Annotated in this window: 91 protein-coding genes and 1 other RNA gene (2 of these 92 running past the window's edge); 49 read left to right on the forward strand and 43 right to left on the reverse strand. The window is 33.8% G+C overall.

The features are described from left to right. Together H603_RS0104365 and H603_RS0104370 are read left to right on the forward strand one after the other, a co-directional pair. Positions 1-447 carry the 3' end of an acetyl-CoA C-acyltransferase gene (locus H603_RS0104365; RefSeq protein WP_026707430.1) on the forward strand. 732 nt of this gene lie to the left of the window's left edge, so only the last 447 of its 1,179 coding nucleotides appear in the window; its start codon lies off the left edge, out of view; it ends in the stop codon at positions 445-447. A gap of 72 nt (positions 448-519) precedes the next feature. After that, on the forward strand, positions 520-1,281 hold the full coding sequence (locus H603_RS0104370) for a C40 family peptidase (protein ID WP_026707431.1): 762 nt from the start codon (positions 520-522) through the stop codon (positions 1,279-1,281). An 83-nt stretch (positions 1,282-1,364) separates the two neighbouring features. On the opposite strand, the gene H603_RS0104375 is transcribed toward H603_RS0104370, so the two are convergent. Beyond that, positions 1,365-2,567, reverse strand: coding sequence for an NAD(P)-dependent oxidoreductase (locus H603_RS0104375; protein WP_026707432.1), 1,203 nt, complete (start codon positions 2,565-2,567; stop codon positions 1,365-1,367). Positions 2,568-2,806: 239 nt separating this feature from the next. Here H603_RS0104375 and H603_RS0104380 point away from each other — a divergent pair, with 239 nt between their 5' ends. From H603_RS0104380 to H603_RS17775, 24 genes are all read left to right on the forward strand, one after another. Next, positions 2,807-4,000 (forward strand): serine hydrolase domain-containing protein, encoded by a 1,194-nt coding sequence (locus tag H603_RS0104380; RefSeq protein ID WP_026707433.1) that lies wholly within the window; start codon positions 2,807-2,809, stop codon positions 3,998-4,000. An 81-nt stretch (positions 4,001-4,081) separates the two neighbouring features. Next, positions 4,082-4,478, forward strand: a transfer-messenger RNA (tmRNA) gene (ssrA, locus tag H603_RS17265). Between the two features lie 537 nt (positions 4,479-5,015). Continuing rightward, positions 5,016-5,579, forward strand: coding sequence for a hypothetical protein (locus tag H603_RS0104385; protein WP_026707434.1), 564 nt, complete (start codon positions 5,016-5,018; stop codon positions 5,577-5,579). Positions 5,580-5,663: 84 nt separating this feature from the next. Beyond that, complete coding sequence (locus tag H603_RS0104390; RefSeq protein ID WP_026707435.1) at positions 5,664-5,954, forward strand: hypothetical protein; 291 nt, start codon at positions 5,664-5,666, stop codon at positions 5,952-5,954. Positions 5,955-6,039: 85 nt separating this feature from the next. Then, a complete protein-coding gene (locus H603_RS0104395) occupies positions 6,040-7,245 on the forward strand; it encodes a primase-helicase family protein (RefSeq protein WP_026707436.1) in 1,206 nt (401 codons plus the stop codon). A 231-nt stretch (positions 7,246-7,476) separates the two neighbouring features. Beyond that, positions 7,477-8,313 carry a toprim domain-containing protein gene (locus H603_RS0104400; protein WP_026707437.1) on the forward strand — a complete coding sequence of 279 codons (837 nt, stop codon included), beginning with the start codon at positions 7,477-7,479 and terminating at the stop codon, positions 8,311-8,313. A gap of 124 nt (positions 8,314-8,437) precedes the next feature. Continuing rightward, on the forward strand, positions 8,438-8,779 hold the full coding sequence (locus H603_RS0104405) for a plasmid mobilization protein (RefSeq protein ID WP_026707438.1): 342 nt from the start codon (positions 8,438-8,440) through the stop codon (positions 8,777-8,779). Positions 8,780-8,788: 9 nt separating this feature from the next. Further along, positions 8,789-9,403 (forward strand): hypothetical protein, encoded by a 615-nt coding sequence (locus H603_RS0104410; RefSeq protein WP_026707439.1) that lies wholly within the window; start codon positions 8,789-8,791, stop codon positions 9,401-9,403. After that, on the forward strand, positions 9,393-10,142 hold the full coding sequence (locus tag H603_RS0104415; RefSeq protein WP_026707440.1) for a relaxase/mobilization nuclease domain-containing protein: 750 nt from the start codon (positions 9,393-9,395) through the stop codon (positions 10,140-10,142). Before H603_RS0104410 ends, H603_RS0104415 begins: the two co-directional genes overlap by 11 nt. 3 nt (positions 10,143-10,145) lie before the next feature. Further along, on the forward strand, positions 10,146-10,736 hold the full coding sequence (locus H603_RS0104420; protein ID WP_026707441.1) for a ParA family protein: 591 nt from the start codon (positions 10,146-10,148) through the stop codon (positions 10,734-10,736). 50 nt (positions 10,737-10,786) lie between these two features. Continuing rightward, positions 10,787-11,011 carry a hypothetical protein gene (locus H603_RS0104425; RefSeq protein WP_026707442.1) on the forward strand — a complete coding sequence of 75 codons (225 nt, stop codon included), beginning with the start codon at positions 10,787-10,789 and terminating at the stop codon, positions 11,009-11,011. Positions 11,012-11,041: 30 nt separating this feature from the next. Then, positions 11,042-12,028 (forward strand): hypothetical protein, encoded by a 987-nt coding sequence (locus H603_RS0104430; RefSeq protein WP_026707443.1) that lies wholly within the window; start codon positions 11,042-11,044, stop codon positions 12,026-12,028. Between the two features lie 201 nt (positions 12,029-12,229). Further along, positions 12,230-13,813, forward strand: a complete 1,584-nt coding sequence (locus H603_RS0104435; protein WP_026707444.1) for a type I restriction-modification system subunit M — start codon at positions 12,230-12,232, stop codon at positions 13,811-13,813. Continuing rightward, positions 13,797-15,077: a restriction endonuclease subunit S gene (locus H603_RS17270; protein ID WP_026707445.1), complete on the forward strand. Its 1,281-nt coding sequence runs from the start codon at positions 13,797-13,799 to the stop codon at positions 15,075-15,077. Before H603_RS0104435 ends, H603_RS17270 begins: the two co-directional genes overlap by 17 nt. Continuing rightward, positions 15,077-16,510, forward strand: a complete 1,434-nt coding sequence (locus H603_RS0104445; RefSeq protein ID WP_026707446.1) for an SIR2 family protein — start codon at positions 15,077-15,079, stop codon at positions 16,508-16,510. Before H603_RS17270 ends, H603_RS0104445 begins: the two co-directional genes overlap by 1 nt. Before the next feature lie 2 nt (positions 16,511-16,512). Next, positions 16,513-17,121, forward strand: a complete 609-nt coding sequence (locus H603_RS0104450) for a TIR domain-containing protein (protein WP_026707447.1) — start codon at positions 16,513-16,515, stop codon at positions 17,119-17,121. Between the two features lies 1 nt (position 17,122). Continuing rightward, positions 17,123-17,704 (forward strand): toll/interleukin-1 receptor domain-containing protein, encoded by a 582-nt coding sequence (locus tag H603_RS0104455; RefSeq protein WP_026707448.1) that lies wholly within the window; start codon positions 17,123-17,125, stop codon positions 17,702-17,704. Between the two features lie 25 nt (positions 17,705-17,729). Beyond that, entirely contained in the window at positions 17,730-18,923 is a 1,194-nt protein-coding gene (locus H603_RS0104460) for a TIR domain-containing protein (RefSeq protein ID WP_026707449.1), read from the forward strand. Positions 18,924-19,155: 232 nt separating this feature from the next. After that, entirely contained in the window at positions 19,156-19,398 is a 243-nt protein-coding gene (locus tag H603_RS0104465; protein WP_245576084.1) for a hypothetical protein, read from the forward strand. 90 nt (positions 19,399-19,488) lie between these two features. Next, positions 19,489-20,214, forward strand: coding sequence for a type IV toxin-antitoxin system AbiEi family antitoxin domain-containing protein (locus H603_RS0104470; RefSeq protein ID WP_026707451.1), 726 nt, complete (start codon positions 19,489-19,491; stop codon positions 20,212-20,214). Continuing rightward, the gene (locus H603_RS0104475; protein ID WP_026707452.1) at positions 20,211-21,209 is read left to right on the forward strand and encodes a nucleotidyl transferase AbiEii/AbiGii toxin family protein; all 999 of its coding nucleotides are present in this window, start codon (positions 20,211-20,213) and stop codon (positions 21,207-21,209) included. The genes H603_RS0104470 and H603_RS0104475 overlap by 4 nt, the downstream gene beginning before the upstream one ends. 1 nt (position 21,210) lies before the next feature. Further along, positions 21,211-24,399 (forward strand): type I restriction endonuclease subunit R, encoded by a 3,189-nt coding sequence (locus tag H603_RS0104480; RefSeq protein WP_026707453.1) that lies wholly within the window; start codon positions 21,211-21,213, stop codon positions 24,397-24,399. Positions 24,400-24,426: 27 nt separating this feature from the next. Continuing rightward, positions 24,427-28,245 carry a leucine-rich repeat domain-containing protein gene (locus H603_RS0104485; protein WP_026707454.1) on the forward strand — a complete coding sequence of 1,273 codons (3,819 nt, stop codon included), beginning with the start codon at positions 24,427-24,429 and terminating at the stop codon, positions 28,243-28,245. 198 nt (positions 28,246-28,443) lie between these two features. Next, positions 28,444-28,557 carry a type I restriction enzyme endonuclease domain-containing protein gene (locus H603_RS17775; RefSeq protein ID WP_394359120.1) on the forward strand — a complete coding sequence of 38 codons (114 nt, stop codon included), beginning with the start codon at positions 28,444-28,446 and terminating at the stop codon, positions 28,555-28,557. Positions 28,558-28,676: 119 nt separating this feature from the next. Here H603_RS17775 and H603_RS0104490 read toward each other — a convergent pair whose 3' ends face one another. Both H603_RS0104490 and H603_RS0104495 read right to left on the reverse strand, forming a co-directional pair. Then, positions 28,677-29,912, reverse strand: coding sequence for a tyrosine-type recombinase/integrase (locus tag H603_RS0104490; RefSeq protein ID WP_026707455.1), 1,236 nt, complete (start codon positions 29,910-29,912; stop codon positions 28,677-28,679). A 425-nt stretch (positions 29,913-30,337) separates the two neighbouring features. Then, a complete protein-coding gene (locus tag H603_RS0104495) occupies positions 30,338-30,757 on the reverse strand; it encodes a winged helix-turn-helix transcriptional regulator (protein WP_035675450.1) in 420 nt (139 codons plus the stop codon). Positions 30,758-30,847: 90 nt separating this feature from the next. On the opposite strand from H603_RS0104495, the gene H603_RS0104500 reads away from it, so the two are divergent. From H603_RS0104500 to H603_RS0104510, 3 genes are all read left to right on the forward strand, one after another. Continuing rightward, the gene (locus tag H603_RS0104500) at positions 30,848-31,555 is read left to right on the forward strand and encodes a hypothetical protein (protein ID WP_026707457.1); all 708 of its coding nucleotides are present in this window, start codon (positions 30,848-30,850) and stop codon (positions 31,553-31,555) included. After that, positions 31,552-32,349, forward strand: coding sequence for a hypothetical protein (locus H603_RS0104505; protein WP_026707458.1), 798 nt, complete (start codon positions 31,552-31,554; stop codon positions 32,347-32,349). The genes H603_RS0104500 and H603_RS0104505 overlap by 4 nt, the downstream gene beginning before the upstream one ends. A 193-nt stretch (positions 32,350-32,542) precedes the next feature. After that, on the forward strand, positions 32,543-32,947 hold the full coding sequence (locus H603_RS0104510) for a hypothetical protein (RefSeq protein ID WP_026707459.1): 405 nt from the start codon (positions 32,543-32,545) through the stop codon (positions 32,945-32,947). Positions 32,948-33,164: 217 nt separating this feature from the next. On the opposite strand, the gene H603_RS0104515 is transcribed toward H603_RS0104510, so the two are convergent. The 17 genes from H603_RS0104515 to H603_RS0104595 form a co-directional block, all read right to left on the reverse strand. After that, complete coding sequence (locus H603_RS0104515; protein WP_026707460.1) at positions 33,165-33,986, reverse strand: formylglycine-generating enzyme family protein; 822 nt, start codon at positions 33,984-33,986, stop codon at positions 33,165-33,167. A 258-nt stretch (positions 33,987-34,244) separates the two neighbouring features. After that, a complete protein-coding gene (locus tag H603_RS17070; protein WP_169628284.1) occupies positions 34,245-35,039 on the reverse strand; it encodes a glycoside hydrolase family 11 protein in 795 nt (264 codons plus the stop codon). A gap of 496 nt (positions 35,040-35,535) precedes the next feature. Further along, positions 35,536-36,732, reverse strand: a complete 1,197-nt coding sequence (locus tag H603_RS0104525) for an endo-1,4-beta-xylanase (protein ID WP_157510399.1) — start codon at positions 36,730-36,732, stop codon at positions 35,536-35,538. A gap of 138 nt (positions 36,733-36,870) precedes the next feature. Beyond that, positions 36,871-37,809, reverse strand: coding sequence for an SMP-30/gluconolactonase/LRE family protein (locus tag H603_RS0104530; RefSeq protein WP_051219165.1), 939 nt, complete (start codon positions 37,807-37,809; stop codon positions 36,871-36,873). Between the two features lie 38 nt (positions 37,810-37,847). Continuing rightward, positions 37,848-38,600, reverse strand: coding sequence for a ThuA domain-containing protein (locus H603_RS0104535; protein WP_026707463.1), 753 nt, complete (start codon positions 38,598-38,600; stop codon positions 37,848-37,850). 10 nt (positions 38,601-38,610) lie between these two features. Next, complete coding sequence (locus H603_RS17075) at positions 38,611-39,891, reverse strand: sugar phosphate isomerase/epimerase family protein (protein ID WP_051219169.1); 1,281 nt, start codon at positions 39,889-39,891, stop codon at positions 38,611-38,613. A gap of 4 nt (positions 39,892-39,895) precedes the next feature. Then, positions 39,896-40,909 carry a glycoside hydrolase family 26 protein gene (locus H603_RS0104545; RefSeq protein WP_026707464.1) on the reverse strand — a complete coding sequence of 338 codons (1,014 nt, stop codon included), beginning with the start codon at positions 40,907-40,909 and terminating at the stop codon, positions 39,896-39,898. A 1-nt stretch (position 40,910) separates the two neighbouring features. Further along, positions 40,911-42,026: an endo-1,4-beta-xylanase gene (locus H603_RS0104550; protein WP_026707465.1), complete on the reverse strand. Its 1,116-nt coding sequence runs from the start codon at positions 42,024-42,026 to the stop codon at positions 40,911-40,913. 1 nt (position 42,027) lies between these two features. Next, a complete protein-coding gene (locus H603_RS17430; RefSeq protein ID WP_051219172.1) occupies positions 42,028-43,257 on the reverse strand; it encodes a hypothetical protein in 1,230 nt (409 codons plus the stop codon). A gap of 183 nt (positions 43,258-43,440) precedes the next feature. Beyond that, entirely contained in the window at positions 43,441-44,568 is a 1,128-nt protein-coding gene (locus H603_RS0104560; RefSeq protein WP_026707466.1) for an alkaline phosphatase, read from the reverse strand. Between the two features lie 213 nt (positions 44,569-44,781). Continuing rightward, complete coding sequence (locus H603_RS0104565) at positions 44,782-45,801, reverse strand: glycoside hydrolase family 43 protein (RefSeq protein WP_026707467.1); 1,020 nt, start codon at positions 45,799-45,801, stop codon at positions 44,782-44,784. Positions 45,802-45,807: 6 nt separating this feature from the next. After that, complete coding sequence (locus tag H603_RS0104570; RefSeq protein ID WP_026707468.1) at positions 45,808-47,283, reverse strand: MFS transporter; 1,476 nt, start codon at positions 47,281-47,283, stop codon at positions 45,808-45,810. Positions 47,284-47,325: 42 nt separating this feature from the next. After that, positions 47,326-48,333, reverse strand: a complete 1,008-nt coding sequence (locus H603_RS16485; RefSeq protein ID WP_035675410.1) for a Kelch repeat-containing protein — start codon at positions 48,331-48,333, stop codon at positions 47,326-47,328. Between the two features lie 59 nt (positions 48,334-48,392). Beyond that, positions 48,393-49,514, reverse strand: a complete 1,122-nt coding sequence (locus tag H603_RS0104580; protein WP_035675412.1) for an endo-1,4-beta-xylanase — start codon at positions 49,512-49,514, stop codon at positions 48,393-48,395. Between the two features lie 42 nt (positions 49,515-49,556). Further along, positions 49,557-51,197 carry a glycoside hydrolase family 43 protein gene (locus H603_RS0104585; RefSeq protein ID WP_026707470.1) on the reverse strand — a complete coding sequence of 547 codons (1,641 nt, stop codon included), beginning with the start codon at positions 51,195-51,197 and terminating at the stop codon, positions 49,557-49,559. Further along, positions 51,194-52,309 (reverse strand): hypothetical protein, encoded by a 1,116-nt coding sequence (locus tag H603_RS16490; RefSeq protein WP_035675414.1) that lies wholly within the window; start codon positions 52,307-52,309, stop codon positions 51,194-51,196. Before H603_RS16490 ends, H603_RS0104585 begins: the two co-directional genes overlap by 4 nt. An 11-nt stretch (positions 52,310-52,320) precedes the next feature. Further along, positions 52,321-54,954 (reverse strand): glycoside hydrolase family 3 C-terminal domain-containing protein, encoded by a 2,634-nt coding sequence (locus H603_RS0104595; protein WP_035675416.1) that lies wholly within the window; start codon positions 54,952-54,954, stop codon positions 52,321-52,323. A gap of 549 nt (positions 54,955-55,503) precedes the next feature. Here H603_RS0104595 and H603_RS0104600 point away from each other — a divergent pair. Then, positions 55,504-57,612, forward strand: a complete 2,109-nt coding sequence (locus H603_RS0104600) for a thioredoxin domain-containing protein (protein WP_035675419.1) — start codon at positions 55,504-55,506, stop codon at positions 57,610-57,612. A 284-nt stretch (positions 57,613-57,896) separates the two neighbouring features. Here the strand turns inward: H603_RS0104600 and H603_RS17085 are convergent, their stop codons facing one another. The 15 genes from H603_RS17085 to H603_RS0104675 form a co-directional block, all read right to left on the reverse strand. Continuing rightward, complete coding sequence (locus H603_RS17085) at positions 57,897-59,804, reverse strand: endo-1,4-beta-xylanase (protein ID WP_051219174.1); 1,908 nt, start codon at positions 59,802-59,804, stop codon at positions 57,897-57,899. Positions 59,805-60,062: 258 nt separating this feature from the next. Further along, a complete protein-coding gene (locus tag H603_RS0104610; RefSeq protein ID WP_026707473.1) occupies positions 60,063-63,341 on the reverse strand; it encodes a VCBS repeat-containing protein in 3,279 nt (1,092 codons plus the stop codon). A 24-nt stretch (positions 63,342-63,365) separates the two neighbouring features. After that, positions 63,366-64,832 (reverse strand): vanadium-dependent haloperoxidase, encoded by a 1,467-nt coding sequence (locus tag H603_RS0104615; protein WP_026707474.1) that lies wholly within the window; start codon positions 64,830-64,832, stop codon positions 63,366-63,368. Positions 64,833-65,099: 267 nt separating this feature from the next. Beyond that, positions 65,100-65,639, reverse strand: a complete 540-nt coding sequence (locus H603_RS0104620; protein ID WP_026707475.1) for a hypothetical protein — start codon at positions 65,637-65,639, stop codon at positions 65,100-65,102. A 109-nt stretch (positions 65,640-65,748) separates the two neighbouring features. Further along, the gene (locus H603_RS0104625) at positions 65,749-67,227 is read right to left on the reverse strand and encodes a RagB/SusD family nutrient uptake outer membrane protein (RefSeq protein ID WP_026707476.1); all 1,479 of its coding nucleotides are present in this window, start codon (positions 67,225-67,227) and stop codon (positions 65,749-65,751) included. Positions 67,228-67,237: 10 nt separating this feature from the next. Next, complete coding sequence (locus H603_RS0104630) at positions 67,238-70,261, reverse strand: SusC/RagA family TonB-linked outer membrane protein (RefSeq protein ID WP_026707477.1); 3,024 nt, start codon at positions 70,259-70,261, stop codon at positions 67,238-67,240. A gap of 614 nt (positions 70,262-70,875) precedes the next feature. Continuing rightward, positions 70,876-75,060: a hybrid sensor histidine kinase/response regulator transcription factor gene (locus H603_RS0104635; RefSeq protein ID WP_084157716.1), complete on the reverse strand. Its 4,185-nt coding sequence runs from the start codon at positions 75,058-75,060 to the stop codon at positions 70,876-70,878. A 264-nt stretch (positions 75,061-75,324) separates the two neighbouring features. After that, positions 75,325-76,299, reverse strand: coding sequence for an aldose epimerase family protein (locus tag H603_RS0104640; RefSeq protein WP_026707479.1), 975 nt, complete (start codon positions 76,297-76,299; stop codon positions 75,325-75,327). A 78-nt stretch (positions 76,300-76,377) separates the two neighbouring features. After that, positions 76,378-77,361, reverse strand: coding sequence for a Gfo/Idh/MocA family protein (locus H603_RS0104645; protein WP_026707480.1), 984 nt, complete (start codon positions 77,359-77,361; stop codon positions 76,378-76,380). 32 nt (positions 77,362-77,393) lie between these two features. Then, positions 77,394-78,347: a transketolase family protein gene (locus H603_RS0104650; protein WP_026707481.1), complete on the reverse strand. Its 954-nt coding sequence runs from the start codon at positions 78,345-78,347 to the stop codon at positions 77,394-77,396. A gap of 94 nt (positions 78,348-78,441) precedes the next feature. Then, complete coding sequence (locus tag H603_RS0104655; RefSeq protein WP_035675422.1) at positions 78,442-79,284, reverse strand: transketolase; 843 nt, start codon at positions 79,282-79,284, stop codon at positions 78,442-78,444. A 2-nt stretch (positions 79,285-79,286) separates the two neighbouring features. Further along, entirely contained in the window at positions 79,287-79,940 is a 654-nt protein-coding gene (gene fsa, locus H603_RS0104660) for a fructose-6-phosphate aldolase (protein WP_026707483.1), read from the reverse strand. Between the two features lie 28 nt (positions 79,941-79,968). Beyond that, entirely contained in the window at positions 79,969-81,399 is a 1,431-nt protein-coding gene (gene xylE / locus H603_RS0104665; RefSeq protein ID WP_026707484.1) for a D-xylose transporter XylE, read from the reverse strand. 138 nt (positions 81,400-81,537) lie between these two features. Then, positions 81,538-82,863, reverse strand: coding sequence for a xylose isomerase (gene xylA, locus H603_RS0104670; RefSeq protein ID WP_026707485.1), 1,326 nt, complete (start codon positions 82,861-82,863; stop codon positions 81,538-81,540). A 7-nt stretch (positions 82,864-82,870) separates the two neighbouring features. After that, positions 82,871-84,352, reverse strand: coding sequence for a xylulokinase (locus H603_RS0104675; RefSeq protein ID WP_026707486.1), 1,482 nt, complete (start codon positions 84,350-84,352; stop codon positions 82,871-82,873). Between the two features lie 343 nt (positions 84,353-84,695). Here H603_RS0104675 and H603_RS0104680 point away from each other — a divergent pair, with 343 nt between their 5' ends. Together H603_RS0104680 and katG are read left to right on the forward strand one after the other, a co-directional pair. Continuing rightward, a complete protein-coding gene (locus H603_RS0104680) occupies positions 84,696-85,715 on the forward strand; it encodes a LacI family DNA-binding transcriptional regulator (protein WP_026707487.1) in 1,020 nt (339 codons plus the stop codon). Between the two features lie 839 nt (positions 85,716-86,554). Beyond that, positions 86,555-88,834, forward strand: a complete 2,280-nt coding sequence (gene katG / locus H603_RS0104685; protein ID WP_084157717.1) for a catalase/peroxidase HPI — start codon at positions 86,555-86,557, stop codon at positions 88,832-88,834. Between the two features lie 103 nt (positions 88,835-88,937). Here katG and H603_RS0104690 read toward each other — a convergent pair whose 3' ends face one another. Next, entirely contained in the window at positions 88,938-89,405 is a 468-nt protein-coding gene (locus H603_RS0104690; RefSeq protein WP_026707489.1) for an OsmC family protein, read from the reverse strand. Positions 89,406-89,553: 148 nt separating this feature from the next. Here H603_RS0104690 and H603_RS0104695 point away from each other — a divergent pair, with 148 nt between their 5' ends. After that, the gene (locus H603_RS0104695; RefSeq protein WP_026707490.1) at positions 89,554-90,411 is read left to right on the forward strand and encodes an EamA family transporter; all 858 of its coding nucleotides are present in this window, start codon (positions 89,554-89,556) and stop codon (positions 90,409-90,411) included. 114 nt (positions 90,412-90,525) lie between these two features. On the opposite strand, the gene H603_RS0104700 is transcribed toward H603_RS0104695, so the two are convergent. The 4 genes from H603_RS0104700 to H603_RS0104715 form a co-directional block, all read right to left on the reverse strand. Continuing rightward, entirely contained in the window at positions 90,526-91,101 is a 576-nt protein-coding gene (locus tag H603_RS0104700; protein WP_026707491.1) for a DJ-1/PfpI family protein, read from the reverse strand. Positions 91,102-91,464: 363 nt separating this feature from the next. After that, the gene (locus H603_RS0104705) at positions 91,465-91,806 is read right to left on the reverse strand and encodes a GMC oxidoreductase (RefSeq protein WP_026707492.1); all 342 of its coding nucleotides are present in this window, start codon (positions 91,804-91,806) and stop codon (positions 91,465-91,467) included. 114 nt (positions 91,807-91,920) lie between these two features. Beyond that, positions 91,921-93,501: an NADP-dependent glyceraldehyde-3-phosphate dehydrogenase gene (locus H603_RS0104710; protein WP_026707493.1), complete on the reverse strand. Its 1,581-nt coding sequence runs from the start codon at positions 93,499-93,501 to the stop codon at positions 91,921-91,923. A gap of 52 nt (positions 93,502-93,553) precedes the next feature. Continuing rightward, entirely contained in the window at positions 93,554-93,865 is a 312-nt protein-coding gene (locus tag H603_RS0104715; RefSeq protein ID WP_026707494.1) for a rhodanese-like domain-containing protein, read from the reverse strand. A 295-nt stretch (positions 93,866-94,160) separates the two neighbouring features. Here H603_RS0104715 and H603_RS0104720 point away from each other — a divergent pair, with 295 nt between their 5' ends. Together H603_RS0104720 and H603_RS0104725 are read left to right on the forward strand one after the other, a co-directional pair. Beyond that, on the forward strand, positions 94,161-94,784 hold the full coding sequence (locus tag H603_RS0104720) for a Crp/Fnr family transcriptional regulator (protein WP_026707495.1): 624 nt from the start codon (positions 94,161-94,163) through the stop codon (positions 94,782-94,784). Positions 94,785-94,857: 73 nt separating this feature from the next. Beyond that, positions 94,858-95,643: a sulfite exporter TauE/SafE family protein gene (locus H603_RS0104725; protein ID WP_026707496.1), complete on the forward strand. Its 786-nt coding sequence runs from the start codon at positions 94,858-94,860 to the stop codon at positions 95,641-95,643. A 157-nt stretch (positions 95,644-95,800) separates the two neighbouring features. On the opposite strand, the gene cydB is transcribed toward H603_RS0104725, so the two are convergent. Beyond that, entirely contained in the window at positions 95,801-96,877 is a 1,077-nt protein-coding gene (gene cydB, locus H603_RS0104730) for a cytochrome d ubiquinol oxidase subunit II (RefSeq protein WP_026707497.1), read from the reverse strand. A gap of 5 nt (positions 96,878-96,882) precedes the next feature. Next, positions 96,883-98,214, reverse strand: coding sequence for a cytochrome ubiquinol oxidase subunit I (locus tag H603_RS0104735; RefSeq protein WP_026707498.1), 1,332 nt, complete (start codon positions 98,212-98,214; stop codon positions 96,883-96,885). A gap of 229 nt (positions 98,215-98,443) precedes the next feature. Between H603_RS0104735 and H603_RS0104740 the strand changes: the two genes are divergently transcribed. From H603_RS0104740 to trxA, 5 genes are all read left to right on the forward strand, one after another. Beyond that, positions 98,444-99,856 carry an MBL fold metallo-hydrolase gene (locus tag H603_RS0104740; RefSeq protein ID WP_026707499.1) on the forward strand — a complete coding sequence of 471 codons (1,413 nt, stop codon included), beginning with the start codon at positions 98,444-98,446 and terminating at the stop codon, positions 99,854-99,856. Between the two features lie 165 nt (positions 99,857-100,021). Then, complete coding sequence (locus H603_RS0104745; RefSeq protein WP_026707500.1) at positions 100,022-100,321, forward strand: DUF202 domain-containing protein; 300 nt, start codon at positions 100,022-100,024, stop codon at positions 100,319-100,321. Continuing rightward, positions 100,314-101,102, forward strand: a complete 789-nt coding sequence (locus H603_RS16500; RefSeq protein WP_051219175.1) for a methyltransferase domain-containing protein — start codon at positions 100,314-100,316, stop codon at positions 101,100-101,102. The genes H603_RS0104745 and H603_RS16500 overlap by 8 nt, the downstream gene beginning before the upstream one ends. Next, on the forward strand, positions 101,099-101,317 hold the full coding sequence (locus H603_RS0104755) for a hypothetical protein (protein WP_026707501.1): 219 nt from the start codon (positions 101,099-101,101) through the stop codon (positions 101,315-101,317). The genes H603_RS16500 and H603_RS0104755 overlap by 4 nt, the downstream gene beginning before the upstream one ends. Continuing rightward, positions 101,314-101,619 (forward strand): thioredoxin, encoded by a 306-nt coding sequence (trxA, locus tag H603_RS0104760; RefSeq protein WP_026707502.1) that lies wholly within the window; start codon positions 101,314-101,316, stop codon positions 101,617-101,619. The genes H603_RS0104755 and trxA overlap by 4 nt, the downstream gene beginning before the upstream one ends. Positions 101,620-101,703: 84 nt before the next feature. On the opposite strand, the gene H603_RS17090 is transcribed toward trxA, so the two are convergent. Next, positions 101,704-107,322, reverse strand: a complete 5,619-nt coding sequence (locus H603_RS17090) for a PAS domain S-box protein (RefSeq protein WP_051219177.1) — start codon at positions 107,320-107,322, stop codon at positions 101,704-101,706. A 594-nt stretch (positions 107,323-107,916) separates the two neighbouring features. On the opposite strand from H603_RS17090, the gene H603_RS0104770 reads away from it, so the two are divergent. The 9 genes from H603_RS0104770 to trpB all read left to right on the forward strand — a co-directional run. Beyond that, complete coding sequence (locus tag H603_RS0104770) at positions 107,917-108,372, forward strand: MarR family winged helix-turn-helix transcriptional regulator (RefSeq protein ID WP_026707503.1); 456 nt, start codon at positions 107,917-107,919, stop codon at positions 108,370-108,372. Between the two features lie 10 nt (positions 108,373-108,382). Then, positions 108,383-109,015: an NAD(P)H-dependent oxidoreductase gene (locus H603_RS0104775; RefSeq protein WP_026707504.1), complete on the forward strand. Its 633-nt coding sequence runs from the start codon at positions 108,383-108,385 to the stop codon at positions 109,013-109,015. Between the two features lie 44 nt (positions 109,016-109,059). Then, entirely contained in the window at positions 109,060-109,626 is a 567-nt protein-coding gene (locus tag H603_RS0104780) for a YceI family protein (RefSeq protein ID WP_026707505.1), read from the forward strand. 329 nt (positions 109,627-109,955) lie between these two features. Then, complete coding sequence (locus H603_RS0104785; protein WP_026707506.1) at positions 109,956-111,359, forward strand: anthranilate synthase component I family protein; 1,404 nt, start codon at positions 109,956-109,958, stop codon at positions 111,357-111,359. Positions 111,360-111,453: 94 nt separating this feature from the next. After that, positions 111,454-112,017: an anthranilate synthase component II gene (locus H603_RS0104790; RefSeq protein WP_026707507.1), complete on the forward strand. Its 564-nt coding sequence runs from the start codon at positions 111,454-111,456 to the stop codon at positions 112,015-112,017. 50 nt (positions 112,018-112,067) lie between these two features. Then, positions 112,068-113,063: an anthranilate phosphoribosyltransferase gene (trpD, locus tag H603_RS0104795; protein ID WP_026707508.1), complete on the forward strand. Its 996-nt coding sequence runs from the start codon at positions 112,068-112,070 to the stop codon at positions 113,061-113,063. 88 nt (positions 113,064-113,151) lie between these two features. Further along, positions 113,152-113,937, forward strand: a complete 786-nt coding sequence (trpC, locus tag H603_RS0104800) for an indole-3-glycerol phosphate synthase TrpC (protein ID WP_026707509.1) — start codon at positions 113,152-113,154, stop codon at positions 113,935-113,937. A gap of 193 nt (positions 113,938-114,130) precedes the next feature. Next, positions 114,131-114,763, forward strand: coding sequence for a phosphoribosylanthranilate isomerase (locus H603_RS0104805; protein ID WP_026707510.1), 633 nt, complete (start codon positions 114,131-114,133; stop codon positions 114,761-114,763). Between the two features lie 4 nt (positions 114,764-114,767). Next, positions 114,768-115,343, forward strand: the 5' portion of a protein-coding gene (gene trpB / locus H603_RS0104810) for a tryptophan synthase subunit beta (RefSeq protein ID WP_026707511.1). The gene runs 606 nt beyond the window's last position; the window shows 576 of its 1,182 coding nt (coding positions 1-576); the start codon lies at positions 114,768-114,770; its stop codon lies beyond the right edge, outside the window.

A 115,343-nucleotide genomic window follows, 5' to 3' on the forward strand; every position in this document is an offset into this window, starting at 1 on the left:
AATGCTTCAACAATCAACGACGGTGCGGCAGCCTTAGTTTTAATGAGCGAAGAGAAAGCAATGTCATTAGGTCTAAAACCTCTTGCCTATATTAAAGGATATGCAGATGCTGCTCAAGAAGCAAAATGGTTCACTACAAGTCCATCAAAAGCATTACCTAAAGCACTTGACAAAGCTGGGATTTCCATAAGTGACGTTGACTTTTTTGAATTCAATGAAGCTTTTGCAGTCGTAGGATTAGCTAATTCTAAAATCTTAGGACTAGATAATGATAAAGTAAATGTTAACGGTGGAGCCGTTTCTCTTGGTCATCCTCTAGGATGTTCTGGAGCGAGAATTATCGTTACTTTATTAAATGTTTTAGATCAAAACAATGCTAAAACTGGAGCTGCTGCTATTTGTAATGGTGGTGGTGGTGCTTCGGCAATTGTGCTTGAAAGAAACTAAATTATTTTTATATATGGGCTGCATGTAGTATTATTGCAGCCCTTTTTATCTCATCACTAATACTGCATTTAAATGTTCGGAATTTGTAATCTGGCTATAATCCCACTTCGGTTTGAACCAAATGATAGAAGCGAAATCGTTTCTCAAGTACTCTTTGGTGAACATTTTAAGATTTTAGAAACGCAGAAACAGTGGTCTAAAATCAAACTGCAATATGATGGTTATGAAGGATGGATTGATAGTAAGCAGTGCCAAATAATATCAAACGACCAATTTGATCTTCTATCGGATGAGCCTATTGTTTTGAATGCAGATTTAATCGACTACATTACGGCACCAGCAAATTTATTAATGCCCATTCCCTTAGCTGCGTCTTTATCATTTTTAAATCACGAAGCTATCAACACTAGCAAATTCGACTTTGAAGGGACAACCACGACAGGAATAAAGGATAAGAATAACTTAATTCAAACTTCGTTTTTATACTTGAACGCACCTTATTTATGGGGAGGAAAAACACCTTTTGGGATAGACTGTTCGGGTTTTACCCAAATGGTTTATAAACTAAATGGATATAAGTTATTGCGAGATGCTTCTGAGCAAGCTATGCAAGGAGAACCACTAAGTTTTATCGAAGAAAGCGAACCTGGAGATTTGGCATTTTTCGATAATGATGAAGGAAAAATTATTCACGTGGGAATTATGATGGAAAACAATTATATCATTCACGCCAGCGGAAAAGTGAGAATTGACCGTTTAGATCACTTAGGTATTTATAATGGAGAAATCAATAAACACACTCACAAATTGAGAGTTATAAAGAAAATTATTTAAAAACTTTTTGCTTTCGAATAAAAAGTAAAAAAAAGAGACGTCAATAATAATTGGCGTCTCTTTTTTATATCGCAATAACTTAACTATTTAGCGTCAACATAATCTTGTAAATAACTAAATTTTTCAGTCAGTTTTCCGTTTTCTGTCATTTTGGCTCGAGCCAAAATTCCATCGGCATCACCATTAAAAAAAGCTGGAATAACATGTTGTAAAAACATCGCTCCAAAACCTTCGCTCGCATCTTTAGGTAGTTCGCATGGTAAGTTATCTACCGCCATGACTACGATAGCAGCTGGATGAAATATATCTACTTCTTTATGTTCAGATGGCAAATAACCGTACAAAGGTTCCGCTATCGTTGATGAACGCAACGTACAAGCAACTGGACCATTAATATCGCAAGAAACATCTCCTACTATTTTTACATGACAATCTTTTGCCTGCAACATTTCTCTAGTTAGAATATCTGGAGCGTCATTTCCATGAAAATGTCCTGTAATAACAACATCAGCTACTTTTGTAAAACGCTCAAAATTGCCCACATATTCTGTAGGATTCTCATAGAAATCTTTACAGTTAATTACTTGACCATCTTTTCTCTTGTTATAATCTAAAACATCAATTTGAGTATATACTGCTTGAGCATATTTCTTAGTTAGAAAATTATCAACAGAAACTTCGGTGATTTTTATAGCATCTAGAATTTCTTTTATCCCACCTCCTACTTTACCAGCACCAGTAACTACAAATTTAATGGGCGGAAAAACGATGCGTTTCAAGTGTCTGATCAATTCATCGGTACCTACTAGTGTTTCTGCTTTTGGTAATTTAAAAAGTTCAAATTTTAATCCAAAAGCTCTTATTGTATTGTATGCTCCTACAATTCCAGCATATCTCCCAAAACCTATCAAACGTCTGTTATCAGCATCTACAATTGTTTCATGATCGTATAAAGTGATGTTGTTGGCTAAAACTGCTTGCAACAGCTTTTTATTATAAGGCTGCATTTTTATAGTGTGCGAAAAGAAAAAATAAGATTTATTGGCAATTAAATTTTCAACCGGAACCTCCTTAACTCCAAAAAGAACATCAGCATCGCTCACACTTGACTTAACAGCAATTCCAGCTTTTTGATATTCATCATCAGAGAATATTCGAATATCAGAAGTTTCAACTTCAATTTCAGCTTCTGGATGATTCTCTTTTAATTGTACTAACGCATTTGGCGAAAAAACGACACGCCTGTCTGGTGGACTTTTTCTTTCTTTAATAATTCCGAACTTCATATTTTAAGGTACTTGCTTATATAAATTTATAAATCGCCAATTGTTACAAATACAACATTTTGACATCTTAATGTTTGATTTTTAAAGATAATCTAATTTATCGTATTCTTAGCTACATGCAATCAAAAAGTCATGGACTATTTTGATCGAAAGTGTTAATAAAATACTGTTAAGTTTGAAAAAATATATACAGGATACTATCTGTTTCAATATATTTGCGATTCAATTTAGCAAAAAAAATGATCTTCATAAAAAACGTAAATATACTACATATACTGGTCTTTTCAGCAGTAATAAGTAGCTGCAACCAAAAAAATAAATCTGAAATTACACCAGAACAGCAAGCAAAAAACACCACTACTGAAATTCTCAAAACTGGTAAAAAATTAGACCCGAAATTTGTAACATCAAAAGCGGCTTCAATAGCACATTTTTACAACAAGAACTGGCCTAATAACAGTATGAATGGTAGCATTTTAGTGGCTAAAGATGGCCAAATAATCTATGAAAAATACAACGGAGTATCAAATGTAAGTACTAAAGATTCAATCACGAGTACAACGCCTTTACATTTAGCATCGGTTAGTAAAGTGATTACAGCTACTGCAGTTTTGAAACTGATTGATCAAAAGAAATTAACTTTAGACCAAAAAGTAACCACATTATTAAAGAACTTTCCTTACCCAGATGTTACTGTGAAAACATTACTAAACCACCGATCTGGAATGCGTAATTACGCCTACTTTACAGCTGAAAAGGGAGTTTGGGATCGCCATAAAATATTAAGTAATCAAGATATTTTAAATATCATGGCTACAAAAAATATCAAATTAGAATTTAAAACAGATACCCGATTTACATATTGCAACACTAACTTTGCTATGCTAGCTTTGATAATAGAAAAAGTAACAGCAAAGAAGTACGAAGAAGCGATGAAGGAACTTATTTTTGAACCTTTAAACATGACCAATACCTACGTGTTTGATTATGAGAGAGACAAAGATACAGCTGTGCCCTCATATAGAAATAATCGAAAAGTAGCTTTAGATTATTTAGATGCTATTTATGGCGATAAGAACATTTATTCAACTGCACGCGATCTTTTAAAGTTTGACCAAGGGCGAAATTCCCCTTTGTTCTTTAACACTAAATTATTAAAAGAAGCCTACATTGGTTATAGCAATGAGCACGTAGGTAAAAATAATTACGGACTAGGGATGCGCATGATTAACTGGCCAACAGGACAAAATTTTTATTTCCATAATGGATGGTGGCATGGGAACACTTCTTCTTTTATTACTCTGCCTATTGAAGGCGTGACGATTATCGCTTTGTCTAACAAGTTTACTAGAAGTACGTACAAGGTTCGAAATCTATCCGTTCTATTTGGTGACTATCCATTTAAGATTGATGATGATGGAAAAGAGGAATAATATTCTCTATATAAATCGAAGGTTAGTCGTCTATTTGATATAAAAACAATATCTTTGCACTCTCAATTTTTTGATAAAAATGGGGTCGACTGGTTTTGACAGCAAGTCGAATTGAACAGTAAGCACGTCGAGCATTGAGACCTTGCTCGTAAATATAAGATCTTACAATTTTACACGGCGAAAATAACTACGCTTTAGCTGCATAATCCGAATTATAGTACGATTACGCCACGTTCCTATCAGATAGGAAAGCTGGATTCTCCTTGAAAGCCTTGGTTTGTGGCGTTCTATTCAGGAGAACCGTAAAAATAAACCTAGATTTCCATAAGCTTCGGGTGGATTTCAAAATTAAGAAGATAAGTATTGAGTGGCTGTTTCTGGCCTAGCTCACTATCGAAAATTCAATCAGGAAATAAACGTGTAGAAAGCTCTTTAGTTGCTTGTTTGGACCCGAGTTCGATTCTCGGCGACTCCACAAAAAAGCCCCGTAAACCCAGTGTTTACGGGGTTTTTTGCTTTGAGTTGACAATATCGTTGACAGTCTATATAAATTTTTATGTTTTGTTTGTTAGTACGAATTTAGTATTTTTATACTAATTAAACATAACTTATATGGATCCTATATACTGTTTACTGCTATTTTTACTTATACTTTCACTGGTGCACTTAGCTTTAGTTGTCAAATTTGGTCTTCAAATACCTATAAATTTCATATATCATCACTATAATCGTCAAGACTTTAAATCAAATTTACAAACTGACATATTTAGATTATGCTTTTTGAATATTCCCTTATTTTATGCCCCCCTTGCCATATTTAAAGGATATAATAGTTTAACATCTAAAATTTACTTCAGATATTGTTGTTCTTTTACTTTTAATATGTCTTACAATATATCTCTTATATGTCACTAAATATAAAATTTGGTCTGATACATTCAGAAAAATTGAAAAGCCTAAAAATCTGCAGGATGAATTTAATGCTAAAACAGAAAAAATACTGACCCTTCATGATGTGGCTTTAAATTGTATTTATAAAAAAGCAGCATCAAGTGACAGTGATTTAAATAAAATAAAGAAAAACTTAAAAAATAAAATAGACGATGTTTTTAAAACGGCTATTAACAATCAAAATAATCTTGTAGATATTGCAGAAAAAACAAAAAAAATAGAAACCGAAATTGAAGATATTAAGAGTGAAACCTTAAGTAGAAGTACAAAGAAAAAAATAGCATCTGAAAAGGATTATGCTTCCTATTTTAAAAATCAAAAAACTTTTAATGATATTGAGCAACTTCTTGAAGTTAATAAGTTTAAAGTGGAAAAAAATCTAACTCCAACAAATTTATGTATTCTTGCTTATAAACTTCACACTTTAAATTTGATTGATATAGAGCATAAGCAGACACATTTTGTAGTCGCATTAGCTGCACATTTTAATATCCGTCGAATAGATAAAACTATTATTTCCAAAATTTTTAATAATTTTGAAAATAAAGAAGGATTAAGAAATGTTTCTAAGCCTAGTGAAAAACTTTTTGATAGCCTTAAATATTTAGAACAACCCCATAAGATATAAAATTTCATTCAACCTTTCAATATTGAACGTCAGACCTTTTAAGGAGACCTAATTTCGCTGTATTAAACTATAAAATAATACACAATGAAATCAATTTACAACCCTTACGAGGCTTTACTACAACAAATGTCAGAACTTAAAAAAATAGTTTTAGACATAAGAGATCTTCCTAAAGAAGATTATACTACAAAATATTATACCCGAAAAGAGGTGTCTGAAATCTGCCGTTGTTCAGTCCAAACGGTAGACAACTATATTAATAGGAACCAGATTCATGCTGAAAATTTCGGAGTTAAAGGTGTTCTTATACACCATTATCAAATCTTCAACAAAGACAATTCACTTAAGGAATTAAAGTATAAAAGAAAAGCGTAATAGCTGAACCCTATTACGCTTATTATATTTTTTAAAACAGTATTAACTACCGTATCAAGCAAATATACGGATTATTCCACTAAGTATGTCTGATATACCCTATTTAAGAATAACTACGTCATATTATAAAGTTGTTCAAGTACCCACTATCAATAATCAATTCAATGAATCATTAATAAAATGGGATGTTTCTACCATTATTCAAGATCACGGGCGAAAATATTTGGACGATATTCCAAAATTTAATGGAAAAATATGCTTTCCAAATCATTTTGATTTTTCTAAAGAAATCCATGGGTTTTATAATACCTATTCACCATTAAGTCATGTACCGAAGGAAGGAGATTTCCAAAATACAATTATATTCTTTAAACATATTTTCGGATTGCAAATCGATCTCGGATTAGATTATTTCAAATTGTTATACCAACAACCTTTACAAATATTACCTGTTTTGTGCTTGGTTAGTAAAGAGCGCTCAACTGGGAAAAGTTCTTTTCTAAAGTACCTAAAAGAAGTTTTCGGACATAATATGAGCTATTTAGATAGTCATTCTTTAAATAGCAACTTTAACATGGATTGGGGTGACAAACTATTGTTGGGATTAGACGAAGCTTTCTTACAAAAAGAAGAAGTAACCGAAAAAATAAAGTACTTATCAACGTCGAATAAAAACAAAATAGAAGCTAAAGGTAAAGAAAGATTTGAGGTAGACTTTTTTGGCAAGTTTGTGATGTGCAGCAACAAGGAGGATTCATTCATAAAGATAGATTCGGACGAAATAAGATTCTGGGTAATAAAGGTTCCAAAATTAAAACTCGAAGATGTTCATTTTCTAAATAAGTTAATTGGTGAAATCCCAGCTTTTCTTCACTACATACAAAATAGGAAATTTGCTAGTGAAAGAAAAACGAGAATGTGGTTCACAGCTGAGCAAATTTACACTACTGCTTTACAAAAACTATTTAATAACAACAGAAATAGAGTTGAACAAGAAATAGCACATCTATTTTTAAGTGTAATGGAAAAATTTGAGCTAGATGAAGTCAATTTTAGTTTGATGGATTTACTCAATGCCCTCGTAAAAACAAGAGTAAAAACCGATTTAACACAGCTTCGATTTCTACTAAAAAAAGATTGGAAAATTGAACAGAAAAACAACTCCTTTAAGTACCAAAAATTTGTAATTCTGAGCGATGGTGAAATCGTTCTACTGGACACCAAAGGAAGGTATTTTACAGTAACAAAAAGTTTTTTAACCAAAAACTTTGATGACTTGATGACGGACTAGCCTTTATATACTCTAAGCTCAATAACAGTAAGGGTTAAGCCCGTCATCAAAAGCGTCATCAAAGCGTCATCAAAAAAAATAGTGATGATAGATTAATAAAATTATTGATGATTTGATGACGAACTGATGATGCTTTAAACTACTGACAAGTAATAAATTACAACGCTCCGTCATCAAATCATCAACTTTTAAAACTTTTGAAACTTTTTCAACTACACTAAATATCAACCTATGAATTGTAATAATGCTAAAAAAATAGACCTAGTTATTTACCTTAAAAAACAAGGTTTTGAACCTTCAAAAACACAAGGAAAAAATGTCTGGTATTTATCTCCCTTTCGTCAAGAATCTACCCCATCATTTAAAGTCGACACGGTAAAAAACTTATATATAGACTATGGTGAAATTGATTCTGGAGGAACTGTAATTGACCTTGTCACACAATTACACAGCTGCACTATAAAAGAAGCTTTAGAAAAATTAACGACTGATTCTTTTTCTTTTCCCCAGCACCTTCCAAAAATTTCTGAAGACAGGATCTATGCTATTACTAAAATAGAAGAAATTACGAATAAGAATTTGCTATCCTATCTCAGGGAAAGAAAAATAAATCTTGATTTTGCTAGACAGTTTTGCAGTCAGGTTCACTACACTTTTGATGATAAAAAAGAATACTACGCAGTTGGATTTAAAAATGATAAGGGGTCTTATGAATTGAGAAACAAATTTTTTAAAGGGATTTTGGGAGGCAAAGAAATCACGACGATTGATAACAATTGTCAAGTGGTTTCTCTATTCGAATCTTGGTCGGATTTCCTATCCTATCTGACATTAAAAAAGAAAGTACCTGATGAAAATTTTATAATTCTAAACTCTACTTCTCTAGTAAAAAAGGTACTGGAACCAGCGAGATTATATTCTGAAATTAAGGTCTTTTTTGACAATGATGAAGCTGGTAATAAAGCCACTAATTTTCTCTTAAATAACATCAAAGATAAAGTGACAGACTATAGAATCCATTACAAAGACTACAACGATCTAAACGAATACCTGTTAGCGCGAAGTTAATCGGTATCGTGACTAGCCAGTCGTGGCTTTAATTCCTTTTTAGTGCCTACTTCGTGCACCAAAAAGAAATTAAAACCGCCTGGCTTATTCACAATAAAAATTGTTCATAAGGAAAAAAAGAAACATGAAAACAAATCCAAACAACAAAGTAAAAGTGGTGTTTTATCTCAACTCAGACGATAAAATATTTATCCAGAATCAATGTGATTTATTACAAATAAAGCCCTCATTTTTCATTCGAAATGCTGTTCTAGAAAAGTTAGACAAGCCTATTTATTCAAGTCCAATTCACAATTTGGACACGAAGAAATATATGGCTGCACTAAATATGATTGGTAATAATTTGAATCAAATTGCTAAAAAATTAAACTCGAATGCACAGTTTTTAATTGCAGATCAGCAAACTGTTCTACAAGAAATCGAACGAATCAATGCTCACATTGTAGCAATCAACTCTAAATTATAGCAACATATTATGGATCAAAATACGACCACCGCCATCTTTAATCTAATGCAAAATGTAGTAGATAAATTAGATGCACTATCTGAAAATTTAAAAGAAAAAGAAGACAGTGAACTGAAAGCCATGCTTACCGAAAATAGTAATGAAATAAAGATCAGCTTAAAAAAAGCGATTAGTAATCAAACTAGTCTTGCGCAAATAATTCAAACATCAGAAGGCAAAATTATCGAATCATTTGAAAAAAATAAAACAATTCCATCAGTGAATAATTACACAGAATATAATTTGATCGGAAGTAAATCGCACTTTAAGCCATTGTCATTATTATTATTTGCATTTGCTTTAGTGGTAGTTTGGAGCTCGATAAAATACCTGCCATCCTACTTTAATGAGAGTAGTTTGCTATCAAAGGAAAAAGAAAATTACGAGCTTTTTTACAACTACGTGTATTTACAACAATTTAAAAAGTCAGAGATCATAACAGCAGATGTTTTTTTAAAAAAAATTAAAGATAAGGACACCCTGTTTCTAAAGGAATATAATGTCCTGTTGGAAACGTATCAAAAAGAAAGGAAAAAGCAACAACTAAAAGACGAATTAAAATCTCTTGAAAGCCATGATCGCTAAACTTCAATCGATATCCTATTTTCAAAATGCACTTTCTTATTGTGAACGAGGTGGAGAAATCCTAGCTAGTAACAATTGTCTAGGCAATAGTGCGGAAATAAGTTTGCAGATGGAAAAGAACAATCGCCTTAACGATAAATGTTTAAAAAACACCTTTCACATTAAGATTCGGATTGCTCCAGAAGATAAAGGAAAATTGAAAACTAACGACTGGATAGATATTTCTAATGAATATGCAAAGAAAATTGGTTTTCAAAAAAACCCTTATGCCGTATATATACACGAAGAAGGTACTGAAAAAGAACATATCCATATTGTAGCATCACGTATTATGGAAAATAACCTTGCGGTGAAGGATAATTACACCCATTACAAGAATATGGACTTCTGCAGGGAGATTGAAAAGGGATACAATCTGCGAGAAGTGCAAAGAGTTTTAGAGACTGTAAAAAATAAAGAACTTTTTGTAAAACAAGACCATCGGTTACTGCCCTTAGAAGAAAAAATAAACACAGCAATTAAACAATCCGATTCTCTTACTGACTTTGTTTTTCATTTAGAAAATATGGGAGTTAAAACAAAGTTAGGACGAGGGATTGGCTTCACTGATGAGGAGGGCGTTTACTTCAAAGGGTCTGATATCAACAGAAAATATTCTTTAAAAGGAATTGAGGAGCTATTGTCCTACGAGCAACAAGAAAACGAGATATACAAACAAAATTCACGACTTAAAATGTAAACCATGCCGAAGATAATATTAGTTACCCATCAAAAAGGCGGAGTTGGTAAAAGTACCCTCACCTTCAACCTAGCTCAAAATATTTCCAATGGATCGAAAGTAGCCGTTTTGGATTTTGATTTGCAAGGTAGTTTGAGCCAGTTAAAAGAATTGGTTAGTGATTTTGAAATTATTCCATATGTTGGAGAAATAGAGAAAATCTCCGAGTTAGAATATGATTTCATTTTCATTGACACTCCTCCTTATTTATCCAACCAACTTCCCAAACTGATTGCTATCGCAGATTTAATTATTGTCCCTACCAAAGCAGGAATTCTTGATTTACTGGCAATAAAGAATACGCTTGAAATGATTGAAACAGCTAAAAGAACGGCCGACACATTAATTGTTTTTAATATGATCAAAGCCAACACGACCTTAACGCTAGATATTTTAATCGGATTAGAAGAATACAAGGTAAAAATTGCCAATACGCACATTAGTGATTTGGTTTCGTTTACACGATCTGTATTGCTAAAAGGTGTTACAAATGATAAAAATGCACAAAGACAAATAGATCATCTTACCAAAGAAATTTTATTGAAATTAATATAAATCTAGAATTATACAGTTCTATAAATCTATAAAAATACAAATCTATCATTATGGAAAAACAAATCATCAATGACCTAATTAGTAAAGCTAAATCTAGTAATCAGCAAAAAGCAGTTCAAAAAATAGTTCCTATTATTATTAAAGAAATTGAAGAAGTGCAGTTTTCCTTTTACATTGAAAAAGGACTATTTAAAAAATTGAAATTAAAAGCACTACAAGAAGACACTAGTATGAAGCAACTTGTAAATGATGCAATCAAGGATTCGTTTAAATAACTTAAAATCACTAAATATTAAAATTAGATTATGGAAACTACAAATAATAAAATAGCCAACTTGAAGGTTGAAATTTCAGAAAACTGTACAGAAAAGCAAGTAGAAATCATTAGTTTGTATTGGGAAATAGAGGAGATGAAATTTGTAAATATGCCCAAACAAATCATAGAAAAATTTGAACTTTCTCAAAGTGAATTGAGTAAACTTATTGCATCCCACAGTACCCTTTTTTTATTTATTCACTGTGAAAACTGCAACTCTTATGAAAAGCAGCAAGCAAAGAGTAAGACACAGTTTCTAGAACTAATTAAAAAAACAAGTACAAGATCTCGATTATTATTTAAATGCAATCATTGCACACAACAAGAAATCAAGAAATTAAATTTAGAAAAAGCCAAAAAGCAGGATGAATTAATTCAGAAATTTGAAAATGCTATTACTGATAAGAATTGGAGAAACTTATCCAAATTTGAAAAAGGGATCTTAGTTAATTGCCTAACTATGAATTTTAAGAAGCTCACAAACCATTATGGTAATCAACTTGGACAATCACAGTTTATCAGGTTTATTAAAGCATTGGAAAACATAGCAAACCAAAACCTTTTATTACTTGAAAGAGATAGGAGAACAAACTATATTGTGGGGTTTCAAAAGTTAGAAAGATTATCTGATTTCAGTGAAGATATTTTTGTACAAGAAGAGGTTAGCGAAAGTTCCGTTGAAGTTGACTCAGAAACAAATGAATTAAAATTCAAGTTAGTGATTAATAAAAATCAGTATCACCCAGATAGCCCAACCCATGCAGGAACCTTTACTCTCAAAGAACGAATCATGTTAGAACCAGATGTAGAATATATTTATGGTTTTTGGCCAAGAGCAAATGAAAATTTGTATGTAACCATGACACCACTTGAAAATCTAGAAAAATTACCTATTCAAAAAAGAATATCAGATCAGCCTATTTCATTACAGAAGGGAATCCAAGATTTTTTGAAAAACTTGGGTCAAAACCTATAGTTTTTAAACGCTGTAAATACTTAACTCTATAAATATAGATGTGTAGAAATCTATATTTATAGAATTATAGTTATATAGCATCACCAAAAGTGGGTATATTATGATATAATTTAGAGCATAAACGGTTTACCGTAATCCAAAAATTTATTTTTTCAATACCTTAGCAAGGAATATAACCGTACAGAAAAAGTATCCTAAATAATGGCAAAACAAGCTACGATAAGAACAGCAAAACCGAAGAAAGAAAAAAGCATTGAAGAAACCCTTTGGGACTCTGCAAATAAACTAAGAGGAACCGTAGAATCATCTGAATATAAACACGTTGTTTTAGGTTTGATTTTCCTAAAATTTGCTAGTGATAAGTTTGAAGAAAGAAGACAAGAATTGATTGCAGATAACAAACAAGCCTTTATCGAAATGAAGGAGTTTTACAATCAATCCAACATTTTTTATTTACCCGAAGAATCACGTTGGTCGTTTATTATTGCCAATTCCAAACAAAACGATATTGCCTTAAAAATAGATACCGCTTTACATACCGTAGAGAAAAACAATCCTGCGCTTAAAGGGGCGCTGCCTGATAATTATTTCTCCCGCTTGAATATGGATGTGAGTAAGTTGGCAGCCCTATTAGACACCATCAATAATATTGATACAATAAAAGACAAACAACAAGACATTGTAGGTCGTGTTTATGAATATTTTCTGAGCAAGTTTGCCTTGGCCGAAGGAAAAGGAAAAGGTGAATTTTATACCCCAAAAAGTATTGTAAACCTGATTGCCGAAATGATCGAACCTTACAAAGGCGTGATCTATGATCCTGCTTGTGGGTCTGGTGGTATGTTTGTACAATCGATCAAGTTTATAGAAAACCACCACGGAAACAAAAAAGAAATTTCCATTTACGGACAAGAATACACGGCTACGACCTATAAACTAGCCAAAATGAACCTTGCCATTCGTGGTATTGCTGCTAATTTGGGAGATGTTCCTGCTGATACTTTTAGGCGTGACCAGCATCCCGATTTGAAAGCTGATTATATTATGGCAAACCCACCTTTTAACCAAAAAGATTGGCGTGCCAGTGATGAATTAGTAGATGACCCACGTTGGAAAGGCTATGATGTACCTCCAACGAGCAATGCCAATTACGGTTGGATTTTGAATATGGTTGCCAAACTCTCTGACAATGGCGTAGCAGGTTTTATCTTGGCCAATGGCGCACTCTCGGGCGGTGGCGAAGAATATAAAATTCGTAGAAAACTAATAGAAAATGACATTGTAGAAGCTGTTGTGATTTTACCACAAAATATGTTTTATACCACAAATATTAGTGTAACACTTTGGATTTTGAACAAAAACAAAAAAGCCCGAACGGTACAATTGCCTGATGCAACAAGAAATTACCGTAATAGAGAAAATGAAATTTTGTTTTTGGACTTACGTGAAAAAGGAATTCCGTTTGAAAAGAAATTTACCCAATTTTCAGAAGAGAATATTATTGAAATCACTGAAGCGTATCATAATTGGCAAACTGATTTGTCTGTTTATGAAAATGTTCCTGAATTTAGTTTTAGTGCAACTTTAGCTGATTTGATTACCAAGGATTTTTCATTAGTACCTAGCAAATACATCTCATTTGTAAACCGTGATGAGAATATTGATTTTGATGATAAAATGAGAGACTTACAAAGTGAGTTCTCCCACTTATTAAAAGCCGAAGCACAGTCTAAAACTGATTTATTAACCGTATTTGAAGAATTAGGTTATGGGATCAAATTATAAGCCTATTGGCGATTATATCCAATTAGCAGATGAACGCAACAAAGGATTAAAAGTAACTTCATTGTTAGGACTTAGTATTTCTAAACAGTTCATAAAATCAGTTGCGAATATTATTGGAACTGATATGGAGAATTACAAAATTATCCGTAAAAATCAATTTGCTTGTAGTACGATGCAAGTTCGCCGTGATAAAAAAATGCCTATTGCTTTATATTCAGAAGATACACCGTCTATTATTTCACAAGCTTATCCCATTTTTGAAATCAAAAATGCAAAAGAACTATTACCCGAATATTTAATGATGTGGTTTACTCGTTCTGAATTTGACCGTGAAGCCTGTTTTCATGCCGTTGGTGGCGTTCGTGGTAGTTTAGAATGGGAAGATTTTTGTGGTATGAAACTCCCAATCCCTTCACTCGAAAAACAACAAGAAATTGTTAGAGAATACAACATCATTCAAAATCGTATTGTTTTAAATAACCAACTCATTACAAAACTCGAAGAAACGGCTCAGGCTATTTATAAACAATGGTTTGTGGATTTTGAGTTTTCTGATAAAAATGGAAAGCCTTATAAAAGTAATGGTGGAGAAATGGTTTTTTGTGAGGAGTTGGAGAAGAAGATTCCTAAGGGGTGGGAGATTCTTGATTTAGAAACGATATTAGAAAAAATAATTTCAAAACGAGGAAAGAGCAAATCTACAATGAATTTAAATTCACGAAATGATGAATTTAAAATACCTGTTATTTCTGCAATGAATGTTTCGAAAAACAAATTAATTAAACTGGATACTGCACCTCATATTGATGAAAGTGAATTTATTGAATGGATGTCTGATTCAAAATTGTTAAAAGATGACTTCCTCTTGACTTCAGAAGCACCGTTGGGAGAACTTTATTATGTGGCTAATGAAAATAGATTTGCTTTGAGTCAAAGACTATATGCTTTGAGAACAAATAAAGAGATAGTTTCTGGATGGTACTTGTATCTTAATTTTAATACTGTAGAAACTCAAAAAGAACTTGAAAACCGATCTTCTGGAACAACTGTTTCTGGCATTAAACTTTCAGAATTAAAAAAAATAAAAATTTTAATACCATCGCCAAATATCAGTAATAATTTTATAAATCAAACAATTCAAATTCCAAAATTGATTGAATATAAATGTATCGAAAATCAAAAAATTGAAGAATTGAAAGGGTTGTTATTAGCGAAAATGACCAAGGTTGAGAGTGAACTGGAAACTGTAAATAACTATAAATAATGGATATAAATACAACTGAAATTAATGGTTTCATCAATGATTATGTTGATAAACTTAGACAAGGAAATGCCACAATATTTGCTGGTGCGGGATTATCAAAAGATGCGGGATTTGTAGATTGGAAGGGTCTTTTGCATGATTTGGCGAAAGAAATTGGTTTGAGAATTGAAGATGAAAATGATTTAATTTCAGTTGCTCAATTCCATAAAAATTACAAACAAAACCGAAACAAAATTGATGAAAAGATAGTCAATGAATTTACGGATAAAGATATAGAGACAGAAAATCATCATATCATTGCAAGATTGCCTTTTAATACAATTTGGACAACTAATTATGATGACCTTATAGAAGATACCCATTATAAATATCAGAAAAAAGTAGATGTAAAAAGTGATGTAGATAGTTTATTTATAAATCGGGATAATCGTTCGTGTATTTTATACAAGATGCATGGTGATAAAGACCATCCAAACAAAGCAGTTTTATTAAAAGAGGATTATGAAAGATATTATTATACACACGAACCTTTCGTTGCACTCTTAAATTCAGCTTTAATTACTAAATCCTTTTTATTTGTTGGTTTTAGTTTTACTGATCCAAATATAAATTATGTTTTTGGTAGACTAACACATCGATATAGCGATAAGAGTAAAGATCATTACTGCATTATGAAAAGGTGCTCTATAAAAGATTATGACAATGATCAGAAAAAATTTGAATATGAGACAATCAAACAGCAACTGTTTATTGAAGAGTTAAAAAGGTATAGAGTAAAAACTATCCTTATTGAAAACTATCCTGATTTGACCCAAATTTTAAAGGAAATTGAAAAAAGATATAATTCACATTCAGTTTTTATTTCTGGAAGCGCTGTTGAATACGGAGATTTCACAGCTTTAGAAGCTCAACAATTTATTCATTTATTATCAAAAAAACTTGTTGAAAAGAAATTAAATGTTATTAATGGTTTTGGTTTAGGGGTTGGAAGTGCAGTTATTAATGGAGCTCTAGATGCAATCTATTCGAATCCACTTAAATATTCAGAGGAACAACTTATTCTAAAGCCTTTTCCCCAATTTAAAACTGGTGAAAAAGAACTTGGTGAACTTTGGGAAGATTATCGCCAAAAAATGATTTCGCGAGCTGGTATAATTCTGTTTGTTTTTGGTAATAAAGATGAAGGTAAAGGAATGGGTACTGAAAATGCTGGAGGTGTTAAAAGAGAGTTTTTGATTGCTTTAGAAAAAGGATTAATTCCTATTCCAATTCATTATACTGGCTATATGAGTAAAGTATTATTTGAAGAACTTGAAGGACATAGTTTAGATAAACAATTAATTGAAGATATATCTAAACTGCAATTAGACAAAGATGATTTAGGAAAATCCGTCAATCAAATTTTAAAGATTATCGATAAAATAATACAGTAGTTATGGCAAAAAAAACTTTTATATCATATAAATATGATGAAGCACAAAAATTAAGAAACAAAATTCTTGAAAAATTAGGTGAGGATGCTAAATATTATCAAGGAGAAACCTCAGCTAGTCCAGACTTATCTGACACTTCTACTGAAAAAATCAAAGAGTATCTAAAAGATATGATTTTTAGTACTTCTGTAACAATTGTTATTATTTCTCCTAGTATGAATTCCAGTAAATGGATAGATTGGGAAATAGAATATGCATTACATGAATACAAAAGAGGTGATATTACGTCTAGATCAAATGGTATTGTTGGTGTAATTATGAATATAAATGGTTCCCCAGATTGGTTGAAAGTTCATGGATTTAATATTCACGGTTCATCTATAGTAAAATATAGAACTGAATACTTGTATCCCATATTATATAGGAATAGGTATAATTCAAATCCTGAAATAAAGCATTGTACCGAATGTGACACATATGATTTTATGAATGGGTCATATATAACACTTGTTGATGAAGATAACTTCTTAGCAACTCCAAATTATTATATTGACAATGCATTTGATAAAAGTAAACAGCTTTCAAATTATAAATTAATGAAAGAAAGATAATATGAGTATTATAAATGAATCTCAATTGGCACAATATAGAAGTAGAACAAAAACTTTTTCTGCCGACAATATTGTGAATTTAAATGAAAGTTTGTCAAGAGATAGAACCAAACCAATGGTTTTTTTATCTCACAAGCATGATGAACATACCATTTTGCAAGATGTTGTTGAATTCCTTAAAAAAGAAGGTGTAGATGTTTATGTCGATTGGATGGATCCGTCAATGCCAGCTTATACAAATGCCGAGACAGCTCATAAGTTGAAAGAGAAAATAAAAGTATCGGATAAATTTATTTTAATATCTACTCCTAATGCGATTAATTCAAAATGGTGTAATTGGGAATTAGGATTAGGAGATGCCGAAAAATATATTGAGAATATTGCTTTACTTCCAATTAATAAGAATTATGAAAGTTTTAAAGGAGCAGAATATTTAGTCATATATCCCTTTATAGATTTTGAAAATGGAACTAATAAATATACTGATGGACGCTCAATAACAAAGGGTTATTACGTGAAATACAGATTGCCAGCTGGAAATCATAAGTTGGTGTCTTTAAAAGAATGGTTACGTTCTAAGTAAAATATTGATAGAATAAATATCCTTTATGGGGAGAACTAAAAGAAAATATTCCAGTTTTTTAATTGATTATAAAAGAAGTTTTAAACAGCCTCTTCTCAAAGTAGGCTCTTTAATGCCTGTTGATTTTTCGGATCATGATTTTTATAAAGAATTTAAAAATTTATATAGCTATTTATGGGATGATATCTGTTCAAAATTTAATGAATATAAAAGAATGGATGAAGGTTTGGTTAAAAAAGGTTTTCCTAAAAGGTATTTTTTTTCTGAACCGAATGTATTTCTAGAAGAGATAAGTTTTCAAATTATTAGTAGGATAAGAGCCAATCACGCACAAGAGGAATACATTTTATTGGAAGAGGAAAGGTGTAAAAACAGAGAAAAATTGCTTCAAAAATGTCGAGAAAAAATCATTAAAAATCAAGAGACTCAAAATAAAAATCTTGAATATATTCAAGAGGTAAATCCTCAATATTCCAATTACTTCATTGATGAATATTTTAGTCTAAAACATAGAAAACCAGAAGATGTAACAGCAAGATATGTTATTTTACAAGAGGCTTCTAAATACAAGTGTATGGGAACCGTGAAATTTTTGCACAAAGTAAATTCTTCTGAAAGGAATTTCAATTTAAGGCATTTTGCTTTTGTAACATTACAAAAATTTGGAATTAAAGAGGTAAGGTTGAGAAAAAACAGGAAAGGAAAAAAGAAACTGGGAGACAATTTAGCGCCTGTTAAAATCGAAACACCTTCAGATTTATTAAAACACATTTATATTTCTCAATTGGAAAAGAAAAAAGAGTACGATCTGTTTTTATCACATAGTTCATTAGATAAAGATTTGATATTAAAATTAAAATCAACTTTAAATTCTTTAAATCTTAATATCTATGTAGATTGGCTGAATGATCAGGAAAGTTTAAAGCGTGAATTAACTAATGTTGATACAGCCGGAGTTATTATTGAACGTCTTAAATTGTGTAAAGCATTAATATTTATATATACTGTTGATAGTTTGAAATCTTTATGGACACCTTGGGAAATTGGTTACTTTCATGCATTAAACAGAAAAGTTTGCGTGTTTTTTTCTGATTCTGTTGACGAAAATAAGATACCAGCTTTTATTAAAATTTATCCAAAAGTAACTTTAGAAAATGGAAATTTGGCAATTATAAATAAGGACAAAAAACAGAACTTAATTGATTGGCTTAAAATGTAATAATGTACTATTCTATATCTTTACTAAAATGCACCGTATTCTAATTGATTAATTTCTATAATCCTAGTACAAAATAATACACCACAAAGCATAAATAAACAATGAGCGAATCTCAAAACATAGAATGGAAAAGAAGCTGACACGATGATTACCTCAAATGGATATGGGGTTGTACTATTGTCGTTTGAAAGCTGATGACCTGCAAATAATAAGATTAAAAAAAAAGATTACCATGAAACACGAAATCATACACAACCTAACTAATAATTTTGAATCGCATTCAAATCAAACTGAAGATGGAGTTGAGTTTTGGTTGGCTAGAGATTTACAACATCTTTTAGCCTATACAAAATGGGATAACTTTATTGGCGTTATTTCTAAAGCAAAAACAGCCTGTGAAATTTCTGGAGAAAGTATTGAAGACCATTTTGCCAACGTCGGGAAAATGGTATTAATGTCAAGTTTCCTGCTCTAATAACTGGACAAGATAATTTAAAACACAAAATGTCCAGTTTTTTATATAATAAACTGGACGTTTTTATATATTTGTAGTAAATAGTATTACATGAAAACCACTGATTACATTACTGTTACCATAGATCGATTCCCAAAAGGATATGTATTCACCTATGCTGACTTTACTACAGCGGTGAATAAAAAAGAAGCGGTCATAAAAGCATTGAATCGTATGGTGGTCTCTGGCAAGATTGCTAAACTAGCCAAAGGAAAGTATTACAAGCCTGAGAGTACTCCTTTTGGAAATTTAGAACCCAACCAATATCAAGTGGTAAAAGATTTATTGGAAGATGATGGCAAAACAATTGGCTATCTTACGGGCTACAGTATATACAACCAGTTAGGATTGACTACTCAAATAAGCAATACCATTCAAATTGCTAGAAATGACATTCGCCCAAGCTTAAATAGAGATCGTTATAGCATCAAATTCGTAAAACAAAAGAACACCATCACCAAAGAGAATATTCCGTTGTTACAATTGCTAGATGCTATTCGATACATCAAGAGGATTCCTGATAGCAGTACTGCAACTGCCTGCATGCGGTTAATGTCACTATTGAAGGAGTTGTCTGAAAAAGACATAGCGACAGTAGTACGCTTGGCTCAAAAGTACCCACCTGCAACAAGAGCTTTGCTTGGTGCGCTATTGGATGAAGCGGGAGTTTCTCAATTCAAGGAACTATTGCTTAAAAATTTGAACCCCATAACAAAATACAAACTATCGGGAGTACAAGCTGTTTTAAAAACTGCCATAAACTGGAATCTAGTATGAGATTACACGAAAACAAAGTCCTCTTTAAGCAATCCATTGCTTTTACGGCGCAACAAATGAAAATACTTCCCATTTATGTGGAGAAAGATTATTGGGTGACTTATGTGCTACGTTTAATTTTTCAGGATGCCATTGGGGCTGAAGCAATCTTCAAAGGAGGTACTGCTTTGTCCAAATGCTTTGGTTTGATTGAACGGTTTTCTGAAGATATTGATTTGGTTGTTTTGAAAGGAGATGAAGAAAGTAGCAATCAATTGAAAAACAAATTGAAGAAAATAACCAATGTTGTTGGAGCGAAATTAACAGAGATTGATGAACAGGGTATTACAAACAAAGTAGGGATGATAAGAAAGATTGCTTATCAGTATCCAAAAACGTTTACAGGGAAATTTGGACAAATTCGAGATAATATTATCGTTGAAGCAACTTGGCTAGGACGTTATGAGCCTTTTCAAAGCAGTACTATTTCATCTTACGTATATGAAATGATGGAAACCGCAGGACAATATCAACTTGCTGAGGAATACGGTTTACTGCCTTTTGAAGCTCAAGTCTTGCATGTAAATAGAACTATTTGCGAAAAAATAATGAGTTTGGTTCGTTTCTCTCATGGAGCAAATCCGATAGAAGACCTGAGAAATAAAATTCGTCATACTTATGATTTACATCAGTTATTGAAAGTTCCTGCAATCTTAGCTTTTTTTGAAAGTCCAGAATTTGAAGCGATGCTTTTGCTTGTTGGCCAAGATGATGTTGATAGTTTTAAAAACAATAATCAATGGTTGGTTTTTCACCCAAAAGAAGCAATACTCTTTCGGGAACCCGAAGCGACTTGGAAAGATTTAGAAAATGGCTATACCAATGAGTTTGGGAATTTAGTCTATGGTGATTTACCATCGAGTAATGAAATACTGGAGACCATCCAAAAAATAAGCGAAAGATTACAGGTTGTAAAATGGAATATTGAAATTCCCGAAAAAGGAGAAACGAAATAGGATGAAATTTACCGAAGCACAATTAGAACAAGCCTTTATCAGTTTACTTCAAGAAGAGAAAATGACTCATCTGGTAGGTGGTGAACTACGTAAAATAGAATATAACGGAGCATCAGAACCACCAACAGTTTACGGACATATTGTTAGTGAACAAGTGTTGCTGACAGAAGATTTAAAAAACTATTTACGATCTGCCTATGCAACCGAAAATATTACCGAAAACGAGATCGAATCTATCGTAAGAGATTTAGATCGTTTGCCGTCATCTGATTTATACGAAAGCAACAAAACCATTATGAAAATGGTAAGCGATGGCTTTTTGTTAAAGCGAGAGAATCGAAGCCAAAAAGACTTCTATGTACAACTAATTGATTATTCGGAGAGCGATAATAACATTTACAAAATTGTCAATCAACTTGCTATTAAAGGCTATGAGATGCGCATTCCTGATTTGATCTTATATATCAACGGATTGCCCTTGGTGGTTTTTGAATTTAAAACAGCCATTCAAGAAAATACAACGCTTCATGATGCCTATGTTCAAATAACAACTCGTTATAAAAGAGATATTCCAGAACTTTTCAAATACAATGCTTTTTGTGTGATTAGTGACGGTGCCAATACCAAAGCAGGATCATTTTTTGCTCCTTATGAATTCTTTTATGCCTGGAGAAAAATTGAGGGCATGATCAAAGAAGTCGATGGTATTGATGCTATGTTTACGCTTATTCAAGGAATGTTCAATCGTAAAAGGTTAAGAAATATTATTCAGAATTTTATCTTTTTACCTGATAGCTCCAAAAAGAATGACAAGATCGTTTGTCGTTATCCTCAGTATTACGCAGCCACCAAACTTTTTGAAAACATAAAACTACATCAAAAACCAGATGGAGATGGTAAAGGAGGAACTTATTTTGGAACTACAGGTTGTGGAAAGAGTTATACCATGTTGTACTTGACCCGTTTGCTTATGCGAAGTAAATATTTTGCAAGTCCAACGATTATCGTCATTACTGATAGAACCGACTTAGACGATCAATTGTCAGGACAATTTACAAATGCCAAAGGATTTGTGGGTGATGAATCGATAATTAGTGTCGAAAGTCGATCTAAATTAAGAGAACTATTGCAAGGCAGAAATAGTGGTGGCGTGTTTTTGACAACTATTCACAAGTTTACAGAAGACACCAAATTATTAACCGATCGAACCAATGTGATTTGCATCTCTGACGAGGCGCACAGAAGTCAAACAAATTTAGATCAAAAAGTAAAAGTTACAGAAACTGGGGTTAAAAAGTCCTTTGGATTTGCTAAACACTTACATAATTCGTTACCCAATGCCACTTATGTAGGTTTTACTGGAACGCCTATAGATGCTACCATTGATGTTTTTGGGGAGATAGTAGATGCCTACACCATGACTGAATCGGTCGCAGATGAAATTACTGTTCGCATTGTGTATGAAGGTCGTGCGGCTAAAGTATTGTTGAATAACCAGAAACTAGCCGAAATTGAAGCGTATTACAATCGTTGTGCAGAAGAAGGAAGTAACGAAAACCAAGTAGAAGAAAGTAAAAAAGCCATGTCGCAAATGAATGCGATTATTGGTGACCCTACTCGTTTAAAAACGGTTGCCGAAGATTTTGTAACGCATTATGAAAATAGAATTTCAGAAGGTTCAACCGTAAAAGGAAAAGCGATGTTTGTTTGTAGTAACAGACTGATTGCTTATGAATTGTATAAAAACATTTTGGCACTAAGACCTGATTGGGGAGAAGTGAAAATTGCAGCAGATGATGTAGAATTGTCAGACAAAGACAAAAAGGAAATCAAACCAATGGAGCGAATCAAAATGGTGATGACTCGTGGGAAAGATGATCCCGAAGCACTGTATCATTTATTAGGAACAAAAGACGATCGCAAAGAACTTGATCGCCAGTTTAAAAATGAGAAATCAAATTTCAAGATTGCGATCGTCGTTGATATGTGGTTGACTGGTTTTGATGTGCCATTTTTAGATACAATGTACATTGACAAACCAATACAACGCCACAATTTAATTCAAACCATTTCTCGTGTAAACAGAAAGTTTGAAGGAAAGCAAAAAGGATTGGTTGTAGATTATATTGGGATCAAAAAGCAAATGAATATGGCACTGGCATTGTACAGCAATACCGATGGTGAAAATATTGAAGATATTGAACAATCTGTGGTTGTTGTAAAAGACCAGTTGGATTTATTGAGTAGGTTATTTTACAAATTTGATACCTCAGGTTATTTTACCGGCACGCCATTAGAACAATTGAAAACTCTTAATCAAGCTTCAGAATTCATTCAACTAACACAAGAGCTGGAAAAGCGTTTCATGTATATCGTAAAACGATTAAAATCGGCTTACGATATATGTTCAGGGTCAGGAATATTTTCAGAAGAACAACGAGATGAAATACATTTCTATTTAGCCGTTCGTTCTATTATTTTTAAATTAACAAAAGGGGTTGCACCTGATACCGCTCAAATGAATAATAGAGTCAAGCAAATGCTACAAGATGCTATTGAAAGTGATGGTATTGAAGAGATTTTTAAATTAGGAGACGAAGGGCAAACCGAAGTCGATATATTCTCGGATGATTATATGGCTAAAATTGATAAAATCAAACTGCCTAATACCAAAATTAAGTTACTTCAAAAACTATTAGCCAAGGCAATTGATGATGTTAAGAAAATAAATAAGATTACAGGAATAGACTTTTCAAAACGATTGCAATTTATTGTAGACAAATACAATGAACGTAAAGAAGATGATGTGTTGCAAAGTCGTGTATTGGAAGATTTCACAGATGAAATTATTGATTTATATTATGCTTTAAAAAAGGAAAAAGACTCTTTTAAAGATCTAGGAATTGACTTTGAAGAAAAAGCTTTTTACGACATTCTAAGGGCTTTAGCACATAAATACGACTTCAATTACCCTGATGATAAATTATTGATTCTAGCACAAAAGGTGAAGCTTGTAGTTGATGACAAAGCAATGTACACAGATTGGAGTAAACGAGATGATATAAAAGCAGAGCTAAAAGTGGATCTAATTATATTACTGGCCGAAAGCGGCTACCCTCCAGTGGATCGTGATGAAATCTATAAAGAGATCTTTGAGCAGGCAGAGAATTTTAAGAAGTACAATAGTTAATTAAACGCTAAATTTAAATTATCGTAAATGGAAAAACCAAATGTCGTTTTAGAGTTGCAAGAGATTTTAAATACTGAATTATATCTTACAGATTATAGAAATGGTGAGTTTTTAAAAATAAATAGGTCAGTAAGTATTGATGAAAATAAGAATATTATAGCTTTAAATCTTTCTAATCTACAAATCTCAGATTTAAAGTTCCTTGCAAAACTTATAGATTTGCAATCTCTCTTTTTAGATGGTAACATAATAGATGATTTAAGTTCTCTTAAAAATTTAATAAGTTTAAAAAGTTTAAGTTTAAATGGAAATAGTATTTCAGATGTAGATTCTTTATCTGGTTTGATTAATTTGGAAATACTTTCTTTAAACGAAAATAAAATTTCAAATATTTCTTCTCTGAATAAACTAAATAAAATTAAGAAGTTAAATATTAGTAACAATAATATTGCTGACATTTTTGTAATTAAACAGTTTAAAGATATTAAGGTCTTATATGCTAATAATAATTTTATTTCTGAAATATTCTGTCTTTCAAATCTTATAAGTTTAGAACGCATTTATTTGTCAAACAATGAAATTCGTGATATTTCAAGTTTAAAAAAATTAAAACATTTACAGGAATTCAAATTTTCAGACAACTTTATTTTTGATTTAAGTCCTATACTTAATTTAATTAAAAATAAAGATTTTACAAGAACATATAATTTTTTTGATAACCCTTTAATTTATCCTCCAATAGAAGTTTATTTAAGAGGTGATCATCCAATAACTAAATGGTTTGAGATAGTGTGTGAAAAAGCAAATATAAGAATTACTCAATGTTTAGAAAAAAATGAGATATCATTAAACTTAAGTAATTGTGGCATCACAGATCTTACCTTAATACCTAATTTGTTTAAATGTATTCAGCTCGAAGAATTAATATTAAGTAATGAATGGGCTGAATATATAGATAACGACTGGACAAAGGTAAGCAGTCAAGATTATGATTTGGGGAACAATTTATACGAAATACCAATTCAAATATCCAAATTAAAAAAACTCAAAAGGCTAATTGTTGGTGGTGATTGGAAAAATGACAAAAGAAAAAGTACTTGGAGAATACGCGACGTTAAAAACCTTGGTAGGTTAACTAATCTTGAATACTTAAATATAAGTAATAATAAAATTTGTTCTATTACAAGTCTAAAAAAATTAGATAACCTCAAACATTTTCATATTAACAATAATGAAATAAATTCAATTTTTTTCTTAGGACATTTTAAGACTTTAAAGTCATTAAATACAAGCAATAATATTCTAACAAATATTAGCTTTTTAAAAGATTTAAAATCACTTGAAATGCTGGATTTACATTCCAATAAAATAAAAAATGTTTATGATCTCGAAACTATTTTATCATCACTCAAAAAGCTCGTTATTGATAATAACCCTTTTGTAATAGACCAAAATTGGAAGCTTTCAAAATACGAAAACCATCTTAGTACTATTGAGAATTATTTTAGTAAAAAAAATGCTAAGGAAACTATAAACTATAAACTTCCCGTGAAAGTTTTATTATTAGGAAATCATGGTGCGGGAAAGTCTACTTTATTAGATTATTTAATAGCCCCCAATAAGAAAACTAGAAGAATAAAAAAGCAAAATGATAGTACACATATTGTCAGGATTGAAAAATATCCTAGATCAAAAACAAAAAAACTGCCTGAGATAATATACTTTGATTTCGGAGGTCAAGATTATTATCATGGAATTTACAAAGCATTTTTAACAAATGATGCAATTAATATTTTATTATGGAATTCAAAAACAGATGAAAATAAAATTAGAATAGACAAGGTAAACAATATTCTTACTAGGGATTTTACGAAAAATTATTGGTTGCATCAATTAAAGCATCAGTATAGTGATAAAGTGAATGTTAAGAGTAGTCATGAAATATTAGAGGATGAAATAGTGTTAATAGCACAAACGCATGCTGATAATGATATTAGAATTACAGAAAATAAACAAATTAATGGTATAAATATAAAGAATGAATTCCATATCTCTTTGGACCAAGATTCTATAGATGTAAAGAACATACATAAAATTAATTTAGATTTTCTTGAGTCAAATCTTAATTATGAAATAGAGGAAAAGAAGAGTCAGAGTAGTTATAACGTACTTCAACCTAAATGGTATGGAGCTTTTTTAAATTTTATTTTTAGCTTTCCATCTCAAAAATGTATTCTCCTTAGCGAATTACTAAAAAACTACAAACGAAAACCAGAAGGGAATGAAACTTCCGAAGATATTTTGAGCTTTTTAATTGAAGATCTAGATCAATTGCATAGGCAAGGTTTGATTTTATACTATAAGAATTTTAATGAATTAAAAGATGTAGTATGGTTAAACCCTTCATTACTGACCACTTTCATACATTCTGAAATTTTAACGAAAAAGGATTTAATATTAAACAGAGGTGAAATTAGTGAAGAAAAATTCCATGACATCGCTAATAAAGATCTCAAAATTATTAAATTACTTCAACTGCAAAAGGTTGTTTTTCATAATAAGGAAAATAAAAAATATATTATACCTAGTTTTTTACCATTAGCAAATGATATTAAAGTAAAAAATAATTATGACATTTTAACTTTTGGACTTGATGAACCGGCTTTTACACTTAAATTTGAAAACTTCATACCCTTTGGTATTGTAAATCAGTTAATTTGCCATTTCGGAAATAATCCAGACAGTAAAAATTTTTGGAGAGATCAATTAATATTTACTTTAGACAATTCAGTTAAAGTTTTGATTAAATTAGACTTTAATAATTTAGAAATATTTGTTTTTTTAAGTAATAAAAATTTAGTAAACAAAGATTTACAAATTATCGAAAGATATATTTTTAATTGCTTAATTGCAATCTACCACGATGTTCCATTATTAGCATTCAGAGATTATCAAAATGATCAAATGAATATAACTACAAATGCTGAAATTAATGATGTTTTATTAAAGAAAAAGCCATTGGTTAGAAATTCTTTAACGGTTAATTTTATTGATATTATAAACAAACTTCCAGATGATTTATATATATCACTTGACAATGAATATTTTGTGAAGGGTACTATGTTGAATTCTCTTATAGATGGCTTTAGGATCTCTTCCATGTCAACAATAGCAGAACCAGTACAAAAAAGTCCTGAAACTGGTGAAAATTATATCATTAGAACATTATCAAAAGTTCATTCAAAAGAATTGCCAATTTATAAATTCCAAAATTTCACCAATCAAAATTTAAAAAAAATGAAAAAAATATTTATTTCATATTCAAAAGATGACTTTTCATTAGTCAAGCAATTTCAAGATCATTTATCTTCTTTAAAAAGAGATAGTATTATTTCAACTTGGTACTGCACAGAACTAATTGCAGGTGGTGAATGGGATAAAGATATTACAAAACATTTTGAAGAGGCAGATATTGTTTGTTTTATGATAAGTTCAAATCTAATGCGAACTGATTATATTCATAAGTATGAAATAACCAAAGCTTTCGAAAAGAAGAAAAAAGATGATAGCTTTAAAATAGTTCCAATTATTTTAGATTTCTGCAGTTGGAGTACTACAAATAACGATTTAAGTAAATTCACGGCTTTGCCATACACAGCAAAGCCTGTTTGTGATTTTGACAACAAAAATATGGCTTGGTATATAATTGTCGAATGCCTTAGATTTATGATTGCTTCAGATCAACAACCAACAGGAGATGACTGGTTTAAAAACGATGAATTGCCAAATAACATTTATAAAATTTACAAAAGAATTGTTGAAGGATTAGTAGATAAAAATTCGTAGAAATAATTGATTTGTATTATGCTTTAAAAAATAAAAAGACTCGTTTAAAGATTTGTGTATTGATTTTGAAGAAAAAGTATTTTATGACAAATTGAAGGCTGTAGTTTACAAATACGACTTCACCTGTCTCGATGACAAATTAATTGCTTAGCGCTAAAGGTAAAGCTTGTCATAGATAACAAAGCAAAGTATACAGATTTGACTAAACGAGATGATATAAAAGCAGAGCTAAAAGTGGATCTAATTGTATTATTGGCGGAAAGCGGCTACCCTTTAGTGGATCTCGATGAGATATACAAAGAAATTTTTTAACAAGCAGAGAATTTTAAGAAGTACAATTAAAAAGTTATTTCCGAAAAACATTTTTGAGCTTTTTGAGGAGCTCAAATGTTTTTCAGAATAACTTTTATCATCATGTAAAATTTAATCTTTTACATAGCACTAAAAATTTTGTTTATTGCGTTAACGGTGGCCATCGAACTCACTTGATGATACATATTGAAAGTTTTAATATCTAGATGTCCTGTAACACTCATTATTGTTTTATCAGCAAGCCCAGCATCTCGAAGTATAGTAACAAATGACCTTCTAGCGGTGTGCGTGGTTATACGATCACAAAATGGTTTTATGAATCGTTTTTGCTCTACACCTTTCGTTCGAGAATATTCTACATCATGAACAATATCCATAGCTCTTAAAATTTTTTTAATTGCTCTATTTTGTTCCTGATTTGTACTTAATGGCAAATTATAGTTATATCTTTCTAAAATTTCCAAAGCTATTTTGTATAATGGAATTTCACGATCTGGTTTTTTACTATCTTTCCCTTCTTTGAGAAAAAGACACTTCTGAATAGTAACAATACGCTTATTAACAAGTTCTAAATCACTATATCTCATACCAGTTAAGCATTGAAAAACAAAAATATCTCTAGCTTTTGTTAGTGATTCTGTTGCACACTGAAAATCATTGATTGCTTTCACTTGATCCATAGTTAAAGCTTCTTGACGTGTTAAAACTCGTTGCGGTTTTTTAAACTCTATAAATTCGGAATTAAATGCATAACCGTTTTTAATGGACCAAAACATAAATGTCTTAAACAATCCGACATTGCGACTAAACGTATTAGTATAATGGTCTTTATATTCATAGCAAAAATCTGTAAACTCAGTAAAGAACTTTCTATTTACTTTTGCAAAGGTTAATTTATATTTCTTAACCTTTTCGAATTCTTCCAATAGGTTTTTAATATTTTTGTACCTTTTTATAGTCGCTGGCGACCACTCTTTTAATTTTATCTTTTCTTCAGTAAAATTATCATAGACTTCAAAAAACGAGCTAACTTTAATTACTCTTTCAAATACTTGATCGAAATGTTCTTTTAATATATTACTATCAAAAGTTTGTTCTCCCAACTCCGAACGTGATATTATTTTTTGGAATTCTGTGGCGAAGTCATGTAGCCTTTTAGTAATTTGTTTTTGATTTTGAGAAATTAAAACACCTTTTTTATTGGGACATTTATTTTCAAAATCCCAGTGCTTAGGTAAAATTGATTTTTTTGTAGAATAAACAAATTTCTTTTTTTCATCATTGAAAAAGCAAGAGAAGAGAATCAATGTTTCTTGATCAGATTTAGGTTTTCGGAGATTAAATGTGTACTTCATAATTTTTATAATAATTTAGTTAAAATGATGCGTTGACAAAATGGTTGACAATTATGTTATATTTCATTACTATTAAATTTTATAATGAAACATAAAAAACAACCACAAAACACTGTTTAACAACAACATAGTGAATAAATCTATATAAACAAATATATACGAAAGTATAGTCGGCGACTCCACAAAAAACCCTGTAAACATCTAGTTTACAGGGTTTTTTATTTTTTGATAATAATTTTCTTGAACATCAAATAGAATTATAAAGTTTTTAAAAAATAAAACGCTACCATTCCATTATTTTTCTTATTTAAAATCCTGCAGAATATAGTATCATATCCGCATTCAAAAATTTAAGTGGGTTCAGCGGTATTTTGAAGACTTTTCTAAAACTTTATTGATTTAAACGGTATAGGTATAATAGCAGCTTAACTAAAAGTATTTACCATGCCATTATAACCGCCTTGAACTGCTTTTATGATATGAGATTTATCCAAATTCAAGCCTTCTATTTTATCAATTTTAGTAAACTCACGCATATTATCAGTCCCCCACAAACTGAATTCAACAATAATAGGCGTTAAACTGATTCCTTTTGGAGTTAACAAATAAATATTCTCTTTTTTATTTTCAAGAACTTTTATTTTGAAAATGAGCTTATACGATTCTAATAATTTCAGTCGTGCTGATAAAATACTGGGTGCAATCCTTTCATCAGAATCAGAGATTTCCTTGAATGTTTTTTTGTGCTTCACGAGCATATCTCTAATGATCAGCAACGACCATTTGTCACCAATCACATCCAGTGTAGAGGAGATTGGGCAGCCTGAGCGAAATTCTTTTTCCATTTTTTTTAAAATTATTACTATCGTTTCGATAGTAATTAGTATTTTTGCTTTCGATTCGATAGCAAAAATACAAAAATTAAACAAGAAATTATGTTAGCAGGACATTTCACAACAGCATTACTAGCAAAACAAAAGTTTCCAAAAGGAACTTTAATCTATTTTTTAATTCTATCCCAATTACAGGATTTACTCTGGTTTCTCTTTCATTATTTAGGACTGGAAACCACCAAACCCAGTGATGCCTTTGATGCCACTTTAAGTAATATGGCAGTGGATATGCTCTATAGTCACGATTTGCTACCCTTACTATTCTGGCTGGCAATTGTTTTCCTAATTGGAAAATTGATTTTCAAAAGCACCAAAATAGGAATAGTAAGTATGGTTTTAATTTCTGTTCACTTTGTATTGGATTTCTTTTCAGGTCATATGCATCATGTTTTTGGTGCCGATACTGCTGAAGCCGGACTGGGTTTGTATGCGGCTAGTCCCTACTTAGCGATTTTAATTGAAGCTATCTTTAGCGCGGGAGCACTTTGGTATTTTTTTAATGAGGAAGCCAAAAATGGCGTGATCAGAACCTCCACAAATAGACTAGCCATCATTGCTGTTTTTGGTTACGGAATTATTTTTATGCTACTCATCGCTACCCGATCTTTTAGAGAGTTATTGCATATTCCCGAATTTGATTTGGGTTTTAATACCAATATGCCAACCTTAATTTTTACTTATGGTGCCATGCTTTACTGTTTAAATTATTTTGTGTCGAAAACCAAAAATACCTTAATTACTAAATCATGATAGAAGGATTTATAGGTTTTATAAAAGAATTAAAAGTTCGTAACGACGCCTTATTTTACTTTGGTTTGTTATGCCTACTGCTTTCGGTAATTTGTATTGTATTGACTAAAACAACATCAACACAACTTCATGGGGTAAACGCATGGTTCAAACCTTTCAAATTTGCAGTGTCATTGGGTTTATACTCTTGGACAATGGCTTGGTACTGCCATTATCTATCTGATTTTAATACTACCCCTTTTAACTGGACCGTAATTATATTGTTTGGTCTCGAACTTTTGTATATTATTTTTCAAGCATCAAAGGGGCAATTATCGCATTACAATACAAGCACTCCAACCTATTCACTGTTGTACTCACTTATGGGTTTAGTAGCAGCAGTTGTTACGTTGTATACTGCCTGTATTGGCTTGCTATTTTTTACACAGTCTTTTCCAGAGTTACCCTCCTATTATGTTTGGTCCATTCGTTTGGGAATTTTAATTTTTGTTGTTTTTTCATTTGAAGGAGGTTTAATGGGCTCTCGCATGAATCACAGTGTCGGGGCTATCAATGATAATTCGAATATGTGGCTTATTGGTTGGAGTAAAACTGTAGGCGATTTGAGAGTTGCACACTTTATTGGAATGCATGCTTTACAGCTACTTCCCTTACTTTCCTTTTATATTTTTAAAAATACAAAAGCAACAATAATTATTTCAATTCTATATGGCTTACTTGCAGTATCAACATTAGTACAGGCATTGAACGGTAAACCTCTTATTAATCAAAAGAAAGTAGAGGAACAGAAATAAAATCGACTTTCTAACGTTAAATTGTTTGAATTATCTTGTGCCAAAATACAAGACAGTAAGCAAATTGTAAGAACTTTATTAATGATTTACTCTGAATCTACTATTGTTTTTCTATCTTTGGTATAAGTGCCTTAATATAGAGAAACAACTAAATAATAGTAACTAAAAGGCACAAAATCAAAATTCTTTTATTATGAAATACGCATTCGTAATCGGACTCTTTTTAGTTCAAATCCTTGGTTATTCACAATCGAATAAGGTAGAAGCTTCTTCTCAAAAAGCAGATGACAAGTTGTTGTTAACCATTTTCTTGAAACACGATCAAAGCATGAATTTGAATGAGATCGAAAAAATAAGAACCGATCAAGGCTTTTATAAAAATTTCCCACCAGAAGGAGTTTCCGTAGTCAATTGGTATGTGGTAATGGGTATTGGTCAAATGGTAGTGTTAGAACTTCCTGCCTCCAAATTAGCTGCAGTAAACTTGGCAATTGAAAGAACCGCATGGAAGGCTTTCAAAACAGAAATTTATCCTACGTACAACTTATATCCTATTGTAGAAGGTAAGTTGGAAAATAAGTCGAAAGTAACTTACTAAGAATTATAAAAAAACTAAGATAGTAACGATGTAAGTTGGTACTATTTTAGTTTTTTTTTAAAAGTTTGCAGAATTACTTGTCTCGCCAATTTTAGTTCGAAAATTCTAGTATACAAAAGCGGGTATTTTGTTGTATTAGGTAGTGGTAGCCAATTTTCTAAGGCACACTATCTGGTAAACCTTAAATACTAGAAAGGATTCGTAACATAGCGAGATACTATTCACCTCTACATAGTCTAAAGCCAGTATCGCTTCCCTTACCATTTGCTTCATAATTGCCCTGAAAATTTATTTCACAACAGTAATCAGCACCTATCCAACCTCCTCCTTTTAGAACACGACCTTTAGGATCTGTATCATTATTATGCCAATCATAGCACCATTCTCTAACATTACCAGAGATATCAAAAATACCTAACTCGTTGGGAAGCTTACTACCCACAATTTTAGTTTTACAATTATTATTTTGTAACAAGGACCAATTCCAATCTGAACCTTTTAAGTTTTTTTCACCTGAATTACACCAATAATATCCCACTTCATTTATAGTATTACTCCCGCTATATGTATAGTTCTTGCTCATCTGCCCTCCTCCTGCAGCGTATTCCCATTCTTGTTCTGTAGGTAAGCGATATCCATTAGCTCCTTCATTAATGGTAACAGTCCATTTGATTTCATCTAATCCATTGTCGTTGTAAGGATCTTTTTTGTTTTCGCCGATAGTGTAATAGGGTTCTAAACCTTCTTTTAAACTTCTAGTGTTGCAATATTTTACGCAATCATACCAGTTTACATTTTCTACAGGCAAATTCTCTCCTAAAAATTCTGATGGATTACTACCCATTATTTCTACCCATTCTTTTTGAGTAACCTCATATCTCCCTATATAAAAGTTGGAAATAGTTAAGTCTTTGCCATAATAGCTTGAATTTGTATTTTTAAAAGAGCCTCCTTTTACAAATACAAAATTTTTGTTCTCTTTTTCCGAACAAGAAATTATAACAAAAAATGGTGCCAATAATATAAATAATTTTCTCATTTATGTTTTTATTTTAAGATATAAAAAATGCAGATGTTTTAAAATCTGCATTTTTTAGAATAATATTTTTAAACTTTATTGCTATAGCATAATAAAATACTTCAGTGTTGGCTCAAGTAACATTTAAATTTAAGAGCCTACCCAATAGTAGCAATATGTACTACTTATTTCGTTAGCGACACAATTACAATCCACACTTTGTACGTAAAAAAACACCTCTGATTCTTACTTGTAAATGTAAATAATTGAGGTTTGTTTTTATATCTTCCATATAGTTGCATTCATAGCACCACTTATTCTATTATTACCGTTATTACTGTAATCATAAGCTTCACATCCAAATACCATATAGGCATTTGTACCACCAGAAGGAGTCGCAAAATTTAATCCAAAATCAGCACCTAGTGCTCCTTTAAAATTATCTAAATGTGCCCCAACATTTATAGCATTATTTGTATTAAGAGCTGCACCTCCCCAACGTCCTTGAACTTGCCAAAAAGTCTTAGTACCGTCGATAGAAGGTTGTTGCACTCTTTGAGACTTGGTCATAACATAGGTATGATTATTTACTGTATAATTATTACCCGCACTACCTGCGTTAAAAAGTGCGCCTGGCCCTCTCTCACAAACGTAATATTCAGTAAGCGGACTTCTTGTCCACCCATATAATCCAACAAATTTAAGGTTGTTATCTGTGGTAACAGAACCTATATTGTAGCCTACATTTATTCTTTGTGTACTACTCCATCCTAGGCCACCTACTACCTGACGAACACCACTCCATGTAAAATTAAAATTACCTTTACCATTGGGTGATGTAATATTAATTGTTCCAAGCTGACCTTCAGCATCAATTGAATAAAAAAAGTTGTTCTGATTTCCTACTCTTGCAGTAGCTGAAGGTGATGCACTTTTAACAGGTTCAATTTGATCTTGTACTTGTGCATTTGTTGTTTCAGGTGCTAAATCATCCTTTGAACAACTTAAAAATGTTAAAGAAACAGCGGATACTATTAATGCTCCGAGTAAAACTGAAAAATTTAATTTTTTCATAATTTGGTTTTGGGGTTGGTTAATAAAAATTTTCGTCATCTATTGCGATGATAACGCAGCAAAAATATACGGTTCCGTTTTAAACGAATAATACAAATTCGACAAAAGATATAATTAATGGAGCATTCCTCTATTACACTAAAAATAAAACGCTCGAATTCTAACCTCACCAAAATCAAATAACAAAAGCACTACAACTACAAATTATAATTTTAAAGTTTGATTCTATTGCATTCGTCCAAATGCTTCAGCATACCTCATACCTGATGCACTGTTTAACAGTAAGCAAATTAATACTAATTCTACAATAAAAACTTTGGGAATCAATGTCCCAAAAATAATTTCAACGACCGATTCAACATAAGTTGTTTGCAAACTGAAGTCAAACTGCTTCTAGTGCATAAGTTCGATTTCAAAAACCATACAAAACAAAAACGCTCCCTTTTCAGGAAGCGTTTACTACTTTTAAAAAAAAGTCAACACCAACTAATAAATTCTATTTTACAGTCTCCATAATTGCTTGTCTCGCCAATTTAGGTTCGAAATTTCTATTATACAAAAGCGGGTAATTCGTTCTATTGGGAATTGGGTAGTCATTTTTCCAAGACATACCATCGTGCAATCCCCATAGAGTGACTCTGCTTATTTTATCTTTGTTCTTTACAAAAATTCCAAATAACTCTTTGTAACGATTCGCTAGTTCCTGTTCTACAGATGGAGGCAAACCATTTTTGTAAGGATCTAAAAAGGTTTCGAACTCTTCTAATTGATACTGGGGTTCCATCATACTTTTCCCTGTTATTTGCCCTTCCTTAGTAATTGGTAATACATCAACATCCAATTCGGTAATCATGACTTTAATTCCTAAGGCTGCATAGGCATCGATAGCTTGTTGAATATATTCCGTTTTAGGGAAGTTTAGTCCCCAATGCGCTTGAATCCCTACCCCATCGATTCTAATTCCGGCATCTTGAAGCATCTTGATCATACGCACTATTCCGTCTCTTTTTTCAGGACGCCAAGCATTGAAATCATTATAATACAATTCGGTGTTAGGTGCATATTCACTAGCGTATTTGAAGGCTAACCGAACCATTTCATCACCATCGCCAATACTGTTTACCCATACTGTAGGCCTGTACGAACCATTATCATCTATAACCTCATTGACTACGTCCCATGCTTGCACTTTTCCGGCATATCGACCAGCAACCGCTTTGATGTGGCTACGCAATCGCTCTTTTTGTTCTTCTGGCGAATTTGGAGCACCTTTATCATTCGTGAAAAACCATGCAGGGGTTTGATTATGCCATATTAAAGTATGTCCCATAACGAACATTTTGTTTTCTTGAGCAAAAGCAACATAGGCATCAGCCAATTTAAAATCATAAACTCCTGGCGACGGACATACTACTTCCGCTTTCATACAGTTTTCGGGAGTAACGGTATTGAATTCCCTTCTTACAATGGTATTGGAAGCACCATCCTTACCCGAAACGATGTCATCATTTATGGCACTACCCAATATAAAGTAGTTTTTAAAGGCGTTTTTTAATGCTACATTTTCAGTAGTCGGTACTGTTTTCGAAACAGCATTAGTTTTCACTTTTTGAGCCATACAACTTGTAAGTGATAGTGATAAAACACAAACGATTGTGGCTGTTTTAATTACTGTGGACTTTGGTTTTTGCATAGTTTTTTATTTATTAATAGAATAATGTATTTCAACCTATTGTAATAACCCATTGGGTGTAATTATTAGAACGGGGCTTCGACTCCCGAAGTTTCGGGACAGCCTGACAAAGAAAACGTCATTAAATATTACTTGCACTTACCGGACTCCATGTACCGTCATCTCTAGGGTATACACCGAATCCATAGCAGTGATAAAAAGTGTTTTTTGATTTAATCCGCCAAAAGTTACATTGGCAGTCCAGTCTTCAGGAACGGTAATATGTTCTATTTGCTCCCCTTTTTTATTGAAAACAGTAACGCCTTTTCCGGTTAGGTACACATTACCCAAGTGGTCGATTGTCATCCCATCAGATCCCATATTTGCAAACAGCTTTTTATTGGAAAGTTGGCCTTTTTTCCCAATAGTATAGGAGTAGGTTTTTTTTCCTGCTTCATCAGCAACATAAAGGATTTTGCCATCAGCTGTACCAATGATTCCATTCGGTTGGTCAAAGTTATCATCGGCTACAATTGTTGGTGTTTTTGATTTTGGTGCTAAATAATACACTCTTTTCGACTTCTGCTGAGGCTCTTGATGTTTCCACCAAGGACGTTGGTAATACGGATCTGTAAAATAAATACCTCCTTTGGCATCTACCCAAAGATCATTGGGACCATTGAATTTTTTGCCATCAAAATCAGTAACAAGTACGCTAACTTTTTTATCCACATCAATAGACCATATTTCGTTCTTTTCATCGGCAGCTGCTAGCAAATTTCCTTGGTTGTCAAAATAAAGTCCGTTGGAGCGGCCTGATGGTTTCATAAAATCCGAAACGGTATTATCAACAGCGTTCCACTTTAGAATACGGTCATTAGGCTGATCGGTAAAATAGACATTACCATTTTTGTCTGCAGCTGGACCTTCTGTAAATTCGAAACCATCAGCAACCAAAGTAAGTTGCGCACCATTAGCAATTATAGCTGTGTTTGGGGTTTTCTGAGCCTTGCAAGATGTAGTTACGATTATTAGCAAACTGATGCTAATTAAATTTAAACGATGGTTAAAAGTCTGTTTTTTTGATTTCCTTTTCATACAATATTCGTTAGTTTATTCTTTTATTTTTAATTGAATTAATCGCCTTTAGCCCAATAAATAGCGCCAAAAATGTGGTTTAAAAAGTATTTATCTTTAAACGATTCTGGTTTATGACCCAAAGCGGTATAAAAAGATCTTCCACCTTCATACTCTTGATGCCATGAAATAGGATGCGACTTTCCCATACCTTTTAACGGGATGGCATCATAACCTGCAGTAAAATCATAAGAAGATTCATCAACAGTCAATAGAATATGTAGTTTATCTAAATTCATGTTTTTAAAGTTATACCACTCATCTGAACGAAGCCACTTATTGGGTAGATGCCAGGTGGCTGGGAAATCATTATTCACCACATTTACAATTGCTGCTTGTAATTTGGGATGATTCACAAATTTGGCTCCAACTAGACCATCAAACCAAGCATTATCGTTTTCACCATCTGCTGTTCCGTGTATACCCACAAAGCCACCACCTCGTTTCATAAATGCTTTTAAAGCATCGATATGCTTTGGCGTCAAAAAATTGGCATTGGCGTTCATAAAGATCACGACATCATATTCTGGTAATTTCGTTATTAGATCATCTGGCCTTTGTGTCCAATCAAATTGAAACTGATTTTCTGCTGCCATTTCTTTGAATGCTTCTACAGCAACTGGGATGCTATTGTAATGCCAAGTATCATGTTGGGCAAACAATAAAACACGAAACTGATCTTGCGCATTTGTTTTAATCATAGTCAGGATACATATAGTTAATAAAAGACATTTCATTTTAAATAATTTCATAATCAGAGATTTATTTTAATAATTCATAATAAATATATTCCCATGCCAAACCAACACTGTACATAGGCGGAAAGCTATAGTCTTCTACTTCAGACAAGATGTAGTGCACTCCAGCTTTTTCTTTATAATTAAAAATATCCTTGAAATCTATTTTCCTACTTTCGCCTAATTCTTTATAATCTTTCACATGCCAACTAATAAATCGGTTGGGATAGGTTTTAAAATAATCGACAGGATTCACGCCTCCCCGCTGCATCCAATACAAATCAGATTGAAAATAGACATAGTCAGGATTGGTGTTTTGAAGAAAATAATCATAAATAGTTATGCCTTCTACCTTCAAAAATTCATCGGCATGGTTGTGATACACAAACTTAAGTCCGTTCTTCTTGCAGAGTTTTCCAACTTTATTATAATAATTGCAATACTCTTGCAGTTCTTTGATCGTTTTGATGTCTTTTAATTTACTATTTGAAGTAGAAAGATATTCAACACCCGCTTTTTTATGGTCTTGAATCGTGTTGTTCCACCACGTATTAATTGCGGCATCATCATTTTTGTTTTCAGGATCGAAAAAAGTCATCGAACCCAAAAATTTCATGCCTGCTTTTTCAACCATAGCCTTAAACTGCGCTGGACTTTGACCGTAAAAACCACCCTCTTTATATACAAAGGTTTCCACATAGCTATACCCCATTCTGCCTAACTGAATTAAAGTTTGTTCTGGATTTTTCAGCATCTCTTTGTGAACAGAAACAAGCTGAATACCAATGTTTTTATTTTTAGGATTGTTTTTAATATATCTCGTTTTCCATAAACTCTTTTCATAAGTATCAAATCCTTCTAATAGCACATCGGTGTAATTTTGAAAGTTAAAATCAACCTTCATTGTTTTCTTACCATTGAGGTCTTTGTCTTGCATCGTCCATTTTTTATCTGAAGAAAAGATTCCTTTGCCTGTAAAAAATGTGCCTTGTGCGTTGTGTCCAGCAGCAAAAACAGTATCAGTAACGGTATCAAAACCAATCATTTCATGCAGTATTGGGTTGTATTGGTTGTTACTATTTTTTTGCGAAACTTCAACCGTGAGCGAATGACTATTGGAATTATTTAAACTACTCATTTTAATTTCTGGAAGTTTTGCAACACTGTCTGTACTAGGATTAATAGCGCTTACCCATTGACCCGAATATTGTCTGAGTCTGTCTTTTTGCGAAGAAATTCTATAGTTTTCTTGAGCAAAACCGACAAATGACTTTAGACATAGTATTAAATAGAGTACTTTTTTCATTTTCTTAGTTTTTATCAAGGTGAATAAATAGTGGCTTCTCCATTTCTTTTTTATACTCTTCTAATACAAATGGATTTTCTTCGATACGAGCATCTTTCCAATCATGCCACGGAAAACCATTTTTGTTAGACCAATATTCCCAATCCCAATTGATGTAGCAAAATGCTTTAATTCCTGAATTATCCTCTAGCATATTAAAGAAAGGTTTAAACCATTTATTCCACGAAATTTCACCGTCCATAACCCCAACAAATCTCGGTGTGCATTCACCAATCATCACAGGTTTTTTATGAATATGAGCAGTATCAAAAAAAGTTTGTAAACCAATATTCTCAAATTCTTCAGGGCTAAAAATATCGATTCCCCACCAATCAACATATTGATCACCAGGATAGAACTCCATCAATTTTTCAAGACTTATAAAATTTGCTGAGCCACCACCAGAGCACCAAACTGTAGCCGACTTTATATCTTTCTCCTTAAATGCTTTAGAAATAGTGATGAATACTTTTTTATAACTATCAGGCAAATAGCCATTCCAATCGCCTTCAAATTCGTAGCCAATTCTAGTAAAGGAGGGTCTGTCTAAATCCAAAAGCACTTTATAAAATGCTTCTAATTGTTTGTCATATTTTCCGTTGGCAACTTCTTTATCTAAGCCTGCTCCAGTATCCTTACCTCCTGTAAATCCTAAACCAATTTGTGGTATCATCCCTTTGGGCAAACTATCTAAAACCTGTTTTAAATCTTTTCCCCATCTTTCAATCCTTTTTACGGGGGCAGTGATATTAACATACGTCATATAAATTGCTGGCATTTTATCTTGACCAATAGCATTTACATAATCATTAAAACCCTTTTTATCCTGACCAGCTCCGTGGTAAATTCCGATTTCGGGTTCGTATTTAGCATGGTAAAACTCCCGGTCAGCTTTAGTTTCTTGTCCCTGAACTTTTAAAACCAGTACAAAAAAAAGTAGGCTTGCAAACTTTATAATTTTATTTTTGATAGACCTCATATTATTTCTTTTCTGTTTTTACTTTTAATCCCTCTAGAAAACCATAATAAGCTGGTTTTGGTTTTAAATCATCATCATAAATAGTAGGCCAATCTTTCATGTTAAAAAAGCCTTTGATCCAAGAATCTCTATCTGTAAAGTCCCAAACTGTAATACCGTATTGCTGTTTTTTCGGAACAATTTTACGATACATTAAAACCAGATTTTTATATTTTTCAGCCTGTGCTTGTTTCATTTCAGTTGTTATCGAACTAAAGTTTTCGATACCACCTAATCTTTCGTCATTGTGCGAATTAAAAATAATATCGACTTCCGACAAGTGAATTTGTAAACCAGTTGCTGCCGCTTTTTCCAATGAATAAGCGATGACTTCATCTGGCGTATCCATACGAATGTGCATTTGAAAACCAATACCGTGAATGGGCACACCCTCTTTTTTAAATTCTTCAACCATTTTTAAAACTGCATTCAACTTAGTAGTATCACGTTCAATGTTGAAATCGTTATAAAACAAAACCGCGTCAGGATCTGCTTCATGGGCATATCGAAAAGCATTCGCTATATAGTCTTTACCAAAATTATTGTACCAGAAGGTTTTTCTATATTCACCACCTGCAGATTCAAAAGCTTCGTTTACAACATCCCATCCTGCAACTTTACCTTTGTATCGACCTACATATTTATGAATATACTCTTTCATAAATTCTCCCAACCATGCACTATCGTTGGCGCCTTTTTCTTCTACCCATTTTGGTGTACTGCTGTGCCAAATAAGGTTATGACCAAAAAGACGTTGGTTGTGCTTCTTGGCATAATACAATATGGTATCGGCCTTTTTCCAATTAAACTGGTTTTCAGCAGGCAAAATCGACTGCATTTTCATATCGCTAGTAGCTGTGATGCTATTGAAATTTGAAAGCTGCAATGCCATCAATTCTTGGTCATTAATTAATTTATTGATATTAATAGCAGTACCAATTGGAAATTCTGAAACGTTTTTTAGACCTACTTCCATCGTGTTTTTTTGGTTTACACTTTTACAAGCTGTAAAAGAAAGCACAACTAAAGCAACAAGGATCTTTGCAATTTGAGGATAACTTTGTTTTTTATGTATCATGTTATTTATTTTTTGGTATAGTTACAGATCCACTAACAATCGTTTCCGATCCAACGTTTTTCTTTATAGAAAATGCTTTGGAATTTTGAAGAACATCTTTTCCTTTTGACTTAGGAGCAAACAGAATTCCTGCCCAACGTCCACGAGTAAATTCTGATCCGTCAGTTCCCACTGAGGCAATTACAGTTACTGTATCACCTTTTTTGAGTTCAACGTTTTTCCATAATTTGTTGTACTTTATGCTTTCTTCGAAGGAATTCTTACTCAAAGGAGCGGTATATTTACCCACTTCGTTTCCGTCTACTAACATTTGAAACCCTGATTGCCCATCATTTTCACCAACACCTATAAAAATGATATCGTATATCCCATTTTCATAAGGAAAATTTGTTGTGACCGCAGCCTCTTTATATTTTTCAGGATTAATTGCCAGCCATGCATTATCCAAATAAAAAGTAGTGTTTTCAGTAGGGAAATCTGTAGCATTAATTATTTTCGTTCCTTTAACTGTCTTTGCAATTTCGTCAATATAAGAAAGAGCTGTAGCTTGGTTTTTTATTTCTACTGGACCTTCGCCATTTGGAACATAATCAATGTCTTTCGTTAGCAGGAATTTATCAAATTCGACACCATCTTCTCGCATACTAAACTGAATGTCATGTATCCCCGATTTTTCGATATCCAAATAAATTTGTTTGGCAACACCACAGTGAATTAATTCTGTACGTTGTGCACTTCCCCAAGTCCATTCATTTTTGCCTTCGCACCATTGCATGCGTTGTCCGTTTTCTGGCCAAGTACCATCAATTCCTACATGTAGTCCGTTATCTTCGGCACCCATACTAAATATTCTTGCCCAAACATAATAGCGTCCAGGAGTATTGATGTGTACTTTATAATGAAGAATCCCCATTTTTCCGGCTTCATTCGAAAAATTTTCACCTACAATTAGCTCGTCTTCAGCAGTGACTCTAGTGTCGGGTAGAATTTCTAAATAAGTATTGTTACTCGCACCAAGCTGATGATTTTCATCTTCATCTCTACCCACTTTAGGAGTTTCAATTGATGACGTTCGATACCATTGTCTGATTTGATTTTTACTCTGTTTATAAAAATGCTCAGCTTCTACAGCAATAATATCTTTTTTTCCATCGAAATGGTTATTTTCAGTTACAAGAGGTTTCTCGAGATTTTGTGCCATAGCCTGCAACGTGCTTAATAGTCCCCCCATTATCAAAATTCTGGTTCTTAACTTCATATTATTTGGTTTGGTTAATAGCTAATTTTAGTATATCCACACTTGCAGATATTAAAAAACCACAATGTGTATTGTGGTTTATATGTTGAATTTTAATGGTTTTGTAAAATTATACGACTCCTTTCAATTCAGTTATTACGTTATATTAGCGCGATCTTAGTTCGTTTTCACTGCATCCCAACCTGTCACCTTCACAATTTTAGAAAAGATCTCGTTATTCTCATAAACCCCAGTAAATTCTTCAGAACCAGGTCCAAAAGCAAAAACCGGAATTAAAGTAGCAGAATGTCCTCCTGTAGAAAAAGAAGTTCCTACCTTACTGTAATCATCATATTCTGTTCCATCTACTTTCTTTTTCTTTTGTGCCGATAGCGTAAAACCTCCTGTTTCATGATCAGATGTTACCACAACCAAAGTGTTCCCATCTTTCTCGGCATAATCCAATACCTTTCCGATTAGATTATCAAAATCTAATAATTCTGCAATTAAGTAAGGAGCATCATTACTATGTCCGCCCCAATCTATTTGCGAACCTTCAGTCATAATAAAAAAGGGCGCATTGTCTTTACTTAAAAACTTAATTCCCAATTCGGTTGCATCCGAAAGGAAATCACCTCTGCCTTCTGACATTTTAGGCATCTGATCATTAGCTAAAAGAAAACCCGCTTTTTGGCTTGATTTAATTTGAGCATAATTTCCTAAAGCTATAGTATTCATATCATAGTTTAGTGCAGTTAATTCCTTGACCAAATCGCGTTTGTCTTTTCGTTCTGTGAAATATTTTAATCCGCCTGCTGCAAAAAAGTCAACTTTACCAGCTAACAAATCAACTGCAATTTCGTCAGCCATACCACGATTAATTTGGTGACCAAAAAAACTACCAGGTGTTGCATGAGTAATTGAAGACGACGCTATTAAACCAGTCTTTACATTTCTTGATGAAGCTAATTCTACTATCGTTTCTACTGCTGTAGAGTCATTTGCAACTCCAATCGCACTATTAAAAGTTTTTACTCCGGCACTGAACGCCGTTGCACCAGCAGCAGAATCTGTTATCTCCTGACCTGCAGAGGAGGTTTTAATAAGTCCTATGTTTTTAAATCGAGTATAATTAGGTTTTGAATCCTTGAAGAAAAACGCAGAAGAAATTTGCGACAATCCTGTTCCATCACTGATTAAGAGAATTACATTTTTAGGTTTAGTAGGTTGCGCTGTTTTTTTTGTTGTAGAACAAGAAAATAACGTAAATGCTACAAAAACTGCCGAGATATATTTATAATTCATGAGGTTGTAATTGTTTTGGTTAGTACTTATTTAAATAACCTTTAAGTCATAGTGGCTTTCATATCAGTAATTGTCAGTAATGCTGAATTAAAAATCCAGCAAAAACTGACAGCACTAACTACAAATTATCTAATTCGAATCTAAATTGAGTACCACAAATAGCTTTGAAAAAATTGACCAACTCAAAAAAGTTGTGAAACTAGTATTTAAACATTAATCCAAATACGGATCTAAAGTCTGAATTTTTCCGTTTTCATCATAAGTGATTTCAGCCACTTTTACGGATCTTAAATGGGTAACCCCTTCAGACAAACTTGAATCGTGGTAGAACAAATACCATTTACCTTCGAACTCACAAATAGAATGATGCGATGTCCAACCGATAACTGGATTTAAAATTCGACCTTGATACGTAAACGGACCGTAAGGATTATCTCCCGTAGCATAGCAGATAAAATGAGTATCTCCAGTTGAATAAGAGAAATAATATTTGCCATTATACTTGTGCATCCATGAAGCTTCAAAAAAGCGACGATCATTATCTCCAGCTAAAAGCGGTTTTCCGTTTTCATCCAGAATTTCGATCTCTTTCACCGATTCGTCAAAACTTTTCATATCGGCAGAAAGCTTTGCCATAATTGGATTTAAAGCCAACTCACCAGCCGATGGTTCTTGGTTGTTTACATCATAAACATTGTTTCTATAGTTTTGCAATTGACCGCCCCAAATTCCACCAAAATACATATAATAACTACCATCATCATCACAAAAAACTGCAGGATCGATAGAATAACTTCCTTCAATCGCCTCTGGTTCTGCAATAAATGGCCCTACTGGTGAATCACTAATTGCAACCCCAATCTGGAAAATTCCGTTGGCTCTTTTAGCTGGAAAATACAAATAATATTTTCCGTCCTTTGTCGCTGCATCGGGCGCCCACATTTGTCTTTCGGCCCAAGGCACATCTTTTACGTGTAATGCTAATCCATTATCCGTAGCTTCACCCGTTGGGCTATCCATCGAAATAACATGGTAATCTTCCATCCCAAAATGATCTCCGTTATCGTTAAACGGAATTCCCGCTTCGATGTCGTGAGAAGGATAAATGTATATTTTTCCATTAAAAACATGAGCCGAAGGATCGGCAGTGTACATGTGTTTGATTAACGGTTGTGAAATTGCTTTTTTGTTTATTTCGTCAAAATTGATATGACTAATACTTTCTTCTGGCATAATAACTTAATTTATTGTTTTATTTCTTCTTTCTTTTAATTCACTTTCTAACTGCATTTCCATTTTTTTATCGATTATATAAAAACATACAAGCGCTGCACTTGCAATGAAAAATAACCCTGGATAAACACTTACTGATAATTTAATTCCGTCAATTGCTGACTGTGCTTGGTTTGCTGCTTCAGCCACATAACCGTATCTTGATAATAGAAAAGCACCTAAAGCACCACCAATACTCAAACCTACTTTTAGACCAAAAATCATAGCCGAAAAGATGATAGCCGTAGCACGTCGATTGTTTTTCCATTCGCTATAATCCGCCACATCTGCAATCATCGCCCATAATAACGGAATCGTAATTCCGTACAAAAACCCGTGAGCCATTTGCGTTAAGAAAACCAGACCTATTGAAGTTGGCGCATAGAAATTGAACTGAATCAAACTTAATGCAGATAGGAATATAAAGGCAATGAAAATGTTTCTTTTTCCAAATTTATCTGCCAATCCTTTTGAAAACATAATTCCGAAAATCATGAACAAAATTCCACCTGAATTGAACAAACTAAAGGCCGAAGTAGGCGCATCTTTTGGCCACTGAAACTCAGTAAGTCCCATTCCGATTAGCGTGTCATTCAATCCTGCGATCATATTATTGAATCCAATATCTTGCAAGAAAGTCGCTTGGGCAACAGGATCTAAGTAATATTTAAAATAATAAATATACATTCCTCCTTTTAGCGAAAGCGTAACAAAAATCAAAATAGTCACAAAAAGCATGATTACCCACGGCTTGTTTTTGGACAAATCGACCAAATCTTGTTTTACAGATGATTCTTGTTCTTTCTTAGGAACTATACGCTCTTTAGTAGTCAAAAATGTGATTAAAAAACAAACCACTCCTGCTATTGCAAAGATCATCATGGTGGTTTTAAAACCTGCTGCTTTGTCGCCATGACCCAATATTAAAACCAAAGGCAATAACAATCCCTGAATGATAAATTGTGCAAACATTACCGCTACAAAACGATACGATGACAAACTGTTACGTTGTCCCATATCCCCTGTCAAAACGCCGCTTAAGGCCGAATACGGTAAATTATTTGCCGAGTACACTAATATCAACAAGAAATAAGTCACTAAGGCATAAATTACTTTTCCGTCTGGACCAAAATCTGGTGTCGAGAAAGCCAAAATAGCGATAACTCCAAATGGCACAGAAGTCCATAAAATCCAAGGTCTGAATTTTCCCCAACGGGTTCTCGTTCTATCGGCAACCGCACCCATAATAATATTAAAAAAGGCACCTATAAATCCTCCAAAAAAGATAATCGCACTTGCTGTCCCTGCTGGAATTTTATACACATCGGTGTAGAAAAATGCCAAGAAGGTCATCAAGGTTTGGAAAATTAAATTGGCTGCAAAGTCGCCTAGGCTGTAACCTACTTTCTCTAAAATCGAAAGTTTTTGGGATGTATTATTCATTTTGTAATTTTATTTATGACTATTTTTTCTAAACGTTTCCTATTATTTTATCGTTTTATCACTAAAGCGTTCGATTGTTTTTAATTCTGGTTCGCCACCTTTTTGGCCACAGCCTGAAGCGATATACAATTCTTTTTTGTACCAAATAAACTGTGTGCCATGTCTCCCTTGCTGCAATGATGGCAGCGTACTCCAAGTTCCTGTTTTTGTATCTAAAACTTCAACTGCCTTATGTGCCAATAATTGATCTGCATTTTCGCCACCAGTGACTAAAATTTTATCACCAATACAAATGGAAGCACAACCTCCGCGAGGGGTCGGAATGGGATTGGCGAGTGTACTCCATTTTCCTGTCTTATAATCAAACACATCCACTTCTGGAATTGTCAACTCAAAAACCTTGTTGATAACACCTGATGAAATCCTTCCTCCAAGAACATATAATTTATCCTTACACACTACCGAAGTTGCATGATCTCGAGCTCGTGGTGCATCTGGAAGTGTTTCCCATTTACCTGTTTTGAAATCATAAACATCAAACCAGTTTACGTGACCATCCCAATGTCCGTCTACTATTCCACCTGAAATATAGAGTTTGTCCTTATAAACATTGGCGGTTGTAGAAGCTCTTAACCTATTCTCCGGCATATCAAATCCTTTTTCCCAACTGTCTTTTACTGGATCATACACATAAGATGTTGCAACAGGCTTTTCGTGTGGAAATTGCCCTGTGGCAGCTCCTATAATGTAAATTTTACCTTTATAGGAGAAACCTTGAAAATGATGTAATTCGATTGGCGGTTTTGCACCTGAGGTCCACGTATTTGTTTTAGGATTAAAAATGGAAACTTCTTGAATACGGCGACCTCCAAGCAGGTAAAATTTACCTCCAGCCTCCGCAAATGCTGCTTCATGTCGTTCTGCAGGTTCACCTGTACACGCTAATGTTTCCCATTTATAATTATCAAAAGTTTGTGAAATACCTTGATGACAGCATAAAGTGAAGAACGATAAAACCAATATTTTCGAAAGCCTAGAAAGTGATCTCATAATCTCTTTTGATGTTATTTAATTTTAAGCCACTAGCATTACTACTATTTACAGTCGCATTATTTCTTCTTCAAAGCCATTACCTGATCGTATGCTTTTTTAGTCTTATTATTTCGATCAAAGAACAACGGATAGTTCGTTCTGTTTTTGATTGGCCAATTATTCAACCATGATTGACTATCGTTCACTCCCCAAAAAGTAACACGACTAATTTTGTCTTGGTGCTTCAAGAATACTTTGAACAAATCTTCATAACGTTGCGCAAGTTTTACTTGGATACTGTCTGGAATACCTTGAGTGTACGGATTCATTTTGGCATCTTCTTCGAAATTTTGATCTACATTGGCGCCCACTAATTTCTCAGGCACAGGTAAAACAGAAATATCCAACTCTGTAATCATCACCTTCAATCCTAATTTAGAATAAGCAATAATACTTTCTTCAATATCTTTTAATGGCAGCCCATCAAGGCTCCAGTGACCTTGAATTCCAACACCATCAATGCGAGCACCACTGTCTATAATTTTCTTTAATAATCGAATGGCTCCCTCTCTTTTCTTAGGTTGTTCGATATTAAAATCATTATAATAAAGCTCTGTTCCAGGTGCTGCTTTTTCGGCTAACTTAAAAGCAGTTACTAGATAATCTTCTCCTAGTTTATCAAGAAATATTGATTTTCTGTACGTTCCATCTTCGTTCAAAGCTTCGTTCACGACATCCCAACCATCAATTTTTCCTTTGTATCTTCCGGCAACAGTACTGATGTGATTTTTCATAAACAGACTCAAGGAATCCTTGCTTTTTATAGCATGAACAAAGGGAGACAATTGCTCGTGCCAAACTAGCGCATGACCTACAACGAACATATTATTTTTTTTACCGTAAGCCACATATTTGTCGGCTACGTCAAAAGTGTATTCGTCCCATTTTGGATGAATCATCTCGCATTTTAGATTATTCTCAGGGGAAATAGCACTAAATTGTGATTTGATCAGGTTGTTTACAACTGAATCTTTTTCGTTGATTTGGTCTTCGCTAAGTGCTGTACCAATAAAAAAATCTTGTTTGAACGCACTTTTTAATGTTGGTTCTTGATCTACCACTTCTTTTTTAGATTGGCAACTCATCATTAAAACCCCTGCCAATATAATTGTAGCCGTTTTGTTGTTTACTATTTTCATATTCTATTTTTAAATCAATATTTGTATTAATTATATCTTACTTTATTTTGTATTTGTGTTTTTGAACCAACTGAATTGTGCTTGATTCGTACTTTTTTCTCCCATTGATGTGGTGTACATAGCATAAAATGCTCCTACAAAACCACCTGCAACTTGTGTACTTAAAAATTTCGCATCCATTTGATCAGCTAGCATATTCCATTTTTTATTATCCAAGGAATATTGGAAACTATACACCGGCCCATTGGCAACTATTTTCAAAAACAATTTATCTTTACTTTCAATGGTAGCCGATTTAATTTCATCGATTACCTCTCCATTAGATTTGTACAGCTGCACCACCTTTTTATTATTCTTCACCGACTGGCAGAAATAGTAAAAATGAGATTCATTTTGGAAAACTATTAATCCTGATTTTTCATTTTCTTTCTTAGTCGAAAACTCCATTTCTGTGCTTACTTCGCCTATTAAGTGTTGCTGTCTAAAACCGATGAAACTAGGATTCCCAGTTCCTGAAACTGTTTCTGGTCTAGTCTTTAAAGTAATAGCTCCTTTTTTTGAATCTAAAGAATACCATTTATCATGAGGTGTTCTTAGAAACATCCATTGATAATCTAAAGAAGTACCGTTAAATTCATCTACAAATAAATCGCGATTGCTTTTTGCTACTGCAGAAGGTTTCGTTTTTAAGGTGTAATTCTTTTTAACGACCTCTCCTTCTAAGTTGATTTTTGGCCAACCCATTTCCCAAGACATAGGTGCCATAAAAGTTTCTCTTCCTGTATTATAAAATCCTGCTTCATACGGACGACTGCCTAAAAAAACCGCGTACCAGTTACCATTAGCGTCTTCAACAAAATCAGCATGACCTGTTGATGTTATAGCATCTTTACGGTTAGTGTCTAAATTTCGTTGCGTCAAAATTGGATTTTGAGAGTATGATTCATAAGGCCCTAAAACATTTTTACTTCTAAAAACCACTTCTGAATGATTAACATCCGTTCCGCCCTCAGCAGCTATTAAATAATAAAAACCGTCTTTTTTAAAAATATGAGGCCCTTCAATCCAAACTGGTTTTTGACTTATGTCCGATCCACCATTCACGATTATTTCAGGACTGCTAATCACTTTATTTGTAGTAACATCAAATTCTACTATTTTTATCGAACGATGTCCATCATAAACCGAAACCTTGTTTGGAGGATCGCTGTTGTAAATGATATAAGCGCGATTTGTAACATCAAAAAACAAGGAAGGATCAATCCCTTCAACTTTTGGAAGCCAAATAGGATCACTCCAACCTTTGGATAAATCTGTAGTCGTAATGACAAAATTATTTCCATTATCTATCAAAGTACAAGTGATGTAAAAAGTCCCGTTATTGTAGCGAATCGCTGGCGCAAACAAACCTCTTGAAATTCCTAAACCATCTAAATTTAATTGCGTAGTTCTATCCATTGCATTTCCTATTTGTTCCCAATGCGCCAAATCTTTCGAATGAAAAATGGGCAGTCCTGGAAAATAGGAGAAAGTTGAATTGACCAAATAGTAATCCTCTCCTACTCTACAAATACTGGGATCTGGATAAAATCCTTTTAAAATAGGATTTTGGACCACTGCCGTATTTTGAGCAGCGATTACATTGGCATAAAAAAGAACTAATACAATTACTACTTTTCTCATTCTGCACTATTTACAATAGTTTTCACGTATTCAAAGAATGCTTTTTTTCGTGCTGAACTCACTTTCCAATCAACAGGTACGCTTTGAAATCCTTCTTTAATATCCGTTTCTCCTTCTCTTCTAAAATCAAAGAAACCCCATGACGCTCTGTTCTCGATTGCCATTTTGAAATTGTTTTGCTCTTTGTCAAATTCATAATGATCGTCTTCATTGAAAACTATCGGTTTCACACTGTAACCCGGCACTTGTTTCGTTTTTTCAACCATTATTGCTACTCCTTTTGGATCTTCAACAGCGTTAGCGTGAAGTAAAATATAATCAGAAGCTTCTATAACGCTAGAAGTTGGAATCGAAGCACCTTGAAAACTAGTGGATACTAAAAATCTGAAGTCTCCTCTTTTATTATTTTTTACTCTATTAATCAAAGTTGCCATACCACTTTCCGTCAAAATTTCATGATCGTAATACGGTAAATCGCATTCGTTAACGACTTCAATAAGGATATTTTTATAACCCGTTTTATGCAGTCCGTTTATGGTATTGTCAACAGCATTGATGACTGCTTTTTCATCTGCTAAAAGTTGGTCCTGTCCAAAATAGAACAAACCTAAAATCACGACCATTTCTAACTCATCTGCTTTTTTAAGCACTTTTTCTAATCGGTTCCAATAGGCTGGTTTTATAGCACCATTACTTTCAAAAGCCGAGTTAATCCAATTTTTATTCCCGTATCCTGTTGGGCTACCACCTTGCAGATTTATGGTAACTGCGTTTAATCCGTATGATTTCCACTCATCCATGGCAGCAACAAACTCCTCTGTATTACGATCTGCGCTCCATTTTTGTGTATCTGGATATTTCCATAACGCCGCCGTTTCTGGATTTTCATCATCAAAAGTAGCTTGTACCATTCTGGAGTTGAACAACAATCCTTCGATAGCATTCCCCTGCCAAGTTTTCCCTTGATTGATTATTTTTCCGTTGATTAAAAAATTATCCTTTTCGATAGAAACAACGGTATGTCCTTTACTTTTATTAGTGCTGACTTGACCGTTGGTCGCTATACCAAAAAGAAATAAGGCTGTTATTGATAAACGATATACTATTTGCATAAGATTGTATTTTAGTTTTGAATTTGGAATGGATTTCCTTTTAATGCAACTGTGCTAACAACCACATTTGCTGTTTTTATTCTTTCCTCGTTTGGTTGTGCTCCTCCCACTGAAAAAGTATAATCGCCTGGATTCACTTCCATTTTTACATCAGCATTGATCTGTGCCAATTGTTTTGGTTGCACTTTAAAGTGAACGGTCTTTGTTTCTCCTGCTTTTAGAAAAGTTCTTTCAAAACCTACTAATGTTCGAATAGTGTTTTGAAAATCTTCTTTAGCACTTTTCATATACAATTCCGTTACTTCATCGCCATCTACTTTTCCTGTATTGGTAACATCTATAGAAAGTAGAATCTCTTTGTTTGTCGCTTGTTCTTTATCCAAAACTAAATTGCTGTATTTAAAGCTGGTGTAACTCAAACCAAAACCAAATTCATACAAAGGTTTTCCTTGAAAATAGCGATAGGTTTTGCCTTTCATATTGTAATCATCAAAGGCTGGGATATCCTTAATATCTTTATAAAAAGTAAGTGGCAAGCGTCCAGAAGGGTTGTAATCACCAAATAAAATATCAGCAATAGCAGTACCTCCAGCTTGTCCAGGATACCAAGCTTCTAGAATTGCTGGAATATTTTCGTTTTCCCAATTAATGGCAAGTGCACTACCGTTCAACAAAACCAAAACCATTGGTTTGCCAAGAGTGCTTATTCTTTTCATTAAGTTAGTTTGAGAAGCTGGAAGTTTGATATCCAATCGGTCACCACCTGCAAAGCCGTCTACTTTCACTTTCATTTCTTCCCCTTCCAAAAGCGGACTCAATCCCATACAAAACACCACAACATCTGATGCTTCAGCCAAAGCCATGGCTTCTTTTTCAAGGTTTTCATTAGGCGCTTCCCATAAAAAACGCATTACAGCATGCTCAGAATTGTCTTGTTTGTACTCTAATTTAATTTTATACACTTTATTAGCTTCTAAGTCTAAATATTCATATTCTGTTTTAGGCTCATAAACATTTTCACTTTCAACGATCAATTTGCCATCGACAAACAATTTCATTCCAGAATAGGATTGTCCACCTAATGCGTAACGTCCTGATTTTGGCACCGAAAGATATCCCGTCCAACGAACTGAATATTTATCATAACTCATATCTGCAAATGGTGGCGTTGTTGCCCATAAAAAATCAACGTTTGCATCGACTTGCTTGTGTGATGCTTTTCCTTTTAATGTGGTATTCGAAAAATACTCCGCTTTTAACCCCTTGTTTTTTAATTTACTATCCGAATATAAAACAGCAGCAGGAACCGCTTCTAATATTGGTAAGCCATCAGCCAACCTGCAACCTTCTGCAAAACTCACTTGAGCATTTGGCAACTTATTCATTATTCCTTGCAAAGGCGTAACTGGTTGTGACGGAAAACCATTGTAATTCCCAAGTAACACATCTGCATCATTCGCATTCGGACCAATAACAGCTACTTTTTTTAAGTTTTTGCTTAATGGTAATAGGTTGTTGTTTTTTAATAGAACCATGGATTTTCTAGCCGATTGTAACGCTAGTAAACGGTGCACTTCTGAATCTACAACTGAATATGGAATATCCTCATATTTTACATCCCCTTTTGGAGCAAACAATCCTAGTTTTAAACGTGCTTCTACTAATCTTTCTACAGAAATGGTAAGTTCCGCTTCGGTAATTAAACCTTGCTCAACCGCTTTCACTAGCGAAGGATAGGAATCCCCACAATTCAAGTCGGTTCCCGCTTGTACCGCCATTGCAGATGCTTGTTCCTTAGTTTGTACCACTTCATGAGCTCCTTTATTATAGAAATCAGTCACCGCCCAACAGTCAGAAACAATGTATCCTTTGAAACCCCAATCTTTTCTCAATAAGCTACTCAATTCCTTATTCCCGCAACAAGGCACTCCCTTGTAACTATTGTACGCACACATCACAGAATACACGCCCGATTCCTTCACTACTTTTTCGAATTGTGGGCTATAGGTATTCAACATATCAAAAGCTGAAGGATCTACATTAAAACTATGACGACTCGCTTCTGGTCCGCTGTGTACCACAAAATGTTTGGCAGTAGCAATCAATTTATAGTATTTAGGATCATTTCCTTGTAAGCCTTTTATAAATTGTACCCCAAGCTCTCCCGTTAAATAAGGATCTTCACCATAGGTTTCCATTCCGCGACCCCATCTAGGGTCTCTAAAAATATTAATGTTGGGTGTCCAAAAAGTCAATCCTTGATGAATGCCTCTTTTGTTTTTAGAAACAAAATCATGATGCTTGGCTCTCGCTTCATCTGAGATTGCATTGGCAATTTCGAACATTTGCTTTCTATCAAACATGGCGCTCATTCCTATTCCTTGTGGAAAAACAGTTGCAATTCCCGCACGAGCTACACCGTGTAAACATTCGTTCCACCAGTTCATTTCGGGAATTTCTAATCTATCTATTGCAGCAGAGTTGTAGGTCATTTGAGAAACCTTCTCTTGCAAAGTCATTTTAGAAACCAAAAAAGAAGCTCTTTCTTCAAAAGTTTTTGAAGCATCTTTATGTACTGCTACCTGAGCATCACAAACTGTAATGGCAAGAAAAAAGAAAATGCAAATCTGTTTTATTTGAGACATAATTATATTTATTTAATACTATTTGACAGAGATTGTAATTAAGACTTACGCACTGTTTTCTATTTTGAAAAACATACATTCGAATAAAAAATTTCGAACAAATATTCCAGAAAATAAAATTTAATTTGCACACCTATGAAAACTACTTTTTGAATATTATTATGTCTACTATTCAAAAAAAGTAGCTTATCTAAAATATGTTATAATTTAGTAAAACTGTTTTGTAAAAGTAGCAGGAAGCTCCATTCCCTAATGACACTAATGAAGCTATAAATAAAACAAATCGTGCGTTTTCGACCATTTACGCACTATAAAGCAGGCTTATGAAGATAAATTAGCAATTAACAGTAAAATTGCATTGAATGTAAAAATGATTTATAAAAATTTCTAAAAGAGTAATTTTGAAGCAAATGTTAGCATAAATTCTGCATTATTTGGAATTATAAAAACTATTACAATCTAATTGTTACTTTAGCTTATAATATCGAAATAAATAACTCGTTCAATAGAAAAATACGTCAATTCGCCTTTCTAATTCATTAAAATATCATGCAAAAATTCTTAATAACACTAGTGCTTTTTTTCATTTTATCGAGCTGTAAAAAAGCAAATAATGATGATAAACAAGAATTCAAACACACTAACGATTTGATTCATGAAACAAGTCCTTATCTTTTACAACATGCACACAATCCTGTAAATTGGAAAGCTTGGAATCCTGAAACTTTGAAAAGAGCCAAAGACGAAAATAAACTTATTATTATTTCTGTGGGATATTCTGCTTGCCATTGGTGCCATGTTATGGAGGAAGAAAGTTTCCAAAATGATTCTGTGGCAAAATTGATGAATGACCACTTTATAAGCATTAAAGTAGATAGAGAGGAGCGCCCAGATATTGATCAAATATATATGAATGCTGTACAGTTAATGACTGGAAGTGGAGGCTGGCCCTTAAATTGTATTGCCTTGCCCGATGGTAGGCCAATATTTGGTGGAACTTATTTCACAAAAGATAATTGGAAAAAGGTATTGGTTGAATTGTCCACTTTGTATAAAAACAATCCTGATAAAGCGAAGGAATATGCTGATAAATTGATTGCGGGAATAAAGGAATCAGAATTAATACATTTAAACACAGATGAAGCTGATTTTAGCAAAGCTAAAGAAAAAAAAGCTTTGAAAAATTGGCAAAAAGTAATGGATTTTGATAACGGTGGATTAGTTGCTGAAACTAAATTCCCGATGCCAGAATCTTTACATTATTTATTGAGATACAGTCAACAAAATGAGGAAAAACCGATTCAGAAATATGTCGACAAAACGCTATTAAATATGGCAAATGGCGGTATTTACGATGCCCTTGGTGGCGGATTTTGTAGATATGCTGTTGACCAAAAATGGCACATTCCGCACTTTGAGAAAATGCTATATGATAATGCACAAATGGTTAGCTTATATGCTGATGCGTATTTAGTTTCGAAAAACCCAGTTTATAAAAAAACGGTAATGGAGACCTTAGAATTTGTCGAAAGAGAATTATCTGGTCCTAAAGGTGAATTTTATTCTTCGATTGATGCAGATAGTAAAGATAACAAAGGTAAATTAGAGGAAGGAAACTATTATATATGGACCACAGCTGAGTTGCAGTCTCAACTAAAATCAGACTATAATTTATTTAAAAAATACTACAATGTCAATGAATTTGGATTGTGGGAGGCCAACAAATACGTCTTTATTAAAACACAATCAGACGAGATATTTGCTAAAAACAATTCTATTTCAGTAGTTGCATTACAGACGAAAGTTGCATCCTGGAAAAAGCAATTATTAAAAGTACGAACTTCAAGATCTCGCCCTCACAGGGATGACAAGACAATAACTTCTTGGAATGCCTTAATGTTAAAAGGATATGTAGACGCCTATCGCGTGATTCATAATCCAGCTTATTTGAAAATCGCTTTAAAAAATGCTAATTTCATCTTAACTAATCAGTTACAAAAAGATGGCAGCCTTAACCACAGCTATAAAAATGGTAAAAGTTCAATTACAGGTTTTGCAGAAGATTATGCTATGGTAGCAGAAGCGTACATTGCGCTTTATCAAGTAACCCTTGACGAAAAATGGCTGCAGACAGCAAAAAACTTGATGGATTACTCTCTTGCACATTTTCAGGACAAGAAAACTAAAATGTTTTATTTTACTTCAAATAGCGCTCAAAATCTTATTACCCGAAAAATGGAGATTGAAGATAATGTTATTGCTAGTTCGAATTCTACAATAGCCAAAAATTTATTCTTGTTAGGACATTATTTTTCGAATACCATTTATTCAAAAACAGCCAAACAGATGCTCAGTAATATCATTAATGACGCCATCGAATCACCTACCGCCTACTATAATTGGCTGGATTTGATGCTCAATTACACTGATAATTACTATGAAGTTGCCATATCTGGAAAAGAAGCGGTGAGCAAACTCAAAGAATTACACACTCATTATATCCCTAACATTTTAATTGCTGCATCAACTCGAGAGAGCCAACTCTCTTTACTTCAAGATCGTTATGATGCAGGTAAAACTTATATTTATGTTTGCGTTGAAGGTGCTTGTAAAATGCCTGAAACCAATATTAAAACAGTTGTTTCTAAGATGAAATAAAGTTGTAAGTACACATATATAATATCAGTTTAAACTTTTCTTCATTACAGCTTAAAATGGTAGCATCAAATTAAAGCTTTTAGTCTTTGTCTGTCTTTGTAAATGGAAAGCAATGAGCATAAAAAACGCCTAATGAATACTACTTCATTAGGCGTTTTACTTTAACCCTATTTTACAATTTAATATCTATTGGATTGATTCAGACGAGCTACTTTTTTACAACTAATTCATACGTAAACAAGCAACTCGGCAATTTGAATCATTCCTTTAAATTGTGATTTTACTTATTTTAATCCTTCAAGAAAACCTGTATGTGCTTTTTTCATGCTGTAATCGTCGTTGTACATTAAAGCCCAATCAATATGTCCCCAAAAATTAATTAGCCAAGACTCGCTGTCCCTCATACCCCAAACTGTAAGGGCATAGCGATTTGCTGATGGAATAGCGTTAAAAATTTTCACCACTTCTTTGTACTTATTTTGCTGTGCAATTGCTCTTTCAACCGTTAAGCTTGTCAAATCATTATCTGGGTTTGCACGAATATCTAATTCAGAAAAGTGCATCAATAGATTGCGAGAAACTGTACCATCTGCAACAGCTTGTATCTGTGAAGCAGCGGGGCCGTTGTAAGCAATGTGCATTTGTGCACCTAGACCATCAATAAGATTATCTTTTTTCAAATCATCAGCGATTTTAAATATTGCAGCTCTTTTACTTGAAGATGATGCAAAATTATAATCATTATAAAACAACTTACACGCAGGATCAGCTTCTCTAGCCCACTGATAACATTTTTTTATATAATCATTACCCATTTTTTGTTTAAAAATAGAATTTCGTAAAGGATTACCACTTCCATCATCTACCGCTTCATTTACTACATCCCAAGATTTCACTTTTCCTTTGTAACGTGTAACTACAGTAGTAATATAGTCTTTTATCATCGTTTCAAACTCGGCATTAGAACCTGAAAAATTAGTTACCCAATCAGGAACAGAATTGTGCCAAATCAAGGCATGACCATGAAGGTTCAAATTATTATCCACAGCATATTTCACAATTTTGTCAACCGCTGTAAAATCGTAAGTACCCTTACTTGGATACATTTTATCCATTTTCATTTCGTACTCAGATGTAATATTATCAAATTCTCTAAGAATAATATCCGATTTTTTACCCGTTAGATTATTCGAATTGACAATCATTCCCACATTAAAATTAGCGGCATCTTTCAAAGCAATATCGGGTTCAGCTACAGGAATAGTTTCAACAAATCCTTTGCGAATTAATTTATAATATCTCCATCCATTAGCTTTAGCTGGATCTGGATCTTTAGCAATATTTCTCAAAGTCATTTGATCTGCTGATAGCGATACAATTTGGTACTCAGAAACACCTTCATACATTGCAATAGAAGCTTTATTTGTAAAAACTAACCATGGATATGTTTTGCCATCATTACCTTTTCTATAATTAATCGACCATGAAGCACTTTCGGGTTCGCGGCTTTTGTAGCAACCATCTGCATATTGGGCATTGTTTGTACCCAATTCTTTATTTGCCCATGACCAAATCCACTGGTACGTATCATTGTTTTTATTGATGTAAGTGTGTGTCTCATCTTGCTTGAATGTATATTCATCATCGTAAACACAAGAAGTCCCATCTGCTTGTTTGAACGCATTTGCTTCAGCAGCAAACCAACTCATATCTGCAGGATCAGCGCTATCATAATTGGGCGCGGGCCCTACTCCATAGGCGCCACCTAATGTACTCCAAACCCAGGTTTTCCCTGTGGCTCCATTAGCACAAACATCGGCTAACAAAATAGCATTAGCGTCATCACATGAAAAAATGTTGGTGGTAGTAATGACAATATTTTGAGATATCTGATGAATTTTTCCAGCACTAACAGCTGTTAAAGTCACCTCGTAAGTGCCTGGATTATCAAAAGTGGCCTCTTCTATTCCGTCTAAGTCTGTGATGTGAACACCATCTTTAGAATATTGCCAGAACATAAAGGTGCCGCTCGTTGCTGTCGAAGTGTTATCGAGCAAAATAGTATTGGGATTATTAGCCGATGGTGTTGCAGTGAACGACAAATTCACATCAGAATCATTAACATCTTCGCTGCATGACCACAGCATACTTACTACACAGAGTAGTATTAAACTTGACTTAATTTTTTTCATAGTTTTTTGGTTGGTTTAGTGTCTCATTTCAAAAGTTATAGAAACTTCAGTACAAGACGTTAATAGTTTGGTTATAAGTATTATAAATCCAAAAATAGCCAGCCTAGCAACTTATAGGCTATCAAATTTGGTGCAACAATCTGTACAATTGAAGCATTATCTTGATCGTATTACGTATATCACATTTCTACGTTAGTAAAAACAAAAAAGCCAAGGATTACTGTTTCCTTGGCTTCTTAATTCAAACTTTTTTGTCTTCTAATTTATTTTTATACTCTGTAAAAAGGAGTTGTTTTTAGTAATCAGTAGGTAGTTTTTACCTTTCACTTTTATCCTTTCCATATTTTTAACATCGCCAGGAGTAAAAAAACCACTATCAACCGCTGCGATTGATTTGAACTTTCCTTTTCCATTTCCTTTTAAAAATAGGCCATGTCCAGCATCATTTCTAGGTGTTTCTACTTCAGAATTATACATATTTCCCGTTATTAAAACATCTAGTTTTCCATCCTTATCATAATCATCTACCATTATTTGGTTAATGCTTGATAACTGGGCTTCGATAGGCAATTCATGAATTATAAACTTTCCGTTTTTATTTTCTAAATAGATGCTTGCAAAAGATTTTACCTCATAATGTAGCGCTTCTTTCAAGGATTTTTCAGTGTAAACATCAACTAAGGTAGCTTCTGAAAAGCTTTCATAGTTTTTAAATTTCTTTTTGATTCCCGGAATTTGCTGTGATGAACAACCTCTACCTCTTACGGGATACTGTTTTCCGTCGCTATAATAACTCAAGACAATGTCTTTGTGCTTGTCATTATCAAAATCCTTTACAAAAATGTCAAATGTCTCACTTGGAGTGGCTTTATACTTGTAATTCAAACCATTGTTCCCAACAATATAATCCATATCACCATCATTATCAAAGTCACCTTGCTGTACACTCCACCACCATCCAGTGGTATCTATTGTCAACCCTAAGGCAGTTGAAGTTTCCTTAAATCCAGTTTTTGTATTTTCGAAAACACGAATGGGCATCCACTCTCCCACTATAATTATATCATCTAAACCATCATTATTATAATCTGAAATAACTGCACTTGTTGCCATTCCTAAATTTTTAAATTCAGCAGGACTATATTTCGAAACTTCAAATTTTGGTGCAGTGGTTGTGCTTATGTTATGCAACAAATAAGTTGTTGCTGGCGATGGATACTGTCCTGGGACTTGGCGTCCTAAAACTAATAAGTCCTTCTTACCATCTTTATCGTAATCAATAGCATAGACTTTTGATCCACTCGTAATCATAGTAGGAATAGCATTTTTTCCTACTTTTGTAAATTCTCCTTTTCCATTGTTTATGTACAATCTATCTTGTAATTTGGTATCATTTATTAAGAATTCGTAGCCTCCACTTACTACGTAAAGATCATTATCTCCATCATTATCAGCGTCAAAGATTATGGCACCCGTATCTTCACTCGCTCTATCATTGTCAAGTGCTTTAATAGCTTTAGGAGTAAAACCCGTTTTTGTTTGAAAAAAAACTTGTCCAGAAAAAGTTGCTGAACCTCCTATAAAATAATCCTCTAAACCGTCATTATTCAAATCTCCCACAGCTAATGCAGGTCCAAACGAAGACATTTTATGAGGTAGTAGTACTTGATCTTTAAAATCATCATACTCGTTTTCAGCGTGTTTATATACGGGAAAAAGATTCGTTTCATTCATAAATAAAGTTGGCTTGACCGGAACTTTTACAGTATTTGGTACCGCATCTTGTTCGTTCAATACAAGCACTTGATTGGCTTTTACATTCTTCAAAATTTGTACTTTCCCTGTCGACCAAACTACTTTCACTTCATCTATAATTTTTGTTTTGTTTACACCAAAATGAAGTTCTGGAGCTACAGATGATTGAAATCCACGACTTAAAGTAAGTTCTTGCATTTGCGTATAATCTTCCGTTTTAACATAGACGCGATTTCCTAAACCTTGACTGTTTTTAGTACTCCCTTTGAATTTTACGGTTAGATAGTTTTTTGTTTTCGAACTAGTATTTTCAAAAATAGTTGCATAGTCATCAATATTGTTTGTTATGATTTCTAAGTCACCATCATTATCTAAATCGGCGTAAGCCACACCGTTAGAGAAACCCTCATATTCTATTCCCCACTGTTTATTGAACTGTTCAAATTTTAAACCTCCCATATTTTTGTACATGAAGTTATCAATCTTCTCTGAAGGAATAGCGTTCACTTTTTTCAATAAATCTTTAGTTTCTAACTTTCCGTTTTCTAAACTATGAAAATAGTCGTTATTATTTACCTCACGGCGAGTACCATTTGTGATGTATAGATCTTTATATCCATCATTATCAAAATCTGCAAATAAAGGTCCCCAACTCCAGTCTGTTGATGAAGTTCCTGTTAATCGAGAAATATTCTCAAATTGCGGAATTCCATTTTCGACCATACCTGTATTTAACTGCATGCAATTGTGCATGTACTGCACATGAAAACCGGCGTCTACTACATCCCAAAACAGTTGCGGATTCATACTCGACATGTTTGCTTTTTTTCTTCGGTTGTCCTTAGCATCCATGTCAACTTGAAAAATATCAAGATTTCCATCGTTGTTAAAATCAGCTATATCAACGCCCATTCCATAAAATGAAGTGTGTCCTGTTGCCTCTTTAACTGTTTCTTTAAAGGTACCATCTTGGTTGTTGATGTACATGAAGTCTGGTGAATTAAAATCATTCGAAACATAAATGTCAGGCCATCCATCATTGTTAATGTCACCAACAGTCGCACTTAATGATAGTCCATAATTTTTAACACCAGCGGCAGCAGTGACATCTGTGAAGGTTGCTCCGTCATTGCGATATAAATGCCCCGACTCATTGTCTTTTACGTTCTTCATCATTTGCACATATGCAAAAGTTAAAGAGTTGAATCTAGTAGGAGGATAATTAGCCACAAATAAATCCAAATCACCATCTTTATCATAATCGAAAAAGGTTCCTTGCACACTACTTCCTATATCATCAATTCCATACTCTTTGGCCTTCTCAGTAAAGGTACCATCGCCATTATTCATATATAATTCGTTATTCTTTGGACCAAATTTACCTGCCACACTGCAGTAAATATCAATAAATCCATCACCGTTTACATCAGCCATAGTTACACCAGTGTACCAGCGCGAATCACCGCCAACACCAGCCTTAGCTGTAATATCTTCAAATTTTAAATCTCCTTTATTCAAATACAGCTTGTTAGAAACTTGATTTCCAGTAAAAAAAACATCGATCAGTCCATCGTTATTAATATCTCCTGTAGCGACGCCACCACCCATATAAATATAAGAATAGGTAAAGTAATTTAAAGAGTCCGTTTCGGTTAATGTATTATTAAATTGGATTCCTGAGTCATTATGGTCCAGCATCGAAAAAATCTTTTGTTCTTTGTCATTTTTGGAGCAACCCGCTAAACATAGCAGCGCAGCTATTGTGAGTATATATGTTTTCATTTGTTAAAAATTTTATAGTGAATATTACTTCAATCCTAAATGTATATTATAGAAATCCCATGCTTCATGAGCAACTTTTCTACCTAGTTTAAGCCCCTCGATATTATCACTTTGAATATGATAGCCTCCCAAAACTCTAGAATTTCCTGCCATATTAGCCGTTTCTGTAAACGTAGGAAATTGTAAAGTTACTTTTTCACCTATATGATCAGGTTCAGTCATTAATCCGGGAATCAGATCTACTGAACTACCAAAATAATCATTTCCAGTAAATAAGCGCAAGGCTTCGGCACAGCCTCCACTTATTGTGCTGTGTCCAGAAACGTATCCTTGAAAAGAAGGACACAAGAATGTATCAGGGCTATACGGTCTCCAGTTTTCGCCTTTCATCTCAACAATTCCCTTTCCTGGTCCGCCCCACGCTTTTATAATAATGTTTTTGTAATAATGGTGTACCAAAGCGTACGGCCTAGCGTAATCATAAAAAAGTTTAGAATCCCAACAAGCAATAAAACAATCCATTGCAGTAATTTCGCATAAAAAATACATTTTCACGTCCTCGTCTAAGGTGTGATTATCTCTCACAGACACTTCCTGAGCAAGCGTTAACCAATGTCCTGCTTGTTGCACTGACATAGGTCCATCTCTCATAAATTCAACCAATGCTTTTTGTTCATTAGTTAAGTTTTCTTGTAGTTTGATTACTTCTTCTACCTCTTTTTTTAATTTTTCTGAACCTACTAATGGTGGTGGAATAGGACGAAATTGACTTGCTGATTTTAAGCTAACGGGCTTGACTTTGCCCCAAAAAGGCGTTAAACACTCTGGCAAGTACTGCCCACCTTTACCATCTGAAAAATATTTAGGTTGCCAGTGATTGATATCTGTATTATCATCAGCAGAATTAATTGCCGTATATTTTATATAATCAAAATATGCTTTACCATTCGAACCTACTTCTTCCCCATCTTGATTTGATCCATCATTTTTTCTAGCTTCAAAAACTGTTGTTGCTGCTAAATTGCCTATTCCCTCAGGCGTATTGGGATCTAGAGAAAAATTATCAGGATCTAATCCTAGTTCGATCATGAAATCGTAAAATAATTTCTTATCCGAATAGAAATATTTGCTCAAAGCGCGGTAAGCGGCGTAACTTACTGCAATTTCTTTGTTATTTAATGTTCTATCTACCGGCGCTTGCCTTTCAACTTTATTCAAATGAACGGGAATCGCCTTGTTATCATACCTAGACCAAGCATCAAATATTGCGATAAACGATAATCCGAGATAACGAGAAGTGATTGTAGGTCTGGGTTTGAATTTTTCAGTATCGTTAGCAGTCGCTAGCAGTGCCATTTTTGCCCATTTATAGGCAATGTTTTCTTTAGCTGTAGGTTCGTTTTGTGCTACTCCTTGAGTATTTTGAGCTTTTGCAATGGAATAAAATGCGAAAACAAAAAGTATTAAAAATATATTGGTGTATTTTTTCATTTGCTAAAATTTTAAAGAATACGTAAAATCAGCCCCTTTTCTAGTTTAAAAAAAGAAATGTGATCTATTATACCGGAAATGTGACCTTGCATAACTTGTACTCTGGTTTTGTTTTGGAGTAATCCAAAAAAATAAACGGTTGGTTAGTTAAAAGAATAATATCATTAAAAGTGATAAACTATTTTCAAGTCACTTAAAAATAAGATACTTTAAGCGGGTATAGTTTAGTTCAGGATATTAATGAAAATTCTTTTTAGTGAGGAATGATTATATGTAATCAGGAGGAGGATGATTCAAAGTAAGATATCCAGAAAGTAACGCCGTTTTTTGCAAAATAGCAGGAATAGTAACTGACATTTTTAGATTATAATTCAAATTATAACTAAGCGCGTCGTTTTGAAGATAATCTTTAATAAAAGATTTTAATATTTTTTTTATTGGACTTTCGTTTGTTGGTGAATGTCCAAAAAGTTGCTGATCTACCCAACTCTTTATTTTGTTACTTATCCTATTTTGTTGTACTTTTTTAAGACAGTACAATTCTAAAACATTGTTTTGTATTCTATTTTTAAAAACATGGAAGGTAGTATTGTTAACTATTATATTCTCATTTACATATTCAAAACCTGAATCGACAATGAATGCGTAGGGATTTATCTTTATCTTGATAATTTCAAAATCAGATTTTTGAGTATTTTCCATAGCAGCAACCCATGTTTGCTCCTTATGGTCTGCAAACACCATATATACACCAAATACATTGTATAACAACGTACAGATTAAGAATAAGGATGCTAATTTTTTCATTTATTTTTAAATTCGAAAATAGAAAGCTGTTTGATAAAAAAACAGCGCAATTTCTTGCGCTGTTTTAAACACCTATTCTAGCTTAGATCAATACCACGAAATAAAAATGCTAGTAACCAGGATTTTGAGCTCCAATATTTGGATTTGTAGAATATACTTTATCCGGTATAGGCCATAATTCACTTTTCCCTTTGATAAAGTTTGTTCCTTTTAAAGCGGTATCAGAAATACCCCAACGTAAAATGTCATCAAAGCGTACTTGCTCACCAGCTAATTCAACTTTACGCTCGTGTACAATTGCTTGAAAAACGTCTGCTTTTACAGCAGTTGAAGGTACACCAGCTAATCCTGCTCTTGTTCTCACTTCATTAATATAGTTGATAGCTGTTGCACGAGAACCTACTTCATTTTCACATTCAGCTTTCATCAACAATACATCAGCCCATCTAATTATTTTAAAGTTGATCCCTGATTCTTGTTGCTCATCTGTTTGTTTGTAATAATTTTGATATTTTTTCCAAGCTGCTCTTCTTGTAGCACCACTAGCTTTGAAATTGTCAGCGGTCATCGTGTTGTTTCCGTTGTTGTACGTATCACCTACTACATAGAAACTACCTGCAAACCTTTTATCGCCAGCTTCATATTCATCTAATAAATCATTAGAAGGATAAGTATTAAACCAGTTTAAGTTTCCATAATCTTGACCTCTAAATGTAGCTTCGTTAAGTCCTTGACCCGATGTAGGAGAATCCCATTTGTTCCCTGTACCTAAATTACGGTCGTATTCTACTTCTAATAGAGATTCTACTCCGTGTTCATTTTCCTCAGTAAAATTGTTGTAGAAATTTGACTCTAGAGAATATCCTGAAATCTTGTTGAAAGCAGTTAAAGCCTCAGTATACTTCTTTTGATATAAATATGCTTTACCTAAAAATGCTAATGCAGCACCTTTTGTAGCTCTTCCTTTTTGCTCTTTACTTTTGTCTAATAAATTCTCAGACGCGAACTGCAAATCTTTAATGATTAGGTCATATACTTCTTCTTTTGTACCTCTTGCTTTTCCAGTAGGTCCATCAGGTAAAGTTTCCCAAACAGGTACGCCACCAAAACGGTTAGCTAATAAAAAATAGTAGTAAGCTCTTAAGAAACGTGCTTCTGCAATAAATTTATTTTTAGTCACCAATGGTAAATCACTATCTGATATGGCATAGATTTTTTCGCTATTTGCAATTACAAAATTAGCTTTAGTAATCCCTAAGAAACAAGAAGTGTAGAAATCTAAAATTTGCACATTACTAGAGTCAAATGAAAAATCTCTATAGGTCTTTTTCTCTAGTTCTTCTTGAGGATTTCCTGCTGCCTCTTGCGACATATTATCCATCATATAAAACAATAGTCTACCGTAAAGGGAAAACGTTTGTAAGTTGGCGTATGCAGCATTCACTGATGATTGCACCTGAGCCTCTGTTTTAAAGAAGGTTTCAGGTAACAATTCATTTGGATTTGTTAATTCTAGGTCGTTAGTATTACAAGAATTACTTGTAATAATAAGTGCTAGAACTACTATTGTATATTTTATCTTTTTCATCTTTATTTTTTTAAAATGTAACTTCTAATCCTACTATTATTGTTGTAGGCTGTGGATATCTACCTTGATCGACACCAGTATTAAAGTTTGTACCTCCAATTTCTGGATCTAAACCTGAGTAATTAGTTAATGTTAAAAGGTTTTGACCGCTTGCATATAATCTACATTTAGAAAAATATTTAGCAAAACTCTCATTTTCAAATGTGTATCCTATAGTCACATTTTTAAGTCTTAAATAAGAACCGTCTTCAACAAAACGATCATTTACTCCTGTATTTTGAATTGCTCCTATCGCTCTTGGGATTGTAGCATTTGGATTAGTAACCACACCATTCACAACAATAGCTCTATCTAAAACAGCTGTACTACTATTAAATAAGCGAGTCATTCCTTCTAAATCATATTTCACAGTGTTGAATATTTCGTTTCCTTGAACTCCTGTCAGGAATAAATTAAAATCAAACTTTTTATAACCTGCAGTAAGATTTAAGCCGTAAGTGAAGTCAGGTGATTGATTACCAATATTCGTTCTATCTTCAGAAGTGATATCTCCATCTCCATTTAAATCTTTGAATCGAATGTCTCCCGGCTGTACAATTTTTTGTCCAGGATTTTTAGTGAATACAGCATCAACTTCTGCTTGATTTTGATAAATACCATCTGTTACCAAACCGTACATGTAGAACAATGGATCTCCAACTGTAATTCTAGAAATACTAGCACCACCTTGCTTGAACGCATCTCCAGCGATTACTTCATTTACTCCTGGCGCTAATTGTAGCACTTCGTTACTACTTGTTCCAATGTTAAAGTTTGCTGAAAATGAGAAATCATCTTTTCTATGCGTGTAACCTACATTGAACTCAGCTCCTTTTGTTCTAATAGATGCAATGTTAGCAAATTGATTTCCTCCAGGTGAACCTAAAGAAGGATCTAATGGCACTGCAAAAATGATATCAGAACTTTTATTGTTGAAATATTCTAAACTTCCTGTAACTTTATTATCAAGTATTCCAAAATCCAAACCTATGTTCTGCCCTTTTTTAGACTCCCATTTTAAATTAGCATTAGGCAAAGAACCTAATGTTGTACCTGTTCCTGCTGCACCGTCAATAGGATATACGTAGTTAGAATTCAATGTACCACTGTACTGATAGTCGCTGAATTTATCATTTCCTGTAGTACCAATAGATCCCCTAATTTTTAATGTATTGAAACCAGCATCTTCCATGAAATTTTCTTTGGCAATGTTCCAACCAAGTGCTACAGAGTAAAAGTTACCCCATCTGTAATTAGCACCAAATCGAGAAGAACCATCTCTCCTACCAGAAACTTCTAAGATGTACTTTCCATCATAGTCATAATTAATTCTCGAAATGTATCCTATTTTATTAGTCTTAGAGTTACCTGTTCCCAAACCTGTAACATTTGAAGAATTCAACTGATCTATTTCATCAGTAATTAAATTTCTACTTCCAGCTCCAATACTTTCATTTTTTGATCTAAAGTTCTCTAAAATAAACAGAGCTCCTAGATTATGTTTGTCAGCAAATGATGTTTTATAATCTAAACTATTATTCAAGATAATTGTTTGTCCTTGAGACAAGTTACGTCCTGACGAAGAGAATGGTTGCCCATTAGTAGTAATATCAGCGATATTATCTTCTCTAAAAGATGGGATAAATGATCTATTATTCGAAGAATAATAATCTAAGGCAACCTGTGATCTGTATTTCAATCCCTTTGTTAATTCAAGTTCTGCGTAGATATTCCCTATAATACTTAATGTCTTATTGTAATCATACCCTAAGTTTTGAACTCTAACTGGGTTCTCAGCATCTTGACCATCAACAGAAGTTGTTGGACCTTGATAACCTCCCAAATTTTCTGAATTATAAACAGGTAAATATGGAGCTGCTTTTATAGCGTGCTCTAATAATGTACGTCCTCCTGAAGTACGCTCTGGATTTAATTTTCCAAAAGAAATACCAATGTTACTTCCTATGTTTAATTTTCCAACTGTTTGAGAATTATTAGCTCTAAATGAGTATCTCTCAAAACCAGTTCCTATAACTGCACCTTCTTGATTCAAATATTCTGCCGAATATCTGCTAGAAGAATTTTCTGTACCGTTTGAGAAGCTTAAATTATAATCTCTCACAAAACCTGATTGAAAAATTTCGTTTTGGTAATCCACATTGTTTGCCAATATCTCAGCAGGTCTGTTAATTGATACTCCTAGATCGCTTGCAAATTTTAAGTATTGCGGTGTATCTAGTAAGTCATATCTTTTATTGATTTGTTGAAAGCCTGCATAGGTATTGAAACTTAATTGACCAGGACCCATTTTACCTTTTTTAGTTGTTACCACAATAACTCCATTAAATCCCTGTGATCCATACAATGCAGCAGTCGATGCATCTTTTAGAACAGACATTGATTCAATATCGTTAGGGCTTAAACCAGATAAATTACCAGTAATTACACCATCAATTACATATAAAGGTGCATTATTATTTAATGTTCCTAAACCTCTAATTAAAACGGTAGGTGAGCTTCCTGGAGAACCGCCACTCGTTACGGTAACTCCCGCCGCTCTACCTTGTAATGCAGATTCTGCGTTAGTAACAGGAATAGCTGCAATATCTTTTGAGCTAACTGTTGAAACAGCACCGGTTACTAAATTTCTTTTTTGAGAACCGTAAGCAACAACCACCACTTCATTTAAATTTTCACTTGATTCTGAAAGGGTCACATTGATTACCGTTTTATTTCCTACAGTAATTAATTTATTCTCTGTACCTATAAATGAAAAAATAAGTTGATCAGTGGGGTTTATATTAGCTATTACATATTTCCCATCAAAATCAGTGGAAGCACTATTTTTTGACCCTTGAACATTTATACTTGCTCCAGGCAAAGGTATTCCAGTTTGATCGGTAACAACTCCCTGGATAGTCTTAGTTTGTGACAGCATCGTCTGCGTGCAAATTAGCGCAAACAAGAATACTGCAGATTTTAACTTAATCATCATATTGTTTTGGTTTTAGTTTATTTGTTGGTTTCATTAATCGAAAGCATAATTACAATCGAGAAAATCTTTAATCAGAATTTATTAACCATTTTCTATTCGTACTGTATTGCATTATTATGATAAAAAAGGTTATTTAATTCTAGTTTTTTAAATAGTATTACAATTTTTTCTGCATAGCATAATTTTTAAGAGGTTACTAAAATTGAAATTGTTTTGATTATTAATTTATACCTTCAAAATTAGATTGAAACACAAAGAATTAGCTAGTACATATGATGCATAATCTATTTCATTTGATGCATTATCATCATTAAAACCCTTTAAAATAAGGTCCTAAGGTAATTCATCACAATTTAAAGCTATTGTGTATTCAATAAAAAAAAATACTATTAATTATGGTATAACAGTAAAACAACTATTTAATTTACAAGATGTGCAATTATTAATAATACAGTTTTTTTTGAATTAAAGTGCTGAAAGTATCAGTAGCTTTAAAAAAGTATGCTTTTACAACTACATTTTAAAACATATAATTTTGCTAAAACAAAGCTTTATATTTTCATAAAAAAAGAGCCCCAATTGGAGCTCTTTCTATACATAAAACTGTTTTTTATTTAACTTTCATCTTTATTTAGCTGCGTTGGCAAGTGACCAAATTTTGCTTTATAACATTTAGTAAAGTAGGAAGGCGACGCAAATCCCACCTTATAACTTATTTCATTTATATTATTGTCTCCTAACTGAATCAATTCTTTTGCTTTTTCTAGTCGAACATTTCGAATAAATTCATTTACAGAAACTCCTGTCAAAGTTTTAATTTTACGATAAAGTTGACTACGACTTAAAAATACCTTCGAAGCTAAAATTTCCACGCTCAAATCACTTTCGTTAATATTCTCGTGTATAAAATTCAGTGTTTTTTGAATAAATTCATTGTCTAGCGTGGTCGTTTTTTCTTTTGCATTTTTTGTGATGCCTTTGTAAAACTTATCAAACATAATTTGTCTACTGTTGATCAACTGTCCCAAACTGGATTTAAGAATATCCATATCAAATGGCTTACTCATATACATATCAGCACCTGAGTCAATTCCTTCTAATTTATCCTGAACCAATGCCTTTGCAGAAAGCATTAACAACGGAATATGACTTGTCTTTAAATCAGCTTTTATCTTCTTACATAATTCTAATCCATTCATTATAGGCATGATGACATCGGTTAAAATTAAGTCAGGTAGTTTTTGCTGGGCTAATTCATATCCTTTCGAACCATTTTCAGCTACTATAATTTTATAACTTTTTTTAAGCTCATCCTTTAAGTAATTTCTTAACTCTGCATTATCCTCAACAATAAGTATGGTATGAACAATATCATTTTTAGGCTCCTCAGCTATTACTGGAGATTGAGTTGCTGTGATTTTTCTAATAGATTCTCCTACCGTAACTTGATGTTCCTCGTCTAAAATTTCAGCTTCACTAAAAAATTCATGTCCCAATGGAAAGATAACTGTAAATGTCGTACCGACACCCAAAGTGCTGTCGACTTCAATTTTTCCTTTGTGCAATTCGACAAAACCACGCACTACCTCTAGCCCAATCCCGGTGCTACCGTAATAAGTTTTATTCAAATTATTTACTTGATAAAAACGATCAAATATTCGCTTAATGTCTTTCTTGCTTAAACCTGAACCAGTGTCTTCGATAATGATTTCGAAAGTTTCTATTTTATTATTTTCATTTGCCAGAGGCAGAAAAATCATTTTCTGTGTCGCATTGATTTTTACCTTAATTTTTCCATGATCTGCAGTTACTTTGAATGCATTCGAAATAATATTAAAAATTATTTTCTCTAGCATTTTGGGGTCTAACCAATCTTGCAGCGATTCGACAGTAGATTCAAACTGTAAATCGATGGAGCGACTGATGGCTTCTTCTTCAAAATAACTGACAATATTTTTAGTGAAATTAACCACTTCTAATGGCTGAACATGTAGGGCCATCTTATTGAATTGTAGTTTATTAAAATCCATTAACTCATTGATTAATCGTGATAATCGATCTGAACTTTTATGAATAACATGTAATTTATTAAGTACTTCAGCTGGTAAATCAAATTTTCCGCTTTTTATAATATCTTCAAGTGGATTGATTATTAGTGTAAGTGGCGTTCTAAATTCGTGAGAAATATTGGTAAAGAACTGTAATTTTTTAGCATTCAATTTTTCTATTTGTGTGGCTTTATCTCTTTCAAATTGGATTGCTTGCTTTTCATGAAAACGTCTTTGTAAAAATTTCTTTAGATAAATCGAAACTAATACTATTGCTAGAGCATACAAGAAGTAAGCTAGATTAGTACGCCAGAATGGAGGTAATATTTCGATATGTAATTGTAGCGGTTTAGCACTCCACACACCACCTCTTTTAGCAGCTTTTACATTCAAAACATATTTTCCAGCAGCTAAATTTGTGTACGTTGCTGCTCTTTTCCCTCCCACGTAGTTCCATTCCTTTTCGAAACCTTCTAAGTAGTATGCGTATTCGTTTTTTCCAGGATGTGCATAATTTAACCCTACATATTCCACCGTAAAAACGGATTGATCATAAGTCAAAATTAGGCTGCCCGTCTCAGAAATTACCTTAGTCAAAGGAGAATCAACATCACCAGGACTTACGGATTTATTGAATAATTTGAAATCACTAAAGTATAAAAGAGGCTGCTTCTTACTTTTTAAAATTTTACTGGGATTGAAAAAATTTATTCCCTCATAACTCCCAAAATACAAGTCACCATTCGAATCTCTTAACACTGAATTATAATTGAAGTCATTATCTAGTAGTCCGTCATCCTTAGTAAAATTTATAGCTTCTTTTTTCTTTAAATCTAGCTTTGTTATTCCTGCTTTTCCACTAACCCAAATTGCTCCAGTGTTATCCTCAACTATTGCAGCAATCGATTTTTCTAATAAACCTTTGAAGTCATAATAGTGATCGAATTTACCTGAAGTAGGATTATAACTAAATAATCCAGCGCCGTCTGTACCTATCCAAATTGTTTTATTTCTAGACTCATACAAAGACAATACAGATTGGTTTTTCTGCATTTTTTTATCTTTCATCATCTGATTTTTCAATGCTATGATCGAAAAGTTGAAATTTTTATCATGTGTGATTAGAAAGAGTCCTAAAGTCGAACCAACCCAAACCCTATCTTTCGAATCAACCATGACTTTTCTAACATCTCCATTTACTAATTCATTAGAAGCAAACGATGTAGATCCACAATGATAAAACTTGTTTTCTGAAGGTACATAGTAGTGAAGCCCGCGTAAATAGGTACCAATCCAAATAATTCCTTTAGAGTCCTCAGAAAAACTCATCATCCTGTTTGATGTAATTCCTACAGTATTATTTGTATTGTAGTTTACAAAATTATTAGAACCTTTTTTTAAAAAATAGATACCACCATTCCAACTACCCAACCATACATTCTCTTTACTGTCAATAAAAACTGTCTGGATATCATCACTTTTTAAACCCGTTAAAAAAGAGGCGTTTTTACTATTTATGTGTTTGCTTAAACTGGTCGAAGGATCATATAAGTCAACACCTCCACCTTCTAAACTAATCCAGAATTTACCTTCCTTATTTTTTACGATGCTCGTAACTGACTTTGCTTGTAACGAACTCTCATTATTATATTTGCTAGGTTCAATAGCGTTGAATTTACTGTACAACTTATCAAATACATCTACACCTTGATTATAGTATCCCAACCAAATGCGTTTTTCTTTATCAGCAAATAAACTCCATACAGAATTTGATTTTAAACTATTATTGTCATTTTTATTATTAATATATTGCTTTAAAATTTTTCCTTCGTTATCAACTAGTAGTATTCCATCATTTTCTGTGGCACAAAAAATTGTGTTGCTTGCTGTTTGCAATAGCGCCATTACTCTTTTTTTAGTAATGGGAAAAGATTGTGAAGAGAAACCTGCTTTTTCACGGGTTACTTTTATTAAACCATTGTAAAATGTTCCTAACCAAATATTTTGCTTACTGTCAATTAAAATAGATTCAATGTTTTGATCTACCAGTGACTTCCCTGTATTATCCTTGACCGTTTTTATATAATTGCCATTTGCTTGCAATGATTTTAAACCAAAACTAGTTCCCAAATAGATAGTCCCGTCTTTAGCTTTTTTAAAACAATTAACCTGATAATTCGTATACGTACTAACATCAGATTTAATGAAGGATACAATTTTTGTTTTTAAATTAACCTTAAAAATCCCTTTACCATAAGTACCTATAATCAAATTATTATAATTGTCTTGAATGATGCTCTTTACTGCTATGTCAATTTTATCTTTCTTAGAATTGGTGCTCAGTAATTCTAATTTTTCAAATTTGTTAAGTTCCCTATTATAAAAACAAATTCCTTGATCAGTTCCCACCCACAAAGTATTGTACTTATCAATAAAAGTACTGTACACCATATTACTTATCAAGGATTCTTCTTGTTGCCAATTACTCTCAAATATTGTGTAGCTTAAACCATTGTATTTATATAAACCGGCACCATAAGTTCCTATCCACATGTAGCCATATTGATCTTGGGTGATGCAAGACACAGCTCTTTTAGAAATTCCTTCATTTATGTTTATAAATTGATATCCTTCATATAATTTTTGAGAATGTACTACATTACAAAAAATACTCATCATGATAAACATAATAAGTATTTTAAAAACTAGGAACCCTTTAATCATTTTCAAAATAGATGGTGGTTTAAACATTTTAAAGTTATTCTTGAACTTGTCCAAACGATTTTGGCAATGCGCTTGAAATGGTAAATATCAAATAACTGAAATTAAAAAGCAACATTAGCGCAATCTTATTTTAAGTTAATTTTAACATTTTAGGAATTATTTTACTGAATCTTTAAAATCAGATAGTAATAAAAGTGGTATCTCCTAAATTGGGTAAAATAGATTACATAAAATAGTTTGAATAAAACTGTAACAAATTTGCAAACCGAAATTTTACTCGCTAATCCTTATTTATACTATTGTTAAAAATTCAAATTTTATTTCGTTATGATATGTTTCATTTGCTTGCAAAATTGAATTTGGAAAATGACTATTATTAGGCGCATCGGGAAAATTTTGAGGCTCAAAGCAAATAGCTGGAAAACTTCCTTCTCCCAATTTGTTTTTGAATTTTAGCTCTGGAAATTGCTTAGGAGTATAAATTACCATCGCTGGTTGCGAGTGATAAACATTCATTTTAATTCCAGATTGCGATGAATATAAAGCGGCCTTTAAATTCCCCTCGCCCATCACAAATGTATCGTCAAATCCTTCAAATTCAGGTTTACTAACTTTTGAAGAGCTACTGTAATCGAAAGCGGTGTTAGCTGATTCTAAAATTTGACCAGTCGGAATTAATTGGGAATCAACTTCTAAATGTTGTGCACTATTAATCCACAATTCTTGATCTAAAACAGAAGCCGAACCGTTAAGATTAATATATGGGTGAATAGTTAAGTTAACTGGTGTAGATTGATCTGTAGTAGCCGAATAATTAACTATTAAACAATTGTTTTCGGTGATTTCAAACAAAGCTTCTACTTTTAATTCTCCAGGATATCCATTTTCTAAGTGCGGACTCACATGCGTTAAAACAACTTTAGAATCAGTCTGCGATTTTAGGCTCCAATATTTTTTATCAAATCCTTCCCCTCCATGCAAGTGCACTCCATCATTATGTTCTAAAGGATATACTTTGCCATCAATTTTAAATTTTCCCTTTGATATTCGCCCTGCATAACGACCTATTGAACTTCCTAAAAACAGAGTAACATCAGTATAAGGTGGTTGGATATAATCCTGAGCTTCTTCAAGTCCTACAATTACATTTGTAAAGCTTCCTGATTTATTGGGAACTTTTAAACTGATAACTGTTGCGCCAAAATTTGAAACTTGAAGTTCCATTCCGTTGCTGTTTTTTAAAGTGTATACCGTCAGTTTGCTCATATAGTGCTTTTTCGTGGTGAGTTTTATTATTCGAAATATTATTTTCAGTCTTAAAAATATGCGTGAATTAGGGAGAAGCTAAATAGTGTCAACAGGATAAACAATACCTGCTTCTTTTCTTACTTTATCCACAATAGTTATAAGGTCTAAACTATTTTGGTGTGACCACATTTCGCTTTCTATTTTATTTGCGGCGATACATTTATGACATTCTTCAATTTCATAAGTAAATCCTTTTCCTTTTGTAGGTAAATCATACTTGGTTTCTATGTCATCTTGAAACAACGAATAACTTTGGGATTCATGCCAATTGGGATCAATGACAATGCGTCCTTTTTCTCCGCTTATCGTAGCATGCATATTGGTTCTAGCAATAAAACTACTATGTAAAACCGCTTGAGCGCTTGGATAATTTAAAAGCATGGTGGTTTGTTTATCTGCTCCACCTTCGTAAAATAATGAAGAAGCCTGTACATTCTCGGGTTTCCCCAAAATCATATAGGATAAAAATAAAGGATATACGCCCATATCTAGTAATGATCCGCCGCCAAGATTCACATCTTCAAGACGGCTTTGACCATTATTTACTATAAAGCCAAAATCGGCATTTATGTATTGTATTTTCCCTAATACGCCCGCCCTTACTTTTGATAAGATAGCGGTAAAAGAAGGATTAAATCGTGTCCAAAAAGCTTCCATAAAAAAACGATTGTTTTCTCTAGAAGCGGCAATCATTTGCGAAGCTTGTGCATAATTAATCGCTATTGGTTTTTCGCAAAGCACATGCTTTTTGGCATTCAATGCTTGTACACTCAAACTAGCATGGGAATTATGTGGCGTCGCGATATAAATAATATCAACTTGATCATCATTAATGAGTGAATCGTAATCTCCGTAACTTTTAGTAGCACTAAATGTAGCACCAAATTCATTCGCTTTTTCTAGCGATCGAGAAGCTACAGCATATAATTGAGCCTCTGGAATCAAAGCCAAATCACGTGCAAATTGCTCCGCAATATTCCCTAATCCTATAATCCCCCATTTGATTTTATTTTCACTCATGTTGATTTTTTAAATGTTGATTTGTAACCCTCTTATTTTCGGCTAATCACTTTTTGAACAGCTTTGATAATGGCTGCACTATTCAAACCGTATTTCTCCATTAATTGTGCTGGAGTTCCGCTTTCGCCAAAGGTATCTTTAGTAGCAATATACTCCTGCGGTGTAGGTGTATTCAATGATAATAATCCCGCAATACTTTCACCTAAACCACCTAGATAATTGTGCTCTTCACAAGTCACAACGCAACCCGTTTTGGCAACCGATTTTAAAATAGCTTCATCGTCTAATGGTTTAATCGTGTGAATGTTGATAATTTCGGCATTGATACCTAATTTTTCCAACTCCTCACCCGCAAGGATTGCTTCCCAAACCAAATGTCCTGTAGCTACAATAGTAACATCGGTACCTTCATTGATCATTACTGCTTTACCGATTTCAAATTTTTGATCGGCTGGGGTAAATACTGGAAGTACAGGGCGTCCAAAACGCAAATAAACCGGTCCTTCATAATCAGCAATTGCAATGGTAGCCGCCTTTGTTTGATTATAATCACAGGTATTGATTACTGTCATTCCTGGCAACATTTTCATTAAACCAATGTCTTCTAATATTTGGTGTGTTGCGCCATCTTCACCCAATGTTAACCCGGCATGCGAAGCACATATTTTCACATTTTTATCAGAGTAAGCAATGGATTGACGAATTTGGTCGTACACCCTTCCTGTAGAAAAGTTAGCAAAAGTTCCTGTAAACGGAATCTTTCCTCCAATAGTCATTCCGGCAGCGATACACATCATGTTTGCTTCGGCAATTCCTACTTGAACAAAACGTTCTGGGTTTTCTTCGATAAATTTCTCCATTTTAAGCGAACCAATAAGATCCGCGCAAAGTGCCACAACATTAGGATTCGTTCTTCCTAATTCGGCAAGACCTGCTCCAAAACCAGAACGAGTATCTTTTGATTCGGTATATGTATATTTTTTCATTATTGTAAATTCAAAGATTTAAAAATTGAATAATAGAATGGTTTTCAGTTCCAATCTGAAAACTGATTACTACAAACTGATCACTGTAAACTTTCTAATAATCCCCTAAAGTTTCTGGATTTTGGCCCAAAGCATTAGCCAATTGGTCATTGTTTGGAGCCTTACCATGCCAAGCGTGCGTGTACATCATGAAGTCTACTCCATGCCCCATAATAGTATGTAGCAATACACAAACTGGTTTCCCTTTTCCTGTTCTTTCTTTAGCCTCTTTTAACCCTGCAATAACAGCTTCCAGATTATTTCCTTCTTTGATTTCGATAACATCCCAATCAAAAGCTTCAAACTTAGCCTTAAGGCTACCCATATTTAAAACAGTGTCAGTCGATCCGTCAATTTGTTGCCCGTTGAAGTCAATGGTAGCAATATAGTTATCAATTTTTTTAGCAGAGGCAAACATGATTGCTTCCCAGTTTTGACCTTCTTGCAACTCACCATCACCATGTAAACTGTATACTAAATTAGTATCCTTGTTCAGCTTTTTAGTCAAAGCAGTACCAATAGCAACAGACATTCCTTGACCTAAAGAGCCAGATGCAATTCTAATTCCTTCTAAACCTTCGTGCGTAGTTGGATGTCCTTGCAGTCTTGAGTTCAACAACCTAAAAGTGTTTAATTCTTCTACCGGGAAATAGCCTTTTCTGGCTAAAACACTATAAAAAACAGGTGATATATGACCATTCGATAAAAAGAAAACATCTTCGTTCAAACCATTCATATCAAAACCTTCTTTCAGTTCCATTATTTCATTGTACAAAGCTACCATGAACTCTGTACACCCCAAAGACCCTCCAGGATGACCTGAATTTACTTTGTGTACCATTTTTAAAATATCTCTCCTAGTTTGAGATACATTATCTTGCAATTTTGAAATTTCCATAATTAGTTTCCTTTTTGGTAATCGGCTAAAAATTGTGCTAATCCGCTATCTGTTAATGGATGCTTTAACAATCCTGTAATTGAAGACAAAGGACCTGTCATCACATCTGAACCAACTTTGGCACAATTGATCACATGCATGGTGTTACGAACAGAAGCAGAAAGAATTTGCGTTCCAAAATCGTAATTGTCATACACTTGTCTGATTTCGGCAATTAAACCCATACCATCTGTACAAATATCATCTAGTCTTCCTAAGAATGGTGAAACATAAGTAGCACCTGCTTTGGCCGCTAGTAAGGCTTGACCCACTGAAAACACAAGAGTTACATTCGTTCTAATTCCTTTATCAGAAAAATATTTACACGCTTTTACACCTGCTGCAATCATTGGTAATTTTACCACGATTTGGGGGTGTAAAGCAGCCAATTCTTCACCTTGTTTTACCATTCCGTCGTAATCTGTAGCGATAACTTCAGCAGAAACGTCTCCATCAACAATTTCGCAAATTTTTACATAATGCTTCAAGATATTTTCTGCACCAGTAATGCCTTCTTTTGCCATTAATGATGGATTCGTTGTTACTCCGTCTAAAACCCCTAAGGCTTGTGCTTCGGCAATCTCACTTAAATTTGCTGTGTCTATAAAAAATTTCATTTGTAGTTTATTTTAGTTTGTTTTTAGTTTAAATATTGTTGTCTTTTTTATCCCATAATTGGTTCATTTCCTCTAAAGTTTTGCCTTTGGTCTCTGGTATAAATTTCCACACAAAAAGCATGGCTAAAAGTCCCATAAATCCATAAACCCAGTAAGCGAATCCATGATTAAACTGTTGGATCAAATAGCTGTTCTTATCCATGATAGGAAAAGTCCATGACACTAAATAATTCGAAACCCATTGCGCAGCTACGGCTACAGCCAATGCTTTACCACGGATATTATTTGGGAAAATTTCTGCTAATAAAACCCATGCCACCGGTCCCCAACTCATTGCAAATCCCGCTACATATACTAACATGCATATTAGCGAGAACATACCCAATGAATTTGTAAAAAAGGAGGTTCCTAATGCAAACATGGCAATTGACATGCTTAAAGCACCAATGATCATTAAAGGTTTACGACCTATTCTATCGACTGTTTGAATAGCCAATACTGTAAAAATTAAGTTGATCGCACCTACAATTATAGTTTGCAATAAAGCAGTATCTGTTCCTGATCCCATACTTTTAAAAATTTCTGGAGCATAATACAATACTACATTGATACCCACAAATTGTTGAAAAATCGAAATTAAAACACCTATAATTATTACAGGTAAACCATAAGAAAATAATTTTCCTGAGTGCGTTGTTACTGTATTTTTTATATCGGCAAGGATATGTTGTGCAACTTCTGCTCCGTTAACTTTTATTAGTACATCTAAGGCTTTATCTTCTTTAGATTGCAGAACTAATGATCTAGGCGTATCTGGTACCGAGAATAAAAACAACAGGAATAAAGTTGCTGGAATAATTTCTGAAGCAAACATCCATCTCCAACCGATTGTGTTTAGCCAATTAGCATCACCATTTTTAGCTATAAAATAATTCACAAAGTATACTACTAACATTCCGAAAATGATTGCAAACTGATTCATTGAGACCAATTTCCCCCTACTTTTAGCAGGCGCAATTTCGGCAATGTATAAAGGAGATAACATAGAAGCCAGTCCTACGCCAATCCCTCCGATTATTCTATAGATGATAAAAAGAGTGTAAAAAGTATGGTCACCCTCACCTATAGGTCTTACAAACATCTCGGGCATGGCAGATCCAATAGCAGATACTAAAAATAAGCAGGCTGCTAGCACCAATCCTTTTTTTCTACCGTATTTTTTGCTAATCAAACCACCAAAAATACCTCCAACAATACATCCAATTAGTGCACTTGAAACTAAAAATCCAAGTCGTGCATTTGATGCCGCTTCTGATAGTCCGAAGGGTTGGACAAAGAATTTTTCAAGCGAACTCACAGTCCCTGATATTACCGCAGTATCGTAACCAAAAAGAAGTCCTCCTAGCGTTGCAACTAGGGTAAGTCTCCATAAATAGGCCGAATTAGATGATGTTGACATAAGTTTAATTTGTATAATGGTTCATTTAAAACAGTGGTTTACTTCTTTTTCGATTTTGATATAAAACAGTAACGAGAAGTAGTAAACAAACTACTTCTCTCTACTGATTACTACTAATCGAAAAAATAAAAAGGTTGATTAAATATATTGGTTGATTATGTTTTCAAACAATTCTTGCTTACCGCTCTGTAAATTAAGCTCTCCATTTTCATGTGCAATTTTGTATAAATCTTGCATAGATAATTTTCCATCTTCAAAAGCTTTTCCATTTCCAGTATCGAATGAACTGTATCGATCTGCTCTTAATTTATCATAAGCCGATGATGTGATAATTTTGTCAGCAGTTAATAATGCTCTTGCAAACGTATCTGCTCCTCCAATGTGTGCATGGAAAGCATCGTCCATGTCTGTTGAGTTTCTTCTGATTTTTGCATCAAAATTAACTCCACCACCTTGAAGACCACCTGCTTTTAAGAAAACTAACATAGCCTCTGTTGTTTCTTGAATGTTGTTAGGAAATTGATCTGTATCCCATCCGTTTTGGTAATCACCACGATTCGCATCTAAACTTCCTAACATTCCCGCTTGAGCAGCAACATCAATTTCATGTTGAAAAGTATGTTGCGCTAATGTCGCGTGATTTACTTCTATATTGATTTTGAAGTCTTTTTCTAATCCTTGAGCACGTAAAAATCCTATTGCAGTTGCAGTATCAAAATCATATTGATGCTTTGTAGGCTCCATTGGTTTTGGTTCAATCAAGAAATTCCCTTTAAAACCTTGTGCACGACCGTAGTCACGTGCCGTTCTTAAAAATTGTCCCATGTGGTCCAATTCTCTACCCATATCAGTATTCAACAAAGACATATATCCTTCACGACCACCCCAGAATACGTAGTTTTCACCACCTAAAGCAATCGTTGCATCCATAGCCAATTTTATTTGTCCACCAGCTCTAGCCAATACGTTAAAGTCTGGATTAGTTGCTGCACCATTCATGTAACGAGGGTTAGAAAAAGCATTTGCAGTTCCCCAAAGCAATTTAACTCCTGAAGCAGCTTGTTTTTCTTTCAAATACTCTGTGATCGCAGCTAATCTGCTTTCTGATTCTCCAAAAGTCGCTCCTTCTTGAATCAAATCGTAATCATGGAAACAGTAGTATCCAAATCCCATTTTTGTAGTAAATTCAAAAGCTGCATCTGCTTTTTCTTTTGCAGCAGCAAGCGCATCTGAAGGTTGATCCCAAGGAAAATTTTGTGTTCCTGGTCCAAAAGGGTCAGAACCTTGTCCACAGAATGTATGCCAGTATGCGATAGAAAATTTGAAATGATCACGCATAGTTTTTCCAGCTACTACTTGGTCTGGATTGTAATATTTGAATGCTAACGGATTGTCAGATTCTTTTCCTTCAAACTTAATATCTCCAATTCCTTTGAAGTATTCTTTATTTCCTAAAGTTGCCATGTTTATGTTATTTATTAATTATTAATTCAAGTTCATTTTTCCAAAGTTGGTATGCTGCCAGGTAAGGTGCTTTGTCCTTAAATGGCATGTAGGTCATTACGTGGTCATTTTCCATGATCAGTTTGCCGTACTTCTCAAAGTTACCTTCGTGAAGTCCTGAAGCTCTTGCAGCGCCAATAGCTCCCGTAGTATTGTAAATCTCTATTTCGTGGCCAATTAAAGTCGCTACTGTATTCGAGAAAATCTCAGAACGGAACAAATTATCATTCCCCGCTCTCATTACATTTACTTCGCTACCATCTGCTTTTAAAATATCCATTCCGTATACAAATGAAAACGCAATTCCTTCTAAGGCTGCTCTGCATACATGTGCTTTGTTGTGATTATTCAAGTTAATATTCACTAACCGCGTTCCTATGTCCTTGTTGTTTAACATTCTTTCGGCACCGTTTCCAAAAGGTAACATGCAAACTCCATCTGAACCTACTGGAACTTCTGAAGCCAAATTATTCATCTCCTCATAAGAACTCACTGCTAAGTTGTTTAACAACCATCTGTACTGAATTCCAGCGCCATTGATATTCAACAACTTTCCTATTCTAGGATTACTTTTTGTATAATTAACGTGTGCAAAATTATTAACACGGGTGCTTTCTTTCCCTGATAAATTATCGGTAACGGCATATACAACACCAGAAGTTCCGCCTGTAGCCGCCACTTCACCTGGATTAAATACATTTAATGATAAAGCATTATTAGGCTGATCACCTGCTCTATAAAAAATAGGCGTTCCTGCTGCTAGTCCAATTTCTAATTCTCCTTTATCATCCACTGTAGATTGCAAACCGAAAGTGTCTACGATGTCCGGAACCAAGGTTGCGTCAATACCATAATGGTCCAATAGGAAATCAGCAACGGTATCGTTCTTAAAATCCCACATAATCCCTTCAGACAATCCAGAAATAGTTGTATTGATTACATTCGAAAGTTTATAAGCGATATAATCACCAGGCAACATGAATTTATAGATTTGACTGTAAATCTCAGGTTCATTCTCTTTAACCCACTTCAATTTTGAAGCAGTGAAGTTAGCTGGAGAATTTAGTAAATGCGAAACACATTTTTCTTCCCCAATAGATTGAAACGCTTCGTTACCAATGGCTACTGCGCGACTATCACACCAGATGATAGATTTACGTAAAGGCGCACCGTTTTTATCCACCAAAACAAGACCATGCATTTGGTACGAAATCCCAATTCCTTTGATTTGAGTTCTCGAAATAGCATATTTCTTTTTCAATTTGGCAACCGCGTTACAGCAGTGCATCCACCACTCTTCAGGCTTTTGTTCTGCCCAACCGTTTTTTAAGGCTAGCATTTCCATTTCTGTTTCCGGTTCCTGGACGACACCTATGCTTTTTCCGGTGGCTATTTCAACAATAGCTGCTTTTACTGACGAACTTCCTATGTCAAATCCTATGTAATACATATTATTTGTTATTATATTATTTAATTGAACTATTTAGTCAAGTAAAAATATATTATTCATTATTATTTAAGCTTAAAAATAGTATATCAACAATTATAAGCTTTGTGTTATACGGAATTCCAAATTTCACTAAAATATTTGTAAACAGTTGATTTCATTACAAATACAAGACATTTAGCACTGCAGAAATCCTTCATAAAAGCTTACGTAAAGGTTTAAGTAACTTTTTGTTTTTGAAGTAACGAAAACGAAAATAGTGTGTACAAAAACATATTATTAAAATTGAAAATGATTATAATTTATCCTAAATTAGCACAGCTTTTAAAATCCACAACAAACCGAAATGATATCAAAAATTACATTAAAACAAATTGCAGCAGAATTTAATGTATCCATTGCAACCGTTTCTAAAGCTCTAAATGACAGCCACGACATCAGTGTAAAAACAAAGCAAAAAATTCAAGAATTTGCAAAAGCGCACCACTACAAACCCAATAAAGTAGCATTGAGCCTTTTGAATAAAAAAACAAAAACATTAGGCGTTATTATTCCTAATATCATGAATAGCTTTTTTACAGAAGTCTTTGTAGGTATCGAAGAAAAAGCGTCCGAGCTGGGCTACAGTTTAATTTCTTGTATTTCGAATGAATCATTTGAAAAAGAAGTCAATACTGTCGAATTATTAAAAAGCGGTACTATCGACGGCTTTATCATTTCGATCGCCGAAGAAACGCAGATTAATCAAAATTTTACCCATTTAATAGATGCCGTAAATCAAGGTGTCCCTATCGTGCTTTTTGACCGCGTTACTGATGCTATTGAGTGCGACAAAGTAATTGTTAATGATTTTGAAGGAGCCCGCCACGCCACAGATCACCTCATTAAGACAGGCTGCAAAAAAATTGCAGTGGTTTCGGTTATTGATAATTTGAGTGTGGGGAAATTGAGAGTCGAAGGTTATAAGAAAGCATTGACCGACAATAATCTTCCTATTAATGAAAAAATTATTGTGCGTCTTTCGAAAAACGAAGATTTAGAAACAGCTATGAAAATCGTCCTTGCCGATAAAACGATCGATGGTTTATTATGTCTTGAAGAAAGTTCGGCCATAACATCATTAGACCTTATAAAAGCAATGAAGTACAAAATTCCTGAAGAAATGGCGATGATTTGTTTCACCAATGGAAAACTAACACAGCACGTAACTCCTACAATTACAACTATTAGCCAACACGGAAAATTCATTGGCGAAACCGCAACTACCATGTTGGTGAATAGGTTAGAAAATAAATCTGAAGCAGAATTTTCGACCAAAATAATTAAGACAAGTTTGATTCAAAGAGGCACCACCTTGCCAATTTAATTTAATGGCACTCTTTATTGCATCAAGAAACCAACATTTTTTACTTTTAAATACTTTCTATAATCTACTATAATACAAAAATCTTTGTTTTTAGTTGGAGCACAATATTAGGTTTTTAAAAGAAACAGTCGTCCTGCTGTTCACTATATCTCTTGCATTTGCTATCGCAATTCAAGAGGATGCCGTTGCCATCAGGGCTAATAAATACGATTAACTTACAAGAAATTATATATACTTTGCAAATATTTCTTCAGGTTAAATATCCCGTATTAATAACTTTATTGTAATAAAAAAAGCATCTTTTAATAGCTAATCATACGATAAAACTAAATCGCGCTTTTACGCATTTTGAAGAATCTCAAATCAAACTTTGACGAAGAATGCTTAACATACGTTCTCTAATGAAAGACGTCTAAATTTAACAACCCCCTAAATAAAGATAAAGCATTGTTCATTATAAAAATTGATAGAATTAATACTAATTTAATTTAATAATCAACCAATTGTAAATTATAACCATTAACTTTATTCTATAAGCAAGATAATAAGATTATGTAGCTGGCATTTTTAATTAATCACTCTTAATTTTACTCATTCGATTTACTTTTAGTAGCCTTTCATAAGACCATTACTTTCAGTAAAAGCATATGAAATTTTAATATAGAGAAAAAGAGAACTTACACAACATTCACTATGTGATTTATCAATAGTTAATTAAGCAATCATAGAAAACACTTATACTCTAATAAAATAGTACGATTGCAATTAGACTTTATCAAAGCATAATAGTTTTAGATTTGCTTCAGAAAATACAACTAAAAAACATAAATACATCTATCATGGAAAACAATCAAAATGCAGACCCATCAAACGGACAAGGTAAATGCCCAGTAAATCACGAGCAAGCGCCACTTAATGAAGGAGCAACTATTGTAGAAGGAAATCACGAAGGAAGTCAGGAGAGTTCAACAGGAAAATGTCCCGTAATGCATGGTGGAAATACTTCAACAAAAGCTTCTGTAACTAGTTGGTGGCCAAACGCACTAAACTTAGATATATTAAGCCAACATGACACAAAAACAAATCCTCTTGGTGCACAATTTAACTATCAAGAAGAACTTAAAAAATTAGATATTCCTGCTTTAAAACAGGACATGCATAATTTAATGACTGATAGTCAAGACTGGTGGCCTGCAGATTGGGGACATTATGGTGGATTGATGATTCGTTTGTCTTGGCACTCTGCAGGATCGTACCGCATCTCTGACGGTCGTGGTGGTGGTGGAGCAGGAAATCAACGTTTTGCTCCATTAAACTCTTGGCCAGATAACGTGAGTTTAGATAAAGCAAGAAGATTGTTGTGGCCAATTAAGAAAAAATACGGAAACAAAGTTAGCTGGGCAGATTTATTAGTTTTTGCCGGAACCATCGCATATGAAAGCATGGGATTAAAAACATTCGGATTTGCTTTTGGTAGAGAAGATGTTTGGAGCCCAGAGAAAGATGTTTACTGGGGTTCAGAAATTGAATGGTTAGCTCCTAGTGACGAACGTTATGAAGATGTAGAAGATCCATCAACTATGGAAAATCCATTAGCTTCAGTTCAAATGGGACTTATTTATGTAAACCCAGAAGGAGTAAACGGAAAACAAAATCCATTGAAAACTGCTGCGCACATACGCGAAACATTTGCTCGTATGGCAATGAATGACGAGGAAACAGTAGCATTAACTGCTGGTGGTCATACAGTAGGAAAAACACATGGAAATGGTGATGCAAGTCTTTTAGGTCCTGATCCTGAATCTGCTGATGTTGAAGAACAAGGATTGGGTTGGAAAAATCCTAGCAATACTGGTAAAGGTCGCTATACTGTAACTAGCGGACTTGAAGGCGCTTGGACTACAAACCCTACTAAATGGGATAATGGTTTCTTTCAAATGTTGTTTAATCACGAATGGGAACCACGTAAAAGCCCAGCAGGAGCTTGGCAATGGGAGCCTATTTCAATCAAAGAGGAAGACAAACCTACAGATGTAGAAGATTTTACCATCAAGCACAACCCAATGATGACCGATGCAGATATGGCAATGAAAGTTGACCCAATCTATAAAGAAATCTCGTTGAAATTCATGAATGATCAAGAGTATTTCTCTGATACATTTGCACGCGCTTGGTTCAAATTAACACATAGAGATATGGGACCAAAAGTGAGATATTACGGCCCTGATGTTCCTGAGGAAGATTTGATTTGGCAAGACCCAATTCCAGTAGGTGCATCTGATTATGACGTTGCTGCTGTAAAGAATAAAATTGATGCCGCTGGGTTAAGTGTAGCCGAAATGGTTAATACTGCTTGGGATAGTGCACGTACTTTCCGTGGATCTGACCTACGTGGTGGTGCAAATGGAGCACGCATTAGACTAGCGCCACAAAAAGATTGGGAAGGAAACGAACCAGCTAGACTTGCAAAAGTCTTGGGCGTTTTAGAACCTATCGCAAAAGAGTTTGGGATTAGTATCGCTGACACTATTGTGTTAGCAGGAAATTTAGGTATCGAAAAATCTGCAAAAGCTGCAGGTGTAACTCTTACAGTGCCATTCTCTCCAGGACGTGGTGATGCTACAGACGAGATGACTGATGCTGAATCGTTTGATCCTTTAGAACCATTAGCTGATGGTTACCGTAATTATAGTAAAAGAGATTACACCGTAAGTTCAGAGGAAATGATGCTAGACCGTACACAATTAATGGGCTTAACTGCACCAGAAATGACTGTGCTAGTAGGTGGTATGAGAATGATAGGTACTAACTACGGTCAAACGAAACATGGTGTTTTCACTTCTAGCGAAGGTGCTTTAACAAACGATTTCTTTATTAACTTAACTGACATGGATAATTCATGGAAACCAGTTGGAAAAGGATTGTACGAAATATGTGATCGTAAAACCGGCACAGTAAAATGGACCGCTACAAGAATGGATTTAGTTTTTGGTTCTAATTCGATTTTACGTGCTTACTCTGAAATGTATGCTCAAGATGATAACAAAGAAAAATTTGTAAATGATTTTGTTGCTGCATGGGTAAAAGTGATGAATGCAGATCGTTTTGATTTGAACTAATCACATAAACATTTCTTTCTTTATAAATGTAATTGCGGTCCTGACTCAATGTTGGGACCGCAATTTTTATTTTTGAACACTTAATTGTAAAAGTTTAGCTAACTTAAATAGTCACATTTGGAAAATGTACGATTGGAAAATTGCAAGAGTTAGCAATAAAGCACAATTCATTCGCTGCTTTATGCAATTGTAACGCCTTCGCGAAATGGCAGTCGTCACGAACTACAACTTTTGGATACAAGCGAACTTCAATAAATCTTCCGCTGCCATTTTCTAAAACTTCTAAAGTGGCTTCAGCATCATCGGAATAAGACAGCACTTCAATATCATTTTTTGCACAAACATACAAGTAAGACATCATGTGGCAAGAAACAATACTTGCTAGTAATAAATCTTCTGGATTGTATTTGCTGGGATCACCCTTAAATACCTTGGCTGCAGAAACCTCTAATTGTTCTTTACCTTCAAAAGAAACCGAATGGTTTTTGAAATATCTAGCAGGAGTAGCTTTTACCATTTGACCTTGAGATTCCCATTTTAAGTTCGCTTTAAAAAGGTGTTTGCTTTGCATTTTTTTTAGTTCAAAAGTAATAAAAATATGCTATGTACTATTAGACACAGATAGTAAAGTATATTTCAATAATATGACTGTAATAAATTTTACTTTTAATTTCTCAATCAATTTATTGTAGCTTTACACGCAACCACAATTGAGCAAAGTGAAAAACAAAATAGTCAATATCCCTCCTATTCCTGCTGTATTACTAGCAATCATTAGTGTGCAATCTGGTGCAGCAATCGCTAAAACATTGTTCCCTATTTTAGGAGCAACAGCAACGGCTTCTTTACGCATAGGGATTTCTGCTTTTATATTACTTTGCGTATACCGACCAAAAATTAAATTATTTAGTGCGCCACAATGGAAACTCGTTATTCCCTATGGATTGTCATTGGGTGCAATGAATTTAATCTTTTATTTGGCTATAGAAAGGATCCCCATTGGTTTGGCTGTTACATTAGAATTTATTGGTCCTTTAGTTGTTGCGGTTTTGGGATCCAAGAAAATCATAGATTACCTCTGGGTTTTATTGGCTGCAGCCGGAATCATGATAATCGCTCCTTGGAAGAGCGATACAGTAGATTTACTAGGAGTAATTTTTGCTTTGACGGCTGGTGCATTTTGGGCGGCATATATTGTCCTAGGTGGCAAAGTTTCTAAGATTATGAAAGGTGGCGATGCTGTATCGGTAGGAATGGTTTTTGCTTCAATTTTAATATTGCCTTTTGGATTTGCAGGTCAAGGATTTCAATTCATTACAGTAAATTACCTCTATATGGGAATAGCTCTAGCGCTACTATCTAGCGCCATACCATTTAGTTTAGAGATGAAAGCACTGAGTCAGCTATCGTCGCAAACTTTCAGTATTTTAATGAGTTTAGAACCTGCTGTTGCTTCCTTGTGTGCTCTTCTTTTCCTTCATGAGGTTTTGAATACCAATGAAATTCTTGCTGTAATTTTTGTGGTAATTGCATCAGCAGGTGCTACATTGACCGCTAAACAGAAAACGGTACTCTAACCTAGTTTAGTATTTTAATTTTCAGCTGATGGCGCCTGCGTTTGAGCCTTAAAGTCTTTTTACGATCAGACATTTATTCGAAAATTAAAATGTATCATATATTTAAAATAGCTATTATAGTGTGATTGTTGCTCCCATAATTTTTAAAAATTCTCTTATAAAACTAGGATGCGCTGGCCATGCTGGGGAAGTGACCAAATTTCCATCTACAAAAACTCCATCAGCAGCTATAGACTGAAAAACTCCTCCTGCTAGTGTCACTTCAGGACCTACAGCAGGATAGGCTGTTAGTTTTCTACCTTTGACAACATTTGCTGCAGTTAATATTTGTATTCCGTGGCATATTGCGGCAACCGGCTTATTCACTGTAAAAAAATACTCAACGTGCTCAAGCAACTTTTTGTTTAATCTTAAATATTCGGGTGCTCTTCCTCCTGCAATAACCAGTCCATCATAATCTTCAACATTTATCTTGTCAAAACTATAGTTTAAAACAAAATTGTGCCCAGGCTTTTCAGAGTAGGTTTGGTCTCCCTCAAAATCATGAATAGCAGTTTTAATTGAGTCTCCTTCTTTTTTGTCTGGGCACACAGTATGCACTTCATAACCTACCATTTCCAACATTTGAAATGGCACCATTGTCTCGTAATCTTCTGTATAATCACCAGTTAAAAATAATATTTTTTTCATCTTGTTTTTTGTTAATTTCAGTAGTTAGTAATTCTATAAACAGCACCCATTAGGGAGGATTAGATTTTAATAATATTGATAAAATCGATTTGCGATAAACCGAATCAGAAAATAAACTAGTATTGAAATAGTGGCTATGGCTACAATTAAAGTAATTAAATTGATTATGATGTTAGGAATAAAATGTAGTCTGGCGTGATTATAATAAGGCGCACGATGCAGCCTCTCGTGTACGGCACTTTTTGTTATTTTCACTTTCTTTTTAATATTAGAGTATTAAATTACACTGATCTCAAATGATCTAATAAAAATACGTAATTATTTAGTAATAAAATAGTTAAATAATACTTATTACTGATTAACTCATTTTTCTTTATTTCTTATTTGAGACATTACCCATTCGGAGATTGCGGTAATCGATAACGACGGATTCACTCTTGGATTTGCTGATATCATAGCCCCGTCTATAACCAACATGTTTTTATACCGAAAAACCTCATTGTTTTTACTAATTACTTTTTTACTCCTGTCTGCGCCCATCACAGCACCTCTTTGCACCTGAGCTGTAGACGGAATTCCGGCAATAGACTCTAAAACAAATGAGGTGGGCTTCCCTCCTATTATTTCGCTATATTTTTTTTTTAACGAAATAGATTCCGGTATATCTGAAGTTGGTTTTACACCTGAGCATACCTTAGCGGACATACCGCCAAAATAGTTTTTTTTAAAATTTTAAAGTACTATCGATCGACTGCATCAAATTAAAAAAGCCTTCTCTATTTTAAAATGGAGAAGGCTTTACAATATATGTTTTACTGTTTATAGAATGTAATCAGTAGTAATAAAATTTGATTCATCGCTATTTAATAAGGCTTGTAAAATTTCATTGTTGTATTCATTATCTTTTGAAGCAACAAAAGTTCTAATAGAGAACGAACGCAAGGCATCATGAATACTTAATGTTCCTACAGCAGAATCTTTACGACCTGTAAATGGATAAATGTCTGGCCCTCTTTGACAAGAACTATTTAAATTCACACGACAAACTAAGTTTACTAATGTATCAATAAGTGGTGCCAATGTTTTAATATCTTTACCGAACAAACTCACTTGTTGGCCGTAATTAGACTCAGCCATATCATTCAATGGCTCTTGAATATCATCAAAAGTCAATATAGGAATTACTGGTCCAAACTGTTCTTCGTGATAAATACGCATCTCTTTATTTACGGGGTATAATACCGCTGGAAAAATATAATTAGGAGCATGTTGCCCACCTTTTTCATTAATAACTTTTGCTCCTTTGCTAGTGGCATCATCAATTAATTCTTGAATGTATGCTGGTTTTTCTTTTTCAGGAAGTGGTGTTAATGAAACACCTTTTTCCCAGGGGTTTCCAAACTTTAATTCGTCAACCTTAGCAGCGAATCGTTTGTTGAATTCTACTGCGATATTTTCATGAACATAAAGCACTTTTAAAGCAGTACAGCGTTGTCCGTTGAAAGATAATGTTCCAGCTAAACATTCTTGTATTGCCAAGTCTAAATCGGCATCCGGAAGTATAATCGCAGGATTTTTGGCTTCAAGCCCTAGAATTAAGCGCAGTCTGTTTTTATTAGGATGTTGGTCTTGCAACGCAATAGCAGATTTACTGTTCCCAATCAAAGCAAGAACCGTCACTTTACCCGAAGCCATGATAGGCGATGCAACTTCGCGACCTCTACCGTAGACAATATTAATAACACCTGCTGGAAAACTGTTTTTAAACGCTTCTAATAACGGTGAAATAACCAATATTCCGTGCTTAGCTGGTTTGAAAACTACGGTATTACCCATTATTAAAGCAGGTATTAGTAACGCAAAAGTTTCGTTTAATGGGTAATTGTACGGTCCTAGACACAATACAACTCCTAGCGGTCCACGACGAACCATGGCATTTACTCCTTGACTTTTAGTAAACTTGGCATTATCACGGTCTAATTTTTTATAATCTTCAATGGTATCATAGATGTATTCAACTGTTCTATCAAATTCTTTTTGAGAATCTCCTAAGGTTTTTCCTATTTCCCACATTAAGTATTTTACAACCTCGTCGCGTGTTGCCTCCATTTGTACCACAAAGCGCGTCATACATTTTATACGATCTTTTACCTTCATGGTAGGCCACAAACCTTGTCCGTTATTATAGGCTTTATCTGCTGCATCTACAGCCGCTAATCCTTCCGTTTCTCCCATTGCAGGAACTGAACCTAAGATGGTAGGCAAATATTCTTCGGTTGAAGAAATTGTAGAGAAAACAGGAGCTGTTTGCCCCTCCCACTGTATTAATTCTCCATTTAATAGATAAGTATCTTGGTTTAATAAACCTTTGATTTGATATTCTTCTGGTATCGTATTCATAGTTTTGTTTTTAGTTATAATAATAAAAAAAGAGGCCTTAGCCCCTTTGTTGTTATGGTGCTACTACGTCACCATTCCAAGCTAAAATGCCTCCAGCTAAATTGTAGGCATTTTTAAATCCTAATTCGTTCATCACTTCACAAGCTTTTCCGCTACGAGCTCCTGAACGGCAGTAAACGTAATAATTTTTATCCTTGTCTAAGGCTTCAATTTCTGCAATAAAACCTTGTCCTTTATGTATGTCAATATTGATCGCGTTTTCAATGATTCCATCATTAAATTCATCTTCTGTACGTACATCTAATATTACTGCTTTTTCATCAGCTTCTAACTGAGATATCCAGTCTTGTTGTGTTAAATCCATAATGTTCTTTTTTGTAAAAATACGATGTTTTTTGCTAACTTAAAACTAACAAATTGTGAATTAAATAATAATGTCTAGAAAACGATTTCGCTTCTAATTAAAAATCAGCCAATTAGAATTTAGACTGATAATTATTCAAAAATACCTACTAAATCCATAGGCGAACCGACAATGAAAAGCATATGTAGTCCTTATTATTTATACTGTGAAGCTTGTTGTAAAATAAGCTTTCGAAAAAAATTATTGCCGTATATTTACCATAATACCGCTATTTAGAATTAAAAATCAAGATTATATGGAAGAGGAAATAAAAAAAATATTCCCCAATTTCTCTAAAGAATTAATTAAAGAGATTGTCGCAAATGCCATACAGCAATCCAGCACATCTGGTGATGTATTGATGCGCACTGGCCAATATATTAATCACACCATGCTACTTACTAAAGGACAGATAAAAATTTATCGCGAAGGAGAAAATGGTGGTGAATTTTTCATGTATTACATTCAACCTGGTGAAGCCTGTGCGGTCTCTATGATTTGTGCTACAAAAAGTCAAACGAGCCAAATCATGGCTAAAGTAGTCGAAGATGCTGAGTTAATAATGGTTCCGCTTGCGCTCATGGATAAGTGGATGATGGAACACCGCAGCTGGTATGAATTTGTGATTTTTACCTACCGAACTAGATTTGAAGAAGTACTTGAAGTCGTTGATAATATCGCTTTTAGAGCAATGGATGAACGCCTAGAATTTTATCTAAAAAGACATGCTGAAGCTTGTGGCTGTAAGGATTTAAAACTGTCACATCAAGAAATTGCAACCGAATTGAATACCTCCAGAGAAGTGATTTCTAGATTGCTAAAAAAAATGGAGCAACGTGGCTTGGTTAGTTTGCACCGCAATCACATTGCTTTACTCTAAAATATTTCATTATGTGATAAATGTTACTGTGGATTTTTAATTATCAACTAACCTTTGTAATAAAATTTTATAAATGGAAATTCTTGGTTATTTAGCTTCAATAATTATTGGTCTATCATTAGGATTAATAGGTGGCGGTGGATCTATACTTGCTGTACCCATTTTAGTATATCTCTTTAATGTTCACCCAGAACAGGCCACAAGTTATTCCTTATTTATTGTAGGTTTCACGGCAATGATAGGGTCTTACAGTCATTATAAATTAGGGAATTTAAAAATTAAATCAGCCCTAGTATTTGCAATCCCTTCTATCATTTCGCTACTGTTTGTTAGAAAAATGGTGCTTCATTTAATTCCCGATACTTTATTTTTCATAGAATCTTTTGAAGTCACAAAGAATTTATTAATCATGGTCGTCTTTGCCTTTTTAATGATTGCAACGTCAATATCAATGATTAAAAAAAATAAAAGCATTAAAGAGTGTACCGAGGTCAATTATAAAATGCTTGCTATAGTTGGTTTTTTAGTAGGTTTAATTATTGGTTTTTTAGGTGCAGGTGGCGGTTTTTTAATCATTCCAGCACTTTTATTCTTTGCTGACCTACCTATGAAACAAGCAGTAGGAACTTCGCTTTTTATCATATTCATCAACTCTCTAATTGGTTTTGGAGGAGATGTCTTAGGAGGTGTCCCATTAGATTACAAATTACTTTTTATTATTTCGATTATGGCGATTGTAGGTTTGTTGATAGGAACCCAATTATCTAAAAAAATTGATGGCGCTAAGCTAAAGCCTGCTTTTGGATGGTTTGTATTAGTTATGGGGATTTATATCATCACAAAAGAAATTTTCTTTTAAACCGCAATAATTAACGCATACAAAACCACCACTCTTATAGTTTGAAAGACGTTTGCTTTGGCTTTGAGCCAAAAAAAAAGTAAAAATGCCCTTGATTTCTTTATGATTCAAGGGCATTTTATTTATATGAAGTCAAAATATGAAACAATAATCTATATCAGTGTTCCCCGTAGCCTACATCATCCATTTTTCCGCTGAAAACTTTGTATTGGATAATGAAATATGTGATTACTAACACAAGCGCTATTGCAAACCAATAGACGCCAACTGATAAGCCATAATCATCAGCAGCGACATTGTAGATTGTCAATGAAGGATTTACATTATTTGTAGAAGGTAAAACATTAGGAAATATAGATGCTGCCGTAGATGTAAAACCGCCTAGTAAAAACAAGCTGGAGAATAAAAACCCGGCACCGTCATGCTGATAAGTCTTAACTTTTAATAAACCAAACATACCTGCAAAACACATCAAAGGAAAAACACATAATAACGGATTGTCTAAAAAGTTGTGAAAGGGTTCCGGTTCAATTTTGTGCCAAATTGATAATGAAATAACAACCAGTGCCATTAGTACAAAATTAAGCTTAAAAACTACCTCCCTTAACTTTGTATTCATATCTGAATTTGTTTTATAAATAATCCAGTTAGCGCCATGAATCATCAAGGCAACTACACTTACAATTCCTAAAAACAAGGTGAACCAATCAATAATTCCCAATTGATCAGCTTGCGGACTAAAAGTAGGATTCCATAAAGGCAAAAAGAAAAAGTGAGCCTCTTGAGTAGAAACACCATTAGTTACCATACCTAAATTAACACCGCGAACCACATTACCTAAAGCAACACCAAAAAACAATGCTAATAGTAGACTCGCGATTCCAAATGCTTTATCCCAAACTGCCTCCCACATAGGATTATGAATTTGTCCGCGTAGTTCTAAACCAATTGCACGAAAGATAAGCAACCACAAAATCATCATAAGCGGCAAGTAGAAGCCACTAAAAGATGATGCATACAAAGTTGGAAAAGCAAAAAACAAGACACCTCCTGCAGCGATTAGCCACACCTCATTTGCATCCCAAAACGGACCTATAGCATTTGTAATTGCTTTTTTGTCTTTTTCTGTCTTTGCAAAAAATAAGTGAATAATTCCTGCTCCAAAATCATAACCGTCTAAGATGACATAGACAGCTAAAATCCCCATTAAAACAACATACCAAAAGAATTCCATAATCTTTATTTTTTTACAGTTTCTGGACCATTTTTAATTATTTTACCCACTAATAGCAGGAACAACAAACCTAACAACATATACAGTCCCACGAAGCCCAACAAAGTAAACAGCGTGTTACCAGATGAAACTGTAGGTGATGCTCCTGCAGATGTACGCAGTAAATTGTAAACCAACCAAGGTTGCCTTCCTAACTCTGAAGTGTACCAGCCAGTTGTATTTGCAATATAAGGGAAAGGCATCATAAAGAATAAGGCCCACAAAATCCACTTAGTTTCAAAGAGTTTTTTTCTAATTAATTGCAAAACTGCTAAGGACATCAAACCTATAAAAAGCGTTCCTAATCCTACCATAATATGATAGGCATAATAAAGTCCGGATATATTAGTAGGATGGATGGTCTCATCAAATTGATCTAGTCCTTTTACCGTAGTATCCCAACTCCCATAAGTCAAAAAGCTCAATACATTAGGAACCGCAATTTTATTATCTAATTTTTTATCTTTCACGTCAGGTTGCCCTATTAAGACAATTTCGGCCCCTTTTTCTTCCGTATGGAAAATTCCTTCCATTGCTGCAAAAGTTACTGGTTGGTATTTCACCACATTTTTAGCCAATAAATCTCCCGTAGGTACTGCCACAATAAGACTCGAAATCAAACCAAATATCACTCCTGTTTTTAGAAATAATTTACCGTATGTTATATTTCGCTTACTCAAAATGTACAGTGCTCCAATTCCTGCTACTACAAACGAACTCGTTACTAATGAGGCTGCTTGATTGTGCAAATAAGAAGGCCACAGCCAAGGATTTGTAAATAAAGCACTAAAGTTGTTAAGAACAAATCTTCCGTTGGCAAGAATCTCATACCCCACCGGGTTTTGCATCCAGGAGTGTGTCGCTATGATTAAAAAACCACTTGCCCATGAACCTGTAAATATGAGCAGTCCAGTGACAAAATGCCATTTATGTCCTATGATTTTTTCTCCAAAAAGAAACATTCCTAAAAATGAGGATTCGAGAAAAAAGGAGAACATTCCTTCCATGGCTAGAGTTTGCCCAATGATCCCACCTGTTAACTCCGAAAATTTAGCCCAATTGGTTCCAAATTGAAATTCCATTGGGATTCCTGTCACTACACCCATTGCAAAATTCAATGCAAATATTTTCATCCAGAAATGAGTCGCTTTATTGTATGTTATGTCATCGGTTTTTAAAAATTTCCATTTAAAATAAACAATGATTAATGACAAGCCCATTGTTAATTGCGGAAAGAGGTAGTGAAAAGTAATCGTGAATGCAAACTGCATTCTATCGTAAAAAAGCATTTCTTCCATACTGCTATATTTTTTTTGTAAAGCTACCCGTAAATTTAACCAATTAATGTAACTCAGGTCACATAAAAGCTAGTTTTAACCTTGATAATTATCATGGTTTGTTATATAAAATTGTAATAGCTTTGTATTAAGCAATTTCTATAATAAACTGTTATTAATGTAACATTAGTCACGCTCCATTAAAAAGACAACAATTACCTTTGCTATATAATAATTAAAAAAAACTATCATGAAAATAGAACAAATATATACAGGATGTTTAGCACAAGGTGCATACTATATCACATCAAACGATGAAGCAGTAATTATTGACCCGCTTCGTGAAGTGCAACCTTATCTTGATAGATTAGAAAGAGATAATGTTAAACTAAAATATATTTTTGAAACTCATTTTCATGCTGATTTTGTTTCGGGCCATGTCGATTTAAGTAAAGAAACAGGCGCTCCAATTGTTTATGGACCAACAGCAAATCCGGAATTTGAAGCCATTATTGCCACTGACGGACAAGAATTTACTATTGGAAAAATCAAGATAAAAGCGTTGCATACTCCCGGTCATACAATGGAAAGCACCACGTATTTACTGATTGACGAAGATGGTAAAGATCACGCTATTTTCTCTGGAGATACTTTATTTATAGGTGACGTAGGTAGACCTGATTTAGCTCAAAAAGCAGCACACATGACTCAAGAGCAATTAGCTGCCACATTGTACCATTCTTTAAGAGACAAAATAATGACACTTGCTGACGATGTGATTGTTTATCCTGCTCATGGTGCTGGTAGCGCTTGCGGGAAAAACATGAGCAAAGAAACAGTGGGAACTATTGGGAACCAAAAAGAAACCAACTATGCTTTAAGAGCCAATATGACCGAAGCCGAATTCATTAAAGAAGTAACGGATGGATTATTGCCACCTCCTGCTTATTTTGGAATGAATGTAGCAATGAACAAACAAGGATATGAAAGCTTTGAAACGGTTTTAAACAATGGTATGAGAGCCATTGCTGTAAATGAATTTGAGGCTGTCGCCGAAGATAGTGGTGCATTAATTCTCGATACTCGTAAAAATGGTGTTTTTGCCACAGGATTTATTCCACAATCAATAAATATTGGTATCGAAGGTGATTTTGCTCCTTGGGTAGGTGCTTTAATTGCTGATGTAAAACAGCCGATTATTCTTGTAGCTGAAATAGGTCAAGAAGAAGAATCAGTAACGCGATTGAGCCGAGTAGGCTTTGATAATTTAATTGGTCACCTTGATGGCGGATTTGAGGCTTGGGCCAAAGCTGGAAAAGAAACGGATACTGTAAATAGAATCACTGTTGAAGAATTCAAAAACGAAGTGAAAATTGGTGAAAGTAAAGTAATAGATATTCGTAAAGAATCAGAATACGCAGCTGAACATGTTGACGAAGCATACAGTAAGCCATTATCAAATATCAATGACTGGGTTAAAGATATCGATCCTAAGGAACCGTTCTTTTTACATTGTGCCGGTGGATATCGCAGCATGATTGCGGCCTCTATTTTACAAGCTAGAGGTTTTAGAAACTTTAAAGAGATTGAAGGTGGTTTTAATGCTATTGCACAAACAACAATACCAAAAACTGATTTCGTTTGTCAGAGTAAAACATTGTAATCAAATTGAAGAACCAATCCAATTTAATTTTATAATTTTATTGGTACAAAAAAAACGTATCGCTAGCTGGTAAATAATTACAGGTAACTTTATAAATTTTTGTCCATTATAAACAGCTTTCGAAATAAGCAGCTAAAAAGGCTCGAAATACTATTAAATTAAAATATGAATGACCAAATAGATAAAAAATTAATTTTAAGGGAAAGCTTAGCTTTACAAAGAACCACTCTGGCTAATCAAACCACCATTCTAGCATTTTTACGCACCGCAATGTACTTTGCTGTAGCGGGTCTAAGCACGAGAAATGTGTTGCAAATTGAAAATAGTTTTTTAATTGAACTGGCTTTTTATGCTATTTCATTTTTAATTTTGATATCAGGCATTGTCAATTTTGTCAAGCATCGAAAAAAAATTCAAGAAAACAAGAAGCACATTGGTGATTATAAATTAGCATACTATGAGTAACGAAATGTTAGATCAAAATTTTTGGGATGATCATTATAAAAACAATACCACTGCCTGGGATCTTGGTACAATTTCACCTCCTTTAAAAGATTTTTTCGATGCAATTGAAGATAAAGATATCGCTATTTTAATACCTGGCTGTGGCAATACTTATGAAGCTACTTATTTATTAGATCAAGGTTTTACAAATATTACTGTGATCGATATTGCGCCTACGCTTATTAAGATTATTCAAAATAAATTTGCAACCAATTTGCATATCGAAGTCATCTTAGGAGATTTTTTCAAACACCAGGGTGAATATGATTTGATCGTTGAGCAAACATTTTTCTGTGCCCTACCGCCAGAAGTGCGTCAGCAATATGTCGCTAAAACCCATCAACTTTTGAAAAAAAACGGGCTGCTAGCAGGCTTATTATTCGATCGAACATTTGATGGCGGACCACCCTTTGGAGGGGATGAAGCATTTTACAAATCGTTATTTGAAGGGGCTTTCGAAATTTTGACGTTAGAAACAGCAAAAAACTCTGTATTACCGCGCGCTGATAAAGAAGTTTTTATTAAGTTCAAGAAAAATAGTGCTGTTTATGCTACAGTGATAATGGTCGAAAATCAAAATTTAGTTTTAACAGATTATGTGACGACAATTACTACTGGTTTAGAGATCATAAATATTAGTGTAAACACTTTATCTAATGAAGTTCTCATAGTAAGTACAGAAGAAGTAAACCTATCTAATGCATTTGATTTAAACGGAGTACAATTTAAAACAGTCGTATGAAACTAACGTCAGTAAAACAGCTACTATTTACAAATTGGCACAGCATGCGCTGGATCCGTTTGCTAATCGCAATTTTCTTCATACAACAAGCAATTTATTATCAATTAGCTACGTTTGCTTTTATAGCTGCTTTCTTTTTATTTCAAGTGGTATTTAATACGGGATGTAAAACAAATAGCTGCCAAGTAGACTATGCTAAAAAAAGACAATTATGAGTACAAATTTCAATACAATAATCAATTCTGACAAGCCTGTCTTAATTGATTTTTTCGCCACGTGGTGCGGACCATGTAAAATATTAGGCCCAATTCTTAAAGAAGTCAAAGACGATTTAGGAGATCGCATTTCTATCATTAAAATTGATGTAGATACTAATAAACAATTAGCTGCTCATTATCAAGTAAAAGGAGTGCCCACAATGATATTATTCCAAAACGGAAAACAATTATGGAGACAATCTGGGGTTATTCAAAAAAGTGACATACTTAAAATTATTTTAGAAAAAAGCAACTCTTAGAATTGTACTATTATTAAATTAGCCCTACAAGAACAAATGCTTCTTGTAGGGCTAATTTATATTATATAGCAGTCCTAATGTTTATTATTTAAGCCATTTAACGATCATTTTTTCAAGATCAGATACGTTTATGGGTTTTGGTAAATAATCATTCATACCGGCTTCATAACATTTTTCCTTCTCACCTACAAGTATTCCAGCTGTAATGGCAATTATAGGAATATTCCTGTCTCCTTGAATAGCTCTAATTTCCTCTGTTGCTTCGTACCCATTTTTATTAGGCATTTGCACATCCATAAAAATAATATCTAAGTTGGTTTCTTGATTGTAAATAGCGACAGCCTCGTGACCGTCCCGTGCTTTAAAAATTGTAGCATGAGGTACTACTCGTTTAATCAACGTTTGTGCGAGCAACATATTGATTTTATTGTCCTCTACTATTAAAATGTTTTTACTTGTTATAATCTTCTCTGAAAATAGTGGAAAATCAAGACTCTCTTTCTTATCAGTTTCTCCAAAAGGTAGTTGTTGTACTTTTTCAAAGTTGATCTTAAAATTAAAATCGCTACCAATGCCATAGCCGCTCTCTAATTCAAGCGTGCTTCCCATTAAGGCTAACAATTGGTTCGAAATGGCGAGACCAAGCCCCGTACCTCCAAACTTTCTGCTCGTTGAAGTGTCTTCTTGAACAAAAGATCTAAATATTTTATTTCTATTATCATTTTTAATTCCGATACCCGTATCTTTTACAGAAAATTTAATCAGGCTATGATTATCTCGTCCCTCTTCTAAAACTGTGATATCAACAGCTATTGAACCTTCATCTGTAAATTTTAAGGCGTTACTTAGTAAGTTCACTAAAATTTGTTTCAAGCGAACTGCATCGGCCATTACTAGAGCAGGAATGCGACTATCCACATTTAATTGTAATGCAATATGCTTGTGTTGTGCTTGATGTTTAAACAAGTCAACCACTTGCTGATTGAGTTGCAATAAGCTTACCGCGTCGCTGTCAAGTTCAAACTTACCCGATTCAATTTTGGAGAAATCCAAAACATCATTTACAATTTGCATCAATGTCTTTGCAGACTCATTTACTGTTGACATATATTCAAACTGGTTCACATCTAAATTGGATTGCATGAGCAGGTGTGTAAAACCTATAATTCCATTAAGCGGTGTTCGTATTTCATGACTCATATTAGCTAAAAACTCTGTCTTGGCTCTATTTGCAGCCTCTGCCTGCTCTTTAGATTTGGTTATTTCCATCTCCATCTGGCGCCTCACAGTTATGTCGATAAAACTAATTACAACCTCAGCGACCTCATCGTTTTCACCATACATTGGAAAACCATTTACCAGAACCCATTTGTTCTCAACAGTATTTTCATTACGTATACCTAAAACAAAATTTTTAATAGCTTTTTTATTTGTTAAGATTTGGTTGATTGGGTAATCCTCTTTCATCATGACCGATTCGTCTTCATTTAAAAAGTCCCAAAACTTACTTTTTACTGTGGCTCCATGCAATTGCTCTAAATCTAAACCCAATAATGTAGAAGCTTTTATATTACTCATCACGATTGAAGTGCGCGCATCATGAACAATAATTCCGGCATCGAGATTATTTAGTAAACCTCTATATCGCTCTTCACTTTTTTCTAAGGCAAAATCACCTTTTTTGGCCACAGTGATGTCTCTAGACAAACAAATAAAATGCATTTGATCTGTAAGGTCATTTTTCATAGGTGCAACTGACAATTCAAACCAGTGTTGCTCGCCATCTGGCAAAACCATACTATATTGTTTTCCTGTAGAAAATCCTACTTCAGCTGCTTCTTTTAACGCAGCAAAGGATACTGCAGCAACATCAGGAGGTAGAAAATCTGTGAAATAACTACCAATAATCTCCTTTTCAGGTATTGCCAACATACTAGTATGATGCGAATGGAAGCTGTACATAAACCCATCTTCTCCTACTTCAAACAATAAGTCAGGAACTGCATTTAAGATACTTTCTAATTTTTTATTGATGACTTTAAAATTTTCTTCCGCTGTTTTTAATGTAGTGATATCCAGCATTGAACCAATAAAACGCATAGGTTTGCCATTAGCAGTTCGTATAATTATGGCTCGTTCATAAAAATGGCCATAAGTACCATCAGGTCTCATAAAACGAAACTCATCAGACCATGTACTAGCTGTGCCTTTATAACATGCTTCAATATGATTAATAACGCGCTGTTTATCTTCGGGATGCAGTCTCGATCGCCATAGTGCTTTATTCTCTTTGGTGGTTAACTCTGCTCCTTCGTTGCCAATATTGTCAAGAGAAACTTTATTATGCCAACTCACATTATTTTCAAAGTCTAATTCGAATATGGCATCGTTTGTTGCAGCAGCAATGATTTCGAATCGAGAATTTATTTTCAGTAACTCTTCCTCTACTAATTTGCGCTCTGATATGTCTGTAATTGTTCCTACATAACCTATAATCTCATTATTTTCATCGCGTTCAGGAGTAGCTTGTCCTAAAACCCAAGTAACGGTTCCATCTGGCCTTATAAAGCGGTATTCAGTTGTAGAATTTTGTTGGTTGTCTGTTGCTTCTTCCCAATCGGAAAATGTATTTAATCGATCATCTGGATGAAGCGCATTTAACCAGCCATTTCCTAACGCCTGCTCATATGGCATTCCTGTTATTCGAGTCCAACTAGGATTTACATAAGTCGTATAACCCGAAGCATTGGTTCTAAAAAGTCCTACTGGAGAAGCCTCGGTTAAGGCATGATAGCGACGTTCGCTTTGAAAAATGGCTTCCTCTGCCATTTTACTTTTGATGTCCCTTTCAATTACTTCAAGTGCAAATGACACATCGCCAGTTGCTTCTTGTAAAAGTTTAATCTCTTGAGAATCAAAAAATGCTCTCTCATTCGAATAAAAATTAAACGCTCCTACAACTTGACCAAATTTAGTAATGGGCACAGAAATCATCGAATGAAATCCACTCGCAACTGCGGCCTCTTTCCAAGGTTGCATGACCGCATCATTTTCGATATCGTTACAAACTACGTATTCGTTTGTATTGATTGCTTTCCAAACTGGTCCATAGATGATTTTTTCATTGTCAGTAAATATATCTAGTAACACATTTAAATAGCCATCGTCTTGACCAAAAACCCTAACGGGCTCAATTGTTCCTCTTTCGGGATTAATCTTAGCAATCCATGCCATTTTAAACTGCCCATATTCTACAGCTATTTTACAAGCTTCTTCAAAAAGAAACTTTTCATCAGTAGTTCGCACAATCATTTGATTAATCTGACTAATAAATGAAAACAACCTATTCCCTTTCAGTAATTGCTCTTCTGAAATTATTCGATCCGTGATATCTGTAACAATACCGTGGTAAGTAACAGAATCATCTGGATTAGCAACTGCTAATGAATTAAGTTCATGCCATACTAAGCCTTTTTGAGGGTGATTGTAACGGTATTTACCTTTTAATGGTTTTAAAGCAGCTTTACTATCGGCAATATTTTGTCTTACAAATTGTAAATCATTAGGATGTATAGCTTCAAAAATTTTAGTAGCATCCCCTTTTATACTCTTAAAGTTGTATCCATAAATGGATTGTATGGCTTCACTGGCGTATGGAAGGCTTACAACATTTTCTTTATCGATACGCATAGAATAGATTAAACCTGGTGATGTAGCCGCTATTTTAGCAAAAATGTCACGCTCGTTTTTTAAAGTAATATTAAACTCTATTTTCTCTGTAACATCTCTAAAATTGGCTATAACACCTTGAATACTTTCATCGTGAAGACGATTTGTTATCATTCCTTCCAGCCAGATATAATGTCCTTTTAGATGCTTGACTTTGAATAAGGCAGGGAATGATTTCCCAGGATTTAAAAGTGATTCTTGGATAAGATTTAAAATATAGTCTAGATAATCAGGATGAAAATAATCTTCATCAGCTATTTCATTGAACTGTTCGTCACTATATCCTGTAACTCTTTGTGAAGACGGGCTTCTAAATAATACTTTTCTATCTTTATCTATTACGGTAATGATTCCTTCATTATTTTCTACTAATGCTCTAAAACGTTTTTCACTGTATTCTAACTCATATTCGTATTGCTTTTTAACGCTTATATCTCTAAAAAATAGTGAGAATCCATCTTCTGAAGGATAAATATGAATTTCTAGCCACTTATCATCGTGCAAATGATTATCAATATAAGCATATTCTTGACTGTCACCACAATGTCGAATAGCTTCCTCAAATGCAGTTCCTAAACATTGCGGAAACTGTTTCCATAAATTTTTTCCAAGGACTTTAGTAGGGTCACTATCTAATATTTCCCCAGCACGAGCATTCATATAGGTATAATTCCAGTTTTTATCTAATGCAATAAATGCATCTGTGATACGGTCAAAAATTGTATTTACTAAGGCGATGTTATTCTTACTTTCGGTAATGTCCTTTGCAAAACCTAATATCCTGTTTTCAGATATTCTAACAGCTTCTATTGCTCGCCAGCGATGCTCGCCATTCTTGTGAAATCCTTTTACCTCAATCTTTGCAATTCCTTTTTTATTCAAGGTCTTCAAAAAGGCTTTTATCTCCTCTTCTTGACCTTCAGGATTAGACATATCTCCAAAACGTTTTTGAAGCATCTCTTCTTTAGAAAGGCCAGTCATCGTTGTAGCTGCTTTGTTTACCTCAATATAATAGCCTTTATCATTTATGACAAATACGGCATCAGGAGCGCTCTCTATATATTCCTTAAATTTTGAATTGCCTTCTTCCTCAGCTAATCGAAGTTTTAAAGCAGTTTCCTCTTTAGTTTTCTCGTCAAGTTGTTTTTTAATTAGATATGTTTCGGTTACATCTTGACTGTTTCCTCTTATTGCTATTAAATTTCCTTCTTGATCTACAATTGCTTCTGCCTTGACGTTAATATATTTGCTTTTATTCGAAAAAAGCAATTCATATTCTATTTCAAAAGGTTGGTGATCTTTAATTATTAGATTAATATGATGTGTAAAAAGACTGAGTTGCTCCTCACTTAAATGTTTTTCGTAAACAGCTACCAAGTCTATACCAGCACTCTTTTCTATTCCGTAAATTGCATACAACTCATCAGACCAAAACAATTCATTTGCCTCAAAATTAAATTCCCACGACCCTATCTTGGCCATTTTTTGAGCGTCATTTAAGATCTTTTGCCCTCGCTCAAGTTTATCCTTAGCATCTACTAGAAAACTAATATCCCGCCCTATACCATAAAAAATATCTTGAGCATGAGTAGCATAGGTAGACCATTGCACAGTTATCGTTCTTCCATCTTTTGCAATTAACCTATTGTGGAAATCTTGGAGAATCCCACCTTTATACAATCCGTTGAGCACCTTTTCAGATTTTACTACATCATCAGGATGGATAAAATCTGTAATAAATTTATTTTCAATCTCTTCTTTACTATAACCTAGTGCTTTTATAAACGCTGGATTTACCACTTTGTAAAAACCATCAACGCCTGCAACGCAAATTAGATCAATAGATTTATCAAAATAACCTTCAAAATTATTTCGCATCCTACTTACTACTTGCAATCGCTCAAGTTCTTCTTCTTGATTTCTAGCAATTACTAAAAGTTCATCATAATTATATTTGGTAAAATCCCTACTCATAAACTATTTTTTTATCTCGCATTCATTACATAAACCGCGAGCTACTAACCTGCTATAAGCAATTGAACGTAAAAGTTTTTACGTATAAAATTGCTACACTTTAAAGTACACTAAAGTACTACTAAAAAAAATTAAGATGCTAATTACGTGCTACATTTTTTAAACCTTAAGTAATTTATTTTATGGTATTGTTTTCACTTTGGCGTGCCCTTTATTCCACTGCGTTACACAAGGTCAGGCTATACGCTACAATCTTTTAATTTTTAAGAAAAAATAAAAAGGATTTCCACTACTATCCTTCACGCAGCTTACTACTAAGAATTCAATCTCAATAACAATACAGCTTGGTGTAATCACATGTACTACGCTACGTGTAAATCATCCATTTTGTACTTGTCGAATCTCAGTTATAGTATTAGAATCAATTGCATCCATATATAGTTTGTCTTTCATCAAAAAAGCCTACCCCATAACTAATCAACAAATAACTTACAATCAGACACTTAAAAAATAAATCAAAAATAAATGTTAACATTTGTATATACAAATAACAAAAGCGTTACATTTGTATCAACAAATAAAGCATACTTTAAAATGACAATTGAAGAAATTATAAAAACAAATACATCTTTAACAAACGCTAAGCGTATTATGTTAAATGTATTGTATGCACAAAACATTATTTCCGAGAAATTCAGTGAGGTTTTAAAGCCTTATGATTTGTCGAGTGAGCAATATAATGTTTTAAGAATATTAAGAGGACAAAAAGGAGTTGCAGCAAATATGTTTGCTATTCAAGAGCGCATGATTGCAAAGACAAGCAATACAACTAGACTAGTAGATAAATTACTATTAAAGGATTTAGTTACCCGTAACGTTTGCCCTGACAATCGCCGTAAAATTGAGGTAGCGATCACAGCTAAGGGACTAGAAGTTCTAAAAAAATTAGATCCGCAAGTTATCCATCATGAAGATTCCTTCGCAGCAAATTTAGACGCTACTGAGCTGGAAACTTTAAATAAATTACTAGAAAAATATAGAAATCAATAAACCAACAACAATGAGTACATTTTTAGAAAATCAAAATTGGCGTTATGCCACAAAAAAATACGATAGTAGCAAGAAAATTTCTGTAGAAGATTTGGATTTTCTTAAAGAGGCTGTTCGTTTAAGCGCCTCTTCTTATGGATTGCAATTGTACAAAGTAATTGTGGTTGAAAGTGACGAAATGAAAGCACAATTAATAAAGGCTGCTTTTGGTCAAACACAAATTACTGATGCTTCTCATATTTTTATATTTGCTGCACAAACAAATGTCGGAGCTATAGAAGTAGATGCTTACATCAAGAACATTAGCGAAACTAGAGGTATTCCAACGGAAGCGTTAAATGGCTTTTCTGAATTGATGAATGGTGCCATCAAAGGAATGAGCGACGAAGCACAAACAGTTTGGACTGCAAAACAAACCTACCTTGCACTTGGTAATCTACTAAATGCAGCAGCAGAATTGAATATTGACACAACTCCTATGGAGGGCTTCAATGCAGCTAAGTTCAATGAAATATTAGGTTTAGATCAATTAAACTTAAATGCTACAGTAATTGCTCCGGTAGGATACCGCCACACTGAGGATGATACACAGCATTACGTAAAAGTTAGAAAGTCTCATGAAGACCTTTTTATAACAATATAATTCCAATACAAATCAATTAAATACCAACAAAAAAAATTAAACAAATGAAAAATTTAAAAGCAATTGCATTAGCATTAGTAGTCGTTTTATCGACAGCAACAGTATCAGCACAAACAAAGAAAGTTGACGTAAAAGCAAGTACAATCAACTGGAATGGTAAAAAAGTAACTGGAGAACACAGCGGAACTGTAAACTTAAAAGATGGTACTTTATTATTTAAAGGAACTAAATTAGTAGGTGGTACTTTCACAGTAGACATGACGACATTGACTGCAACTGATTTAACTGGTGAATACCAAACTAAATTAAACGGACATTTAAAGTCTGAAGACTTTTTTGGAACTGAAAAATTCCCTACTGCAATTCTTGTTTTCAAGAAAATAGGAATGTCTTCTAAAGACATGTATGCTGTAACTGCTGATTTGACTATTAAAGGAATTACTAAGCCAGTTTCTTTTAATATGGCTGTAAAAGGTGATACTGCTTCTACTAAATTTATGGTTGATAGAACTAAATATGATATCAAGTTCGGTTCAGGAAGTATTTTTGATAATTTAGGTGACAAAGCAATCTCTGATGAGTTTGAACTAACTGTAGTTTTAAAGTTTTAATACTTTTTTCATCAAGTATATTAGTAAACCCAGCAAGCAATTGTTGGGTTTTTTATTTCCTCCCTAGGCGGTATATTATTTTTTTCAAAAAATATACATTTTTTTGTTTTAATGTGATTGTCATATAAATATATATTTCTATCTTTGACTCATGAAAACAATTACAAACAATACTTGGTGGTGGAACAATTTACGTCAAACGTCGTGAACTAAGCTCCCATGGTATTTTTTGAATACAAATATAAAAGGCTTGTCATCACGACAAGCCTTTTTCTGTTTTTATACTTTTTGAATTAAAATAAATTACAAATCATAAAAATTTATTACCATTGAAATCATTTAAATTAAATACAAAATACAAACAAATACTAGCAGACACCATTACGCCTGTGAGTATTTATTTAAAAATTCGTGATAAATTCCCTAATAGTCTTTTATTAGAGAGCAGTGATTATCATGGAGGTGACAATAGTTTCTCATACATTTGTTGTAATCCTATCGCTTCTATTAAAATAGAAAATGAAACCATTTTAAAGTCGTATCCTGATGGGACTTCTGAAAAAATGTTCATTAATGAGCATACATCTGTGCCTGAAATCATTCAAGAATTCTCTCATGAATTTACTTCTGAGAAAAATGATTTTAAATTCATCAATAATGGTTTATTTGGATACCTATCCTATGATGCTGTTCGTTATTTCGAAAAAGTAACAATCGCAAAAAAAGAAAATAGTAATACGATTCCTGATGTATATTATGCTGTTTACCAAAACATCATTGCTATCAATCACTTTAAAAATGAAGCATACTTATTTTGCCACAGCTTAGATGAAGAGACTAATAACCTTGCTGAAATTGAGCAATTATTACAATCGCGCAATATAGCTTCCTATAAATTTACAAAAGACGGTGAAGGTTTTTCAAATCTAACTGATGAGGAGTTTAAACACAATGTGGCTTTAGCCAAAAAACATTGTTTCCGTGGAGACGTTTTTCAATTGGTTTTATCACGTCGTTTCACGCAAGGATTTAAAGGTGACGAATTCAATGTGTATAGAGCATTGCGAAGCATCAATCCTTCTCCTTACCTCTTTTTCTTCGATTATGGAGATTTCAAAATTTTTGGGTCTTCGCCCGAGGCACAAATTATCGTAAAAGATCGTAAAGCCGAAATCCATCCTATTGCTGGAACTTTTAAACGTACAGGTGACGATGAGAAAGATGCTGTATTAGCAAAACAATTATCGGAAGATAAAAAAGAAAATAGCGAGCATGTCATGTTGGTAGATTTGGCTCGAAACGATTTAAGTCGCAACGGACATCATGTAAATGTAGAGCGTTATAGAGAAGTACAATTTTTTTCTCATGTTATTCACCTAGTTTCAAAAGTAACTGGACAGTTACACGAGAAAGCAACGACAATGCAAGTTGTAGCTGATACTTTTCCCGCAGGAACGTTAAGCGGAGCTCCTAAACATAGAGCAATGCAATTGATAGAAGATTACGAGAAAACAAATCGTAATTTTTATGGAGGCGCTATCGGTTTTATGGACTTCGAAGGCAATTTCAATCATGCCATTATGATTCGTACGTTCCTTAGTAAAAATCACCAACTGCATTCTCAGGCTGGTGCAGGGATTGTAGCAAGCTCTGACGAGGAAAGCGAAATGCAAGAAGTGTACAACAAGTTAAGAGCATTGAATACCGCACTGGATTTAGCTGAAACCATTTAAAAATAATTAAAAGATTTAATAATTTAAGTATTTAAAGATTACTCAGAACGAGCTTTTTTCAATCTTTAAATCTTTCAATTTTCAATAAAAAAAAATGAAAATACTAGTTATAGATAATTACGATAGTTTCACTTACAATCTAGTGCACTACTTAGAGGATTTAGATTGCGAAGTGACGGTATATAGAAACGACGAATTTGCTATTGATGATATCGCTCACTTTGACAAGATTTTACTTTCTCCAGGTCCAGGAATTCCTGAAGAAGCAGGATTGTTAAAAGCTGTTATAGAAAAGTATGGCCCTACAAAAAGTATTTTCGGGGTGTGTTTAGGTCAACAAGCCATTGGAGAAGTATATGGCGGAACACTTTCAAACCTAGATAAAGTGTATCACGGGATTGCTACTAATGTAAAAACGGTGGTTGATGACGAACTTTTATTCGAAGGCTTAGGCAAAGAGTTTGAAGTGGGACGTTACCATTCATGGGTAGTAAACACTGATTTGCCAGATGTGCTAGAAGCCACATCATTTGATGATAATGGTCAAATAATGTCTTTACGTCATAAAACATATGATGTACGTGGCGTACAATTTCACCCTGAAAGTGTGTTGACACCCAACGGAAAAAGAATGTTAGAAAATTGGGTAAAAGCATAATGTTCAATTTTAGAACTTGAAACTTTAAACCTGAAACTTTAAACAACAAAATGAAAAACATATTAAACAGACTAATCAATCACGAAACGCTTTCAAAAGAAGAAGCAAAAAATGTATTGGTTAATATATCAAACGGAAGTTACAATCCTAGTCAAATTTCAGCTTTCGTAACAGTTTACATGATGCGTAGTGTGAGTATTGAAGAACTTGCAGGTTTTCGCGAGGCCTTATTAGATCTGTGCATTCGAGTGGATTTATCGCAGTACAATGCTATTGATTTATGCGGTACAGGTGGAGACGGAAAAGACACTTTTAACATCTCAACTTTGGCATCGTTTATTACCGCAGGCGCAGGTGTAAAAGTGGCAAAGCATGGGAACTACGGACTATCATCAATCTCTGGTTCAAGTAATGTGATGGAAAGTCTAGGAATCAAATTCAGTAATGATGCTGACTTCCTTGAAAAATCTATCGATCAAGCAGGAATTTGTATTTTACACGCTCCTTTGTTTCATCCTGCCATGAAAAACGTGGGGCCTATTCGAAAAGAACTCGCCGTAAAAACATTCTTCAATATGTTAGGACCGATGGTAAATCCTTCGTTTCCAAAACATCAATTGGTTGGGGTTTTCAATTTAGAGTTGGCTCGAATGTACGCCTACTTATATCAAAACACTGATGTGAATTTCACGATTCTGCACTCGCTTGATGGCTATGATGAAATTTCATTAACAAGTCCTACCAAAATTATTACTAGTAAAATGGAAGGAATGCTATCTCACGAGACTTTCAATTTAGATAAATTGAAGCAAAGCGAAATCGAAGGTGGAAAAACGATCGCCGAATCGGCACAAATGTTTATCGATATACTTTCAGGTAAAGGAACCGAAGCACAAAATAACGTTGTTAGCGCTAATGCTGCCATGGCAATCGCAACAGTAACAGCTTGTACGCCATTAGAAGGTTTCGCTAAAGCCAAAGAAAGCTTACTATCAGGAAAAGGATTGAAAGCATTGACAAAATTGCAGGAGTTAAGTAAAAGTTAGTTTCAAGTTTTTTTTGTTTCAAGTTTCAAGTTACACAAACTGGGAACCTGAAACTTTAAACTTTAAACTTTAAACAAATAATATAATCATGAACATACTCGATAAAATAATAGTTGATAAAAAACGAGAAGTCATTCTCAAAAAGAGCATTATTCCAATTTCACAATTAGAAGCTTCAGTTTTTTTCTCGAAAGAAACGATTTCTTTAAGTCAAAATTTAAAGGAAAGCAATACCGGAATTATCGCAGAACACAAACGCCGTTCTCCTTCTAAGTCGGTTATTAATCACAACTTTACGGTTGAAGAAGTGGTCAAAGGTTATGAAAGTGCGGGTGCATGTGGAATTTCAGTTTTAACCGATGGAAAATATTTTGGTGGATCATTAGACGATTTACTATTGGCAAGAGCCTCGGTGAATATCCCGTTATTGCGAAAAGAATTTATCGTAGACGAATACCAAATAGTAGAAGCAAAAGCACATGGTGCAGATTTAATTTTGCTAATCGCAGCGGTACTAACGCGTGACGAAATCAGATACTTATCTGAATTTGCTAAAAGTTTAGGATTAGAAGTACTACTGGAAGTACACAATCAAGAAGAGTTGGAAAAATCGATTATGCCAACATTAGACATGATTGGTGTCAACAATAGAAACTTGAAAACCTTCGAAGTGAGTTTGGATTTTAGTAAGCAATTAGCAGACATGATTCCGAATGATTTTGTAAAAGTTTCTGAAAGCGGTATCAGTTCGATCGAAGCCATAACCGAATTAAAACCCTACGGATACAAAGGGTTTTTAATAGGGGAAAACTTTATGAAAACCGATAATGCTGGTCAAGCAGCAACGGAATTTATAAAGCAACTAGCCCTCTAGCATTCGAAAGTGAAACTCCCCTTTTGCGGGAAAAAATTTAAGAAGGGAGAATCAAGAAGAAAGAGGCAAGAAAATAGAGTAGAAAGAGCATTTTGTTTTTCTGTCGAAAAATAGAATGCTAAATTAAAATGCAATGAACGACACAATCAAACATAACACAACGTCAGCTCTCCGCCGCGGCGGAAGGGCCGGGGTGGGGATAAAGATCTGTGGTATGAAATACCCCGACAACATAGTCGAGCTAGGTGCACTCCTACCCGATTATATGGGATTTATATTTTGGGAGAAATCGTCTCGCTATTTTGATGGACAAATTCCTGAATTACCAAAATCCATAAAAAAAACAGGAGTCTTCGTCAATGAAACGGTAGAGAAAATTGTTCAAAAAGCACTTCAATACGATTTACAAGCAGTACAGTTGCACGGTAAAGAATCGGTTGCATTTTGTACTGAATTACGTAAATCATTGTTAAAGAATATCGAAATCATAAAAGTGTTTTCAATTTTGGATACCTTTGATTTTGCGGTGCTTGAACCTTTCGAATCGGTTTGTGATTACTTTTTATTTGACACCAAAGGAAAATTGCCTGGTGGCAACGGAACCACATTTGACTGGAAAGTTTTGCAACAATACCCATCTTCAAAACCCTTCTTTTTAAGTGGTGGCATAGGACTTGAAGAATTAGAAGCTGTTAACGAAATTTTAAAAACTAATTTACCTGTTCACGCCATTGACGTCAACAGCAAATTTGAAATAGAACCTGGATTAAAAAACATAACATTATGTAACAATGCGATTCATCACGTCGCCACAATTAAACAATAAAAAGATGTCATACAACGTAAACGAAAAAGGCTATTATGGCGAATTTGGAGGTGCCTACATTCCTGAAATGTTATATCCAAATGTAGAGGAATTGCGTCAAAATTATTTAAAAATTACAGCCGAACCAGAATTTCAAGCTGAATTTGATGCGTTACTTAAAGATTATGTAGGTCGCCCTACTCCATTGTATTTTGCAGAGCGTTTGTCTGCGATGTACAATACTAAAGTGTATTTAAAAAGAGAAGATCTGTGTCATACGGGTGCGCACAAGGTTAACAACACTATTGGCCAAATCTTATTAGCCAAGAGACTGGGTAAAAAGCGCATCATCGCTGAAACTGGAGCGGGACAACACGGTGTGGCGACGGCTACCGTATGTGCCTTGATGGGGATGGAATGTATCGTATACATGGGAGAAATTGACATCAAGCGTCAAGCGCCAAATGTGGCTCGTATGAAAATGCTAGGCGCTGAGGTACGTCCTGCTCTTTCGGGTTCAAAAACTTTGAAAGATGCTACAAACGAGGCCATTCGTGACTGGATTAACAACCCGGTAGATACCTATTATATTATTGGTTCT

Source organism: Flavobacterium frigidarium DSM 17623 (genome assembly GCF_000425505.1).
GTDB classification, from domain to species: domain Bacteria; phylum Bacteroidota; class Bacteroidia; order Flavobacteriales; family Flavobacteriaceae; genus Flavobacterium; species Flavobacterium frigidarium.

Excerpts from the sequence above, each read along its gene's own strand:
- H603_RS0104370 (WP_026707431.1), top strand. The coding sequence starts at position 520 with ATGTTCGGAATTTGTAATCTGGCTATAATCCCACTTCGGTTTGAACCA.
- H603_RS0104375 (WP_026707432.1), bottom strand. The coding sequence starts at position 2,567 with ATGAAGTTCGGAATTATTAAAGAAAGAAAAAGTCCACCAGACAGGCGT.
- H603_RS0104380 (WP_026707433.1), top strand. The coding sequence starts at position 2,807 with ATGATCTTCATAAAAAACGTAAATATACTACATATACTGGTCTTTTCA.
- H603_RS0104390 (WP_026707435.1), top strand. The coding sequence starts at position 5,664 with ATGAAATCAATTTACAACCCTTACGAGGCTTTACTACAACAAATGTCA.
- H603_RS0104395 (WP_026707436.1), top strand. The coding sequence starts at position 6,040 with ATGTCTGATATACCCTATTTAAGAATAACTACGTCATATTATAAAGTT.
- H603_RS0104400 (WP_026707437.1), top strand. The coding sequence starts at position 7,477 with ATGAATTGTAATAATGCTAAAAAAATAGACCTAGTTATTTACCTTAAA.
- H603_RS0104405 (WP_026707438.1), top strand. The coding sequence starts at position 8,438 with ATGAAAACAAATCCAAACAACAAAGTAAAAGTGGTGTTTTATCTCAAC.
- H603_RS0104410 (WP_026707439.1), top strand. The coding sequence starts at position 8,789 with ATGGATCAAAATACGACCACCGCCATCTTTAATCTAATGCAAAATGTA.
- H603_RS0104415 (WP_026707440.1), top strand. The coding sequence starts at position 9,393 with ATGATCGCTAAACTTCAATCGATATCCTATTTTCAAAATGCACTTTCT.
- H603_RS0104420 (WP_026707441.1), top strand. The coding sequence starts at position 10,146 with ATGCCGAAGATAATATTAGTTACCCATCAAAAAGGCGGAGTTGGTAAA.
- H603_RS0104425 (WP_026707442.1), top strand. The coding sequence starts at position 10,787 with ATGGAAAAACAAATCATCAATGACCTAATTAGTAAAGCTAAATCTAGT.
- H603_RS0104430 (WP_026707443.1), top strand. The coding sequence starts at position 11,042 with ATGGAAACTACAAATAATAAAATAGCCAACTTGAAGGTTGAAATTTCA.
- H603_RS0104435 (WP_026707444.1), top strand. The coding sequence starts at position 12,230 with ATGGCAAAACAAGCTACGATAAGAACAGCAAAACCGAAGAAAGAAAAA.
- H603_RS17270 (WP_026707445.1), top strand. The coding sequence starts at position 13,797 with ATGGGATCAAATTATAAGCCTATTGGCGATTATATCCAATTAGCAGAT.
- H603_RS0104445 (WP_026707446.1), top strand. The coding sequence starts at position 15,077 with ATGGATATAAATACAACTGAAATTAATGGTTTCATCAATGATTATGTT.
- H603_RS0104450 (WP_026707447.1), top strand. The coding sequence starts at position 16,513 with ATGGCAAAAAAAACTTTTATATCATATAAATATGATGAAGCACAAAAA.
- H603_RS0104455 (WP_026707448.1), top strand. The coding sequence starts at position 17,123 with ATGAGTATTATAAATGAATCTCAATTGGCACAATATAGAAGTAGAACA.
- H603_RS0104460 (WP_026707449.1), top strand. The coding sequence starts at position 17,730 with ATGGGGAGAACTAAAAGAAAATATTCCAGTTTTTTAATTGATTATAAA.
- H603_RS0104465 (WP_245576084.1), top strand. The coding sequence starts at position 19,156 with ATGAAACACGAAATCATACACAACCTAACTAATAATTTTGAATCGCAT.
- H603_RS0104470 (WP_026707451.1), top strand. The coding sequence starts at position 19,489 with ATGAAAACCACTGATTACATTACTGTTACCATAGATCGATTCCCAAAA.
- H603_RS0104475 (WP_026707452.1), top strand. The coding sequence starts at position 20,211 with ATGAGATTACACGAAAACAAAGTCCTCTTTAAGCAATCCATTGCTTTT.
- H603_RS0104480 (WP_026707453.1), top strand. The coding sequence starts at position 21,211 with ATGAAATTTACCGAAGCACAATTAGAACAAGCCTTTATCAGTTTACTT.
- H603_RS0104485 (WP_026707454.1), top strand. The coding sequence starts at position 24,427 with ATGGAAAAACCAAATGTCGTTTTAGAGTTGCAAGAGATTTTAAATACT.
- H603_RS0104490 (WP_026707455.1), bottom strand. The coding sequence starts at position 29,912 with ATGAAGTACACATTTAATCTCCGAAAACCTAAATCTGATCAAGAAACA.
- H603_RS0104495 (WP_035675450.1), bottom strand. The coding sequence starts at position 30,757 with ATGGAAAAAGAATTTCGCTCAGGCTGCCCAATCTCCTCTACACTGGAT.
- H603_RS0104500 (WP_026707457.1), top strand. The coding sequence starts at position 30,848 with ATGTTAGCAGGACATTTCACAACAGCATTACTAGCAAAACAAAAGTTT.
- H603_RS0104505 (WP_026707458.1), top strand. The coding sequence starts at position 31,552 with ATGATAGAAGGATTTATAGGTTTTATAAAAGAATTAAAAGTTCGTAAC.
- H603_RS0104510 (WP_026707459.1), top strand. The coding sequence starts at position 32,543 with ATGAAATACGCATTCGTAATCGGACTCTTTTTAGTTCAAATCCTTGGT.
- H603_RS0104515 (WP_026707460.1), bottom strand. The coding sequence starts at position 33,986 with ATGAGAAAATTATTTATATTATTGGCACCATTTTTTGTTATAATTTCT.
- H603_RS17070 (WP_169628284.1), bottom strand. The coding sequence starts at position 35,039 with ATGAAAAAATTAAATTTTTCAGTTTTACTCGGAGCATTAATAGTATCC.
- H603_RS0104525 (WP_157510399.1), bottom strand. The coding sequence starts at position 36,732 with ATGCAAAAACCAAAGTCCACAGTAATTAAAACAGCCACAATCGTTTGT.
- H603_RS0104530 (WP_051219165.1), bottom strand. The coding sequence starts at position 37,809 with ATGAAAAGGAAATCAAAAAAACAGACTTTTAACCATCGTTTAAATTTA.
- H603_RS0104535 (WP_026707463.1), bottom strand. The coding sequence starts at position 38,600 with ATGAAATTATTTAAAATGAAATGTCTTTTATTAACTATATGTATCCTG.
- H603_RS17075 (WP_051219169.1), bottom strand. The coding sequence starts at position 39,891 with ATGAAAAAAGTACTCTATTTAATACTATGTCTAAAGTCATTTGTCGGT.
- H603_RS0104545 (WP_026707464.1), bottom strand. The coding sequence starts at position 40,909 with ATGAGGTCTATCAAAAATAAAATTATAAAGTTTGCAAGCCTACTTTTT.
- H603_RS0104550 (WP_026707465.1), bottom strand. The coding sequence starts at position 42,026 with ATGATACATAAAAAACAAAGTTATCCTCAAATTGCAAAGATCCTTGTT.
- H603_RS17430 (WP_051219172.1), bottom strand. The coding sequence starts at position 43,257 with ATGGGGGGACTATTAAGCACGTTGCAGGCTATGGCACAAAATCTCGAG.
- H603_RS0104560 (WP_026707466.1), bottom strand. The coding sequence starts at position 44,568 with ATGAATTATAAATATATCTCGGCAGTTTTTGTAGCATTTACGTTATTT.
- H603_RS0104565 (WP_026707467.1), bottom strand. The coding sequence starts at position 45,801 with ATGCCAGAAGAAAGTATTAGTCATATCAATTTTGACGAAATAAACAAA.
- H603_RS0104570 (WP_026707468.1), bottom strand. The coding sequence starts at position 47,283 with ATGAATAATACATCCCAAAAACTTTCGATTTTAGAGAAAGTAGGTTAC.
- H603_RS16485 (WP_035675410.1), bottom strand. The coding sequence starts at position 48,333 with ATGAGATCACTTTCTAGGCTTTCGAAAATATTGGTTTTATCGTTCTTC.
- H603_RS0104580 (WP_035675412.1), bottom strand. The coding sequence starts at position 49,514 with ATGAAAATAGTAAACAACAAAACGGCTACAATTATATTGGCAGGGGTT.
- H603_RS0104585 (WP_026707470.1), bottom strand. The coding sequence starts at position 51,197 with ATGAGAAAAGTAGTAATTGTATTAGTTCTTTTTTATGCCAATGTAATC.
- H603_RS16490 (WP_035675414.1), bottom strand. The coding sequence starts at position 52,309 with ATGCAAATAGTATATCGTTTATCAATAACAGCCTTATTTCTTTTTGGT.
- H603_RS0104595 (WP_035675416.1), bottom strand. The coding sequence starts at position 54,954 with ATGTCTCAAATAAAACAGATTTGCATTTTCTTTTTTCTTGCCATTACA.
- H603_RS0104600 (WP_035675419.1), top strand. The coding sequence starts at position 55,504 with ATGCAAAAATTCTTAATAACACTAGTGCTTTTTTTCATTTTATCGAGC.
- H603_RS17085 (WP_051219174.1), bottom strand. The coding sequence starts at position 59,804 with ATGAAAAAAATTAAGTCAAGTTTAATACTACTCTGTGTAGTAAGTATG.
- H603_RS0104610 (WP_026707473.1), bottom strand. The coding sequence starts at position 63,341 with ATGAAAACATATATACTCACAATAGCTGCGCTGCTATGTTTAGCGGGT.
- H603_RS0104615 (WP_026707474.1), bottom strand. The coding sequence starts at position 64,832 with ATGAAAAAATACACCAATATATTTTTAATACTTTTTGTTTTCGCATTT.
- H603_RS0104620 (WP_026707475.1), bottom strand. The coding sequence starts at position 65,639 with ATGAAAAAATTAGCATCCTTATTCTTAATCTGTACGTTGTTATACAAT.
- H603_RS0104625 (WP_026707476.1), bottom strand. The coding sequence starts at position 67,227 with ATGAAAAAGATAAAATATACAATAGTAGTTCTAGCACTTATTATTACA.
- H603_RS0104630 (WP_026707477.1), bottom strand. The coding sequence starts at position 70,261 with ATGATGATTAAGTTAAAATCTGCAGTATTCTTGTTTGCGCTAATTTGC.
- H603_RS0104635 (WP_084157716.1), bottom strand. The coding sequence starts at position 75,060 with ATGTTTAAACCACCATCTATTTTGAAAATGATTAAAGGGTTCCTAGTT.
- H603_RS0104640 (WP_026707479.1), bottom strand. The coding sequence starts at position 76,299 with ATGAGCAAACTGACGGTATACACTTTAAAAAACAGCAACGGAATGGAA.
- H603_RS0104645 (WP_026707480.1), bottom strand. The coding sequence starts at position 77,361 with ATGAGTGAAAATAAAATCAAATGGGGGATTATAGGATTAGGGAATATT.
- H603_RS0104650 (WP_026707481.1), bottom strand. The coding sequence starts at position 78,347 with ATGAAAAAATATACATATACCGAATCAAAAGATACTCGTTCTGGTTTT.
- H603_RS0104655 (WP_035675422.1), bottom strand. The coding sequence starts at position 79,284 with ATGGAAATTTCAAAATTGCAAGATAATGTATCTCAAACTAGGAGAGAT.
- fsa (WP_026707483.1), bottom strand. The coding sequence starts at position 79,940 with ATGAAATTTTTTATAGACACAGCAAATTTAAGTGAGATTGCCGAAGCA.
- xylE (WP_026707484.1), bottom strand. The coding sequence starts at position 81,399 with ATGTCAACATCATCTAATTCGGCCTATTTATGGAGACTTACCCTAGTT.
- xylA (WP_026707485.1), bottom strand. The coding sequence starts at position 82,863 with ATGGCAACTTTAGGAAATAAAGAATACTTCAAAGGAATTGGAGATATT.
- H603_RS0104675 (WP_026707486.1), bottom strand. The coding sequence starts at position 84,352 with ATGTATTACATAGGATTTGACATAGGAAGTTCGTCAGTAAAAGCAGCT.
- H603_RS0104680 (WP_026707487.1), top strand. The coding sequence starts at position 84,696 with ATGATATCAAAAATTACATTAAAACAAATTGCAGCAGAATTTAATGTA.
- katG (WP_084157717.1), top strand. The coding sequence starts at position 86,555 with ATGGAAAACAATCAAAATGCAGACCCATCAAACGGACAAGGTAAATGC.
- H603_RS0104690 (WP_026707489.1), bottom strand. The coding sequence starts at position 89,405 with ATGCAAAGCAAACACCTTTTTAAAGCGAACTTAAAATGGGAATCTCAA.
- H603_RS0104700 (WP_026707491.1), bottom strand. The coding sequence starts at position 91,101 with ATGAAAAAAATATTATTTTTAACTGGTGATTATACAGAAGATTACGAG.
- H603_RS0104705 (WP_026707492.1), bottom strand. The coding sequence starts at position 91,806 with ATGTCCGCTAAGGTATGCTCAGGTGTAAAACCAACTTCAGATATACCG.
- H603_RS0104710 (WP_026707493.1), bottom strand. The coding sequence starts at position 93,501 with ATGAATACGATACCAGAAGAATATCAAATCAAAGGTTTATTAAACCAA.
- H603_RS0104715 (WP_026707494.1), bottom strand. The coding sequence starts at position 93,865 with ATGGATTTAACACAACAAGACTGGATATCTCAGTTAGAAGCTGATGAA.
- H603_RS0104720 (WP_026707495.1), top strand. The coding sequence starts at position 94,161 with ATGGAAGAGGAAATAAAAAAAATATTCCCCAATTTCTCTAAAGAATTA.
- H603_RS0104725 (WP_026707496.1), top strand. The coding sequence starts at position 94,858 with ATGGAAATTCTTGGTTATTTAGCTTCAATAATTATTGGTCTATCATTA.
- cydB (WP_026707497.1), bottom strand. The coding sequence starts at position 96,877 with ATGGAATTCTTTTGGTATGTTGTTTTAATGGGGATTTTAGCTGTCTAT.
- H603_RS0104735 (WP_026707498.1), bottom strand. The coding sequence starts at position 98,214 with ATGGAAGAAATGCTTTTTTACGATAGAATGCAGTTTGCATTCACGATT.
- H603_RS0104740 (WP_026707499.1), top strand. The coding sequence starts at position 98,444 with ATGAAAATAGAACAAATATATACAGGATGTTTAGCACAAGGTGCATAC.
- H603_RS0104745 (WP_026707500.1), top strand. The coding sequence starts at position 100,022 with ATGAATGACCAAATAGATAAAAAATTAATTTTAAGGGAAAGCTTAGCT.
- H603_RS16500 (WP_051219175.1), top strand. The coding sequence starts at position 100,314 with ATGAGTAACGAAATGTTAGATCAAAATTTTTGGGATGATCATTATAAA.
- H603_RS0104755 (WP_026707501.1), top strand. The coding sequence starts at position 101,099 with ATGAAACTAACGTCAGTAAAACAGCTACTATTTACAAATTGGCACAGC.
- trxA (WP_026707502.1), top strand. The coding sequence starts at position 101,314 with ATGAGTACAAATTTCAATACAATAATCAATTCTGACAAGCCTGTCTTA.
- H603_RS17090 (WP_051219177.1), bottom strand. The coding sequence starts at position 107,322 with ATGAGTAGGGATTTTACCAAATATAATTATGATGAACTTTTAGTAATT.
- H603_RS0104770 (WP_026707503.1), top strand. The coding sequence starts at position 107,917 with ATGACAATTGAAGAAATTATAAAAACAAATACATCTTTAACAAACGCT.
- H603_RS0104775 (WP_026707504.1), top strand. The coding sequence starts at position 108,383 with ATGAGTACATTTTTAGAAAATCAAAATTGGCGTTATGCCACAAAAAAA.
- H603_RS0104780 (WP_026707505.1), top strand. The coding sequence starts at position 109,060 with ATGAAAAATTTAAAAGCAATTGCATTAGCATTAGTAGTCGTTTTATCG.
- H603_RS0104790 (WP_026707507.1), top strand. The coding sequence starts at position 111,454 with ATGAAAATACTAGTTATAGATAATTACGATAGTTTCACTTACAATCTA.
- trpD (WP_026707508.1), top strand. The coding sequence starts at position 112,068 with ATGAAAAACATATTAAACAGACTAATCAATCACGAAACGCTTTCAAAA.
- trpC (WP_026707509.1), top strand. The coding sequence starts at position 113,152 with ATGAACATACTCGATAAAATAATAGTTGATAAAAAACGAGAAGTCATT.